Source organism: Pararhizobium sp. LjRoot238 (genome assembly GCF_964252955.1).
GTDB lineage: Bacteria > Pseudomonadota > Alphaproteobacteria > Rhizobiales > Rhizobiaceae > Pararhizobium.
Genome location: NZ_CAXUPP020000001.1, coordinates 665822 through 780903 on the forward strand (window position 1 = coordinate 665822; position 115082 = coordinate 780903).

At 61.7% G+C, this 115082-nt stretch carries 103 protein-coding genes, 3 tRNA genes, 1 pseudogene and 1 riboswitch (2 of these 108 running past the window's edge); of the genes and pseudogenes, 54 read left to right on the forward strand and 53 right to left on the reverse strand.

Going from position 1 to position 115082, the window contains the following annotated elements; translation table 11 throughout:
• Positions 1-401, forward strand: partial view of a VOC family protein gene (locus ACSQ3F_RS03415; protein ID WP_436098932.1) — the 3' portion only. It extends 1 nt beyond the left edge of the window; 401 of the gene's 402 nt are visible here — the last part of the coding sequence; its start codon straddles the left edge of the window (only 2 of its three bases are visible, at positions 1-2); the stop codon is at positions 399-401.
• Between the two features lie 63 nt (positions 402-464).
• Here ACSQ3F_RS03415 and ACSQ3F_RS03420 read toward each other — a convergent pair whose 3' ends face one another.
• Positions 465-659 (reverse strand): hypothetical protein, encoded by a 195-nt coding sequence (locus tag ACSQ3F_RS03420; protein ID WP_436098933.1) that lies wholly within the window; start codon positions 657-659, stop codon positions 465-467.
• Positions 660-837: 178 nt separating this feature from the next.
• Here ACSQ3F_RS03420 and ACSQ3F_RS03425 point away from each other — a divergent pair, with 178 nt between their 5' ends.
• The 4 genes from ACSQ3F_RS03425 (at position 838) to ACSQ3F_RS03440 (ending at position 4773) form a co-directional block, all read left to right on the forward strand.
• The gene (locus ACSQ3F_RS03425; protein WP_436098934.1) at positions 838-3366 is read left to right on the forward strand and encodes a ligase-associated DNA damage response DEXH box helicase; all 2529 of its coding nucleotides are present in this window, start codon (positions 838-840) and stop codon (positions 3364-3366) included.
• 23 nt (positions 3367-3389) lie between these two features.
• Positions 3390-4115, forward strand: coding sequence for a ligase-associated DNA damage response endonuclease PdeM (pdeM, locus tag ACSQ3F_RS03430; RefSeq protein WP_436098935.1), 726 nt, complete (start codon positions 3390-3392; stop codon positions 4113-4115).
• A gap of 76 nt (positions 4116-4191) precedes the next feature.
• On the forward strand, positions 4192-4458 hold the full coding sequence (locus tag ACSQ3F_RS03435) for a type II toxin-antitoxin system ParD family antitoxin (RefSeq protein ID WP_436098936.1): 267 nt from the start codon (positions 4192-4194) through the stop codon (positions 4456-4458).
• 3 nt (positions 4459-4461) lie between these two features.
• Entirely contained in the window at positions 4462-4773 is a 312-nt protein-coding gene (locus ACSQ3F_RS03440; protein ID WP_436098937.1) for a type II toxin-antitoxin system RelE/ParE family toxin, read from the forward strand.
• A 16-nt stretch (positions 4774-4789) separates the two neighbouring features.
• On the opposite strand, the gene ACSQ3F_RS03445 is transcribed toward ACSQ3F_RS03440, so the two are convergent.
• The 8 genes from ACSQ3F_RS03445 to ACSQ3F_RS03480 all read right to left on the reverse strand — a co-directional run bounded on the left by ACSQ3F_RS03445 (position 4790) and on the right by ACSQ3F_RS03480 (position 13014).
• The gene (locus ACSQ3F_RS03445; RefSeq protein ID WP_436098938.1) at positions 4790-5233 is read right to left on the reverse strand and encodes a type II toxin-antitoxin system VapC family toxin; all 444 of its coding nucleotides are present in this window, start codon (positions 5231-5233) and stop codon (positions 4790-4792) included.
• Positions 5230-5481 carry a type II toxin-antitoxin system Phd/YefM family antitoxin gene (locus ACSQ3F_RS03450; RefSeq protein WP_436098939.1) on the reverse strand — a complete coding sequence of 84 codons (252 nt, stop codon included), beginning with the start codon at positions 5479-5481 and terminating at the stop codon, positions 5230-5232. Before ACSQ3F_RS03450 ends, ACSQ3F_RS03445 begins: the two co-directional genes overlap by 4 nt.
• Positions 5482-5555: 74 nt before the next feature.
• Positions 5556-6119, reverse strand: a complete 564-nt coding sequence (locus ACSQ3F_RS03455; protein WP_436098940.1) for a dihydrofolate reductase family protein — start codon at positions 6117-6119, stop codon at positions 5556-5558.
• A gap of 268 nt (positions 6120-6387) precedes the next feature.
• Entirely contained in the window at positions 6388-6624 is a 237-nt protein-coding gene (locus ACSQ3F_RS03460) for an Lrp/AsnC ligand binding domain-containing protein (RefSeq protein ID WP_349437134.1), read from the reverse strand.
• 96 nt (positions 6625-6720) lie between these two features.
• Positions 6721-7509: a TIGR02186 family protein gene (locus ACSQ3F_RS03465; RefSeq protein ID WP_436098941.1), complete on the reverse strand. Its 789-nt coding sequence runs from the start codon at positions 7507-7509 to the stop codon at positions 6721-6723.
• Positions 7509-8435 (reverse strand): sulfite exporter TauE/SafE family protein, encoded by a 927-nt coding sequence (locus ACSQ3F_RS03470; RefSeq protein ID WP_436098942.1) that lies wholly within the window; start codon positions 8433-8435, stop codon positions 7509-7511. Before ACSQ3F_RS03470 ends, ACSQ3F_RS03465 begins: the two co-directional genes overlap by 1 nt.
• A gap of 301 nt (positions 8436-8736) precedes the next feature.
• Positions 8737-12714 carry a peptidoglycan-binding protein gene (locus ACSQ3F_RS03475; protein WP_436098943.1) on the reverse strand — a complete coding sequence of 1326 codons (3978 nt, stop codon included), beginning with the start codon at positions 12712-12714 and terminating at the stop codon, positions 8737-8739.
• A 42-nt stretch (positions 12715-12756) separates the two neighbouring features.
• Positions 12757-13014, reverse strand: coding sequence for a hypothetical protein (locus ACSQ3F_RS03480; protein WP_436098944.1), 258 nt, complete (start codon positions 13012-13014; stop codon positions 12757-12759).
• A gap of 111 nt (positions 13015-13125) precedes the next feature.
• Between ACSQ3F_RS03480 and ACSQ3F_RS03485 the strand changes: the two genes are divergently transcribed.
• Positions 13126-14922, forward strand: a complete 1797-nt coding sequence (locus tag ACSQ3F_RS03485; RefSeq protein WP_436098945.1) for an acyl-CoA dehydrogenase C-terminal domain-containing protein — start codon at positions 13126-13128, stop codon at positions 14920-14922.
• Positions 14923-14992: 70 nt separating this feature from the next.
• Here the strand turns inward: ACSQ3F_RS03485 and ACSQ3F_RS03490 are convergent, their stop codons facing one another.
• Positions 14993-15931: an IS110 family transposase gene (locus ACSQ3F_RS03490; protein ID WP_436098946.1), complete on the reverse strand. Its 939-nt coding sequence runs from the start codon at positions 15929-15931 to the stop codon at positions 14993-14995.
• Between the two features lie 337 nt (positions 15932-16268).
• On the opposite strand from ACSQ3F_RS03490, the gene ACSQ3F_RS03495 reads away from it, so the two are divergent.
• From ACSQ3F_RS03495 to ACSQ3F_RS03525, 7 genes are all read left to right on the forward strand, one after another.
• On the forward strand, positions 16269-17477 hold the full coding sequence (locus ACSQ3F_RS03495; protein WP_436098947.1) for an acetyl-CoA C-acetyltransferase: 1209 nt from the start codon (positions 16269-16271) through the stop codon (positions 17475-17477).
• A 4-nt stretch (positions 17478-17481) separates the two neighbouring features.
• Complete coding sequence (locus tag ACSQ3F_RS03500; protein WP_436098948.1) at positions 17482-17859, forward strand: cupin domain-containing protein; 378 nt, start codon at positions 17482-17484, stop codon at positions 17857-17859.
• 19 nt (positions 17860-17878) lie between these two features.
• Positions 17879-20092: an FAD-dependent oxidoreductase gene (locus tag ACSQ3F_RS03505; RefSeq protein WP_436098949.1), complete on the forward strand. Its 2214-nt coding sequence runs from the start codon at positions 17879-17881 to the stop codon at positions 20090-20092.
• Between the two features lie 545 nt (positions 20093-20637).
• Entirely contained in the window at positions 20638-22659 is a 2022-nt protein-coding gene (locus tag ACSQ3F_RS03510; RefSeq protein ID WP_436098950.1) for a calcium-binding protein, read from the forward strand.
• Between the two features lie 497 nt (positions 22660-23156).
• Entirely contained in the window at positions 23157-23447 is a 291-nt protein-coding gene (locus ACSQ3F_RS03515; RefSeq protein WP_113242878.1) for a GIY-YIG nuclease family protein, read from the forward strand.
• Between the two features lie 668 nt (positions 23448-24115).
• Positions 24116-24673: a YdeI/OmpD-associated family protein gene (locus ACSQ3F_RS03520; protein ID WP_436098951.1), complete on the forward strand. Its 558-nt coding sequence runs from the start codon at positions 24116-24118 to the stop codon at positions 24671-24673.
• Positions 24674-25190: 517 nt separating this feature from the next.
• On the forward strand, positions 25191-25547 hold the full coding sequence (locus ACSQ3F_RS03525) for a hypothetical protein (RefSeq protein ID WP_436098952.1): 357 nt from the start codon (positions 25191-25193) through the stop codon (positions 25545-25547).
• A gap of 63 nt (positions 25548-25610) precedes the next feature.
• On the opposite strand, the gene ACSQ3F_RS03530 is transcribed toward ACSQ3F_RS03525, so the two are convergent.
• The gene (locus ACSQ3F_RS03530; protein ID WP_436098953.1) at positions 25611-26612 is read right to left on the reverse strand and encodes a Tim44 domain-containing protein; all 1002 of its coding nucleotides are present in this window, start codon (positions 26610-26612) and stop codon (positions 25611-25613) included.
• A 390-nt stretch (positions 26613-27002) separates the two neighbouring features.
• On the opposite strand from ACSQ3F_RS03530, the gene ACSQ3F_RS03535 reads away from it, so the two are divergent.
• The 4 genes from ACSQ3F_RS03535 (at position 27003) to ACSQ3F_RS03550 (ending at position 29904) form a co-directional block, all read left to right on the forward strand.
• On the forward strand, positions 27003-27668 hold the full coding sequence (locus tag ACSQ3F_RS03535) for a S24 family peptidase (RefSeq protein ID WP_436098954.1): 666 nt from the start codon (positions 27003-27005) through the stop codon (positions 27666-27668).
• Between the two features lie 13 nt (positions 27669-27681).
• Positions 27682-28518 carry a thermonuclease family protein gene (locus tag ACSQ3F_RS03540; RefSeq protein ID WP_436098955.1) on the forward strand — a complete coding sequence of 279 codons (837 nt, stop codon included), beginning with the start codon at positions 27682-27684 and terminating at the stop codon, positions 28516-28518.
• 53 nt (positions 28519-28571) lie between these two features.
• Entirely contained in the window at positions 28572-28982 is a 411-nt protein-coding gene (locus tag ACSQ3F_RS03545) for a tellurite resistance TerB family protein (RefSeq protein WP_436098956.1), read from the forward strand.
• A gap of 103 nt (positions 28983-29085) precedes the next feature.
• Positions 29086-29904: a sterol desaturase family protein gene (locus tag ACSQ3F_RS03550; protein ID WP_436098957.1), complete on the forward strand. Its 819-nt coding sequence runs from the start codon at positions 29086-29088 to the stop codon at positions 29902-29904.
• 11 nt (positions 29905-29915) lie between these two features.
• On the opposite strand, the gene ACSQ3F_RS03555 is transcribed toward ACSQ3F_RS03550, so the two are convergent.
• Positions 29916-30785, reverse strand: coding sequence for a transporter substrate-binding domain-containing protein (locus ACSQ3F_RS03555; protein WP_436098958.1), 870 nt, complete (start codon positions 30783-30785; stop codon positions 29916-29918).
• 93 nt (positions 30786-30878) lie between these two features.
• Here ACSQ3F_RS03555 and ACSQ3F_RS03560 point away from each other — a divergent pair, with 93 nt between their 5' ends.
• Positions 30879-32771, forward strand: coding sequence for a glycosyltransferase family 2 protein (locus tag ACSQ3F_RS03560; protein ID WP_436098959.1), 1893 nt, complete (start codon positions 30879-30881; stop codon positions 32769-32771).
• 131 nt (positions 32772-32902) lie between these two features.
• On the opposite strand, the gene ACSQ3F_RS03565 is transcribed toward ACSQ3F_RS03560, so the two are convergent.
• From ACSQ3F_RS03565 to ACSQ3F_RS03575, 3 genes are all read right to left on the reverse strand, one after another.
• Entirely contained in the window at positions 32903-33868 is a 966-nt protein-coding gene (locus ACSQ3F_RS03565) for a hypothetical protein (RefSeq protein WP_436098960.1), read from the reverse strand.
• A 354-nt stretch (positions 33869-34222) separates the two neighbouring features.
• Positions 34223-34296 (reverse strand) — tRNA-Gly (locus ACSQ3F_RS03570).
• A gap of 67 nt (positions 34297-34363) precedes the next feature.
• Complete coding sequence (locus tag ACSQ3F_RS03575; protein ID WP_436098961.1) at positions 34364-35461, reverse strand: 2'-deoxycytidine 5'-triphosphate deaminase; 1098 nt, start codon at positions 35459-35461, stop codon at positions 34364-34366.
• Positions 35462-35569: 108 nt separating this feature from the next.
• Positions 35570-35648: riboswitch (SAM riboswitch) on the forward strand.
• A gap of 45 nt (positions 35649-35693) precedes the next feature.
• On the opposite strand from ACSQ3F_RS03575, the gene ACSQ3F_RS03580 reads away from it, so the two are divergent.
• Positions 35694-36878, forward strand: a complete 1185-nt coding sequence (locus ACSQ3F_RS03580; RefSeq protein WP_436098962.1) for an O-succinylhomoserine sulfhydrylase — start codon at positions 35694-35696, stop codon at positions 36876-36878.
• Between the two features lie 51 nt (positions 36879-36929).
• Here the strand turns inward: ACSQ3F_RS03580 and ACSQ3F_RS03585 are convergent, their stop codons facing one another.
• The gene (locus ACSQ3F_RS03585) at positions 36930-37550 is read right to left on the reverse strand and encodes a CDP-alcohol phosphatidyltransferase family protein (protein ID WP_436098963.1); all 621 of its coding nucleotides are present in this window, start codon (positions 37548-37550) and stop codon (positions 36930-36932) included.
• A 95-nt stretch (positions 37551-37645) separates the two neighbouring features.
• Between ACSQ3F_RS03585 and apaG the strand changes: the two genes are divergently transcribed.
• Positions 37646-38038, forward strand: a complete 393-nt coding sequence (gene apaG / locus ACSQ3F_RS03590; RefSeq protein WP_436098964.1) for a Co2+/Mg2+ efflux protein ApaG — start codon at positions 37646-37648, stop codon at positions 38036-38038.
• Between the two features lie 170 nt (positions 38039-38208).
• Here apaG and ACSQ3F_RS03595 read toward each other — a convergent pair whose 3' ends face one another.
• The 4 genes from ACSQ3F_RS03595 to ACSQ3F_RS03610 all read right to left on the reverse strand — a co-directional run bounded on the left by ACSQ3F_RS03595 (position 38209) and on the right by ACSQ3F_RS03610 (position 42207).
• On the reverse strand, positions 38209-38538 hold the full coding sequence (locus tag ACSQ3F_RS03595) for a GYD domain-containing protein (protein ID WP_436102023.1): 330 nt from the start codon (positions 38536-38538) through the stop codon (positions 38209-38211).
• 235 nt (positions 38539-38773) lie between these two features.
• Entirely contained in the window at positions 38774-39763 is a 990-nt protein-coding gene (locus ACSQ3F_RS03600) for an Hsp33 family molecular chaperone (protein WP_436098965.1), read from the reverse strand.
• A gap of 287 nt (positions 39764-40050) precedes the next feature.
• Positions 40051-40962 (reverse strand): ornithine carbamoyltransferase, encoded by a 912-nt coding sequence (argF, locus tag ACSQ3F_RS03605; RefSeq protein ID WP_436098966.1) that lies wholly within the window; start codon positions 40960-40962, stop codon positions 40051-40053.
• Between the two features lie 45 nt (positions 40963-41007).
• Positions 41008-42207 carry an aspartate aminotransferase family protein gene (locus ACSQ3F_RS03610; protein ID WP_436098967.1) on the reverse strand — a complete coding sequence of 400 codons (1200 nt, stop codon included), beginning with the start codon at positions 42205-42207 and terminating at the stop codon, positions 41008-41010.
• Positions 42208-42638: 431 nt separating this feature from the next.
• On the opposite strand from ACSQ3F_RS03610, the gene ACSQ3F_RS03615 reads away from it, so the two are divergent.
• Positions 42639-43163 (forward strand): GcrA family cell cycle regulator, encoded by a 525-nt coding sequence (locus tag ACSQ3F_RS03615; protein ID WP_436098968.1) that lies wholly within the window; start codon positions 42639-42641, stop codon positions 43161-43163.
• A gap of 75 nt (positions 43164-43238) precedes the next feature.
• On the opposite strand, the gene phoB is transcribed toward ACSQ3F_RS03615, so the two are convergent.
• The 7 genes from phoB to phoR form a co-directional block, all read right to left on the reverse strand.
• Entirely contained in the window at positions 43239-43922 is a 684-nt protein-coding gene (gene phoB, locus ACSQ3F_RS03620) for a phosphate regulon transcriptional regulator PhoB (RefSeq protein ID WP_436098969.1), read from the reverse strand.
• Positions 43923-44041: 119 nt separating this feature from the next.
• Complete coding sequence (phoU, locus tag ACSQ3F_RS03625) at positions 44042-44752, reverse strand: phosphate signaling complex protein PhoU (protein ID WP_436098970.1); 711 nt, start codon at positions 44750-44752, stop codon at positions 44042-44044.
• A gap of 76 nt (positions 44753-44828) precedes the next feature.
• Positions 44829-45644: a phosphate ABC transporter ATP-binding protein PstB gene (gene pstB / locus ACSQ3F_RS03630; protein ID WP_436098971.1), complete on the reverse strand. Its 816-nt coding sequence runs from the start codon at positions 45642-45644 to the stop codon at positions 44829-44831.
• A gap of 12 nt (positions 45645-45656) precedes the next feature.
• On the reverse strand, positions 45657-46979 hold the full coding sequence (gene pstA / locus ACSQ3F_RS03635; protein WP_436098972.1) for a phosphate ABC transporter permease PstA: 1323 nt from the start codon (positions 46977-46979) through the stop codon (positions 45657-45659).
• Positions 46976-48460: a phosphate ABC transporter permease subunit PstC gene (gene pstC / locus ACSQ3F_RS03640; RefSeq protein ID WP_436098973.1), complete on the reverse strand. Its 1485-nt coding sequence runs from the start codon at positions 48458-48460 to the stop codon at positions 46976-46978. The genes pstA and pstC overlap by 4 nt, the downstream gene beginning before the upstream one ends.
• A 99-nt stretch (positions 48461-48559) precedes the next feature.
• Positions 48560-49594, reverse strand: a complete 1035-nt coding sequence (locus ACSQ3F_RS03645) for a substrate-binding domain-containing protein (RefSeq protein ID WP_436098974.1) — start codon at positions 49592-49594, stop codon at positions 48560-48562.
• Between the two features lie 194 nt (positions 49595-49788).
• Positions 49789-51036 (reverse strand): phosphate regulon sensor histidine kinase PhoR, encoded by a 1248-nt coding sequence (gene phoR, locus ACSQ3F_RS03650; RefSeq protein WP_436102024.1) that lies wholly within the window; start codon positions 51034-51036, stop codon positions 49789-49791.
• Between the two features lie 145 nt (positions 51037-51181).
• Between phoR and ppk2 the strand changes: the two genes are divergently transcribed.
• Complete coding sequence (ppk2, locus tag ACSQ3F_RS03655; RefSeq protein ID WP_436098975.1) at positions 51182-52063, forward strand: polyphosphate kinase 2; 882 nt, start codon at positions 51182-51184, stop codon at positions 52061-52063.
• A 24-nt stretch (positions 52064-52087) separates the two neighbouring features.
• On the opposite strand, the gene ACSQ3F_RS03660 is transcribed toward ppk2, so the two are convergent.
• On the reverse strand, positions 52088-53215 hold the full coding sequence (locus ACSQ3F_RS03660) for a biotin transporter BioY (protein ID WP_436098976.1): 1128 nt from the start codon (positions 53213-53215) through the stop codon (positions 52088-52090).
• A gap of 394 nt (positions 53216-53609) precedes the next feature.
• On the opposite strand from ACSQ3F_RS03660, the gene ACSQ3F_RS03665 reads away from it, so the two are divergent.
• Both ACSQ3F_RS03665 and ACSQ3F_RS03670 read left to right on the forward strand, forming a co-directional pair.
• Positions 53610-54569: an NAD(P)H-dependent flavin oxidoreductase gene (locus ACSQ3F_RS03665; protein WP_436098977.1), complete on the forward strand. Its 960-nt coding sequence runs from the start codon at positions 53610-53612 to the stop codon at positions 54567-54569.
• A gap of 123 nt (positions 54570-54692) precedes the next feature.
• Positions 54693-54768 (forward strand) — tRNA-Thr (locus tag ACSQ3F_RS03670).
• Positions 54769-54866: 98 nt separating this feature from the next.
• Here ACSQ3F_RS03670 and ACSQ3F_RS03675 read toward each other — a convergent pair.
• On the reverse strand, positions 54867-55076 hold the full coding sequence (locus ACSQ3F_RS03675) for a helix-turn-helix domain-containing protein (RefSeq protein ID WP_436098978.1): 210 nt from the start codon (positions 55074-55076) through the stop codon (positions 54867-54869).
• A 98-nt stretch (positions 55077-55174) separates the two neighbouring features.
• On the opposite strand from ACSQ3F_RS03675, the gene ACSQ3F_RS03680 reads away from it, so the two are divergent.
• From ACSQ3F_RS03680 to ACSQ3F_RS03695, 4 genes are all read left to right on the forward strand, one after another.
• Positions 55175-55381, forward strand: coding sequence for a hypothetical protein (locus ACSQ3F_RS03680; protein ID WP_436098979.1), 207 nt, complete (start codon positions 55175-55177; stop codon positions 55379-55381).
• Positions 55382-55698: 317 nt separating this feature from the next.
• A complete protein-coding gene (locus tag ACSQ3F_RS03685) occupies positions 55699-57753 on the forward strand; it encodes an O-linked N-acetylglucosamine transferase family protein (protein WP_436098980.1) in 2055 nt (684 codons plus the stop codon).
• A 42-nt stretch (positions 57754-57795) separates the two neighbouring features.
• Complete coding sequence (locus ACSQ3F_RS03690; RefSeq protein WP_436098981.1) at positions 57796-58953, forward strand: UDP-galactopyranose/dTDP-fucopyranose mutase family protein; 1158 nt, start codon at positions 57796-57798, stop codon at positions 58951-58953.
• A gap of 379 nt (positions 58954-59332) precedes the next feature.
• The gene (locus ACSQ3F_RS03695; protein WP_436098982.1) at positions 59333-66169 is read left to right on the forward strand and encodes a beta strand repeat-containing protein; all 6837 of its coding nucleotides are present in this window, start codon (positions 59333-59335) and stop codon (positions 66167-66169) included.
• A 34-nt stretch (positions 66170-66203) separates the two neighbouring features.
• Here ACSQ3F_RS03695 and ACSQ3F_RS03700 read toward each other — a convergent pair.
• Positions 66204-66461 (reverse strand): annotated as a pseudogene (locus ACSQ3F_RS03700) (hypothetical protein); the annotation flags it as partial.
• A 154-nt stretch (positions 66462-66615) separates the two neighbouring features.
• Between ACSQ3F_RS03700 and ACSQ3F_RS03705 the strand changes: the two are divergent.
• Complete coding sequence (locus tag ACSQ3F_RS03705) at positions 66616-66843, forward strand: helix-turn-helix domain-containing protein (RefSeq protein WP_436098983.1); 228 nt, start codon at positions 66616-66618, stop codon at positions 66841-66843.
• 255 nt (positions 66844-67098) lie between these two features.
• On the opposite strand, the gene ACSQ3F_RS03710 is transcribed toward ACSQ3F_RS03705, so the two are convergent.
• Positions 67099-67422, reverse strand: a complete 324-nt coding sequence (locus ACSQ3F_RS03710; RefSeq protein ID WP_436102025.1) for a hypothetical protein — start codon at positions 67420-67422, stop codon at positions 67099-67101.
• A 96-nt stretch (positions 67423-67518) separates the two neighbouring features.
• Between ACSQ3F_RS03710 and ACSQ3F_RS03715 the strand changes: the two genes are divergently transcribed.
• From ACSQ3F_RS03715 to ACSQ3F_RS03725, 3 genes are all read left to right on the forward strand, one after another.
• Positions 67519-67845 (forward strand): helix-turn-helix domain-containing protein, encoded by a 327-nt coding sequence (locus ACSQ3F_RS03715; protein WP_436098984.1) that lies wholly within the window; start codon positions 67519-67521, stop codon positions 67843-67845.
• Positions 67846-68012: 167 nt separating this feature from the next.
• On the forward strand, positions 68013-68174 hold the full coding sequence (locus ACSQ3F_RS03720; protein WP_436098985.1) for a hypothetical protein: 162 nt from the start codon (positions 68013-68015) through the stop codon (positions 68172-68174).
• Positions 68175-68380: 206 nt separating this feature from the next.
• Positions 68381-68569, forward strand: a complete 189-nt coding sequence (locus tag ACSQ3F_RS03725) for a hypothetical protein (RefSeq protein WP_436098986.1) — start codon at positions 68381-68383, stop codon at positions 68567-68569.
• 38 nt (positions 68570-68607) lie between these two features.
• Here ACSQ3F_RS03725 and ACSQ3F_RS03730 read toward each other — a convergent pair whose 3' ends face one another.
• The 3 genes from ACSQ3F_RS03730 to ACSQ3F_RS03740 all read right to left on the reverse strand — a co-directional run bounded on the left by ACSQ3F_RS03730 (position 68608) and on the right by ACSQ3F_RS03740 (position 72163).
• The gene (locus ACSQ3F_RS03730) at positions 68608-69435 is read right to left on the reverse strand and encodes a bifunctional allantoicase/(S)-ureidoglycine aminohydrolase (protein ID WP_436098987.1); all 828 of its coding nucleotides are present in this window, start codon (positions 69433-69435) and stop codon (positions 68608-68610) included.
• Between the two features lie 175 nt (positions 69436-69610).
• Positions 69611-70762, reverse strand: coding sequence for an AI-2E family transporter (locus ACSQ3F_RS03735; RefSeq protein WP_436098988.1), 1152 nt, complete (start codon positions 70760-70762; stop codon positions 69611-69613).
• Positions 70763-70951: 189 nt separating this feature from the next.
• Positions 70952-72163: an MFS transporter gene (locus ACSQ3F_RS03740; RefSeq protein WP_436098989.1), complete on the reverse strand. Its 1212-nt coding sequence runs from the start codon at positions 72161-72163 to the stop codon at positions 70952-70954.
• A 404-nt stretch (positions 72164-72567) separates the two neighbouring features.
• On the opposite strand from ACSQ3F_RS03740, the gene ACSQ3F_RS03745 reads away from it, so the two are divergent.
• The 4 genes from ACSQ3F_RS03745 to ACSQ3F_RS03760 all read left to right on the forward strand — a co-directional run bounded on the left by ACSQ3F_RS03745 (position 72568) and on the right by ACSQ3F_RS03760 (position 78369).
• On the forward strand, positions 72568-74268 hold the full coding sequence (locus tag ACSQ3F_RS03745) for a long-chain fatty acid--CoA ligase (protein WP_436098990.1): 1701 nt from the start codon (positions 72568-72570) through the stop codon (positions 74266-74268).
• A 122-nt stretch (positions 74269-74390) separates the two neighbouring features.
• Positions 74391-76031, forward strand: coding sequence for a glucose-6-phosphate isomerase (gene pgi / locus ACSQ3F_RS03750; RefSeq protein WP_436098991.1), 1641 nt, complete (start codon positions 74391-74393; stop codon positions 76029-76031).
• A gap of 893 nt (positions 76032-76924) precedes the next feature.
• Complete coding sequence (locus tag ACSQ3F_RS03755) at positions 76925-77971, forward strand: glycosyltransferase family 4 protein (RefSeq protein WP_436098992.1); 1047 nt, start codon at positions 76925-76927, stop codon at positions 77969-77971.
• 155 nt (positions 77972-78126) lie between these two features.
• On the forward strand, positions 78127-78369 hold the full coding sequence (locus ACSQ3F_RS03760) for a DUF6894 family protein (RefSeq protein ID WP_436098993.1): 243 nt from the start codon (positions 78127-78129) through the stop codon (positions 78367-78369).
• Positions 78370-78580: 211 nt separating this feature from the next.
• Here the strand turns inward: ACSQ3F_RS03760 and ACSQ3F_RS03765 are convergent, their stop codons facing one another.
• The 8 genes from ACSQ3F_RS03765 to ACSQ3F_RS03800 form a co-directional block, all read right to left on the reverse strand.
• Complete coding sequence (locus tag ACSQ3F_RS03765; protein WP_436098994.1) at positions 78581-79507, reverse strand: carbohydrate kinase family protein; 927 nt, start codon at positions 79505-79507, stop codon at positions 78581-78583.
• 73 nt (positions 79508-79580) lie between these two features.
• Positions 79581-80279 (reverse strand): orotate phosphoribosyltransferase, encoded by a 699-nt coding sequence (locus tag ACSQ3F_RS03770; RefSeq protein ID WP_436098995.1) that lies wholly within the window; start codon positions 80277-80279, stop codon positions 79581-79583.
• A 142-nt stretch (positions 80280-80421) separates the two neighbouring features.
• Positions 80422-80772 carry a DUF805 domain-containing protein gene (locus ACSQ3F_RS03775; protein WP_436098996.1) on the reverse strand — a complete coding sequence of 117 codons (351 nt, stop codon included), beginning with the start codon at positions 80770-80772 and terminating at the stop codon, positions 80422-80424.
• A 131-nt stretch (positions 80773-80903) separates the two neighbouring features.
• Entirely contained in the window at positions 80904-81962 is a 1059-nt protein-coding gene (pyrC, locus tag ACSQ3F_RS03780; RefSeq protein ID WP_436098997.1) for a dihydroorotase, read from the reverse strand.
• A gap of 109 nt (positions 81963-82071) precedes the next feature.
• Positions 82072-82701, reverse strand: coding sequence for a nucleoside triphosphate hydrolase (locus ACSQ3F_RS03785; protein WP_436102026.1), 630 nt, complete (start codon positions 82699-82701; stop codon positions 82072-82074).
• A gap of 2 nt (positions 82702-82703) precedes the next feature.
• The gene (locus ACSQ3F_RS03790; RefSeq protein ID WP_436098998.1) at positions 82704-83486 is read right to left on the reverse strand and encodes an ATP-binding cassette domain-containing protein; all 783 of its coding nucleotides are present in this window, start codon (positions 83484-83486) and stop codon (positions 82704-82706) included.
• Complete coding sequence (locus ACSQ3F_RS03795) at positions 83486-84568, reverse strand: ABC transporter permease (protein ID WP_436098999.1); 1083 nt, start codon at positions 84566-84568, stop codon at positions 83486-83488. Before ACSQ3F_RS03795 ends, ACSQ3F_RS03790 begins: the two co-directional genes overlap by 1 nt.
• A gap of 199 nt (positions 84569-84767) precedes the next feature.
• The gene (locus ACSQ3F_RS03800; protein WP_436099000.1) at positions 84768-85793 is read right to left on the reverse strand and encodes a sugar ABC transporter substrate-binding protein; all 1026 of its coding nucleotides are present in this window, start codon (positions 85791-85793) and stop codon (positions 84768-84770) included.
• Positions 85794-86097: 304 nt separating this feature from the next.
• On the opposite strand from ACSQ3F_RS03800, the gene ACSQ3F_RS03805 reads away from it, so the two are divergent.
• On the forward strand, positions 86098-87330 hold the full coding sequence (locus ACSQ3F_RS03805; RefSeq protein ID WP_436099001.1) for an ROK family transcriptional regulator: 1233 nt from the start codon (positions 86098-86100) through the stop codon (positions 87328-87330).
• Positions 87330-87758: an RbsD/FucU family protein gene (locus tag ACSQ3F_RS03810; protein ID WP_436099002.1), complete on the forward strand. Its 429-nt coding sequence runs from the start codon at positions 87330-87332 to the stop codon at positions 87756-87758. Before ACSQ3F_RS03805 ends, ACSQ3F_RS03810 begins: the two co-directional genes overlap by 1 nt.
• 67 nt (positions 87759-87825) lie before the next feature.
• On the opposite strand, the gene ACSQ3F_RS03815 is transcribed toward ACSQ3F_RS03810, so the two are convergent.
• Positions 87826-88263, reverse strand: a complete 438-nt coding sequence (locus ACSQ3F_RS03815; protein WP_436099003.1) for a DoxX family protein — start codon at positions 88261-88263, stop codon at positions 87826-87828.
• Between the two features lie 290 nt (positions 88264-88553).
• Between ACSQ3F_RS03815 and ACSQ3F_RS03820 the strand changes: the two genes are divergently transcribed.
• Positions 88554-89258, forward strand: a complete 705-nt coding sequence (locus ACSQ3F_RS03820) for a Crp/Fnr family transcriptional regulator (RefSeq protein ID WP_436099004.1) — start codon at positions 88554-88556, stop codon at positions 89256-89258.
• A gap of 4 nt (positions 89259-89262) precedes the next feature.
• Positions 89263-91119, forward strand: coding sequence for a CHASE2 domain-containing protein (locus ACSQ3F_RS03825; RefSeq protein WP_436099005.1), 1857 nt, complete (start codon positions 89263-89265; stop codon positions 91117-91119).
• Between the two features lie 127 nt (positions 91120-91246).
• On the opposite strand, the gene ACSQ3F_RS03830 is transcribed toward ACSQ3F_RS03825, so the two are convergent.
• Positions 91247-91867: a FecR family protein gene (locus ACSQ3F_RS03830; RefSeq protein ID WP_436102027.1), complete on the reverse strand. Its 621-nt coding sequence runs from the start codon at positions 91865-91867 to the stop codon at positions 91247-91249.
• Positions 91868-92083: 216 nt separating this feature from the next.
• On the opposite strand from ACSQ3F_RS03830, the gene ACSQ3F_RS03835 reads away from it, so the two are divergent.
• Entirely contained in the window at positions 92084-92974 is an 891-nt protein-coding gene (locus ACSQ3F_RS03835; RefSeq protein ID WP_436099006.1) for a tetratricopeptide repeat protein, read from the forward strand.
• A gap of 130 nt (positions 92975-93104) precedes the next feature.
• Here the strand turns inward: ACSQ3F_RS03835 and ACSQ3F_RS03840 are convergent, their stop codons facing one another.
• The 3 genes from ACSQ3F_RS03840 to pxpB are packed head-to-tail and all read right to left on the reverse strand — an operon-like array spanning position 93105 to position 95803.
• Positions 93105-94139 carry a proline racemase family protein gene (locus tag ACSQ3F_RS03840; protein WP_436099007.1) on the reverse strand — a complete coding sequence of 345 codons (1035 nt, stop codon included), beginning with the start codon at positions 94137-94139 and terminating at the stop codon, positions 93105-93107.
• Between the two features lie 24 nt (positions 94140-94163).
• A complete protein-coding gene (locus tag ACSQ3F_RS03845) occupies positions 94164-95141 on the reverse strand; it encodes a biotin-dependent carboxyltransferase family protein (protein WP_436099008.1) in 978 nt (325 codons plus the stop codon).
• Positions 95138-95803 carry a 5-oxoprolinase subunit PxpB gene (gene pxpB, locus ACSQ3F_RS03850; protein WP_436099009.1) on the reverse strand — a complete coding sequence of 222 codons (666 nt, stop codon included), beginning with the start codon at positions 95801-95803 and terminating at the stop codon, positions 95138-95140. The genes ACSQ3F_RS03845 and pxpB overlap by 4 nt, the downstream gene beginning before the upstream one ends.
• Before the next feature lie 258 nt (positions 95804-96061).
• On the opposite strand from pxpB, the gene ACSQ3F_RS03855 reads away from it, so the two are divergent.
• From ACSQ3F_RS03855 to spdA, 4 genes are all read left to right on the forward strand, one after another.
• The gene (locus ACSQ3F_RS03855) at positions 96062-96835 is read left to right on the forward strand and encodes a LamB/YcsF family protein (protein WP_436099010.1); all 774 of its coding nucleotides are present in this window, start codon (positions 96062-96064) and stop codon (positions 96833-96835) included.
• Between the two features lie 22 nt (positions 96836-96857).
• Entirely contained in the window at positions 96858-97301 is a 444-nt protein-coding gene (gene accB / locus ACSQ3F_RS03860) for an acetyl-CoA carboxylase biotin carboxyl carrier protein (RefSeq protein WP_436099011.1), read from the forward strand.
• Positions 97302-97305: 4 nt separating this feature from the next.
• Positions 97306-97701 carry a hypothetical protein gene (locus ACSQ3F_RS03865; protein ID WP_436099012.1) on the forward strand — a complete coding sequence of 132 codons (396 nt, stop codon included), beginning with the start codon at positions 97306-97308 and terminating at the stop codon, positions 97699-97701.
• 87 nt (positions 97702-97788) lie between these two features.
• Positions 97789-98595 carry a 2', 3'cyclic nucleotide phosphodiesterase SpdA gene (gene spdA, locus ACSQ3F_RS03870; protein WP_436099013.1) on the forward strand — a complete coding sequence of 269 codons (807 nt, stop codon included), beginning with the start codon at positions 97789-97791 and terminating at the stop codon, positions 98593-98595.
• 67 nt (positions 98596-98662) lie between these two features.
• On the opposite strand, the gene ACSQ3F_RS03875 is transcribed toward spdA, so the two are convergent.
• Positions 98663-99298 (reverse strand): toxin-antitoxin system TumE family protein, encoded by a 636-nt coding sequence (locus ACSQ3F_RS03875; protein ID WP_436099014.1) that lies wholly within the window; start codon positions 99296-99298, stop codon positions 98663-98665.
• Between the two features lie 176 nt (positions 99299-99474).
• Between ACSQ3F_RS03875 and ACSQ3F_RS03880 the strand changes: the two genes are divergently transcribed.
• From ACSQ3F_RS03880 to ACSQ3F_RS03905, 6 genes are all read left to right on the forward strand, one after another.
• Positions 99475-99789: a YkgJ family cysteine cluster protein gene (locus ACSQ3F_RS03880; protein ID WP_436102028.1), complete on the forward strand. Its 315-nt coding sequence runs from the start codon at positions 99475-99477 to the stop codon at positions 99787-99789.
• 178 nt (positions 99790-99967) lie between these two features.
• The gene (gene putA, locus ACSQ3F_RS03885) at positions 99968-103657 is read left to right on the forward strand and encodes a trifunctional transcriptional regulator/proline dehydrogenase/L-glutamate gamma-semialdehyde dehydrogenase (RefSeq protein ID WP_436099015.1); all 3690 of its coding nucleotides are present in this window, start codon (positions 99968-99970) and stop codon (positions 103655-103657) included.
• A gap of 267 nt (positions 103658-103924) precedes the next feature.
• Positions 103925-104509, forward strand: a complete 585-nt coding sequence (locus tag ACSQ3F_RS03890; protein WP_436099016.1) for an IMPACT family protein — start codon at positions 103925-103927, stop codon at positions 104507-104509.
• Positions 104510-104701: 192 nt separating this feature from the next.
• Positions 104702-105688, forward strand: coding sequence for an aldo/keto reductase (locus ACSQ3F_RS03895; protein ID WP_436099017.1), 987 nt, complete (start codon positions 104702-104704; stop codon positions 105686-105688).
• A gap of 60 nt (positions 105689-105748) precedes the next feature.
• Complete coding sequence (locus ACSQ3F_RS03900; RefSeq protein ID WP_436099018.1) at positions 105749-106177, forward strand: DUF1810 domain-containing protein; 429 nt, start codon at positions 105749-105751, stop codon at positions 106175-106177.
• 34 nt (positions 106178-106211) lie between these two features.
• Complete coding sequence (locus tag ACSQ3F_RS03905) at positions 106212-107120, forward strand: SDR family oxidoreductase (protein WP_436099019.1); 909 nt, start codon at positions 106212-106214, stop codon at positions 107118-107120.
• A 140-nt stretch (positions 107121-107260) separates the two neighbouring features.
• Here ACSQ3F_RS03905 and ACSQ3F_RS03910 read toward each other — a convergent pair.
• From ACSQ3F_RS03910 to ACSQ3F_RS03930, 5 genes are all read right to left on the reverse strand, one after another.
• Positions 107261-107337 (reverse strand) — tRNA-Arg (locus ACSQ3F_RS03910).
• A 197-nt stretch (positions 107338-107534) separates the two neighbouring features.
• On the reverse strand, positions 107535-109016 hold the full coding sequence (locus ACSQ3F_RS03915; RefSeq protein WP_436099020.1) for a sensor histidine kinase: 1482 nt from the start codon (positions 109014-109016) through the stop codon (positions 107535-107537).
• Positions 109017-109038: 22 nt separating this feature from the next.
• Positions 109039-110463, reverse strand: a complete 1425-nt coding sequence (locus ACSQ3F_RS03920; RefSeq protein ID WP_436102029.1) for a dihydrolipoyl dehydrogenase family protein — start codon at positions 110461-110463, stop codon at positions 109039-109041.
• Positions 110464-110467: 4 nt separating this feature from the next.
• On the reverse strand, positions 110468-111193 hold the full coding sequence (locus ACSQ3F_RS03925) for a TVP38/TMEM64 family protein (protein ID WP_436102030.1): 726 nt from the start codon (positions 111191-111193) through the stop codon (positions 110468-110470).
• A 256-nt stretch (positions 111194-111449) separates the two neighbouring features.
• Complete coding sequence (locus tag ACSQ3F_RS03930) at positions 111450-113456, reverse strand: methyl-accepting chemotaxis protein (RefSeq protein WP_436099021.1); 2007 nt, start codon at positions 113454-113456, stop codon at positions 111450-111452.
• Positions 113457-113871: 415 nt separating this feature from the next.
• On the opposite strand from ACSQ3F_RS03930, the gene rpmH reads away from it, so the two are divergent.
• The 3 genes in view from rpmH to yidC are tightly spaced (at most 32 nt apart) and all read left to right on the forward strand, a layout consistent with a single transcriptional unit that may run on beyond the window.
• Complete coding sequence (gene rpmH / locus ACSQ3F_RS03935; RefSeq protein ID WP_037104763.1) at positions 113872-114009, forward strand: 50S ribosomal protein L34; 138 nt, start codon at positions 113872-113874, stop codon at positions 114007-114009.
• 32 nt (positions 114010-114041) lie between these two features.
• Complete coding sequence (gene rnpA / locus ACSQ3F_RS03940; protein WP_436099022.1) at positions 114042-114440, forward strand: ribonuclease P protein component; 399 nt, start codon at positions 114042-114044, stop codon at positions 114438-114440.
• On the forward strand, positions 114430-115082 hold the beginning of the coding sequence (yidC, locus tag ACSQ3F_RS03945) for a membrane protein insertase YidC (RefSeq protein WP_436099023.1). It continues 1189 nt past the right edge of the window; the window shows 653 of its 1842 coding nt (coding positions 1-653); its start codon is at positions 114430-114432; the stop codon falls past the right edge of the window. Before rnpA ends, yidC begins: the two co-directional genes overlap by 11 nt.

The window sequence follows — 115082 nt, forward strand, 5'->3', positions numbered from 1 at the left end:
TGCAGCAAAGTATCGCCCTTATCGCCATCGTCGTTCGCGACTACGACGAAGCAATCGACTTTTACGTCAACAAATTGGGGTTTTCACTGGTTGAGGACACCTATCAACCAGAGCAGGATAAGCGCTGGGTTGTCGTCCGGCCACCGGGAAGTGGCAGCACCTCGTTGCTTTTGGCACGCGCTTCCTCGGATCATCAAGAGACATCCATCGGCAACCAGGCCGGCGGCCGGGTCTTCCTCTTCCTGCAGACTGACGATTTCTGGCGAGATCACGCCGCCATGGTGAATGCGGGAATCCGATTTACGCGCGAACCGAAGCAAGCCCCATACGGCATCGTCGCGGTGTTCGAGGATTTATACGGAAACCTATGGGATCTCGTGCAGTTCACGGATGGCCGGTGAACCATCGCAAGGACCGGTGTGAGCGCGTCCCGCCCGACCTTCAGACGTTGGCGTCGCCGCAAACTATCCTGCCTTTTTCAGCTGGTCGATGGCATTCAACGCATCATAAGGAGACCACCCCGCATCGACGGCAGCTTCCACCAGCTTGGTTTCCACTTCCTGCTCGAGCTTCTGATAGAGCGGCTCGAGTGCCTCCTGCACGGTCAGGATATGCTCGTCGGGTGGAATGACGGTTTCACGAGGTGCTGACAACGGCATACCCCTCTCCTTCCTGATTTTTTGCAAGAATAGTACCAATGCGAAGAGAGAGGAAGTGTTCCCTTACGGGTCGGCGATTCCTCAATTGCGGCACGATCATTCTCCGGCTCGCGCGGCAATGCGCGGCCGCGCAAACCGCGCTCTTCAAATCCCCGCCGTTTGATCTACATTTGTTCGCGTGAACCAGATCGATTCCGCCGCGCGCGCAGAAACCTCGCTATCCCTTCCCCCGCCCTTTCTGCACTGGTTCGCGGACAAGGGCTGGCAGCCGCGCGCGCATCAGCTGGAGCTTCTCTCCCGCGTTGAGGGCGGCGAAAGCATGCTTCTGATCGCGCCGACCGGGGCGGGCAAGACGCTCGCCGGGTTTCTCCCTTCGCTGGTCTCGCTCACAGGGCGCGGGAAAATCCCGCCGGACTCGGCCTTCACCGGCATCCACACGCTCTATATCTCGCCCTTGAAGGCGCTCGCCGTCGATATCGAACGCAACCTGATGAAACCGGTCGGCGAGATGGGGCTGCCGGTGCGCATCGAAAACCGCACCGGCGACACGCCAGCCGGCAAGCGCCAGCGCCAGAAGCTCAACCCGCCGGATATTCTCCTGACGACGCCGGAGCAGGTGGCGCTGCTGCTTGCCAATGGCGAGGCCGAGCGCTTCTTCAAGGACCTGAAATATGTGGTGCTCGACGAGTTGCACTCGCTCGTCACCTCCAAGCGCGGCCATCTCCTGTCGCTCGGCCTTGCGCGTCTCAGAAAACTGGCGCCCGGCCTGCAGGCGATCGGCCTTTCTGCCACCGTCGCCGAACCGATGGACCTGCAGCGGTGGCTTAGCCCCCAGAAAGCGGGCGAAAACAATCATGCCGGGCTGATCACCGTGACCGGCGGCGCGCGGCCGGACATCTCGATTCTGCGCACCGAGGAGCATGTCCCCTGGGCCGGCCATTCCGCAGCCTATGCCATCGGCGACATCTACCGGGCGATCGGCGGACAGAAGACCACTTTGCTCTTCGTCAACACCCGCAGCCAGGCGGAGCGGGTGTTCCAGGAACTCTGGACGATCAACGACGATAATCTGCCGATCGCCCTTCATCACGGTTCGCTCGACGTCGCCCAGCGGCGCAGGGTCGAGGCGGCGATGTCGGAAAACCGGCTGCGCGCCGTCGTCGCCACCTCGACGCTCGATCTCGGCATCGACTGGGGCGATGTCGACATGGTCATCCATGTCGGCGCGCCGAAGGGCGCCTCGCGTCTTGCCCAGCGCATCGGCCGCGCCAACCACCGCATGGACGAGCCGAGCCGCGCCATCCTGGTGCCGGCCAACCGCTTCGAGGTGATGGAGTGCCAGGCAGCGCTTGACGCCAATTATATCGGCGCGCAGGACACCCCGCCGGTCGGCCGCGGCGCGCTCGACGTGCTCGCCCAGCATGTGCTCGGCATGGCCTGCGCCGCCCCGTTCGATCCCTTGGCGCTCTACGCGGAAATCACCAGCGCCTCGCCCTATGCCGATCTCACCTGGGAGACCTTCGAGCGCATCGTCGATTTCGTCGCGACCGGCGGCTATGCGCTGCGCTCCTACGAGCGCTACGCCAAGATCCGCAAGACGCCCGAAGGCCTCTGGCGTGTCTCCAACCCGCTGATCGCCCAGCAATATCGTCTCAACGTCGGTACGATCATCGAATCGCCGATGCTGAATGTCCGCATGGTCAAGCGCAACGCCCGCGGCGCGCTCGGACGCGGTGGCATGCCGCTCGGCAAGGTCGAGGAATATTTCCTCGAAATGCTCTCGCCGGGCGATACCTTCCTGTTTTCCGGCAAGGTGCTGCGCTTCGAAGGTATCCGCGAAAACGAATGCCTCGTCAGCCAGGGCTATACGCTCGATCCCAAGGTTCCCTCCTATGCCGGCGGCAAGTTTCCGCTGTCCACCTACCTCGCCCAGCAGGTCCGCAAGATGCTGGCCGATCCCGCCCGCCATGCGACCCTGCCGGACCAGGTGCGCGACTGGCTGTCCCTGCAGAAGGATTTTTCGATGCTGCCGAAGGAGGACGAGCTGCTGATCGAGACCTTTCCGCGCGGCAGCCGGCATTACATGGTGATCTACGCCTTCGAGGGGCGGCTTGCCCATCAGACGCTCGGCATGCTCTTGACGCGGCGGCTCGACCGCGCCGGGCTGAAGCCGCTCGGCTTCGTCGCCACCGACTATTCGCTGGCCGTCTGGGGCCTGGAGGACCTGGGCGTTGCGTTCAAGACCGACCGCCCGAGGCTTGCGGACCTGTTCGACGAGGACATGCTCGGCGACGACCTGGAGGCCTGGCTCAATGAGAGCTTCCTCTTGAAACGCACCTTCCGCAATTGCGCGGTCATCGCCGGACTGATCGACCAGCGCCATCCGGGCAAGGAAAAGAGCGGGCGGCAGGTGACGGTGTCGGCCGACCTCATTTATGACGTCTTGCGCAGCCATGAGCCCGACCACATCCTGCTCGAGGCCACCCGCAACGACGCATCGACCGGGCTTTTGGAGATCGAGCGGCTTGGCGATATGCTGTCACGAATCAAGGGCCACATCACCCATCGCCCGCTGACGCAGATTTCGCCGCTGGCCGTTCCGGTCATGCTCGAAATCGGCAAGGAGGCGGTCGGCGGCGAAGCGCAGGATTTCCTGCTTGCCGAAGCTGCCGACGAATTGTTTGGCGAGGTAGTGGTAGGGCATTGAAATCAACTCTAAGCCGGAACCAAATGCACCGCATAGCCCACGCCATCGCCGCCCTGCCGGACAATCCGGCGCTGTCTGCCCGCACCGTGATCAACGGCGTGGCGGCCGTCTGCGATCCGCTCGGCGGCCTCTATCTGCCCGATCTCGACATTCTCGTGGTCTCCGACCTGCATCTGGAAAAAGGCTCGGCCTTTGCCCGCCGCGGCATGCTGCTGCCACCCTATGATACGCTGGCGACGCTGCGCATTCTCGATGCCATCATCTGCCGCCACAATCCGAAGATGGTGATCAGTCTCGGCGACAATTTCCACGATCGCGTCGGCTCGGCCCTGATGCCGGAGCTTTTCCGCCAGATGATCGAGACCATGGCACGCGGCCGCGAATGGATCTGGATCAACGGCAACCATGACCCGGACGGAACCACCAGCCTGCCCGGCTCATCCGCCGACGAACTCCACTACGCCGGCCTTGTCTTCCGCCACGAACCGGCTAAGGACGCCGCGGCCGGCGAGATATCCGGCCATCTCCATCCGGCGGCAACCGTCACCCGGCGCGAAAAAAGGGTCCGCCGCGCCTGCTTCGCCACCGACGGCAAGCGCCTGATCATGCCCGCCTTCGGCGTCACCACCGGCGGCCTCGACCTGCGCCACCAGGCTATGCGCGGCCTGTTCGACCACCAGAGCCTCGTCGCCCACATGCTGGGGCGGGACAGGATTTACTCGGTCAAGTTCGCGAATTTGCTGGGGTAGAAATGCAAGCTCTTCTGCGGTCGCGCCTGATGTGCTAACTGTTGTTAACAGTTGTTACCTTTCTGCGAGACCGGCGATGGCGAGCTTTGCGCTGAACGAACACTACGAGCGCTTCATTCAAAAGCAGCTCGAATCTGGCCGCTACAACAACGCCAGCGAAGTTGTGCGGGCCGGCTTGCGGATGCTGGAAGATTTTGAAGCTGCACGCGAGCGTTGGCTGCGAGAGGAAATCCCCTCACGGCTGGAGGATATCCACCAGAATCCCGAAAATGCTGTCTCTCTTGAGGACGCGTTTTCCCGGCTGGAGGCGCGGCATCAAGCACGGGTCGCGAAGACAAAGTAGGCTATGCGCTACCGCGTTCTCCTCCATCCAAAGGCCGAAGAAGAACTCAACGGACTCTACGACACATTGGCCGAAAGAGCTGGTCCCGCAACCGCATGGACCTTCGTCGCCGGCATTCGCGCATTCTGTTCCGAGTTATCTGACTTCCCGGAACGCGGCACCGAGCGCGTCGAGTTCATGCCGGGGCTGCGTATCATCGGCTACCGGCGAAGCGTGAGCATCGCCTTCACCGTGCAGGCCGACGCTGTCGTCATCCTCGGCATATTCTATGGCGGCAGGAATTTTACCGCCGAGACGTTTGAAGATCGGTTTTAGCCGAAGGCAGGCGACTTCACCGGGGGCCTGCCGGAAGCTCCACCTCTACCCCAAGCGGCTCGAAATGTCGCATGTTTTCAGTAACCACGGTCAGATCAAAGGATTTGGCGGTCGCGGCGATAATGACGTCGCCAAGCCCCGGATGCCGGCCTTGTCCGATCGCCTCGTCCTCGATTTCTCCAGCAGCCAGCGCGACCGCGATATCCATCGGTAGAATACGGTCGTCAAAGGATGAAATAATCCCGTCGAGCCATTGCCGAAGCAGATGCGATTTGTCGGTGGCGCCGCGACGTTGAAGGCTCCTGATCCCCTTCTCGATTTCGGCAATTGTCATTGCAGAAAGAAACAGCGCATCTGCCGCGCCCTGCACACGCATCCATTCCTTCAGGTCTTCCGACAGGGCCGGTTTGCCCGGGGCAAATTTGGAAACGACGTTGGTATCCAGAAGATAGCCGCTCACAGATCGGCATCTCTCATTTTCGACGGATTGCGCTCCAGCTCAACACCGCCCGGAAAGGCCATGAGATACTCGCCGAAATTCGGCCGGGTCTTTTTCATGATCTTTTTAGCGGCTTCGGCGGCCTCGATGCTGACGAGCGCGGCAACCGGTTTTCCGTGCCGGGTGATCGTCACGAACTCCCCCTTGATCGCCTCATCCACCAGGTTCGAAAATCCGGCTTTTGCATCTCGCAGACTGACTGTCGACACCTACGCCTCCTTGTAGTCATTAATGACCACATTATATCAGCACATTGGGACGATCAATAGAGCGTCTTCCCCTTTCACCCCGCAGAGTTCTCTATCTCATACCGCAGAATAACGCCACCGGACTGTAGCGGCCGGGATTCAAGCAGCTTGAGTGGCTTCTGCCGGTCGGCGGGCTTGAAGAGCGGCGTTCCCTGCCCGAGCAGAACCGGCACGACGCAGACCATGATCTCGTCGATCACGTCATCCGGCAAAAGCGAGGCGACCAGTTCGGCACTGCCGAAGATGTAGATGTTCTTGTCCGAAGCCTGTTTCAGCCGCTTGAGTTCGGCGGCAACGTCGCTGACGACACGGCTGTTGTTCCAGTCCGCCGTTTCCATGGTGCGCGAGCCGACGATCTTCGGCAGCGCGTTCATAAAGGTCTTGATCTCGATCTCGTCCTCCGTCGTCGTCCAGTGGGCCTTCATGCCCTCATAGGTCACACGGCCGAAAACCAGCGCCTCGGCCTTGCCGCCGAGTTCCTTGCTCAGCGCTTCCAGCTCCGGCCCCCAAACAAGCATGTGGAAATCCAGGTCCCACTTCTTTGCGCCTTCGAAATAGCCGTCGAGCGACATCAGATTCCAGACGACAACCTTGCCCATCTCGCTTCCTCCTCCGATAACAGATTTCGTTTTGCAACTGGTTTTACCGTAAGAAATCCGATTGTAAGATGCAAGCGGTTTTTCTGCTGGCAGACCACGCGGACGCACACCCGTTTTGAGCGTTTCAAAGCGGGTGTGCGGTAACGCAGATGTCTAAAATTATGTGTGGCCTCGCGCTATCGGCGGGTCTCGCAAAGCCACATCGCATGGCTGAGTTCCGGATCTCTCCGGAAAGGACGCGCCAGGCGCGGCCGGATCGTGCGGCCTGCTAGAACGCGTTGAACGTCAGCGTCGTCAGCGACCGGTTGATGCCGGGGACGGTGGCGATATTGTCGTTGATGAACTTGCCGATGTCCTCGCCTTCCTCGATGTAGATCTTGATCAGCAGGTCGTAGTCGCCGCTGGTCGAATACATCTCCGAGACGATTTCCTTCTTGTAGATCACGTCTGCAACCTCGTAGGTCTTGCCAGGCGCGCATTGCAGCTGGACGAAAATCGGCTTCATCGGACAATCCTTTCATCGGCCTTTCATCGGCCTGCTTGTGGCCTTTCGATGGCTCGCGATGGAAATAGCCTGTTTTTCCGCTGCGGCAAACCCGTGTCAATCGCGGCGGAAGACGATGCTTGCCAGCCAGCCGGTGACGACGGCGAGAAGCACGGCGGTAATGCCGTAGAAAAGCGGCGATTCGTGCGCTGCGCGTGTGATCGCCTGTTCGAGGCCCGTCTTGACGACGCGCAGCGGCAGCGCCTTGGCAGCAACGAAAACACCATCGCGGAAGAGATAGGCACGCACGATGTGAACACCGTTCGGCACGTCGGCTGGCAGGCGCACCGAGGCCTTGAACAGGCTCGAGCTGATGAACTGAACGCCGCCTGGATCGCGCTGGTAGACGCCCGTCGTTTCCTTGAGGCGCCGGAAGGCGTCGCGGAATTCGGTGAGATTGCTGCCGTCGCCGATATAACCGACCGGCGTCAGCGGCATGTGCGCGACACCAATGCCCATATTGTTCATGTCGCCGGGCGGTGCGATCGTCTCGATGTCGCGTGTGCTCGACAGCGAATAGGATTCCGGCACCAGCTCGAAGGTCATCGAATTGGTGTTGATCCAGATGCCGAAGACGCGCTGCTTCTTGCGCACCGTGGTGTTTTCCTTCGGTCCTTCGAGGGCCACGACGATGTTGTACCTGGCCTGTGCCAGGAGGTTGGTATCGAAGCCATCGATGGCGCCGAAAATCGTCAGGTCCGCGCCGCGGAAATCCGAGGTGATCGAGATCTCGTCGGTCGAGATGCCGATGTCGAGCTTCTCGGTAAAGTCCATCGGCTCGGCGCGCGCCACGACCGGCGCAGCGAAAATGAGACCCAGCAACAGAATTCGCGAGAGGATCCGCATCAGAAGCCGAGCCCCGCTGAAACAACCGAATAGATTTCCTTCGGCGGGATGATGAGTTCAATGGCAAGGCGGATGCCGACGGCCAGAACCAGGAGCGCCAATAGCGCCCGGAGCTGCTCGCCGCGCAGCCTTTGGCCGACGCGAACGCCATATTGCGCGCCGATCACGCCGGCGATCATCAGCACGAAGGCGAGCACGATATCGACCGTATAGTTGGCGGTCGCCTGGACGATCACCGTATAGGCGGAAACGAAGACAATCTGGAACAGCGAGGTACCGACGACGACACTGGTCGGGATGCGCAAAAGATAGATCATCGCCGGCACCATGATGAACCCGCCGCCGACACCCATGACCGAGGTCAGGATGCCGATGCAGAAGCCGAGCGTGGCGACCGGGATGACGCTGAGATAAATCTTCGATTTCTTGAACCGCATCTTCAGCGGCAGTCCGTGGATCCAGTTGTGTTGCCCCGGCTTACGCAGCGTCACCGTCTCGTTTCTCGACGCACGGCGCAAGGCGATGATGCTTTCCCACAACATCAGTGCGCCGACCGTGCCGAGCAGAATCACGTAGGCGAGCGAAATGACAAGGTCGAGCTGGCCTATGCGTCTCAGAAGCGCGAAAAGCCAGATGCCGAGGGTGGCGCCGGCCAGACCACCGCAGAGCAGCACCGTCCCGAGCTTGATGTCGATGGTGCCGCGCCGGAAATGGGTGATGGCGCCGGAAATCGAGGAGGCGACGACCTGGTTTGCGCCGGTGGCGACCGCGACGACGGGCGGGATATTGTAGAAGATCAAGAGCGGCGTGATCAGGAAGCCGCCGCCGACGCCGAACATGCCGGACAGAAAGCCGACGGCAGCCCCCATGCCGAGAATGATCAGAATGTTCACCGACAACTCTGCAATGGGCAGATACACCGTCACGGCCAGGACCTCTAAATATGCCAATAGCCCGCAGGGCGGGCGAAAACGTCAGAGTGGCAAGTGATTCACCACGGGAAATTTGGAATGGAACAGGTCTGAAAACCAATTCGAAATTGCGAATTCAACGTCGTTCCGTCATGCGCCCCGGGGTTACGCCTGTCAACCTTTTGCAAGGTTGAGCCTAACTCGTGGCATCCGTCCTTGTCCGGCTGGTCTGCGGCATTATTGCGGCCGCAGACGCCGTTCTGAAACTTAGCCGGTCAAAGCGATGCCTCTGTGTCCGAATGGACACGGAGGCGCCTTAGCCATTTCGCTTCAGGAGTTCCTTGACCAGCGCATCGGTGATCTCACCGGTCGGTTCCTGGCCGAGCGATTTCTGGAAGGCCTTGATGGCAGCGATGGTCTTCTTGCCCATCTCGCCGTCCGGCTTGCCGGCATCGAAGCCGTTGTTGTTGAGGATGGCCTGGATGTTGCGCAGCGCCTTCTTCATGTCGATCGAAGCGGTCTTCACACCCTTGCCGACCCAGGTGTCGGGCACATCGACCGAATTGGCCTCGGCGTCGAGCGGCGTCAGCTTCCAGGTCTCGAATTTCGCCTTGGCACTCGTCAGCTGTTCCGCACTCAGGGCCTTGGCCACCTCGTCACGTTTCTGGCCGGCATCGGCGTCTCCGTCGCGGGCGGCAACGGCGAACCACTTGTAGGACTGTTCCAGGTCCTGTTTCACGCCGTTGCCGCGCGCGTAGAGGATGGCGAGGTTGAACTGGCTGTCACGGATGCCACGATCGGCCGCCATGGCGAACCATTTTCCCGCGCCGGCAAAATCCGGAGCCGAATCTCCGCCGCTTGCCAGCATGACCGCGAGATTGTGCATGGCGCTGGCATTGCCCTTTTCGGCAGCCTGCTGGTAGAGCGTGCGCGCCTTGTTCAGGTCGCGGGCAACGCCGGTGCCCTTTTCATAGAGGCTCGCCAGCCGGTATTCGGCCGGAACGACGCCTGCGTCGGCAGCGCGCTGATACCACTTCGCAGCCTCGGCAAGATCGGTCTTGACGCCGCGCCCCTCGGTGTAGACAGCGCCGACCTCGAACAGCGCCAGCGGATCGCCCTTCCTGGCGGCTTCGACCAGAGCTTCCGGCTTGATCTCGGCGGGAACGACGATCGCCGTGCCGGTGCCGGCGGGGGGCGTCAGCGTTTCAGTCTGGGCCACCTCGACCATTGCACCGCCCAACCCGGTGGCCGTGTCGGTGGGCGTCACCGTGGCCACGGGTGAAAGCTTCTGCGCCGCGCCAGTCACCGTTTCCGGTTTTGCCTCCATCGCCTCGGGCAGCTTCGCCTCCGTCACAGCGGTTTCCGGCTGCACCGTCCGCGGCTCGGCGGCTATAGGTTGGTCGACCTTTGCTTCTTCCGGGCTTTCTTCCAGCTGCGGCTGCAGCGTGCTCAGCGGCTCGATGTCGTTGTCGCCGGCCTCCGTCGCCGCGGCAATATCGGCAGTTTCCGGCGTTTCGCTGGTCAGCGGCTGCTCGATGGCAGCAACGGGCGCTTCGACGGCCGCCCGGTCGCCGCGGATCAGCGTGCTGACCAGCGGATAGGACATGATCGCCAGAAGCACGGCACCGACCGCCATCAGGATGGGGCGGCGATGGCGGGCAAAGGCACCGCCAATAGGAGATGCGGCCGCACCGCTCTTGCCGCGGCTCAGCGTATCGGCTTCTTCGGCGGCGAGCTGGGCGGCGCGTCTCGCGGCGGCGATGAAATCCGCCTTGTCCGCTTCGCTCGGCGGCGCATTGCGGTCGGTCTGCGCGGCCCGCACGCGCTCCAGGATCTTCTTGACGTCCGGCACGCCGGAGCCGGGCTCCAGCAATTGGTTGGCCACTTCTGGTTCGATGGCCTCCGATGCGTCGATCGACGGCGCCGGATCGACCACCTGACGATCCACGGCGCGCGCTGGTTCACTGCGCTTGCCGGAGAACCGCTTGGTCAGACCGGCGAGAAGGCCGGTCTTGACGGCCGGCGCTGCCGCCGTCTTCACATCGTCCTGATACACGCTGGCCGGTTCGGAAACGAACTGAACCGCTTCCGCAATCTCATCACGCGATGCCAACGCCGGATCGGCCTCAGCTGCGAGCCCATACATGTCGCGCTTCAGTTCCTCGTAGCGGCGTCCGAAATCAGCCTCGGCGAAGGGCTCGTCCTCCATCTCGAAAGCCGGTTGCGCCGCCTTCGGCATGTGCGGCTGGCTGTCCTGCCCGCGCGTGCCAAAGGTGCGCGGGGCTTCCTCGCGCTCGAAGCCGAGTTCTTCCAACCGCTCGAGCTTCTCGGCGATATGAACCAGCGTCTCATGCAGGGCGTCGAAGGTGCGCGCGGTGCGCTCCTCGCTCGAGCGGCTCAGCTCTTCGAGAACCTTGAGATCGTCAGCAAGCGCCGAGATCGCCGCCATGTCCGCTCCGCCGGAGGCCGTGTGTGCAGCACCGTTCCTGGCGTAGGCCTCCATCACCGCCTCGGCGGCCTGGCGGGCCGCCTCGATGATATATTCGTCACTGGTCGCCAGATAGTCCTCGAGCGCGCTCATCCGGCCTTCGAATTCGGCCGGAACGGCGCCTGAGCTCGCCTCGCGCGGCTGGCTGACGAGGCTCGACAGGTTGGCGATCTGATCCTGCAGGCTGCGCAGGATCTCGCTGTCGTCGTAAGGAGCCGCATGGGTTTCTTCGAGACGGATGGCGATATCCGACAGCTGGCCTTCGAGCCGGGCGAAACGGTCGTCGCCGGCATAGGCGGCCGATGGCATATCCAGCTGGTCGATCCGGCGGGCGAGATCGTCGAGACGCTCGGCGAGCGCGTCATTGACGGAACCCTGGTCGAGCGCATCGATCTTGCGGGAGATATCGGAGAGATAGCCTGTCAGATCCGGCTGGGCAGCAACCTTCTGCGAGCGCTCCAGCATCAGCGATAGCTGATCCAACCGCTCTTCAAGGCGCACGGCGGCTTCCTCGTTCGCCAGTTCCTCGACGCGGGCGGCGAGCGCCTCGATGCGGGCACCGAGACCATTGTCGGACGGGCGCTGCAGACTGTCGATCTGCCGCGAAAGGTCAGCGAGGCGGCCCTCGACGCGGTTCACGCCGGCGCTGTCGGGAGTGGCGGTGCGGCCGCTCGCAGCGATGGCACGGCTGATTTCATCGAGACGCGCATCGAGATCGACGAATTGCGCGGTCAAGCGGCGGTCGTCCGGCTGCATATGGCGGCCGATCATCTCGATTGCCTGGGCAACCGAAACCAGCTTGTCTTCCAGCGCATGCAAAGCCGGGCCGCTGTTCATCGAGCCGATTTGCGATTTGATTTCGTCGAGCCGGTAGGCCAGCGCCACCAGTTCGTCATCGCGGTTCGAATCGAAGGCATTCATCCGGTCTTCGACGCCGGTCCAGCGGTTTTCCATGCGGCGCACGCTGTCTTCGCGGGCAAGGCCGTCGATCATGGCGCGCAGTTCGTCAAACTCGACCTTGAGCGCGTCGGCCTGCGACGGCGACGCCTGCCGCCCGAGCTGGTTGATGCTGTCGGAAAGCTTCTGCAGGTCGCCGCGAATGTCCCCGGCCATCGACTGGTCCTGCGCCGCGTCGACCGTGATGCCACGGATTTCGCTGCGTAGCGCACTCATTTCGCGGGAAAGTCCGTCGGCGATGTCCTTCTTCAATTCCTGGCGCAGGCCGACCAGCGCCTGGGCAATCTCGGCCATCGCCGGATCCGGACGCTGCGGCTCGCTGCGGAATTGCTCCGAGCGCAGGGGGTCGTTGCGAACGGGCTCCCGGCGCAGGACTTCCTGACGCTGGGGTTCCAGGCGCTGAGATTCTTGACGGACCGGCTCGTGGCGCAGCGGCTCCCGGCGGACCTGTTCGTTGCGATAGGGTTCGCTGCGCAGCCCTTCGCTGAATTGCGGCGAAACCGGCACACCGCGTCCCGGCGGGACCTGTAACTGGGCAGGTGCTTCACGGCGTTCGTTATAGCCGCGTGGCTCCGCCCGATGCTGCGCACGTTCGCCGACACTATCGCGCTCGCGGGTTGCCGTCAGCGTGCGCTGGCGCTGCATGATTTCCGCGATCGGGTCGGGACGGGTTGCGGGAATATCGCGTTCGACCGCGCCGCGGCTGTGTGGATCACGTGCCGCGGTGCCCATCAATCCTTCGATGCGCGCTTCCAGTCCTTCGATCGTGCGGTTCAGCGCGTCAAGGGACGACCTGTCGCCATACGACTGGGCGTCAGGGCGTGGGGAATTTGATCGCGATCCGTTCATCGTTCGTCGCCTCTTTCATCGGCCTTGATCGGAATCCCGGCTTCAGAAAGGCATTTCCCCGCCTTCAGACATTCCGGCACCGACCCGGACAAAGCTGCAACGACGCGAAGACAGAACTGTTGCAGCTTTGACCATCTCAGCACGCACTTTCGGCAAACGTGGTAAATAAGCCGTTAACCAGACTGAAAATTTTTTAACGATTTCGGCGCATGCTGATCGCGGGAGGCTTTCAAACGGCGATTTCGGCACATCCATATTCCGGCCATCGATAGGATCGACCGGCAAAGTTATCGCTTCCATCAATTTTGACGTTTACGCAAACGTCAAAGTTTTGTAGCATGCTGAAAATGACATGGTGCGCGCCCAGGAGAGGCTTGCCCCGTGACATGGTTAAGGTGAGGAACACGAGACATGCCCAGCTATAAGGCCCCGGTAGAAGACACGCTTTTCATTCTGAACGACGTTCTCGGCATCGAGCGCTACAACAACCTGCCCGGCTTTGCCGATGCGACGCCCGACATGATCGAGGCGATCGTCGGCGAGGCGGCGAAACTGGCCGAGGAGGTGCTGTTCCCCGTCAATCTCTCCGGCGATCAGGAAGGCTGCAAGCGCAACGACGACGCGACGGTGACGACCCCGAAGGGCTTCAAGCAGGCGTTCGATCTTTATCGTGAAGGCGGCTGGCTCGGGCTTGCCGTACCGGAAGAATTCGGCGGCCAGGGCCTGCCCTACACGCTGCACACCGCCGTCGGCGAATATATGTCCTCGGCCAATATGGCGCTGACCATGTATCCGGGCCTCACCCAGGGCGCGATCGCCGCGATCCTTGTGCACGGCACCGATGCCCAGAAACAGACCTACCTGCCGAAGATGGTTGCAGGCGACTGGACCGGCACCATGAACCTCACCGAACCCCATTGCGGCACCGATCTCGGCTTGCTTCGCACCAAGGCAGTGCCTCAAGGCGACGGTTCCTACAGGATTTCCGGCCAGAAAATCTTCATCTCCGCCGGCGAACACGACATGTCGGACAATATCATCCACCTCGTTCTCGCCCGCATCGAAGGCGCGCCGGAAGGGGTGAAGGGCATCTCGCTGTTCATCGTGCCGAAGTTCCATGTCGAGGCCGACGGCTCGGTCGGTGGCCGCAACACGGTCTCCTGCGGTGCGATCGAGCACAAGATGGGCATCCACGGCAATTCGACCTGCGTCATGAACTATGACGAGGCGACGGGCTATCTCATCGGCGCGGAGAACAAGGGCCTGAACGCCATGTTCGTGATGATGAACGAGGCCCGCCTCGGGGTCGGCCTGCAGGGCCTGTCGGTCGCCGAAGTCGCCTACCAGAACGCCGCCAACTATGCCCGCGACCGCATCCAGGGCCGCTCGCTCTCCGGTGCCAAGGCACCGGACAAGAAGGCGGACCCGATCATCGTCCATCCCGACGTGCGCCGCGTTTTGATGACCATCAAGGCCTTCAACGAGGCTGGCCGCGCCTTCACGCTCTGGACAGCTCTGAAGTCCGACATCGCCCACCGCGGCGACAACGACGCTGACCGCCAGACCGCCGACGACATCCTCGGCCTGATGACGCCGATCCTCAAGGGCGTCTTGACCGACAAGGGCTTCGACCACGCCGTCATGGCGCAGCAGCTCTTCGGTGGCCATGGCTATATCGAAGAGCACGGCATGAGCCAGTATGTCCGCGACGCCCGCATCGCCATGATCTACGAAGGCGCCAACGGCATCCAGGCACTCGATCTCGTCGGCCGCAAGCTGGCGCTGAACGGCGGCCGAGCGATCACTGCTTTGTTCAAGGAAATCGGCGATTTCTGCGAGGAGAACCGTTCCGACGAGAAGCTGGTCACCTACACCAAGGGCCTGAAGAAGGGCTTGAACGACCTGCAGGCTGCGACCATGTGGTTCATGGGCAACGCCATGGCCAAGCCCGACAATGCCGGTGCCGGCTCGACCGACTACATGCACCTCTTCGGCCTCGTCGTTCTCGGCTACATGTGGGCAAAGATGGCAAAGACCGCGGAAGAAAAGCTGGCGGCGGGTGCGGGTGACCGCGAAGCCTACCTGAAGAACAAACTCGTTACCGCGAAATTCTTCATGGAACGCATCATGCCGGAAACCGCCCTGCGCCGCGCCCGCATCGAGGCAGGCGCCGACACCATGATGGCGCTGGATGCGGCAGCGTTCTGATTGCGCTTGCCTCTTCTCCCCAGCGGGGAGAAGGTGGCCCGAAGGGCCGGATGAGCGACTATCTGGATTGTCAAGTTGCACTTGCGAATTCCTTTCGCGCGTCTCGTGCTTTTGCATTGAGAATGACGAGCAGTTTTCGGGCCAGCGCGATGCGGATGACCATTTTCGGTTTGCCGGCGCTTTGCAACCTTTGCTGGAAAGAGGACAAATGCGGGTCGTAGCGGGCGGCGATTTGTGCGACGAGAAAGAGGATGCCGCGCGGGCCGCTGCGTCCGCCGCGCACGGGGCGGTGCCCCGTGCGCTTGCCACTGTCATTGGCGATCGGCGCCAGCCCCGCAAGCTTGGCGATCGCCTTGTTGGAGACCAGGCCGATCTCGGGCAGTTGCGCCATCAGCCGGGCGACGGTGCGCGCAGCGACGCCCTTGATCGAGCGGAAAGCGGCGTCGAGGCGGGCCCAGAGCGGGTCGTCGTCGATCAGCGAGGCGATCTCGCCTTCGAGCGTGCGGCTCTGGCGCAGGAGAAGGGCGATGACCTCGTCGAGGCTTGCACGGCTTTCCTCATCGCGCGCCGCATGCCGGCGCTGCTTCTGGACAACGAGATCGCCCGTCACCTGGGAAAGGCGCGCCACCAGCGCCGACAGCCGCACCTGGGCGGCCTGGGGCGGTGGCGTCGGAGTGATCGACTTGACCGCCGCGTAATGGGCGATGACGCCGGCATCGATCCTGTCGGTCTTTTCCATCCGTCCCATTGCCTCGGCGAAGTGGCGGACACTGCGTGCATTGGCCAACGCGCAGGCGATCCCCAGTTCCCACAACAGCAGGAAGGCGGTGCGCTCGTAACCGCCGGACGCCTCCATGACGACAAGCACCACGCCATGCGCCCGACACAGCTCAGCAAGGGCTCCAATGCCGGCCGCATCGTTGCCGAAGCGCTGGAAAACCCCGGCCGGCCGGATGTGTGCATCCAGCCAGTCCTTCGAAACGTCCACTCCACAAATGATCCTGTTCACGGTAACCTGCCTTGTGCGTGCGGTTGGAACCTAGCGACTGTTCGGTCGTACGTGACGATGCCGAAGATCCCTGGCTCATCCACGGTTGTAACCGGAGGGGCAACGGGCGACTTCGGCACGCCTCGGGTCGGGTGGCCACCCGGCCCGAGGCTCAGTCGCTTCCATCCCACAAAATCCTTTCGGGGAAGATACAAGGGGGCACCGAAGGCGCGGCTTTTTCTGGCTCCGGCCTTGCCGGAGACCCCCTCATCGCCTCGCGTTGCTCGGCACTTCTCCCCGCTGGGGAGAAGAGGAAAACATGACATTCACGGCCAATAGCCGCTAGGGAGAAGAAACTATGACCGAAGTCTTCGTTTACGACCACGTGCGCACGCCGCGCGGCCGGGGCAAGAAGGATGGGGCGCTGCACGAGGTGCCGACGCCGCGGCTGGCCGCCAAGGTGCTGCAGGCGATCCGCGACCGCAACGGGCTGGATACGTCCACCGTCGACGACATCATCATGGGCTGCGTCGATCCGGTGTTCGAAGCGGGCGCCGTGATCCCGAAGGCAGCCGCCTTCGAGGCCGGCTATTCCAACAAGGCACCCGGCGTGCAGATCTCCCGCTTCTGCGCCTCGGGCCTCGACGCCATCAACTTCGCGGCCGGCAAGATCGCCTATGGCGCCGACGACATCGTGATTGCCGGTGGCGTCGAGTCGATGTCGCGCGTCGGCATGGGCATGTCCGGCGGTGCCTGGTACATGGATCCGTCGGTCAACTTCCCCGGCTATTTCATGCCGCAGGGTGTCTCCGCCGACCTGATCGCCACCAAATACGGCTTCTCCCGCGATGACGTCGATGCCTATGCCGTCGAGAGCCAGAGGCGCGCCGGCCATTCCTGGGACAACGGCTATTTCGACAAGTCGGTCATCCCGGTGAAGGACCAGAACGGCATCACCATCCTTGCCAAGGACGAGCACATGCGTCCGACGACGACGATGCAGAACCTCGCCCAGCTTAACCCCTCCTTCCAGATGCCCGGCGAGATGGGCGGCTTCGAGGCCGTCGCCATACAGGCACATCCGGAAATCGAGAAGATCACTTACGTCCACCACGCCGGCAATTCGTCCGGCATCGTCGACGGTTCGGCCGCCGTCCTGCTCGGCTCGAAAGCCGGCGGTGAATCCATGGGTCTCAAACCTCGTGCCCGTATAAAAGCGTTTGCCAATATCGGCTCCGATCCGGCCCTGATGCTGACCGGCCCGGTCGACGTCACCGAAAAGCTCCTGAAGCGCGCCGGCATGTCGATCGCCGATATCGATCTGTTCGAACTCAACGAAGCCTTTGCCGCCGTCGTCCTGCGCTACATGCAGGCTTTCGATATCCCGCACGACAGGATCAACGTCAATGGCGGCGCCATCGCCATGGGCCATCCGCTCGGCGCCACCGGCGCGATGATCCTCGGCACCGTGCTCGACGAGCTGGAACGCCGCGGCCTTGAGACTGCGCTCGTCACGCTCTGCATCGGCGCGGGCATGGGCACCGCGACGATCATCGAACGGGTGTGACCCAATGAACACCGGAACAATCGAAACCGAATTTGCGGAGATCCGCGACCACTGGTCGCCGCGCGTCATCGCCGATCTCAACGGCCAGAGCGTCAAGCTCGCCAAGGTGCAGGATCACCTGACCTGGCATTCGCACCGCGACGAGGACGAATTGTTCCTCATCTGGAAGGGCGAGCTGACGATCGAGTATCGCGACCGGCCGAACGTCCACCTCAAGGCAGGCGATTTCCATGTCGTGCCGAAGGGAGTCGAGCATAATCCGGTCGCCGCAGAGGAATGCTGGATCGTCCTGTTCGAGCCATCGGAAACCAAACACACAGGCGACGTCGTTACGGACAAGACCAAGACCGTCGAAGCGCAACGCAGCCACCTGTCGGCCTGACATCTCCGGGAGAGAGACCATGAGCTACACCAATTTCACCATCGAAACCGACGCAGACGGCATAGCGCTCGTCACCTGGAACATGCCGGACAAGTCGATGAACGTCTTCACGGCCGATGTCATGAAGGAACTCGACGCCATCGTCGACCAGACCGTCGCCGATGAAGCCGTCAAGGGCGTCGTCTTCACCTCCGGCAAGTCCACCTTCTCCGGCGGCGCCGACCTGTCGATGATCAAGGGCATGTTCACCTTCCAGCAGGAGCAGAAAAAGCTCGATCCCGACAATGCCGCGCAAAAGCTGTTCGACCTGACCGGGCAGATGACCGGCCTGTTCCGCAAGCTGGAGACCTCAGGCAAACCCTGGGTCTCGGCCATCAACGGCACCTGCATGGGCGGCGCCTTCGAGCTGTCTCTCGCATGCCACGGCCGCGTCGCCGCCAATTCGAAATCCGTCAAGATCGCCCTGCCCGAAGTCAAGGTCGGCATCTTCCCCGGTGCCGGCGGCACGCAGCGTGTGCCGCGGCTGACCAATGCGCAGGATGCCCTGCAGATGATGACGACGGGCTCCTCGCTCACCCCCCAGCGCGCCAAGGCCATGGGCCTCATCCACGAGGTGGTCGAGCCCGCCGAGCTGATCAATGCCGCGAAGGCGATGATCAAGAACGGCCTGAAGCCCGTCCAGCCCTGGGACGAAAAGGGCTACAAGGTGCCCGGCGGCGGCATCTGGACGCCGGCGGCAGCCCAGCTCTGGCCGGCCGCCTCTGCAATTCTCCGCCGCGAAACCGCCGGCAACTATCCGGGCGGTCTTGCCATCCTGAAATGCGTCTATGAAGGCCTGCAGGTTCCCTTCGATACGGGCCTGAAGATCGAGCAGCGCTATTTCACCGAGATCCTGCAGACCACCGAGGCCTTCTCGATGATCCGCTCGCTGTTCATCTCGATGCAGGAACTCGGCAAGGGCGCCCGCCGCCCGGCCGGCATTCCCAAATCCGAGCTCAAGCAGATCGGCGTCGTCGGCGCCGGCTTCATGGGCGCCTCGATCGCCTATGTCGCCGCCGCCGCCGGCATCGAGGTGACCCTGATCGACCGCGACATGGAAACCGCCGAGAAGGGCAAGGCGCATTCCGAAGGTCTGGTCAAGGATTCGATCGGTAAGGGACGACTGACGCAGGACGAGGCAACCGCCCTTCTTGCCCGCATCACCCCGTCCGCCGATTACAACGACCTCAGGCAAGTCAAGCTCGTCGTCGAGGCGGTGTTCGAGGACCGCCAGGTGAAGAAAGACGTGATCGAGAAGGTCGAGGCGGTGCTGGCGCAGGACGCCATCTTCGCCTCCAACACCTCGACCCTGCCGATCACCGGTCTTGCCAAAAACTCGAAGCGCCCGGCCCAGTTCATCGGCATCCACTTCTTCTCGCCGGTCGAGAAGATGATGCTGACGGAGGTCATCCTCGGCAAGGAAACCGGCGACAAGGCGCTGGCCACAGCGCTCGATTTCGTCGCCGCGATCAAGAAGACGCCGATCGTCGTCAACGACACGCGCGGTTTCTACGTCAACCGCTGCGTCTTCCGCTATATCCACGAAGCCTATGACATGCTGATCGAGGGCGTGCCGGCAGCGATGATCGAGAACGTCGCCAAGATGGCCGGCATGCCGGTCGGCCCGCTGTCACTCAACGACGAAGTGGCGATCGACCTCAGCCAGAAAATCCTGAAAGCCTCGATCGCTGATCTTGGGCCGAGCTCGGTCGATCCCCGCCACATGGCGCTGATCAACAAGCTGGTCGACGATCTCGACCGGCGCGGCCGCAAGAACGGCAAGGGTTTTTACGACTATCCGGCCAAACCGGCCAAGAAGTCGCTCTGGCCGGGCCTCAAGGACCTCTACGAGCAGAAGCCGGCGGAAGACTTCGACGTCGAAACGATCAAGCAGCGCTTCCTCGTCACCATCGCGCTCGAAGCCGCCCGCGCACTAGAAGAAGGCATCGTCACCGACCCCCGCGAAGCCGACGTCGGCTCCATCCTCGGCTTCGGCTTCGCCCCCTATACCGGCGGCACGCTCTCCTATATCGACGGCATGGGCGTGAAGGCGTTCGTGGCGCTCTGCGAAAAGCTGGCAGCCAGCTACGGCGAACACTTCCAGCCGACGCCGCTGCTCAAGGACATGGCGGGCAAGGGCGAGACGTTTTACGGGCGGTTTGATCCGTATGGGGGGGCGGCGAAGGCTGCGTGAGGATTATCGATAGTATGAATGACGATACAGGCCCTTCGGGGCCTGTTTTAACATCGGGACGTCTGTTTTCGCACCCAACGCCATGGGTTTGCCGAACTTCTAGCGGTGTTTCCCCTCCTCCGTCATTCCTGTGCTTGTCACAGGAATCCAGCAGCGCCGCGTCTGCGGCGCGAAAGACTCTCTTCGTCTGACGTGGAACAGTTCCCTCACCGCGCGGACGCGCGGTGGCTGGATCCCTGTGACAAGCACAGGGATGACGGAGCGTGAAAGACGCCGCGCCCCGGCCCCACCCACACGTGAAGGGCCCACAAACGCCTGAATCGAAGCTTATCGTCGCTCGGATCGACGAGGCGAACATCGATCCGACTATCGTAGGCCAACTCTTACCGAACTCCATGCTGGTGTCCCATCGTCCGCAAAGGACCGTGGGAACGGTATCGGCGAAGGTGGCGCGCGTCGCAGCGGGCGTTGGCTCGGCTGCAAAGGCTATCGGCTAGACGCCCAGGTCCCTGAAATCAAGGTTCCTGAACCGATAGAGGTGTGTCATGACGCTCCTGCCCGACTTCTCCGCCGCCACGTTCGGCGATCCCACCGACATCACCAACATGTTCTTCCCGCTCCCCGGCGGGACCATCAACAGCTACGGCGCCACGCTCGTCGATCCCGAGACCGGCGAGGAGGAGACGGAGCGCAACGATCACTTCGCCACCTTCGACACGAAGGTGATCGAGGGCGTGGAGACCGTCGTCGTCAGGGATACGGCCTATGCCGACGGCGTCCTCGTCGAGGATACGCTCGACTGGTACGCGCAGGATGACGAGGGCAATGTCTGGTATCTCGGCGAGATCGCCACGAACTACAATTATGACGACGAGGGCAACTTCATCGGCACCGACTTCGACGGATCGTGGCAGGCAGGGGTCGATGGCGCAGCCCCCGGCTGGATCATGCGCGCGGCCCCGACGGCCGGCGACGACTATTTCCAGGAATTCTACGCCGGCGTGGCCGAGGACGAGGGCGAGGTGATCGCGACCGGCCTCCATGTCGATACGGATTTCGGCGCCTTTGACGATGTCGTCAAGATCCTCGACACCTCGGCGCTCGACCCCGGCGTCGGCGCCTTCAAATACTACGCGCCCGGCATCGGCCTGGTACTGGAAGAGGAGGTTGTGTTCTCCGAGGATGAGCCCGAGCTCGTCAGCGAGATCACCAACCGGCGCGAAGTCGAAGTCTCCGCCGCCGTCGATCCGACGGATCTCGCCTTCGCCGGAGAGGGCACGGAAAAGACCATCACCTTCGTCAGCGAGGACGCGAGCAGCAACGGCGCGATCGGCGCCTATACGTTCGACGCGGCGACGGGCGTGATCGGCGAGGCGCGCATCCTCTTTGCCGACACCGAGGATGCAAAGGCGGGTGCGAAGGCGCAGATGACGGTCGCGAGCGGCCAGTCGCTCGGCCTGTTCCTGATCCCGGATGTCGAGACGCTCGGCCTCGAGCTTGAGGACTACGCGGACGGCGGGCTTTTCTTCCGCAACTTCACGTCGGGCAATGTCGCTGATCTCTATGACGGCGACGACGCAACCACCTATACCCCGGGCGTGGCCACCATCTACGACCGCATCGCGCCGGTCGTCACCGACGACGAGGGCAACCTCCTGCCGATCCGGGCGTTCCATTCCGCCGGCAACCGCGACGGCTTCAATTTCCTCAATCCGGTGGCGGGTGAAAACGCCCTTGCGGCCGACCTCGGCACGGACGATGACGAGGTCGCCGTCGTCAGCTTCGAGGATGGCCTTGCCAGCACCGAAGACTTCGACGGCGATTTCGACGACGCCTTCGTCGCCGTCAGCGACGCGCCGCTCAGCCGGCAGGCGCTGAAGGAGCTGGTCGAGGAAACCGATATCAGCCGCCTCGTCGGCACGGACGGCAAGGATTGGCTCTTCGGAACCAGGGACGACGACCAGCTGATCGGGCTCGACGGCAACGACGTGATCAAGGGCCGCCACGGCGATGACCAGATCGAGGCCGGCGACGGCAACGACCGCGCCTATGGCGGCAAGGGTGACGACGAGATATTCGGCGAGGAGGGAAACGACCGGCTCTTCGGCGGCAAGGGCGACGACACGATCGACGGCGGCGAGGGTCATGACAGGATCTTTGGCGGCAGGGGCTTCGACGAGATCGACGGCGGCGATGGCCGCGACCGGCTGTATGGCGGCAAGGGCTTCGACGAGATCAAGGGCGGGGAAGGCAATGACTGGCTCTGGGCTGGCGCCAGCGGCGCGCGGATGTCCGGCGGCGCCGACGACGATACGCTCATCGGCCAGGCCTGCGCCAAAGACACCTTCGTCTTCGACCTGATCCCCTTCGGCGACGACCTGATCCGCCGCTTCGAAAACGGCAGAGACCACATCGAGATCGCAACCTATACCGGCGTCGAGAGCTTCGATGACATCGACGTCACACAGGAGGGCTCATCAACCGTGCTGACCTTCGCCGAGGGCACCGTCGAGCTCACCAAATTCAACGCCACCCGCATCGACGCTTCCGATTTCTTTTTTGTCTGAGGCTTGGGAGGGAGCGCGGCAGGCGGGGCGGCGTTTCTGTCGTCCCCGGTGCACGGTTTCGATCGTCACCGGGTGCGCTGGCGGCGGGCTCGTGCTATCGACACGTGGCACGACTCCTCGCTCGCGCCGCCATTCCTGTCTCCGGGCTTGACCCGGGGATCAGTCACAGGAATCCAGCCGCCCCGCGTCCGCGACGCGAAAGACTCTCCCCTGCCTCCATGAAGCCGCATACTCATAGCTCCCGATCAGAGCACACTCTCTCTTCCGTCATTCCTGTGCCTGTCACAGGAATCCAGCCACGCGACGTCCGTCGCGTGGAAGACTCTTTCGCTTGAAATAGAGAGGTCCCCTCACCGCGCAGACGCGCGGTGGCTGGATCCCTGTGACGAGCACAGGGATGACGGAGGCTGGGGCCAACGCCGCGTCAAACAACGAACTCGCGAAAACGCCAAAACGCCCCTCTTGTCAGCCCGCTTCCCATACCGCACCCTCCCCCCATGAAAGGCTACGTCTACATCCTCGCCTCGAAGCGCAACGGCACGCTCTATACCGGCGTAACGAGCGATCTGCCGGGCCGGTTGTTCGAGCATCAGAACGAACTCACCAAGGGCTTTACCAGCCGCTACGGCGTCAAGACGCTGGTGTGGTTCGAAGAACATGATCTGGTGACCACAGCGATCACGCGGGAAAAGACCATCAAGAAATGGCCGCGCCAGTGGAAGCTCAATCTGATCGAGGCGATGAACCCGGACTGGGAGGACATCGCGCATTATCTGCATGGGCTGTGAGGGGAGCGGCAGCATCCTGCCGCCAACTGAACACCCCTTCTCATGGGCGCTGCATGCTCGCAACTTTCGGCACGCAGCCCCCTCTCCCCCCGTCATTCCTGTGCTTGTCACAGGAATCCAGCAGCGCCGCGTCTGCGGCGCGAAAGACTCCTCTCGTTACTGCGGACATGAAAGTCTCTCACCGCGCGGACGCGCGGTGGCTGGATCCCTGTGACAAGCACAGGGATGACGGAGGCTGGGGCCAACGGCGCGTCAAACAACGAACTCGCGAAAACGCCGAACACCCTTGTCAGCCCGCCTCCCCTGCCGCCAACTGAGCACCGCTTCTCGTGGGTGCCGCATACTCGAAATTATCGGAACGCGGCACCTCCTCTCCTCCGTCATTCCTGTGCCCGTCACAGGAATCCAGCGCGCCGCGTCTGCGGCGCGAAAGACTCTCCTTTTCTCCGTCAACATAGAGGTCCCCTCACCGCGCAGACGCGCGGCGGCTGGATCCCTGTGACGAGCACAGGGATGACGGAGTTTGGGGGAAGGCCCGCGCCAACCAACTGCCCCCTAGGGAATACTCCCGTTCTGTACCGTCGCGGGAGCGGTTGCTGCCCCCCCCTTAGCCAGACGCATGGCAAGAGATACACTCGCCTCAACCGCCACGCCCAGCCGGACCACCCATGCAAGCACTCGACACCCTCACCTGCACCAACCCCGCCGAATGGGAATCCTGGCTGGCAGACAACCATGCGCAATCCCCCGGCATCTGGCTGCTGATCGCCAAGAAGGGCTCCACCAAGCCCTTGATCACCATCGGCGAGGCGCTCGATGTCGCCCTCTGCTACGGCTGGATCGACAGCCAGCGAAAGGGCTACGACGCACACACCTACCTGCAGCGCTATTCGCCCCGGGGGCGCAAGAGCCCGTGGTCGCGGCTCAATGTCGAGCGGGTCGAAGCGCTCACCGAGGCCGGGCGGATGCGGCCGGCCGGCCTGGCGCAAGTCGCAGCGGCACAGGCCGACGGGCGCTGGGCGGTCGCCTATGAGCCGCAGCGCAAGGCCGGCCTGCCGGACGATGTCGCCTCCGCCCTTGGCGAAAACGCGCGGGCGAAAACGGCCTTCGAACGGCTCGACAAGAGCGGCCAATACGCCCTGATCCTGCCTCTCCTGAAAGCCACCACGCCGGAGATCCGCGCCGCCCGCCTCAAGAAGGCGATCGCCAAGCTCGCGGACCAATAGTCGCCGCCGTCGCCGGACCGTGTCAATCATTCCAGTGGCTTGCCCGGCAGGCCCGGGAAAATTCATCCCCGCTCATCCCCGGCCTGAAAACCTGCCCCATACTCTCCCTTGCCTCCGTCGCCGGAGTGTTTCGCGAGACGGTCGCGGGCAGGCGGGGCCGGCGCCCTGGTTTGACCCGTAACGTGCGGGAACGGCCAGGGAGGTGAAAGCCATGGCGGTCCTGTCCTTGGGGCAGCCGCCTATCAAGCCTCCCCCGGATCGCCAGGTCCGGTTCGGTTGAGCCGTGCAAGTGGCCGGGCGTCCCGAAAGGATGTCGTGAAGAAAGCCATGCAGCGAGGCGAGGCAAACACCTGTAGAGGCCGGAAGCCTCGAAAGAACGCCGAAGGCCACGCGAGTGCGGAGCCACAGACTAAAAACTCAAATGAGGTTCCGCACTCGTGTGGGCTCTCTACGGATCTCAACACGGGCAGACCTGCCGCGTGACCGCAAAAGCGTGCGCAAAGGAAAGGTGGAAACAATGGTCAGAAGCAAGGAAGAATGGCAGCGCATCCAGGAAGAAGAAGACGCCGAACCCTATCTGCCCGGTTTCACCCGGGGCGAATTCGACCGGCTGCCCGAGAGCCAGCAGCAGCGCGAGAGCCAGAAATTCTTCCAGATCTCCGCCAGTTCGCTTGGCTACTGGAAGACCTGCAGCCTCTCCCCTTGCCGCCGGGCAAAGGCCTGCAAGGGCTTCCTTTCAGAGGCACAGGCAAAGTCCGGTAATTACCAACCGTATTTTCCACCCTGCATCCGCGAAGGTGCGTATCGCCAGGGCCATACTCTGACCGAAGCCGAAAGACTTTTCGCGGGAGAGGATGCGGAAGAGAACGGATAGGACCGCCGGCAGTGCCGGCGGCCGAGAGGTCGCGATATGGGGGCGGCGGTCTGGGGGCGGCCCTTAGGCCGCCATGCCCTGGATGGCCGAGACCTGCCAGTCGCCACCGCGCTTGCGCAGGAAGGTCCAGAGTTCGACGGCTTCGGTCGGATGGTCCGGATCGCCCTCGACGACGCGGCCGGTGGCGCGCTCGCGCGTCACGTCGATGCTCTCGTAGCGCATGGCGACCGTCGCATAGTCGGCGCCGTCCTCGCGCCAGGCTTCCGCCACGTCGCCCTGCACCAGATGCACGTCGCTGACCTCGTTCTTCAGGCCCTTGGTGGCATTCTCGCTCAGTTCTTCCGCCAGCCAGGACATCGCCTCGGGCGTCGTCAGCTTGCGCAGCGCTGCATAATCCTCGGCCGCGTAGGCCGCCTGCACCTGCTTCAGCATCGTCTCGAACTGATCGAGATCCGCTTGCCCGACGCCGATCTCGTCCGTCGACTGGGACGCGGTCCGCGCCGACTCCGGCCGGGTCCCGCCGCCGATCTGCGGAATCTTGAAGGAGCCGGCGCCAAAACCATTGCCCGACTGGCCGGAATAACCCGTCGCCGCACCGCGCTGCGAATAGCCGGCGGCGGCCGGTTCGTTGCGGCGGCCGAAGAAGCGCATGGCCAGCATGACGGCACCGAAGATCAAGCCGACCTGCAGCAACAGGCCCAGGAAACCGGCAGCGCCGCCCAGCCCGTTGCCCATCAGCATGCCGATCAGGCCGCCAAGCGCCAGGCCGCCGAGCAGCGAGCGGCCGAAACCGCCAAAAAGACCGGGGCGCTGGGCGCCCGGCCGCGTCTGGCCGATGGTCTGCTGGCCGGCTGTCTGGCCCGGAGTCTGCTGCGGCGTCATTGTCCGGTTGATCGGCGCGGCGTCGCCGGGTGCCGTGCGGGTGATCGGCGGCGTCGAAAACGTCCTTGTGCCGCGGCTGCCGAAGCCGCTGCCGGCGCGCCGCGCCTCGGCCAGATCGACCGCCGTCAACATCACCATCGAAGCGACCGCAATCGTCGCCAGAACCCGTCCAACCTTAAACATAACCCAATCCTGTCGTTCTCTCCCGGCGCGCTGAAGCACGCCTTGTGCCGGAGATATGGGGGGCTTTGCACCGGAATTGAAGGGGTTTGCGGCCGAGTTCACCGTAAAGCGGGGTCGGAGCAGCTCGTTTCGGAGAAATTTCAAAGGTTGCGCCATCGGGCTCCGGACTTCCGGATGGAAGCGCCTCGCGACCGGCAGGTGGGTTTCCACGGAGGATGGGCGGCGCCCCCTGCATTTCAATCAGATGATTGTGTTGAAACGGCGCAGTTGCAGGATTATTTTCCTCATGCGCTTTACTAAAGCTCGCGTTTTCGCTAATGTTCCGCCAAACGGCAAGAAGCCGACAGCAGAAGAAAGCGTCACGCTTCACCGCCCGCAGGATGCGCAACGATGTTTTCACATGACCGGATCTGGGGCGCGATCGATGCGCTCGCCGAGCGTCATCAGCTATCCCCTTCGGGTCTCGCCCGGCGGGCCGGGCTCGATCCGACGTCGTTCAACAAATCCAAGCGGCACTCCGCCGACGGGCGCGAGCGCTGGCCTTCGACGGAATCGATCGCCAAGGTTCTCGACGCCACCGGCTCGACGATCACCCAGTTCATGGAATTCCTGCGCCCGGGACCGGTGTCCGGCGCCCTGCCCGAAGGTGCGTTTCCACCACAAACCGGCTCTATCCCCCTGCTCGGCTTCGCCCAGGCGGGTGCCGGCGGCTTTTTCGACGATGGCGGCTTTCCGGCCGGCCAGGGCTGGGACGTGGTCGAGTTTCCGGCAGCTCCCGGCGCCAAGGCCGGCGTCTATGCGCTGGAAATCCAGGGGGACAGCATGCTGCCGCTCTACCGTGACGGCGACGTCTTGATCGTCGAACCCGGCGCGCAGATCCGCCGCGGCGACCGCGTCGTGGTGAAGACGGCCGAGGGCGAGGTCATGGCCAAGGTGCTGGTGCGCCAGACCGCGCGCAGCATCGAGCTGCTTTCGCTCAACCCGGAGCATCCGAACCGCACATTCGAGCTCAGCGAGGTCGAGTGGATAGCCCGTATCATCTGGGCCAGCCAATAGGACAGTTTTCCTCATGAAGCGGCACCTCACCACCACCGGCGGCGGATTGCTTGGCATTTTTCTGACGGTCGTGCTTCTGGAAAGCGGTGCATCGGTCATCCAGGGACGGCAGAGCGCTGCGACCCCCGAATTCACGCTTGAAACCCCGGATCTGAGCGATGTGCCGGATCTGGGCGGCAGCGAAACCGGTGAAGCGGCAACGGACGGTGGCGCGCAAGTGCCGATCGATGCCGCCGAAAACAGCGCGGCCGATCCCGAGGGCAAATCCGCGCGTGACATCGCGCCGGAACAATTCGGCTTGCCTGAGGAGGTAACGGCAAAGCCGCTCGCGCGGGTCGAGGCCCGCCAGCCGCTCTCCGATCCCGTGGCAAAGCCGGAGCCGGTTCCATCCGTCCTTCGCCATCCGGTGGCTCTTTCGGCGGGCCTTATCCAGTTCGACGGCGACCGCCTGCTGCAGCTTGACGGGCTCGTCTCGCAGACAGCCGAGCGGACATGCGGCGCCAACGGCAAGAGCTGGCCCTGCGGTATCGTTGCACGCACCGCATTCCGCAATTTCCTCAGAGCGCGCGCTCTCCTGTGCGACATCCCGAAAAACGGCTGGGAGGGGACGCTGACCACCACCTGCACCGTCAACAACACCGATCCCGCCGTCTGGCTCGCGGAAAACGGCTGGGCGGAAGCTGAGGCTGGATCGCCGCTCGAGGACAAGGTGGAAGCGGCGAGAAAATCCCGTCTCGGCTTTTTCGGAGGCGATCCCCGCGATTTCAGCGCAACGCCTGTACCGCTTGATGAAACGGCAGTGCCCGAGGAACCACAAACCGACGCAGATGCGCGCGAGCCGGGCTTGTAAGCAGAAGCGCCGGTCCATACCTCTTTGCCAGTCCCCAGCAGCACGGATAGATCATGCCCGAGAACCTCAGCCATCACGAAGCCCTTATCTATGTCATGGTGATGATGTCGGCGGTCGACAAGGCCATGACCGATCACGAACTGGAAGGCATCGGCCGGCTTGCCCGCTTCCTGCCGGTCTTCGACGGCTTCGACGATGACCGGCTGGTGCATGTGGCACGGGAATGCGGGGCTCTCCTCGACGGGCCGGAAGGATTGGATATCGCGCTTGAGGTGGTGCGGGAGGCGCTCCCTCCCCGCCTCTACGATACCGCTTACGCCGTCGCTGTGGAGCTTGCCGCCGCCGACCATTCCATCCAGAACGAGGAAATCCGGCTGCTGCAGCTTCTTCGTGATCGGTTGGGCCTCGACAAGCTCACCTGTGCCGCCATTGAGCGCAGCGCCATTGCCCGCTTCCGCAAATAAGGGTCGGAAATTGCCGCCTCACGTCAAGGTGCGTTTCCCGTGAAGACGATCCCGATAAGATAGGCATTGCGGAGAAACCGGCACGGAAACCATAGTGGCGCATATGACGGTACAGATATTCGGAATCGGCGAAGCGGTCTGGCGGGTCGCGTTTTTTACTGCGATCTTTCTGTCGCTCGCTCTCTTGGAACTGCTGCATCCGCGCCTGGAGCGGCCGGAACTGATGCGCGCACTGAAGGCGCAGCGCTGGTTCACCAACCTCTCCATCCTCGTCCTCTCGTCGCTGTTGCTGCGGATCATCTTTCCAGCCGCAGCAACGGGTGTCGCGCTCTGGGCCGAAGCGAAGGGTTACGGTCTTTTGCCGATGACCGGCCTGCCTCCGCTTGTCGGCGGCGTGCTGGCCTTCGTCATCCTCGATTTCGCCATCTGGCTGGAGCATGTCATCTTTCACAAGGTGCCGCTGCTCTGGCGCATCCATCGCGTCCATCATGCCGATACGGGGTTGGATCTCACCACGGGTCTGCGTTTTCACCCGCTGGAGATCCTGATATCGATGCTCTGGAAATCGGCAGCCATCCTGCTCCTCGGTGCGCCGGCCGTCAGTGTGCTGATCTTCGAGATCGTGCTCAATGGCACGGCGATGTTCAACCACGCCAATCTGAGGCTTCCGCAGCGAACAGACCAGATCCTGCGCCGCTTCATCGTTACGCCGGACATGCACAGCGTCCACCATTCCGCCGAGCCGCAAGATACCGACTCGAATTACGGGTTCAATCTCTCCCTGTGGGACCGGATGTTTTCAACCTACCTTACCCGCTCGAAACATGAGCCGAAGGATGTCAGGATCGGTCTTGCGCAATACGGTAATCCCCTGCCGGCGCGGCTTCTCTGGTCGCTGCTCCTGCCGTTTCGAAAGGCATAGAGAGGTGGCGATCAATAAATGCCGGCGGGGAAATACCGCAGATAGATTTCGTTGAGACGGCCCTTGCGGGAGAGTTCGAGCAAAGCGTGATCGATCGCCTGCGTGAGCGCCGGATCACCCTTGCGGTTCATGATCGCGAGGCCCTCCCCCAGAAAACGCTGCGAGAAATAGGCGCCATCCAGCAGCGTACAGCAATTGCCAGCGTCGCTGCCCGCTGTCCAGAAGGACAGTTGCATGCCATCGGAGAAGACCGCAGCAACGGTCCCCTCCTTCAGCGCCGCAAGCATGGTGTCGCGGGTGGGAAACGATCTCGTTTCGAGCTTCGGAAAAAACGCCTTCAGCATCGCTTCGTGCGTGGTTCCGGACACCGCACCGACCGGCTTGCTGCCAAGCGCGCCTGCCGAAAGATCGCCGCCCGCGGCTTGCCGATTGGCCGCGAACCGGGCTGGCAGCTTCATGAAGGCACGGGAAAAGGCGAAGCGCTGGCGAAGCTCGGGACTGACGCCGATCCCCGCGACGATTGCCTCTCCCTGCCCGTCTTCGAGCGCCGGCTGCAGTTCCGCGAACGTCACGGCCTGGATCTGGCATTTGGCCTCGATCTCCAGCTCCCCGCAGATTTCCCGCACCAGATCGACATGGAAGCCTGAAAGCTTGCCCGACTGATCGATAAAATTGAACGGCGGAAAATCCACTGCGGTCAAAAAGCGCAGTCGCGCCAGACCGCTCAAGTCCGGTTTCGCAATCCGCTCGCGCGCGTCAAACAACAAAGGCAGGTCGTGGACGCCGGCGGCCCGCGAAAAAGCTGAAAAATGTGCAACCAGCAGCACGAAAAGCGTGAAAATCCCACAGAATTTTAGGAATGCACGGAACGCGCGCGTCATTATGATCATTCCCAGGGTCGATAAAGGGGATATTGCCACGCGTGCGGCAACGGGGTTTTGATGCGTCTCGGAGAATATCCGGACAATTCCGGAATGGCTACTGCAAATGAAGCGCCGGCCAGGCGAACACCGTCTGCCGCAACGGCGCAGCTGTTCTCGCCGGCTTTGAAGCGGGAAGGCCGCCTGCTGCTGCAGATGGGCATCGGCAAACCCTTGATTGCGCAAGCGATGCTGCTCGCCAAAGAGCACGGCACCACCGTCGAGGAAGAACTTCTCGCCTTCGCCGAGATCAATGAGGCCATCTATTTCGAGGCGCTTGCCGAAAGGCTCGGACTTGAATTCATGCCGGATATTGACCCGAGCCGGGTGCAGGATATTGCGGGGCTGGATACGCAGATCATACGGCCGGAAATGCTGCGTGTTCATCATGCAAGCCGCCCGCCGATCACCGTGATCGTTCCCTCGCTCTCCCGGCTGGACGAGGTCGCGGCGCTTCTTGAACGCACACCGCTGCTGCGCCAGTCGCTCGCCGTCTCGACCCCTTCCGTGGTGCGCAATGCCGCCTGGCAGGCCGGGCGCCTGCGCCGGGTGACTGCAACAACGCGGGCGCTTTTCGAAACGACCCCGCTTCACAGCGCCCGCATCACCTTCTGGGGAAAACAGGGATTTTATGCCGGCGTCTTTCTCTGCGCCCTGATCGCGGCCGTCATCACGCTGCCGATTATCAGCCTGCTGATGCTGCATATCGTGCTGACATTGTTCTATCTGGCCAATTTTTCCGTGCGGCTCTACGCGCTGGGCTGTGCCTTTCGGCAGGAGCGCTCCGCACGAAAGCCGCGCGCGACGGTGCCGGCCGGGCCCTTGCCCGTCTATTCAGTCCTGGTCGCGCTCTACAAGGAAGAAAACGTTGCCGCCCAGTTGATCGAGGCGTTGGACCGGCTCGACTGGCCACGCTCGCGCCTCGATATCAAGCTGATCTGCGAGGAGGATGACCAGGAGACGATCGCAGCGTTGCGGACGCTGCCGCTAGCGCCCGAGTATGAGATCGTGCTTGTTCCCGTGCATCTGCCGCGCACCAAGCCGAAGGCTTTGAGCTATGCTCTGCCGGGCGTTCGCGGCACCTTCGTCACCGTCTATGACGCGGAAGACCGGCCGCATCCGGGCCAATTGCGCGAGGCCCATGCCGCGTTCATGGCAGCACCCGAGCGCGTGATCTGCCTGCAGGCGCCGTTGATCGTCACCAATGCACGGCAATCGTGGCTGAGCGCGCTGTTTGCGGTGGAATATGCCGGGCTGTTTCGCGGGTTGTTGCCGATGCTGTCGCTGACCGGGTTGCCGCTGCCGCTCGGCGGCACATCCAACCATTTTCGGACTGCGGAACTGCGGCACATCGGCGGCTGGGACCCGTACAATATGACCGAGGATGCGGACCTCGGCATGCGCCTGCATCGCTTGGGCTATCGCTCGCGTGTCATCTTCAGACCCACCTTCGAGGAGGCGCCGGTGACGCTGCCGGTCTGGCTCGGCCAGCGGACGCGCTGGTTCAAGGGCTGGCTGCAGACCTGGCTGGTGCTGATGCGCAAACCTGCGCAACTTGGCAGGGAAACGGGCTGGCCATCCTTTGCCGTCTTTCAGGTCCTGATCGCAGGCATGCTTGTGTCCTCGCTCAGTCACCCCATCGTCATCGGATTTCTCGTCTATCTGACATGGCTGATGGTTCAGCAGAGCACGCATGTGGACAGTTGGCTCGCCTTCTGGCTGTTTGCCTGCGATATCGTCAACCTGTTCGGCAGCTATGCCGTCTTCATTGCGCTCGGGCGTAACCGAATGGGAGCGAGGGAAAGACGTGCCGTTGGAATGCGCTGGGCCTTCGTGCCGTTCTACTGGCTGATCATGTCGCTCGCCGCCTGGAGGGCGGTGCTGGAACTCCAGACCAATCCGTTCTCCTGGAACAAGACGCCACATGAACCAGTGAGCGAAAAATAAGAGAACGGTTGCAGCGGGTAGCGAACCCGCGCGATCAGCATGCCGTCAGTTCTAACTTTATGGATTGATGCTCCGCGGTATGTGCCGCCGAGAGGAGAAGCCTGCAAGATGGCCGCCGCGGAGCGGAACGATCACCGGACAATCGGTTCGCCATGATAGCGGCGCTTTGACGCCTTCGACACGCCAAACCCGACTTCCATCATCAGGCGCGGGGACTGTTTTGCCAATGTTCCCATATGAAAGCCAAACGGATCTTCGACAAAACCCGAACCCGCCTTTCCGGTCAGGGTGATGGCGCTGTCCTCACCATAGAAGCCCAAGACCTCATCCGCCGGATGCCCCACGAGTAGCGTCAGTTGATGCTTCATGCGCCGGCGATTGTGGCTGCCCCGCACATAGACATGCGGGCCGGCATCGGCATCGACGTCGGAGAGGTAGAAAAAGAATTTCAACATCCGCCAATCATCGAGATCGAAATGGAACTTGAACGAGGCGCGGCTGAGATCAGCCTCGGAGGCAGACTTCGTCGGGAAGCTCCACCATGTCCGCGTCGTGATCAATTTGGCTTCGCCGCCGAGATAATGCCGTGCCACGTCGAGAAGCAATGGGTCGCGCTGCACCGCCAAAGCGGCGTCACATTGCAGGACCCGCTCGAAATGATGGCCGCTCAGTATCGTGCGGCCAAAACGCCGCTCGGCGTCTGCGTGCTCACCAGCGAGAAACTCCACCTTGCGATCGAAGTTGCCAAAACACGGTGTTTCGTGGCCGAAACGGGCGATTTCCGCCTGGATCGGCGCAGGCAGTGTGAGACCGGTAGCGATACCGGTTCGTCTGAGTTCCGCCGCGATCACTTCCGCCTGAAGGTCGCCGAACATCGAAGGCGCAGCACTTGCGCTCGATCGCACGGGTTTGGCGGTCAGCCAATGCGCCTTGCGGAACGGCATTGTCCGCGCCAGCAGAAACATTGGCAGCCAGGCGGGGTTCTCCCGCACATCCGTGAGATAGGTTGGTACACGTGCTGCCATGCGGCGGAAAACTCCGCCGCTGCGGGCAATGGTTTCCAGGTCCTGCGGTTTGGGTTTGCGTGCATCAAGCATCTGATATCCTTACATATAACAAGGTTTTTTGTGACCAATCCCTGTCCCTGATCCACCGGCCCGGCCCCAACGATAACGTCTAATTGCCTTTGCTGCAATGCAGCAAAACTAGCTTCTCCAACCGAAAACAGCATTTTGACGACCTGCGCGGCACGGCGGCACGCGCCTATATCGCGAGGCCCCGGAGCGTATCATCGCAAAAATCATCCGCCGCCCGGTAAGCCAAGCGGCCGCCACCGAAGCGATCATTCGCCGGCTCGATGAGTCAGAAAAAGAAAAGGAAGTACAAAACCGGCCGTAAAACCGGCCAAATCCAAAGGATCAAAATCGTTCTCAAAGCCCTGAAAAACAGAGTGGAGCGGGTAGCGGGAATCGAACCCGCACGATCAGCTTGGGAAGCTGACAAGCTACCACTACATCATACCCGCAACGGCTGCTAGGTTTTCACCAAGCGCTGCCGGCTGTCAAGGTGGCATCCGATTTTACGGACGCCTTTTATTCCGATCGGAAATGCTTGGAGAGCTTCAGGCCCTGCGCCTGGTAGTTGGAGCCGAGATCAAGCCCATAAAGGCCTTCCGGCTGCTCCAGCATGTACTCATAGACCAGACGGCCGACGATCTGGCCGTGCTCGAGAATGAACGGGACCTCGTGGCTGCGGACTTCGAGCACGGCGCGACTTCCCGTTCCGCCGGCAAAGGCATGGCCGAAGCCGGGATCGAAGAAGCCGGCGTAGTGGACGCGGAATTCGCCGACCAGCGGATCGAACGGCGTCATTTCGGCGGCATAGAGCGGCGGCACGTGCACCGCTTCGCGCGAGACGAGGATGTAGAACTCATCGGGATCGAGGATCAGCTCGTCGCGGCCGCGGCTATAGAGCGGCTCCCAGAAATCGAAGATGCCATGCTCGGCCTTCTTGTCGACATCGACAACGGCGGTGTGGTGCTTGCCGCGATAGCCGATCAGGCCGTCGGCGCCGGTCCCCTTGAGGTCGATCGAAAGGGCGATGCCGCCGCCGGAGACGTTCGGCTTTTCGCTTGCGACCAGCACATCGCTTTCATGCAGCGCGAGGACCTCGGCTTCACTGAGAAGCGCGTGGCCGATGCGAAAGCGGATCTGCGACAGGCGCGAGCCGCGGCGCACGATGATCGGGAAGGTGCGCGGGCTGATTTCGAGATAGAGCGGGCCGGAATATCCGGCCGGGATCTTGTCGAATTCCTGCGCCCGGTCGGTAATGACACGGGTGAAGATGTCGAGGCGGCCGGTCGAGCTCTTCGGATTGGCAGACGCCGACATGCCGGGTGGCAGGTCGAGGCTTTCCATCAGCGGCACGATATAGACGCAGCCGGTTTCGAGCACGGCCCCTTCGGAGAGATCGATGACGTGCAGTTTCAGCCGGTCAAGCTTGTCGGCCACAAGGTGGCTGGGTCCGGGCATGAAGCTGGCGCGCACGCGGAAGGCTTTCGACCCCAGACGCAGATCGAGGCTGGCCGGCTGGATCTGATCGATATCCAGCTTGCTTTCGCTCTTCAAACGCCCTTCATCAAACAACGCTGCAATCGCGCGATCGGCTAGAATGCCTGTGGCCCTCGTCATTGCTATCTTCCTTGTTGCCGAAAACGGCACGTCATAAACCAAATTGTCCCCGTGACATATCTTCTTGTTCCCGGGAATTGACGCAAGCGCGGCTAATCAGTAAATACTGACTTATCCCGTGGTGATTTGGCCGGTCGGCTTGCAGCCACGTTAAACAAGTAGCTAAAAAGGCCGGGTTCGAAACCGGCTTGCTTTTGCGGCCGGTTTTTTTGTTTGTGAAAGCGACGATCCGATGAGCAAAAACTGGCGCCCGGCAACACAGCTCGTTCATGGCGGCACGACCCGTTCGAACCACGGCGAAACCTCCGAAGCCATCTTCCTAACGCAGGGCTTCGTCTATGACAGCTCTGAAGCTGCCGAGGCGCGCTTCAAGGGCGAGACCGACGGCTTCATCTATGCCCGCTACGGCAGCCCGACCAACGACATGTTCGAACAGCGCATGTGTATGCTGGAAGGCGCCGAGGATGCGCGCGCCACGGCATCCGGCATGGCGGCGGTTTCGGCCGCCATTCTCTGCCAGCTCAAGGCCGGCGACCATATCGTCGCGGCCCGTGCCCTGTTCGGTTCCTGCCGCTGGGTGGTGGAGACACTGGCGCCCAAATACGGCATCGAATGCACGCTGATCGACGGGCGCTTCCTTGAAAACTGGGAAAAGGCGGTCAAGCCGAACACCAAGGTGTTCTTCCTCGAAAGCCCGACCAATCCGACGCTGGAAGTCGTCGATATCGCCGGCGTTGCCAAGATCGCCAATGCGATCGGCGCCAAGGTCGTTGTCGACAACGTCTTTGCGACGCCGCTCCTGCAGAAGCCGCTGGAACTCGGCGCCCACATCGTCGTCTATTCCGCCACCAAGCATATCGACGGCCAGGGCCGTTGCCTCGGCGGCGTGATCCTCTCCGACAAGGAATGGATCAACGAGCACCTGCACGACTATTTCCGCCATACCGGCCCGGCGCTGTCGCCGTTCAACGCCTGGACGCTGCTGAAGGGCATCGAGACCCTGCCGCTGCGCGTGCGCCAGCAGAGCGAGAATGCCGCGCGCGTCGCCGACTTCCTCGCCGAGCAGCCGGAGGTCGCCCGCGTGATCTATCCGGGCCGCAAGGATCATCCGCAGGCCGATATCATCTCCCGGCAGATGAAGGGCGGTTCGACACTGGTCTGCTTCGAACTGAAGGGTGGCAAGGACGCGGCCTTCGCGCTGCAGAATGCGCTGGATATCGTGCTGATCTCCAACAATCTCGGCGACAGTAAGAGCCTGATCACCCATCCGGCGACGACGACGCACAAGAACCTGTCGGACGAAGCCCGCACTGAGCTCGGCATTTCGCCCGGCACCGTGCGCTTCTCGGCCGGCATCGAAGACAGCGAGGACCTGATCGAGGATTTCGCCCGCGCGCTGAAATCCGTAAAGGCCTGATTTTCAGCTTTTGTTTCGAACGCCCGTGTCCAGCCGGATGCGGGCGTTTTTCTATGCCTGTGTTTCAGCCTTGAAGCTCGCCCGCGCCAGCATGATGCGCGACAGCGCCGTGTAGAAGCAGATAAGCGCAAAAACGACGGCGATCTCCGAAAACCAATGCGGGAACAGGCAGAAGGCCAGGAAGACGGCGATCGTTTCCGTTGCCTCGGCGAGGCCGGTGGTGAAATAGAGCGACTTCATGCCCCGCGCATCCGTCGCGAGGCCGCGCTTCTCGGCTATGACGGCGAAAGCGAGAAAGCTCGCACCATTGATATAGAAAGAGAGAAGAAGCAGCCCGCCTGCAGCGCCGTTTTCATAGGGATCGGCCAGGATAAAGGCGAAGGGGATGAGGCCGTAAAAGGCGAAATCGAGCACGATATCGAGGAAGCCGCCGAAATCCGTGTTCCTAGTCGCGCGCGCGACGGCGCCGTCCAATCCATCACAGAGCCGGCTTGCGCCGATCAGAATAAAAGCCCAGGCGAAAGCGTCGAGAACGATGGCAATGGCGGCGGCCAATCCGAGCAGAAAGCCCGTGATCGTGATCGTGTTCGCGCTGATGCCGCGGCGAACCAAAGCCCGGCCGGCGCGATCGAGCCAGGGATCAAGCCGTTTCCTGAAGTGACCGTCGAGCATGCTGTGCCCTATCCTAACAGTTTACGCTGTCCATTATTCTTGACGAAACCATCTTGCTGTAGAATATCGCCCATAGACTTGAAAAGGGTTTGCATATGTACCGCGCGCTAACTCGCGATATCGAGGTGACCGTTGAGCCTTATTATCTGGAGGAGCAGTCCGATCCGGAGGACAGCCGTTATGTCTGGGGCTACCGCATCCTGATCTCCAACCTTTCGGGCAAGACCGTGCGGCTGATGACGCGCTACTGGCATATCACCGACGAAAACGGCCAGGTGGATGAAGTCAATGGGCCGGGCGTCATCGGCGAGCAGCCGGTTCTCAATCCCGGCGATACCTATGAATATTCGTCAGGCTGCCCGCTCGATACACCTTCAGGCGTGATGTTCGGCCATTATTCGATGGAAACACCGGAGGGCGATACCTTCACAGTCGATATTCCCGCCTTCTCGCTGGATTCACCGGGCCAGCCTCGGACGTTGAATTAGAGCCCATCGCGTCAAAACCGATTCACGCGATGCGCTTATCTTATGACTTTTCCCTGTTTTGAGGCCACAGTGGTTTGCCGCCTGCCGGTGTTCGCCCCCCCCCCGCAGGCGGGAGGGGATGAATCGAGGATGCGCCGCAAGGGTTACGACAGCGATGCCATCGAGTGTCCCTATTTTTCTCCCGGTGGCCGATACGTGATCGACGATGCCTTTTGCATGGCTGCGAGCGTCTCCTCAACGGTCAGCAAGACAGTCGTCTGGAAGGAACTCAGCGCTCCGCCAGCGCTGATCGCGATCGCCGTGGCTGCCATCGAGACGTTATCTGGAGCCTCCCACAAGTTATATGCATCGTGATCGCCGAAGGCATACCAGAAACCGTGCATCTTTCCGCCGACCGCCTCGATGTACTGCTTGGCTGCCACTCGGCGGTCCTCGGGGTTCTTGATGAGCTTGGCCCATGTCGCTGGCGTATAACTGAACCTGGTCAGGTATAAAGGCATCGGATCTTCCTCCTGCGCATTCATCCCGCCGGCGGTCAAAGTGTGCCGGATCAGATGTCCCGAGTATGTCCCTCGCGTGTCTGCGCGGCAAGACCCGTCCGAGACTAGAGCATCCGTCTTGGTCAAGGGCTGGTTGGGTGGTTTGACCGGTACGCTCCAGCGGCGCCGGACCGACCAGCGTCGCGCCATCGACCCGTCAGGGTCAATTTGTCCACACGGCCTCGCTGCAGCTTTTTTACTGCGGCCGCACTTCCGTTGCCTCGAAACGATAGGTCGTCGAGCAGAACTCGCAGGTGACCGAAACCATTCCGTCCTCCACCGCGTGATCAAGATCCTCCTCGCTGAGACTTGCAAGCACGTCGCGGAGCTTCTCGCGTGAACAGCTGCACTTGTCGTAAACCGCCTGGGGCGGATAGACCTTGACGCCGCGCTCATGGAACAGCCGGTAGAGCAGACGTTCGGTGCCGACCGTCGGATCCGTCAGTTCGTCGGCGTCGATGGTCTGGACCATGACGCTCGCTTCATTCCAGAGATGATCGACCTCGAAGGCATTCTCGCCGTCATCACCGTCACCACCGTGCAGATCCGCCTGGCGCATGCGCTCCGGTGCTTCCGGCAGGAACTGCGCAACCATGCCGCCTGCCCGCCAGCGATGCCGCGGCTTGCCGTTCTCGTCGCGGTCGAGCAATTCGGCGACGCCGAGGCGCACCTTGGTCGGGATTTGCTCCGACTGGCGGAAATAGACGCCGGCGATCTCCTCCAGCGAGGCGCCATCGAGCGGCACGATGCCCTGATAACGCTGGGTATGCGCACCCTGGTCGATGGTGAAGGCGAGAATGCCTTCACCCAGCAGATGCTCCGGCTTGGTGAGGCCATTCTCTTCGGCGAGCGAAAGGGCTTCCTCGTTGTAGCGGGCATAGGCGCGCACCCGGTCCGGCGTCGAGAAATCGGCGACGACCAGATCGACAGGACCGTTGCTTTTCGTCTGGACGATCAGCTTGCCCTCGAATTTCAGCGAGGTCCCGAGGAGGACCGTCAGCACCACCGTTTCGGCAACGAGACGGGCAACCGGCAGCGGATAATTGTGGCGTTCGAGAATGGCGTCGAGCATCGGGCCGAGCTGGACGGCACGGCCGCGCACGTCGAGGTCTTCCACCTGAAATGGCACGACATGATCGTCGCCGGCGAAATCGATCTGGCCGAGGCCAGGTATGGTTTCCGTCATCACTCTGCTCCTTAGCCCTCAGTCATCGACAAGCCGCAAAGGCCGGAACCTTTGGCGACGCGGTGCCCGGTGCTCTTATTGATCCTGCGCAGGTCCGTTTTGTCCAGATCGTCACTGAAAAAACGGCTGCTTGCCCTTCTCGCCCCCGCTGCGGACAGCGGAACGGATGGTTGGATGTTCTGAACGCGAATGACCGGCACAGGAGGCTGAGCTACCCGCCGGTCATCCAATTGCAGCATAGATCGTGTGCCGCGGTCCGGTTTTCAATATGCGCGGTGAAGCGCTCGTTAAAGCGCGCCGAGGCACCAGGCGAGAACCGATTTCTGCGCATGCAGGCGGTTTTCCGCCTCGTCGAACACGACCGACTGCTTGCCGTCGATCACTTCGTCCGTCACCTCCTCGCCGCGATGGGCGGGCAGGCAATGCATGAACAGCGCGTCCTTGTCGGCCTTCGCCATCAGTTCCGCGTTGACCTGGAACGGCTGGAAGACATTGTGGCCGCGCGCGCGGTGCTCCTGGTTCATCGACACCCAGGTATCGGTCACCACGCAATGGGCGCCTACAACCGCCTGATCGGCGTCGTGATAGAGCTTGATGTCGCCGCCATTGTCGCGGGCCCAGTTGAGGATCTTGTCGTCCGGCTCGGAGCCAAGCGGAACGGCCATGTTCATTCGATAGCCAAAACGGGCCGAACCCTCGACGAAGGAATGCAACACGTTATTGCCGTCACCGGTCCAGGCAATGGTCTTGCCCTTCACCGGGCCTGCATGTTCCTCGAAGGTCATGATGTCGGCCATGATCTGGCAGGGATGCGTCGTGTCCGTGAGGCCGTTGATGACCGGCACGGTCGCATGCTCGGCAAGCTCCAGCAGGCGCGTGTGATCGGTCGTGCGGATCATGATGGCATCGACATAGCGCGACAGCACCTTGGCCGTATCGCCGATGGTTTCGGCGCGGCCGAGCTGCATCTCGGTGCCGGAGAGAAACAGCGTCTCGCCGCCGAGTTGGCGCATGCCGACATCGAAGGACACGCGCGTGCGGGTCGATGGTTTCTCGAAGATCATTGCCAGCATCTTGCCGTCGAGCGGCTTTTCCGCCGTGCCGGCCTTGGTGGCTGCCTTGCGGACGCGGGCGTCGTCGATGATCGTCCGGAGGTCGCCTGCCGTCATGGCAGAAAGATCGAGAAAGTGTCTGGCCATTCTATTCAAAGTCCTGTGTTTTCAGCATGGGAAGGGAAACGTCGTTCAGGCCGAGGCCTTTCGTCGTTCCACTGTCAGCTGTTCGGCCGCGCGCTCAAACCGCGCCAGGCCTTCGCGGGCCTCCTCGGCCGTCGTCACCAGCGGCGGCAGCAGGCGGATGACATTTTCACCCGCAGGCACGGCCAGAAGCCGCTCGGCGCGGATCGCCTTGAGCAGGTCTGCGGACGGCACCTTGGCCTTGATGCCGAGCATCAGGCCTTCGCCCCGGATTTCCTCGATAATATCGGGGAAACGATCGGCAAGCGAGGCGAGGCCCTGGCGGAAAACCAGCGCCACATCGCGGACATGCTGCAGGAAACCATCGGCCAGAACGATATCGAGAACGGCATTGCCGACGGCCATCGCCAGCGGATTGCCGCCATAGGTCGATCCATGCGTTCCGGCGACCATGCCGGAAGCCGCATCCGCTGTCGCAAGGCAGGCGCCGAGCGGGAAGCCGCCGCCGATGCCCTTGGCGACGGCCATGATGTCGGGCGTGAGGCCTGCCCATTCATAGGCAAACAGCTTACCGGTCCGGCCGATGCCGCATTGAACCTCGTCGAGGATCAGAAGCAGGCCGTATTCGTCGCAGAGGGAGCGCAACTCCTGCAGGAATTCCTTGGAAACCGTGCGGATACCGCCTTCGCCCTGGATCGGCTCGATCAGGATCGCGGCGGTTTCCTCCGTGATGGCAGCCTTGAGCGCCGCCATGTCGTTGAAAGGAACCTGGTAGAAGCCCGGAGCCTTCGGGCCGAAGCCTTCGAGATACTTTGCCTGGCCGCCGGCGGCGATGGTCGCGAGCGTCCGGCCATGGAAAGCGCCTTCGAAGGTGATGATGTGGAACTTTTCCGGGTGTCCTTTGGAAAAGTGATAGCGCCGCGCCGTCTTGATGGCGCATTCGAGCGCTTCCGCACCGGAATTGGTGAAGAACACCTTGTCGGCGAAGGTCGCCTCCGTCAGGCGGCGGCTGAGGCTCTCCTGGCCGGGAACTTCATACAGATTGGAGAGATGCCAGACCTTGTCGGCCTGCTCCTTCAGCGCTGAAACGAGGTGCGGATGGGCATGGCCGAGCGAATTGACCGCCACGCCGGCGGCGAAATCGAGATAGCGCGTACCGTCCTCCGCAACCAGCCAGACGCCTTCGCCGCGCTCGAACCGCAAGGGGGCGCGGGCATATGTGTCATAAAGCGGCGTGGCATCGGCCATGGCGCATGTCTCCTCAATCATCGCGGTGATTGTTTCGGTCAGCTTCTACGCTGGACTGTGGCCAGCCCTTAAAAAATCAAAATGCCGCCTCGCGGCGGCGAAATCACTATCTTCATTTCGCACCGCAATGTCAACAAAAGCCCGTGATTTGCGGCAAATCGCGCCAGTGTCGCGACATCGATTTTTTCGAACGGCACTCTTGCAAAAATGCCACGCATGCCAAGCAAGTTGGGGAAAACTCGAAAATCGATTCGCTCGGATTCCGGGGACTCTTGTCAGCGAGTCCCCCTACCTCTACCTTAACAAACAATTACTAGAACGCATGCGGCGGACCTAGTCACCAAAAGAGTTATCGCGTTTCAGCCTCGGAGTCTGTCCGGGGTACGGTGGAGGATTCGACCATCACCAACGCTGTGAATGGAGAGAAGACCATGAACTGGACTGACGAGCGGGTCGAGAAACTCAAGAAGTTGTGGTCAGAAGGATTGAGCGCGAGCCAGATCGCCGCGCAGCTCGGCGGCGTCAGCCGAAACGCGGTTATCGGCAAGGTCCACCGGCTTTGCCTGCCTGGCCGTGCCAAGGCCGGCGGCAGCACGGCGACCACCGCCCGCGCCAAGCGTCCGGCAACATCTGCGCCGCGCGCGCCGAATTACGCCGCGCGCATCACCACCCGCACCGTGACACGCACCACCGGTGCCACTGTCATGAAGGAAGAGGTGGAAATCGACGCCATCGAGGATCAGGACGTCGCACCGGCCGGCAACGTGGTCGTGCCGATGTCACGCCGTCTGGCGCTGACGCAGCTCACCGACCGCACCTGCAAATGGCCGATCGGCGATCCGATGAAGGAAGAATTCCATTTCTGCGGCAACGACTCGCCCGACACCTCGCCCTACTGCACCTTCCACGCAAAGCTGGCCTACCAGCCTTCCGCAGAACGCCGCCGGGCTCGCTGAAGGTCGCGGACTACCGAACATGAAAAAGGGGCCGGCCGGCCCCTTTTTCATGTTCGTGTGTCACTCACTATGCAATCAGCTCTCCAGGGAATAGCCCGCGCCGCGCACGGTGCGGATCACATCCTGCATGTTGGAGAAGTTCAACGCCTTGCGCAGGCGACCGACGTGAACGTCGACAGTGCGCTCGTCGACATAGATGTCGTGGCCCCAGACGCCGTCCAGCAGTTGCGAGCGCGAAAAGACCCGACCGGGCGAGGCCATGAAGAATTCCAACAGCCGAAACTCGGTTGGGCCCAGACGAACCTCGCGGGTCTTGCGGTGGACGCGGTGGGTTTCGCGGTCGAGTTCGATATCGCCGCATTTCAGCAGCGTCGACAGCACCTCCGGCTTGGCGCGCCGCAGCATCGCCTTCACCCGCGCCATCAGCTCCGGCGTCGAGAACGGCTTCACCACATAGTCGTCGGCGCCGGTGGAAAGGCCGCGTACCCGCTCGCTCTCTTCACCGCGCGCCGTCAGCATGATGATCGGCAGGCGCTCGGTTTCGGAACGCTGGCGAAGCCTGCGGCACAGTTCGATGCCAGAAACGCCCGGCAGCATCCAATCGAGGATCAAGAGGTCCGGCAGGCGCTCCTGGAGGCGAATTTCCGCTTCGTCGCCGCGGTTGATCGTATCGACTTCAAACCCTTCGGCCTCAAGATTGTAACGCAGGAGAACGCTCAGCGCCTCCTCGTCTTCGACAACGGCAATTCTTGGTAGCATGCGGTCTCAACTCCTTGACGCCTTGCCCTCAATGCAAGGGGCTCGCCCGGCGGCCCGAAGGCCGTTCGAGCAGTCAAATGTTAGATTTCACTTACTTACGTTTGATCCGGCGTGGCAGATCAATTGCCGATCGCGCCGACGGTGTTGGCAGTATCGTCCTTCGGGCGTTCCCCTGCCGGCTGGGAGCCGGTCGCCATGTAATAGATCGTCTCGGCGATGTTTGTCGCGTGGTCGCCGATGCGCTCGATATTCTTGGCGCAGAACAGAAGATGCGTGCACGGCGTGATGTTGCGCGGATCTTCCATCATGTAGGTCAGGAGCTCGCGAAACAGCGATGTGTAGATCGCATCGATTTCGTTGTCCCTCTCGCGAATGCTGTTGGCCTTTTCCGGCGAACGCGACGCATAGACGTCGAGCACTTCCTTGAGTTGCATCAGCGCGAGTTCCGCCAAGTGCTCGAGCCCGCGAGCCAGCTGACGCGGCAGGCTGGCGCTCGAAACGGCGATCACCCGCTTAGCCGTGTTCTTCCCGAGATCGCCGACGCGCTCGAGATCGGCAGCAATACGGATGGAGCCCATGATTTCGCGCAGGTCAGCTGCCATCGGCTGGCGCTTGGCGATGGTGACGATCGCCTTCTCGCCGATCTGGCGTTCGGCCTCATCCATGATGGCGTCGTCGGAGATGACCTTCTGAGCAAGCGCGAGGTCGGCATTGACCAGTGCCCGCACGGATTCGGCGACCATCTGCTCGGCAAGGCCGCCCATCTCGGAGATGCGCCGGTTCAGGTATTTGAGATCTTCGTCGTAGACGGAAGCAATGTGCGTGGACATGATCGTTTTTCCTTGCGTCACAATCCGGTTTCAAGGGCGCCGCCGTCCCCCTAATTGGGAACGGCAAGACATATCGTCAGCCGAAGCGGCCCATGATGTAGTCCTGGGTGCGCTGGTCATCCGGATTGGTGAACATCTTGTCGGTGTCGTTTTCCTCGACGAGATTGCCGAGATGGAACATGGCAGTGCGTTGCGAAACGCGCGCTGCCTGCTGCATCGAGTGGGTTACGATGACGATGGTGAAGTTGGTGCGCAGTTCGTGGATCAGTTCCTCGACCTTGGCGGTCGCGATCGGGTCCAGAGCCGAGCAGGGCTCGTCCATCAGGATGACTTCCGGGCTGACGGCAACGGCGCGCGCAATGCACAAGCGCTGCTGCTGACCACCGGAGAGACCGGTGCCCGGCTCATGCAGACGATCCTTCACCTCGTTCCAGAGACCTGCCTTGTGCAGGCTGGTTTCGACGATCTGGTCGAATTCAGCCTTGGAGCGTGCCAGGCCATGGATTTTCGGGCCGTAGGAGACATTCTCGTAGATCGACTTCGGGAAGGGGTTCGGCTTCTGGAACACCATGCCGACACGCGCCCGCAGTTCAACCACGTCGATGTCCGGATCGTAGATATCCTCCTCGTCGAGCGTGATCTTGCCGGTGACCCGGCAGTTGTCGATCGTATCGTTCATGCGGTTCAAGGTGCGCAGGAAGGTCGACTTGCCGCAGCCGGACGGGCCGATCAGAGCCGTGACCGTATTTTCACGAACGTTGAGGTTCACGTCGAAAAGGGCGCGCTTCTCGCCGTAATAGACCGAAACGTCCTTGCCGATCATCTTGAAGGGAACAGTGTTCATTTTCTGATCCAGCGCCTTTTCAACTGCTGCTTCTGACATCATGTTCATGTTCTTACCTCACTACCAGCGACGCTCAAAGCGACGCCGCAACAGGATTGCGCCAAGGTTCATGACCACGAGGAAAATCAACAGAATGATGATCGCGCCCGAGGTCCGTTCGACAAATGCACGTTCGGCTTCGTTGGCCCACATGTAGATCTGCACAGGCAACGCGGTAGACGGTTCCATCGGCGAACCGGGAAAATCGACAACGAAGGCCACCATGCCGATCAGCAGCAGCGGCGCGGTTTCGCCAAGCGCGTGCGCAAGACCGATGATCGTGCCGGTCAGAACGCCTGGCATGGCGAGCGGCAACACGTGGTGGAAGATGGTCTGCATCTTCGACGCGCCAAGGCCGAGGGCCGCCGCGCGGATCGATGGCGGGACGGCCTTCAGCGCCGCACGGGTGGCGATGATGATCGTCGGCAGGGTCATCAGCGTCAGCACCAGGCCGCCCACCACCGCTGCCGAGCGCGGCATTCCGGCGAAGTTGATGAAAATCGACAGGCCAAGCAGACCGTAGACAATCGACGGGACGGCGGCGAGATTGTTGATGTTGACCTCGATGAGGTCCGTCAGCCGGTTCTTCGGCGCGAACTCTTCGAGGTAGATGGACGCGGCGACGCCGATCGGCAGCGCCAAGGCAAGCACGATCAGCATCATGTAGAGCGAGCCGAGGGCTGCCACACCGATGCCTGCCGCTTCCGGGCGGCTGGAGGCGCCGAAGGTGAAGATGCCGGTGTTGAAGTCCTTCGTCAGGGCACCGCTATCGGCGAGCGTCTTCATCCAGGCGATCTGCTGGTCCTTTACCTTGCGCTTGGCCTCCTCGACAGTCAGGTCGATCTGGCCCTTGTTGGCCGAGTCGATATTGCCTTCCGCTAAAAGCGACACGTTGATGGTCGTGCCGATCACCGAAGGATTGGCGACCACAATGTCACGGAGTTGAGTACGGGCGCTCGCCGAAACCATGTCCGTCGCCTGCTTGACGAGCGGACGGCTCTTCGGGTCGATGCCGAGCGCCTTGACGAGAGCGTCTCGCACCAGCAGCGGATAGTTGGCCGTCATCAGCTTGGCCGGATTTGTCGCACGCTCGTTCTTCGGATCGATGACCTTTTCAGCAAACTCGATCGGCAGCGTGATCGTCGTCTGCTGGAAGGCCGTGTAGCCGTTCGAAATGACTGTCCAGAGAAGGACGAACAGGAAGAACAGGCCGGTGAGGATCGCCGCCATGCCATAGGCACGGAAACGGCGTTCGGCGGCATAGCGGCGCTTGATGCCGATATCGCGTCTGGCTACAGCGGGGCGCACGAAGGCGGGGGACGAAGAGGAAACGATCTCGGTCATTCGTACTGTTCCCGATATTTGCGCACGATGTAGAGTGCATAGATGTTGAGGCAGAGCGTGATGCAGAACAGCGTGATCCCAAGCGCGAAAGCCACCAGTGTCTGCGGCGAGTTGAACTCAAGGTCGCCGGTCAGCTGATTGACGATCTTGACGGTCACCGTCGTCATCGCCTCGAAGGGATTGAGCTGCATGCGCGCGGCAACACCGGCCGCAAGCACCACGATCATGGTTTCACCGACGGCGCGCGATGCGGTGAGGAGCAGCGCGCCGACGATGCCCGGGAGCGCTGCCGGCAGAACGACCTTCTTGATCGTCTCCGACCGGGTCGCGCCCAGCCCGAGCGAGCCGTCGCGCAGGGCACGCGGCACCTGGGTGATGATGTCGTCGGACAGCGAGGACACGAACGGAATCAGCATGATGCCCATGACGATACCCGCCGTCAGAACGCTCTGCGCCTGAATGAAGGAGACGTAGTTGCCGGTGACGAGACCGTTCAGCTGGGCGGAAATATCGCGCAGGAACGGGCCGACCGTGACGAGGGCGAAGAAGCCGTAGACGATGGTCGGGATGCCGGCAAGGATTTCGAGCAGAGGCTTCGCCGTCGAGCGGATCGCCGGCCGTGCATATTCGGACATATAGATCGCCGCGAAGAGGCCGATCGGCACGGCAAAGAGCATGGCGACGAAAGCGATATAGAGCGTGCCTGCGAGGAGCGGCAAGAGGCCGAACTGGCCCTGCGTCGCCTCGCTGCCGGCGGCGGCGAAACGCGGATCCCAGACGGTGCCGAAGAAGAAGCTGACCGCTGAAACCGAATTGAAGAAGCGGATCGCTTCCGACAGCATCGAGCCGACGATACCGATCGTCGTCAGGATCGCGATGGATGAGGCAAGCATCAGGGTGCCGAGCATGACGCGCTCGACCTGGTTGCGAGCGCGGAAGGGGGCAGAGATGCCGCGCAGCGCGAAGATGGCGCCGGCAACCGAGATCAGGAGAACCACGACTGCCATGACGATGCGGCTTGTCGAGGTCATTGCATTGAACTGGGCGGCGGATTTGATCATGTAGGATTCGCCGTTGCCAGCAAGTGGAACACCGTTTGCGGCCAGCACGTCGCGCAGATCGGCGGAGCCGTTGTTAAGCGCGGCCAGTTCCGCGTCATCCAGCAGCTTCAAACCGTTGGCGACGGACTTCACCTGGCCAAGCGCGAGTTCGGTGGTCGCCGCGCCCTGGCTGAGCACCGCTTCCGGAAGGGCGCCGCGCACGCTGCCGTCGATATAGGCGGGTGCCGAAATTGCCCAGACGCCAAGAACGAACGCCGCCGGGATGATCGCACAGATGGCCGCGTAGGTACCGTGATATCCGGGGAGGGAATGGAGGACCGAAAGCTTGCCGTTCGAGGTGGCAATTGCCCGGGAGCGTCCGGCGAAATAGGCCGCAAAGCCGACAATCAAAACAAGCAAAAATATAAGTGATGTGTTCATCGACATGTCCCCCCCGGCCTTAAATCATTGAAAGCCGGTAAATCCGAACTCGGGAGGTCCGGCACGGCAAGATTGCCGTGCCGGATATCGCTCAATGAATTAGAGCATGTTGCCCGCTTCGAAAGCCTTGCGGCCTTCTTCGCGCTCTGCATCCGGGGCCGAAACCAGGCCGTAGGCTGCGAGCGGGCTGTCCGGGCCGATCATCTGGTCGTCAAGGAAGAACTCGACATATTCCTTGAGGCCCGGGATCACGCCGAGATGCGCCTTCTTGACGTAGAAGAACAGCGGGCGGGAAACCGGATATTCGCCGGAAGCGATGGTTTCAACCGACGGAACGACGCCGTTGACGGTTGCGACCTCCAGCTTGTCAGCGTTGTTTTCAAAGAAGGCGAGACCGAAGACGCCGATGCCGTTCTTGTTGGAAGCGATGCGGGCAAGCGTTTCGGTGTAGTCGCCGTCGATGTCGACAGCCAGGCCGTCCTTGCGGACTGCGACGCATGCCTTAGCGGCGGCTTTTTCATCGGCGATGAGGCCCTTGATGACGTCCTTGGCACCGGCATCCTTGCAGCCAGCAGCCAGGATCTTTTCTTCGAAGACTTCGCGCGTGCCGTGCTTTTCGCCCGGGATGTAAGCAGCGATTTCAACGTCCGGAAGGTCCTTGTTGACTTCCGACCACTTCTTGTAGGGGTTGGCAACGAGCTTGCCGTCAACGACGATTTCAGCGGCCAGGGCGAGGTAGAGGTCCTGCGGAACCAGCTTCAGGTCGGCATTGCCCGAGTCGGTTGCGAAGACGATGCCGTCATAACCGATCTTGACTTCCTGGATCTCGGTGACGCCGGCTGCCTTGCAGGTCTCGAGTTCGCTGTCCTTGATCTTGCGCGAAGCGTTGGCGATGTCGATCGTTTCCGGGCCAACGCCCTTGCAGAATTCCTTCAGGCCGCCGCCGGTGCCGCCCGATTCAACGATCGGGGTCTTGAAGTCAGGGAAGGTTTCGCCGAAGGTTTCAGCGACGATCTTTGCATAAGGCAGCACGGTCGAGGAACCGGCAACCTGGATCTGGTCGCGGGCAATAGCAACGCCAGCAAAAGCGGCGGATGCAACCAGAGCTGCAACAGTGAGTTTCAAGGCTTTCATCAGAATTCTCCCAGAATGGGCTTGTGTGGGTGCGCTTTTCACCAGCGCTCGCTTTCGCCGTATCGATCGGCCGCCCTAGTTAGCGCCCGATAACCTCACCTTTTATGTCAAATTCACGAAACATTTGTGACAGCTTAAGCCACTGAATTTTCTTCATTAAACTGAGTTATGAATTTTTCGGCGATGGGTTTGTGTCAAAACCTCACGGTAAACACCGTGCCCTTGCCGATTTCCGATTGGACCAGCAATCTGGCGCGGTGCCGGGTGAGGATATGCTTGACGATGGCAAGTCCGAGACCCGTGCCCTTTTTTGACCGGCTGGCCTCTACGTTAACCCGATAGAATCGTTCGGTAATACGCGGAACATGCTCGGCTGGTATACCGGGGCCATAGTCGCGGACGGAAACTTCGGCCGGCGCGTCACCGCCACCGGAGAGGGTCACTTCCACCTTTTTCCCCTCCTGGCCATATTTGCAGGCGTTTTCGATCAAATTCTCGAAAACTTCGGTCAGTTCATCGCGATCGCCCTGAACGACGACCGGATCATCCGGCACGACCAGCGAAATCTCCACACCGACATCCTCTGCCAGCGGCGACAGCGCATCCCGCACATGACCGAGCAGCGGCGCGAGATCGACCGCCTCGTCCGGCGCGATGTGGGATTTGAGTTCCAGCCGCGACAGCGAAAGCAGATCATCGACGAGACGGCTCATCCGCGTCGCCTGTTCGTGCATGATGCCGAGGAATTTCTCGTGCGCCTTGGGATCGTTGCGCGCGGGGCCCTGCAGCGTCTCGATGAAGCCCCGCAGCGAGGCGAGCGGCGTCCTCAGTTCATGGCTCGCATTGGCAACGAAATCGGAGCGCATCCGGTCGATGCGGCGCGCCTGCGATATGTCGCGATAGGAAAGAACATAGAGCCGCTCATTCGCGAGCGTCCCGATTTCCGCCGGAGCGACCCGCACGATATAGACCGATTCCGACGGAAACCGTTCGGAGTGTTCGATCTGGTTCGCCTTGCCGGTGACGATCGTCTCCCGGACCATGTCGAGAATGCCGGGTGAGCGAACCCGCGCCGACAGATCGGTTTTCGGCGGGATGGTACCGAAGGCCTTTTCGGCCGCATGATTCTGCAGAACCACGGTCTCATCGGGCGCAACGACCAGGATTGGCGTGTCGAGCGCGTCGAAGGCGGCGGCAAGCATGCCGAGATCGGTCTCCTCGACCACAGGCTGGACCACGGGCATGGCAGGCGGCGTGGGGTCGGCCGAACGGTTGAAAAGCGCCGTCATCCACACAAGCCAGAACAGCAGCGCGGCGATCGTGTGAATGCCGGATAGAATAAGGGCAGCCGTGACGACGGTCGACAGGCCGATGATCCACTTTTCTGCGCTGGCCCTGTCCTTGAGGCGCTCCCAGACTGTTCTTGTCTCTTCCAAAATGATCTCTCTTACCGGCCTGCAATCAACCGGTGATATCGGAGGTTCATGACAATGATTTTCACGCCATGCTTGAATTCGCAATTCAATTGTGGCCTCCTCCCATGAAATCGGCGACCGGCCGCACGTTGAAGCAGGGGGCGGACTCATCATGGCGGGAATTGAGAAAAGTCAGCCGGTCGGACTCGTCGTCAGTGGCAAACAGCGCGTTTTCGGTATCGACAATCCTGAATTACCGGATTGGATCGACAAGGAGGCGCTGGCCTCGGGCGGCTTCCCGTATGACAAAAAGCTCGATGCCGAGACGTTCGATATAACGCTGGAGAAGCTGCAGATCGAACTCGTCAAGGTGCAATTCTGGCTGCAGGCGACCGGCCGGCGTGTCGTGGCGATCTTCGAAGGGCGCGATGCGGCGGGAAAGGGCGGCGCAATCCATGCCACGCACGCCTACATGAACCCGCGCTCCGCCCGCGTCGTCGCCCTGACCAAGCCGACAGAAACGGAAAGGGGCCAATGGTACTATCAGCGCTATGTCACGCATCTCCCGACGGCTGGCGAATTCGTGATGTTCGACCGCTCCTGGTACAACCGCGGCGGCGTCGAGCCGGTCATGGGCTTCTGCACGCCGGAGCAGCATACGCATTTTCTCAGACAGACGCCGCCGTTCGAGAAGCTGATCACTGGCGACGGCATTCATTTCTTCAAATTCTGGCTGGATATCGGCCGCGAGATGCAGTTGAAGCGGTTCCACGACCGCCGCCACGATCCGCTGAAGGTCTGGAAGCTCTCGCCGATGGATATCGCCGCGCTGACGAAATGGGATCTCTACTCCGAGGCGCGCGACACGATGCTCAAGGAAACCCATACAGAGCATGCGCCCTGGACGGTCGTGCGTGCCAACGACAAGCGCCGCGCCCGCCTCAACGTTATCCGCCATATGCTCAAAACACTCGACTATGACGGCAAGGACAAAAGCGCGATCGGCGAGATCGACAACAAAATCCTCGGCTTCGGGCCGGGCTTCGTGAAGTAGCCGCTTCGTTCGCAGGTACTCTGGTCACTGCCCGGGAAGGATACGGACGGCGAACAGGCTGAGGCTGTTGCCGGCGCCGGTCACGTCGCTGTTGATCAGGATATGGCCGGGCGCGCTTGGTGCCAGGCTGCGATCGAACGTCACATTGAACAACATATCGCTTTTTTCCTCGTTCACCGTGAACCGATGGCGGCCACAATCGCCGAGCGACGAGAAATCGCATTCGACGGAGAACTGGGTCTGCTTGCCCGCATCCGACTGAACGCTGAGCGCGACCGTCGACGTCTTGCCGGAAATCTGCCCAAGCACCGAAGCTGGAATCTCGATGAGGACATTGCCGTCCGCTTCCGCCGTCGCCGACGTGATGCGCAGGCGCTGCCCATTCTCGTCGCTGACCGGATCGGCCGAGGCGCGGCTGCCAGCCGTGACGTTGGCTGCGTCGGCGGGCTTGAAAACCTCAACCCAGTCGCCGGAGAAGCCCTGCTCGCTTCCAAGCGTCTTCAGGCCTTCTGCGCCGTCGAAATCCTCGGACTGCACCGTCGAGGGCGGATTGGCGACGCTGGTATCGCGCTCGGCGGCCGATTTCAAAAGACCACTGGTTTGCACCCACCAGGCCGCCGTGCCGAACGCGGCGACGAGGGTCGTCACGACCATGACGAAGGACAGCAAACTGCCACGCTTGCGCCGGCGAGGCTTTGGCGGGACAACCTTGGCGCGTTTGCCGGAGACCGGTTCGACGGCGGCGGCCTCTGGTGCGCGGCTTGCCTCACGGCGGTCGGGACGCAGACCGGCAAGGCCACCGTCAGCGACCGGGCTGTCGGCCACGCCAGCGCTGCGTTCGGGCGGAAGATGAAGTCCATCGTCGAGTTCCGCCGACGGGGCACGGTCATCACGACGACCGGCATCCATACGGACCGCTGGCGCCACGGACGCAGCCTTCAGCGCTGCGCGTTCCTCCACTTCGATGGCATGGATGATGGCTTCAAGGCGGTGGCGCTGCTTGGCAATCACATCCGGATCGTGCACATCCTGCTTGCGCAGGCCGGCCTCCAGCGCGTTTCGCGCCGACTGGTAGATGCGCGCGCGTGTTTCGGAATTCGCCCGGTCGGGGCGCTCCAGCGCATGTCTGATGGCAGTTTCCAGTCCGCTCACTGTCCGTCCTTACTTGATGCAGACGACCGGCATCGGTCGGTCCGCAAGGGCATGTCGCGCTGGGGCCGAAGCCCCGGAGCCGGGCAGACATGCAACCAACATTGCCCCGAAAACGCTGCTGCACGGCAGCGTTCCGGTTCCACAAGCATCCGTCGTCGCGGCCATCGTTCCCGTGAAACCGGCGCGCTTTAGGGTGTGTTAACAATTGGGTAACGGTTGACGCCGCGATCTGCAAGCCTCGCATGTCAAACTGACGGCCGGCGCCGGGGAAAACACGGACGATTTTGCTCGCTTGCCGAGCCAACGCGGCTCAAGCACCCTTTGCAAAATCCACCGGCGCTGATAAAGTTCTTACGTTTACGGAAACGTCAAAAATTGAAACGGGAGCGAATTCTTGTCATTGCCAGCCATTCTCAACGGCACCACGCGGCTGCCCGTCGTCGCAGCCCCCCTGTTCATCATCTCGCATCCGGCGCTGACGATCGCCCAGTGCAAGGCGGGCGTCGTTGGCTCGTTTCCGGCGCTCAATGCCCGGCCGGAAGCGCAGCTGGATGAGTGGCTGGCCGAGATCACCGAGGAACTCGCTGCCCACAACGCCCGTAATCCCGGCAAGCCGGCCGCGCCCTTCGCCGTCAATCAGATCGTCCACAAGTCCAACAAGCGGCTCGAGCATGACCTGATGCTCTGCGTCAAATACAAGGTCCCGATCGTCATTTCTTCGCTCGGCGCCGTGCCTGAGGTCAATGCGGCGATCCATTCCTATGGCGGCATCGTGCTGCACGACGTCATCAACAATCGGCACGCCAATTCCGCAATCCGCAAGGGCGCCGACGGATTGATCGCGGTTGCTGCCGGTGCCGGCGGCCATGCCGGAACGCTCTCTCCCTTCGCCCTCGTCCAGGAAATCCGCACATGGTTCGACGGGCCGCTTCTGCTCTCGGGCGCCATTTCCACTGGCGGTGCTGTGCTTGCCGCACAGGCGATGGGCGCCGACATGGCCTATATCGGCTCGTCCTTCATCGCCACCACCGAGGCGCGCGCCAGCGACGCCTACAAGCAGATGATCGTCGACAGCAGCGCTGGCGATATCGTCTATTCCAACTATTTCACCGGCATCCATGGCAATTATCTAAAACCCTCGATCGTCGCCGCCGGCATGGATCCGGAGCAACTGCCGGAGGCCGATCCTTCGAAGATGGACTTCGAGACCGCAACGACGGGCACCAAGGCCTGGAAGGATATCTGGGGCTGTGGCCAGGGCATCGGCGCCGTAACCGAGATCGTGCCCGTCTCTTCTTTGGTCGATCGGCTTGCGCGCGAATATGACGAAGCGCGCCAGAGACTGTCGCTCTAAAACAGCGCCTTTCCGTCGTCCCGAGGTTTTTTCCGGTTCTGCAAACTGATGGCTTGAAATCCCATCGGTTTGCAGGTATCAGCCCCTCACACATCGCTCCGCTGCATCGCGGAACGTTTGCGGGCCGCTTTAGCTCAGGTGGTAGAGCACATCATTCGTAATGATGGGGTCGCAGGTTCGAGTCCTGCAAGCGGCACCATAGAGCTCTAAATTTATTCTTCGCTCTACAAAAAGTTACCCTGAAACCAGACAGCGCAATATGTCGGCATAGCCCGACCGCGTCTTTTATTGCAGGTTCTATTGAGCAATAAACAGGTCTCCGACGTCGACCTGCAATACATTCGCAATTTGCTCAGCCGTCTCGATAGTCACGTTCATCTGACCGGCTTCTATTCGGCTTATATAAGCTTGGTCCGCACCTATGCGCATGGCCAATTCCTCTTGCGAAATGCCGATTGCATTCCGCTTTTCTTTTACGGCCTTTCCGAAGCGTTTCTTGACTTCCATGAACGGCACATGGGCGCTTCACAGAAATTTTCTCCATGTATTTTAATACATATTTGTTTGAGTTATAAATCGCTCGATAGGTCATGGGGCTAAGGCAAATGGGCGATTACAATTTCTGGGCGGACTTGCTCGACACGTTCCAATCCTCGCCGGGCTGGATCAAGGCGCTCTGGCTGCTCATCCCGCGCGGCTTCCTTCTCGCCCTGATCGCCATGCTGATGCGCTTCCGGGTCGCGAGCAAACGGGCCGCAGCCGCGCTCGACGGCGAATTGATCTACTCGGTCCGTCGCGGGGTTGACGACTAACTCCATATCGTCAGCCATGCCCCGCAACTGGACGAAAAACCGGCCCTCATGCTCCTCGACCCGCCAAACCGCGAGCCTCACACGCCGCAAAACCAAAGCCGCCGCATATAACCCCGCTCAAGCATGTCTTCGCCAAAGGCGCCTATGCCAACGACACGCTGAAGGGCCGATTGAGGAAAATCGGCAGGTGGCGCTGGAAATCACCAAAAATCGGACAGGTGACACGCCTAAAGCAAGCTAGGACAGTTAACTACAGGCAACCTTTTCGCAAATGGCTGCAACGCCGGCCGTCGCGCCGCCAACCTCGTGGGATGTCCATGGTTTCCAATGATGCATCAGCCTCAAGTCCTGTTCCGCCTCTCGCCGGCATGTTGGAGCTTGCGCGCACTCAGCGCCTGTCCTTCACGGAGTTGTTTCAGTGTGCCGAAAGCCGGAACGCTGCCGGAGAAAGAACTGAGGCGGCAGAGATTTACAAGGTTTGGATCGCATTCAACGAGGCCCATCCCTTCTTGCATCTCGTGCATTTCAATTATGCCGTCACCCTGCGGCAGTTGGGTGATGTTGCGGGATCGATCCACGCGCTGCGTGCCTGCCTGAAACTTGATCCGCGGTTCGGGCCGGCACATATCAATCTTGGCCGGGCGTTCGAAGACAGCGGCCTTGCCACGCAAGCCATTCAGCACTGGCAGAGTTTCGTGGAGATGACCGCGGAGAGCACGGCTGACCGGGTTGTGCATCGCCTGATGGCGCTTCAGCACATCGGCCGCGTCATGGAAAACGCAGGCCTGTTGGAAGAGGCGGAAACCGCTTTGTGGCAAGCAATCGAATTGCGGCCCGACAAGACGGAGGCCGGTCAACATTGGAGCGCTCTGCGGCAGCGCCAATGCAAGTGGCCGATGTTGGTTTCGTCGGACCATGTCTCCATGCGGCAATTGCTTGATGCCACATCGCCCCTGGCGCTCGCCTGTTATTCCGACGATCCGTTGTTCCAGCTCGCCAAAGCCTATCGCTATAATAAATCCTTCGTCGGACGTCCCGACACCAGCGGCTTCCCCCGCAAAGCGCCGAAGCAGAAGTCAGGAACCGGCCAGCGCCTCCGCGTCGGCTATGTTTCCTCGGATTTGCGTGACCACGCGGTTGGTTTCGCGCTCAGAGAAGTGCTGGAACTGCACGATAAGGCGAGCGTTGAAATCTACGCTTATTATTGCGGCGAGCCGGTTGCGAACGACGCAACGCAGACGCGGATGAAGAATGCCGTCGATTCCTGGTGCGATATAGCCGCACTCAGCGACGCGGAGGCGGCAAGGCAAATCGCCGGCGACGACATCGATATTCTGGTCGATGTCAACGGTTACACCAAACATGCGAGAACCAAGATCTTCGCCTACCGTCCGGCGCCGGTCATCGTCAATTTTTGCGGCTATCCGGGTTCCATGGGCAGCCCGTTCCATCAATATATGATCGCGGACGAGCGCATCGTCCCGCCCGAAAACGAAAACTATTACTCAGAAAAAGTGCTGAGGATTCCGTGCAGCCAGCCCGTCGACCGCAAGAGGGTGATTGCCGAAAAGCCGTCGCGAACGGAGGCGGGGCTGCCTGAGGACGCTTTCGTCTTTGCCTGCTTCAACGGCATGCAGAAGATCACCGGAGGTACCTTTGCTCAGTGGATGAAAATTCTTATCGCGGCGCCCGGCAGCGTGCTCTGGCTGCTCACCGGAAACGACAGTGTGGATCAACGCCTGCGCCAGGCGGCCGAGAAGGCCGGTGTCGCGCCCGAGCGCCTCATTTTTGCGCCCAAGGCACCGAATGCAAAGCATCTCGCTCGAATCGCTCTCGCCGATCTCTTCCTCGACACGTTCCCCTATGGAGCGCACTCAACCGCCGCTGATGCTTTGACCATGGGATTGCCGGTCCTTACATTCCCCGGCAAGAGCTTCGCGGCACGTTTCTGCCACAGCATTGTTGCAGCCGCCGGCGTTCCGGAGCTGATTTGCATTGGGCCCGAGCACTATATCGAAAAGGCCATCGGATTTGCGAAGGACCCCAAGAGCCTCAAGAAAATTAGGGAGTCCTTGCAGGCTGAACGGGAAACCAGCTCATTGCGCGACATTCCGGCTCTTGCCCGCCGCCTCGAAGAGCTGTTCTGGCAAATGCAGGCAGAATGCGAGCGCGGTGAAACACCGGTGCCAGACCTGCGCAATCTCGATCTGTATTACGAAATCGGGGCCGAACTCGTTCAAGACAATATCGAGTTTTCGGACGATCACACTTACAGGCAACGTTACCTCGAGCAGCTGGCTGAGTGGCACAATTATGCGCCCATTCCGTTCGACTGCCGCCTCTGGACGGGGACAACGGTTTCAAGGACATGAGTGATATTAAGCGCACGCGCACCCAGAAAGAGCTGGTTCGGAATGCCTCGGATTGAAAAAATTGCTGCTGTTGGCGCCGGCCTTTCAGGTGCGGTCATCGGGCGAGAACTCGCCGAGGCGGGCCATGAGGTCGAAGTCTTCGACACCCGCAGCCATATCGCCGGGAATTGCCACACAGAGCGCGACAAGGACACCGGGGTTATGGTCCATATATATGGGCCGCACATTTTTCACACGGATGACTGCGAAGTCTGGGACTATGTGAACCGCTTCCAGACGTTTATGCCCTATAAGAATCGCGTCAAAACGACAAGCAATGCGCAAGTATATTCCCTGCCCATCAACCTGCATACGATCAACCAGTTTTTCGGCAAGGCTTTCAGACCTGACGAGGCGCGCGCTTTCATTGAGGAACTGGCCGACAAAGCCATGGAAGCCCCAAGGACCTTCGAAGAACAGGCTCTGCGATTCGTCGGCAAGGACCTGTATGATGCTTTCTTTAAGGGGTATACGCAGAAACAATGGGGCTGTTCGCCAACCGAACTGCCGGCTTCCATCCTGAAACGGCTTCCGGTGCGTTTCAACTATGACGACAACTACTTCTTCCATGAATACCAGGGCATGCCCGAAAATGGCTATACCGACATGGTCGGGCGAATTCTCGATCACACAAACATCACGGTCCATCTCGAAACACAGTTTCACCGCAGCCGGGACAAAGACTTCGATCACATATTCTATTCCGGTCCGCTCGACGGCTATTTCGACTACGAATATGGTCGTTTGGGATATCGCACGCTGGATTTCGAACGCTTCACCTATGAGGGCGATTACCAGGGTTGCGCGGTCATGAACTACGGGGATGTTTCCATACCCTATACGCGCGTGACCGAGCACAAGCATTTCTCACCATGGGAAGAACATGCCGGCTCGGTCTGCTATCGCGAGTTTTCCCGTGCCTGCGGCCCTGAGGACATCCCCTACTATCCGATCCGCCTGATCCAGGAGAAGGAGCAGCTTGCGCAATATGTCGCGCGAGCCGGGCAGGAGACCTCCGTCACCTTTGTCGGTCGGCTTGGAACATACCGCTATCTCGACATGGATGTGACGATCCGCGAGGCGCTGGACACCGCACGACTCTATCTGTCCAGAAACGCCGGGAACGCGCCAATGCCTGCATTCCTGCATCCGCCGGCCTGAAAGTTGGACCTGCTTCGGGAAAGTGGAGAGGTTTCCATTCATCTGAAGAAGACTTCTCCGCTTTCCCGAAGCAAGTTCATCGCGGATGCTTTGGCAGCAGCGCGTGTTTTGCCAAGGCAAGTCAACCGCATGGGCCGTCGCAAAAACCGGATCAAGCGTACAACTTCAGGTTCGGGCAAGCCAATTCGCCTATAATCCTTTTGCCAGACGGTGGCTTCAATGACCGGTAGCAATCTCGGCTCCCGGCCAGACAGGCAACGCCGGCTGCCGGCCGTGGATACGCTGGAGGTTCTTTTGTTGAGGACTGCCTCTTTTCCAGGGCGTCTGTTGGTAAATTAAATTGATTTGGACAATCGGCTAGCATCAAGGGACTTCACTCATGACTTCTACCATTTCTTCCCTGAGCACCAGTCAGATCAGATCGCTTTCAACGGCGACCGTTGCTGCCTGGTCCACGGAAGACGTGGCGTCACTTTCAACAAAGCAGATCAATTCGCTTTCCTCAGCTCAAATCGCCGCTTTGGACACGGAGGATGTCGACGTCCTCAGTAGCCAGCAGTTAAGTGCTATTTCACAACGCGCCATCGTTGGTTTGACTCTGGATCAATTGGCTGTTCTGGATAAATATGACGTCGAACGTCTGGGCTCTAGTCAGGTTGCAGCACTCACCACCACACAGATTCGTGGTTTAACGACAGATCAGGCGGAAGCCTTGACCTCGTCTCAAGTCACCGCCCTTAGCGGGTCGCAGCTCGCGGCCTTAGGTACGGATGACCTGGCAACCTTCTCAACCGCTGATATTGCAGCGATCAGCAATAAAGCCGTAGCGGGCCTGACCACGGCTGTTATCGCGTCCCTTTCCTCCGACCAGATCGCCGCCTTGAGCACGAGTGCGATCGCGAGCCTTGCGACCGCACAGATCGGGGCCTTGTCGACCGACCAGGTTGCCGTCTTGAGGACGGCCCAGATCAGTGCTCTCAAAGCGTCGCAAATCAAGGCCATGAGCACGGACGACATTGCCGCGCTTTCCACCGACCAGATTGCCGCATTGAGCGTGAGCGCGGTCCCGAGCCTGACGACCGTACAGATCGCCACCTTGTCCACCAGCCAGGTCGAGGCACTATCCGTCGCACAGGTGAAGTCGCTGAGCGCGGGACAGCTGGCGGCCCTGGGGACGGACGACATTGCGACATTCTCGACCGCCGATATTGCAGCGATCAGCAACAAGGCCGTATCGGGCCTGACCACGGCTGTTATCGCGTCCCTTTCCACCGACCAGATTGCCGCCTTGAGCACGAGTGCGGTCGCGAGCCTTGCGACCACACAGATCGCCGCCTTGTCCGCCAGCCAGGCCGAGGCACTATCCTCCTTACAGGTGAAGTCGCTGAGCGCAAGACAGCTTGCGGCCCTGGGGACGGACGACATTGCGACATTCTCGACCGCCGATATTGCAGCGATCAGCAACAAGGCCGTATCGGGCCTGACCACGGATGTTGTCGCGTCCCTTTCCACCGACCAGATTGCCGCATTGAGCGCGAGTGCGGTCGCAAGCCTGACGACGGCACAGATCGCCAGCTTGTCCACCAGCCAGACTGCGGCACTATCCGTCACACAGGTCAGGACGTTGAGTTCAACGCAAGTCGCTACCTTGAGCACGGACAAGGTCGCTGTATTGTCCACCGATCAGGTTGCCGCCCTGAGCACGAAGGGCGTCGCCGGCCTGACTTCCAGCCAGATCGCCGCCTTGTCCACCGGCCAGGCCGAGGCACTATCCTCCCTACAGGTGAAGTCGCTGACTTCGACGCAGCTTGCGGCCCTGGGGACGGACGACATCGCGACATTCTCGACCGCCGATATTGCAGCGATCAGCAAGGCCGTATCGGGCCTGACCACGGATGTTGTCGCGTCCCTTTCCACCGACCAGATTGCCGCGTTGAGCACGAGTGCGGTCGCGAGCCTGACGACCGCGCAGATCGCTACCTTGTCCACCGGCCAGGCTGCGGCACTATCCGTCACACAGGTCAAGACGTTGAGTTCGACGCAAGTCGCTGCCTTGAGCACGGACAATGTCGAGATATTGTCCACCGGCCAGATTGCCGCCTTGAGCGCGGCTGGCATCATTGGCCTGAGCACCGATCAGATTGACGTCTTGTCTACCGGCCAGGTTGAAGCCTTTTCCTCTGCACAGATCGGTGTTCTCAGTTCTACGCAGCTTGCAGCCCTGGATACGGACGATCTCGCAACTTTCTCGACAAATGATATCGCGGCGATCAGCTCGAGTGCCATATCGGGACTGTCGACAGACCTCATCGCGGCCCTTTCCACTGCCCAGGTTGCAGCCCTGAGCACGAAGGGTATCGCGGGCCTGCGCAGCGATCAGATTGAAGCCTTGTCCACCGGCCAGGTTGAAGCCTTTTCCTCTGCACAGATCGGTATTCTCAGTTCTACGCAGCTTGCAGCCCTGGATACGGACGATCTCGCAACTTTCACGACAAATGATATCGCGGCGATCAGTTCGCGTGCCATATCGGGATTGTCGACAGACGTCATCGCGGCCCTTTCCATTGCCCAGCTTGCCGCCCTGAGCACGAAGGGTATGGCAGGCCTGAGCGCGAACCAGATCGACGCCCTGAGCACCGGCCAGATCGCCGTTTTGAGCACCAATCAGATTGAAGTGCTGAGTTCGGCGCAAGTCGCTGCCTTGAGCACAGACAATGTCGCTGTATTGTCCACCGACCAGATTGCCGCCTTGAGCACGGCGGGCATTACGGGCCTTTCCACCGACCAGGTCGACATCTTGACCACCGGCCAGATCGCTGTTTTGAGCACCAAGCAGGTTGCAGCGCTGCGCTCGGCGCAAGTCGCTGCCTTGAGCACGGACAATGTCGCTGTATTGTCCACCGGCCAGATTGCCGCCCTGAGCACGGCTGGCATTGCAGGCCTGAGCACCAATCAGATCGTTACCTTGAGCTCCGGCCAGGTTGAGGCCTTGACCACCGCCCAGGTCGGCACACTCAACTCTACCCAGGTCGCTGTCCTGGGAACGGACGACATAGCAGCTTTCTCGACCAAGGACATCGCGGCGATCAGTTCGGGTGCCATATCGGGATTGTCAGCAGGCCTGATGGCGGCCCTTTCCGCTGACCAGATTGCCGCCTTGAGCACGGCGGGCATTACGGGCCTTTCCACCGACCAGATCGACACCCTGACCACCGGCCAGATCGCTGTTTTGACCACCAAGCAGGTTGCAGCGCTGAGTTCGGTGCAAGTCGCTGCCTTGAGCACGGATAATATCGCCGTATTGTCCACCGGCCAGATTGCCGCGCTGAGCACGGCTGGCATTGCAGGCCTGAACACCAAACAGATCGTTGCCTTGAGCTCTGGCCAGGTTGAGGCCTTGACCACCGCCCAGGCCGGCGCTCTCAGCTCTACACAGGTCGCTGTCCTGGGAACGGACGACATAGCAGCTTTCTCGACCAAGGACATCGCGGCGATCGGTGCGGGTGCCATATCGGGATTGTCGACAGCTGTCATAGCAGCCCTCTCGACCGACCAGATTGCCGCCTTGAGCACGGCGGGCATTGCGGGCCTTTCCACCGACCAGATCGACGCCCTGAGCTCCGACCAGGTCGCTGTTTTGACCACCAAGCAGGTTGCAGCGCTGAGTTCGGCGCAAGTCGCTGCCTTGAGCACGGACGATATAGCAGCCCTCTCGACCGGCCAGATTGCCGCCCTGAGCACGGCGGGCATTGCGGGCCTGAACACCAAACAGATCGTTGCCTTGAGCTCTGGCCAGGCTGAGGCCTTGACCACCGCCCAGGTCGGCACACTCAACTCTGCACAGGTCGCGGTCCTGGGAACGGACGACATAGCAGCTTTTTCGACCACGGACATCGCGGCGATCGGTGCGGATGTCATGTCGGAATTGTCGACAGCTGTCATAGCAGCCCTCTCGACCGACCAGATTGCCGCCTTGAGCACGGCGGGCATTGCGGGCCTTTCCACCGACCAGATCGACGCCCTGAGCTCCGACCAGATCGCGGCCTTGTCTACCACGCAGATCAGCGTTCTCAGCTCCCAACAAATCACAGTGCTTGATACGGGCGACATGGAGGCCTTCTCGACCACGGACATCGCAGCGATCAGTGCGGATGCCATATCGGGATTGTCCACAGCTGTCATAGCAGCCCTCTCGACCGACCAAATTACCGCCCTGAGCACGGGCGGCATGGCGGGACTGACCACCAGACAGGTCTATGCCTTGAGCAGCGACCAGATTGAGGCCTTGTCCACTGCCCAGGTCGGCGTTCTCAGCTCCAAACAGGTCGCTACCTTGAGCACGGACGATATAGCGGCTTTTTCGACCGACCAGATTGCCGCCCTGAGCACGGCGGGCATGGCAGGCCTGAGCCCCAACCTGATCATTGCTTTGAGCACCGATCAGGTTGGGGCCTTGACCACTGCTCAGTTGGGCGCTCTTGGCTCCAAGCAAGTCGCTGCCTTGAGTACGGACGATCTGGCAACTTTCTCGACCAGGGACATCGCGGCGATCAGTTCGAGTGCCGTATCGGGGTTGTCAACAGACACGATAGCCGCGTTTTCGACGGACCAGATTGAAGCCTTGAGCACGGCGGGCATAGCGGGCCTTACCACCGGCCAGATCAATGCGTTGAGCACCGACCAGATCGAGGCCCTGACAACCGCCCAGGTCAGCGCTCTCAGTTCCAAGCAAGTTGCAGCCCTCGGCACCGACGACATGGCGGCCCTCTCGACCGACCAGATTGCGGCCTTGAGCACGGCTGGCATTGTGGGACTGAGCACCGATCATATCGGGATTTTGACCAACGATCAGGTTGAGGCCTTGACCACTGCCCAGGTCGGCGCTCTCAGCTCTACGCAGGTCGCTGTCCTGGGAACGGACGACATAGCAACTTTCTCGACCAAGGACATCGCGGCGATCAGTTCGAGTGCCATATCGGGATTGTCAACAGGCCTCATGGCGGCCCTTGACGCTGACCAGATTGCAGCCGTGAGCACGGCCGGCATTGCGGGCCTTTCCACCGACCAGATCAACGCGTTGAGCACTGACCAGATCGAGGCCTTGACCACTGCCCAGGTCAGCGCTCTCAGTTCCAAGCAAGTTGCAGCCCTCGGTACCGACGACATGGCGGCCCTCTCGACCGACCAGGTTGCCGCCTTGAGCACGGCTGGCATCAAGGGCCTGAGCACTACAGTTATCGTTAGTTTGAGTTCTGACCAGGTTGAGGCCTTGACCGCTACCCAGGTTGCCGTGCTGAGCTCGACGCAGATTGCGGCGCTGGGCACGGACGATCTGGAGACTTTCTCAACCGCCGATATCGCGGCGATCAGTTCGAGTGCCGTATCGGGATTGTCCACTGACACGATAGCCGCCTTTTCGACGGGCCAGATTGCCGCCTTGAGCACGGCTGGAATTGCGGGCCTTTCCACCGACCAGATCAATGCCTTCAGCACCGACCAGATTGAGGCCTTGACCACTGCCCAGGTCAGCGCTCTCGGTTCCAAGCAAGTTGCAGCTTTGGGTACCGACGACCTGGCGGCCCTCTCGACCGACCAGATTGCCGCCTTGGACACGGCCGGCATAGCGGGCCTTTCCACCGGCCAGATCAATGCGTTCAGTGCCGACCAGATTGAGGCCTTGACCGCTGACCAGGTTGCAGTGCTGAGTTCGACGCAGATTGCCGCCCTGGGCACGGACGATCTGGAGACTTTCTCAACCGCCGATATCGCGGCGATCAGCTCGAGTGCCGTATCAGGATTGTCCACAGACACGATAGCCGCGTTTTCGACGGACCAGATTGCCGCCTTGAGCACGGCTGGAATTGCGGGCCTTTCCACCGCCCAGATCAATGCCTTGAGCACCGACCAGATTGAGGCCTTGTCTGCCAAGCAGGTTGCTGCGCTGAGTTCGAAGCAGATTGCTGTGCTCGGCACGGACGATCTGGAAACTTTCTCAACCGCCGATATCGCGGCGATCAGCTCGAGTGCCGTATTGGGGTTGTCCACAGACAAGATAGCCGCCTTTTCGACGGATCAGATCGCTGCCTTGGGCACGGCTGGCATTGCGGGCCTTTCCACCGCCCAGATCAATGCCTTGAGCACCGACCAGATCGACGCCTTGTCGACCCAGCAGGTCAGCGCGCTCGGCTCCAATCAGGTCGCGGTCCTGGATACCGGCGACCTGGCGGCCCTCTCGACCGATCAGGTTGCCGCCTTGAGCACGAAGGCTATCGCGGGTCTGAGCAGCGACCAGGTCGGCGCCTTGAGCGCCGAGCAGATCGAAGCGTTTTCCACCGGCCAGATTGCCGCGTTGAGCTCGGATGCACTCGCGGGCCTGACCACGGACGACCTGGAAACGTTCTCAACCGAGGAACTCGCGGCGATCAGCTCGGATGCCATAAAGGGATTGCCCACGGATTTTATCGCGGCGCTCTCCACCGCTGAGATTGCTGCCTGGGGCACCGTCAGCGTTTCAGGTCTGAGCAGCGACCAGGTCGGCGCCTTGAGTGCCGAGCAGATCGAGGCGCTTTCCACCGACCAGATTGCCGCTTTGAGTTCGGCTGGGCTCGCGGGCCTGACCACGGAGGATCTGGAAACATTCTCAACCGACGAGCTTGCGTTGATCGGCTCGGCCGCCATAAAGGGACTATCCACAGCTGTTATCGCGGCCCTTTCCACTGACGAAATTGCCGCTTTGACGGCAAGCCAGATTGCTTCGCTGGGTTACAATCAGGTGGCGGCCTTGAGCACTGCCCAGACCGCGGCATTGTCCACGTCGCAGGTCAGCGCCCTGAACGCAATACAGGCCGCCGCGCTGGGCACAGACGACATCGCCCAGTTCTCCACCGATGATATCATCGCCTTGAGCTCGGGTGCGGTCTCGGGATTGAGCACCAGGGTCATCGCCGCCTTGACCACAGAGCAGGCTGAGGCTTTGACATCCGCCCAGGTCAGCGCCCTGACTTCAGAGCAAATCGCGGCATTGACCACCGACGATCTGGCAACCTTCTCGACGGAAGATATCGCGTCGTTCAGCTCAACCGGTGTAGCGGGGTTGTCCACGGAAGACATTGAGAGCCTGTCGAGCGAACAACTGGACGCCTTGATGGACTCGCAGATGGGGGCTCTGGATTCGGATCAGATAGCGGCAGTCATTTCGGCTTATCTGACAATCTGATTTTAGTTTGCAAGCACTGTTCGGCTGACACGCCTCGGCCCTGCTCCAGCCGCCGCCTGACCGCCCTCCGCACGCGATACCAGTAGGTCTGCTCCGCAACGTCGCTGCGATACCACGCGCGCTCGTGCCGTGCGAAAGCCTCCTCCTCCGGGTCGGGATAGCCGGCGATAATCTCGTCGGCCGCATGGTCGATTTCGGCTGGGGGAATCAATCTCGGCTTGATGGCGTCGGTCCAGACCGTCCACAAGACCAAGCCAATGAATATGAGCGCCTGACCGCCGAAGAAGATCAGTGCCAGCCCCAAAACTCCTTGAAAAGCTACATCCAACATCGCACCAACCCGACAAAGTGAGATGTAGCCTATAATCTACAATGTATCGAAGAAAGCAAAAAATGAGACTCATTGTCCGTGGTATTATCGTCATCATTTCTGGCCTATCGTGCTCATGGAAGACGTGTGCGCGATACTCGCTCGAAACATAAAGGCTGCCCGGAAACGGCTGAACCTGTCTCAGGAAGAGCTGGCCGATCGCGCCAAGATAGATCGGACCTACGTATCCGGCATCGAGCGGCAGGTGAGGAATCCGACGATCACCGTTGTTGCAAAGTTCGCTGAAGCCCTCGAAACGACAACTGCGGACCTTCTGGCCGACCGGCTGAATAGCCTGCCCTGAGGGGAATATAGCAAGTCGCGACCCTCACGCGCCGCAAAACCACAGTCATCTCAAGCCTCACCGCCCAGATCAATCGTAATGGTTTGTAGCAGTTCAGACGGTGCGGCGCATCGCACAGGCATCAGCACGCCGGTCGGTGGCGTCGAATGGCCCGCCGCGGCCGGCTGACGCCGAGATAATTGGGCGGTTGCTGATCTTCTTTGAAACCTGCGCGCGCTTCAACGCGCCCCTTTCTGAAACGGACAGTTAGGACGATCACCCCAGCCGTCGCCTGACCGCCCTCCGCACTCTATACCAATAGGCTTGCTCGGCCCCATCGCTTTTATACCACGCACGCTCATGCCGGGCGGAGACCTCGTCCTCCGGGTCGGAAAATTTGGCGATAATCTCGTCGGCCGCATGGTCGATTTCGGCTGGGGGAATCAATCTCGGCTTGATGGTGTCGGTCCAGACCGTCCACAAGACCAAGCCAATGAAGACAAGCACCTGACCGCCGAAGAAGGCGACCAGGAGCCAACGCAATGCTTCAAGGATCAAGTCCATTATCATAACAATAAGAACCACAGCATCTGACATGATTAAATGAGATATCATAGTTCTCAATTTTTAGAATACAAAGTTCTCATTTCTCGATTTGAGCATCCCCGTGCCGCCTCTGTCAGGAAAGAGGTGCGCATGGAGCTTCAACGTCTTTTCGGCGCAAATGTGCGTCACCATCGAAAAGCCAAAGGGTGGACGCTGGAGAAACTTTCCGAGCAGGTCGGAGTCTCGCGTGAGACCATCGGCAAGATCGAGCGGGGTAAGGCTGCACCGCTTTTCGAGACAGCGGAGAAGATAGCGGCGGCGCTGGAGGTTCCGACTATCGTGTTGTTCGGTGCCAACAGCGCGCCCGGCAACGGTGACCGAGCGCGGTCGTTGACCGACATCAACGGAACCCTTTCTAGGATGAATGATGAACAACTTGCCCGCGCCGCCAAAATGCTGAAGGCATTCTTAGGATAAGCACCCAAGCAGCGAGCATCGCGCGCCGAAAAGCCACAGCCGCCGCGGCCGGCATGAGCACCACTGTTTGCGACATCCGATGCAGCCGGTCATTCAAGCCCGGCGCAAGCAACGCGCCATACCTTGTCCCACCGCCGGCATGATGCCGGATAGCGAAGGACAATGACATGTCGAACACAATCGAACACTCGACCCTCCCGCAAGACGCAGCAATCGCGCTGTTTCTCCAGGAAGACAACGCCGACAAGCTGACCGACGCCCTCGTCGATGCGCTCGACGAAGCATTCCGCATCCTGAACGAGGAACTGATCTGCGGGCCGCTGAACTGATCGTCCGGCGAATCAAAAAGATGCTTGACGGCGGCAGCTGACGTATTGGTGTCTTACATCTGAGTGTAAGATCGCGCCTTGCATGCATGGCGTTCCCGACGGCGGCGTTCCCTCCCAAACATGGTTAATTTTTTAACTATTTCTGGATTAGGAGAGGAACGGTTTCGGCCGGCAGGCCGTTGATGCGAAAACCGGGAGGACCTCAGATGATCTTCAATCTGCTCAAGCGCAAGTGCGACGATACGGCGGACACCGGCACCTATGCCGACGGCGCTTTCGAGCCGCCGGTCATCGAGATCAAATCCACACCGCGCCGCCTTCGCGGCCATGTCGCGCATCAGCGCGACTATGGCAGCGACCGCGCCATCTCGCCGATCCCCGCCGGTCTTGCATGAAACATTCCGGCAGGTAAACGCTGCGCGAGGCGGAGCGCTCAGACGCGCGGTTTCAGCTTCATGTGACGATTGACATCCTTGTAGAGCAGGTAGCGGAACTTGCCGGGGCCGCCGGCATAGCAGGCCTGCGGACAGAAGGCGCGCAGCCACATATAGTCGCCGGCCTCGACCTCGACCCAATCCTGATTGAGCCGGTAGACGGCCTTGCCTTCCAGCACATAGAGGCCATGCTCCATGACATGGGTTTCGGCAAAGGGGATCACCGCGCCCGGTTCGAAGGTGACGATCGTCACATGCATGTCGTGGCGCAGGTCGGCGGTATCGACGAAGCGCGTCGTCGCCCATTTTCCCTCGGTGCCCGGCATCGGGGCCGGGGTAATGTCCGCTTCGTTGAGGAACAATGCGGGCGGCACATCGAGACCATCGACGGCCTCATAGATCTTGCGTATCCAGTGGAACCGCACCGGCTTGTCGCTGGTGTTGCGCACCGACCAGTTGCTTGCCGGCGGAATGAAAGCGTAACCGCCGGGTGACATCTGATGGACCTTGCCGTCCAGCGTCACGGTCAGTTCACCCTCGACGACGAACAGAACGCCCTCGGCATCCGTATCCGGTTCCGGCCGGTCGCTGCCGCCTCCCGGCCCCACTTCCATGATGTATTGCGAGAAGGTCTCGGTAAAACCGGAGAGCGGCCGCGACAGGACCCACGCCCGAGTGCTGTCCCAATGCGGCAGGTAACTGGCCACGATATCCATCATCACGCCCTTGGGGATGATGGCATAGGCCTCGGTAAAGACGGCGCGGTCGGTAAGCAACTGCGTCTGCGGCGGAGCGCCGCCCGTGGGGGCGTAATAAGTGCGGTTCATCGGATTTCCTGGACTCTCAAAATGGATCAGCCCTGACGGCCGCAAGCGGCCGCAAGGCGCACGCAATCATTAGCGCAACGGAGCGCTGAGATCACGCGGCAATTCCCCCTTATGTTCGGATAGAGTTTCGTCAAGAACGGAGGAAATCGCCGTCAACCTGGCGATGCGATCGTCCTTATTTGATGATCGGGCTTGGCGGCGGCTGGTCCGTCACCTCGCGCAGCCATTCCCGCCAGATCGCCACCAGAAGCGCCATCAGCACCGGCCCGACGAACAGACCGAGGAAGCCCATGGTCTTGACGCCGCCGACGAGGCCGAAGAAGGTCGGCAGGAAGGGAAGCTTGATCGGGCCGCCGACAAGCCTCGGGCGCAGGGTCTTGTCAACAATGAACAGTTCGATCGTTCCCCAGGCAAACAGGGCGGCGGCGGCAAATGGCGAGCCACTGGCGAAAAGATAAACCGACACCAGGGTGAAGCAGAGCGGCGCGCCACCCGGCACAAGCGCCATGATGCCGGTGATGATGCCGAGCGTGACCGGCGACGGAACGCCCGCCATCCAATAGGCGACGCCGAGCACGATGCCTTCGCCGATGGCAATGACACCCATGCCGGTGACGGTCGAACTGATGGTCAGCGGCACGATGCGCGAGACGCGCTCCCAGCGCATCGGCAGGATGCGTTCGCCGAGACGGTCTAGTTGGGCAACGAGTTTCTCACCGTCGCGATAGACGAAAAACAACGTGATGAGCATGAAAAGCAGCGTCAGGAACGACTGGAAGGCGGAAGCGCCGACGACGAGCACGCCGCGATAGATATTGCCGATATTCGAGCCGCTGACGAGCTGCACCAGCTCGCCGATCGCACCGGGATGGCCGACATATTTCGCCCATTGCGTCCCAAGCCAGACACCGAGCCCGGGGACCTGCGTCAGCCAGACAGGGACAGGCGCGCCGAATTTGTTGGTCGCGATGGTCCAGGCCACCCAGTCGCGAACTTCATCGACGGCGTAGACCGCAGCCAGCGAAATCGGTGCGACGATAAAGGAAATCACCGCGATGATCGCAATGGTCGCCCCGAGCGTGCGATTGCCGCCGATCGCTGCCAGGAGCCTGCGGTATATCGGCCAGCTGGCAAAGCCGATAACCAGCGCAGCCAGAACCGGCACGAGGAAGCCATGGAAGAAATAGACGCCGGCGAGCAGCACGAAGACCAGCAGCCAGCGCGCAGCCGCAATCGGACCGACAAGCGCCAAACGCTCATAAGCCGGGCGGCCGAAAAGACGCGGTTCCAGAGGCGCCTCGTCACGCTCGCGATTGCTCAACTGCAAAAGACATTCCTCCACACGCCATCAAGATGACAGCAAAACTTGTCGCTTACCACATGTTTCCACTTGTTTCCGGCAAGCCCGGAAACAAGCCCCATAAGTAAGTATGAGCGCATGGTCAACACACGTGGATGACAATCGAATTTCAGCCGAGGAAACGCGCGCGGAAACGCTCGAAATTGGAGCGTTTCGTCATCGAAGGGCGACCTTTGCCGCTTTCGACCGATCGAGGCAGACTGCCCACACGAATATGCCGATGCCGGCGACCGACATCATGGCGCCGACCAGGCCGGTCGAGGTCCATCCATAACCAGCCGCGATCGACAGGCCGCCGAGCCAGGCGCCGAGCGCATTGGCGAGGTTGAAAGCGGAATGGCTGAGGGCCGCGGCCAGCGTCTGGGCCTCGCCCGCCACATCCATCAGCCGCGTCTGGATGCCCGGAACGACGGCAAAACCACCGCCGATCAACAGCACGTCGATGACGGCCATCCACGGCGTCGTCATCGTGAAGTAGAACAGCACGTAGGCGACGAAGTTGAAGACGAGCGCGATGCCGATGGCGGGCAGCAGCGACCAATCGGCAAGGCGCGAGCCGACGATGTTGCCGAGGATCATGCCGGCGCCGAACACTGAGAGCATGATCGGCACACTGCCGAGCGAAACGCCTGCCACTTCCGTCAGCGCCGGCGTGATATAGCTGAAAACCGCGAACATGCCGCCACAACCGATGGCGCAGATGCCGAGCGTCAGCCAGACCTGGGTTTTGCGAAGGGCACCAAGCTCCTTCAGCGGCGTCGCCGCCGGATTGGCGCGGTCCTTCGGCACGGAAAACCATATGAGGACAACGGTGAGCACGCTGATCGCGCCGACGATGGCAAAGGCAGCGCGCCAGCCGAGCGCCTGGCCGAACCAGGCAGCCAGCGGCGTTCCGACAAGGGTGGCGACGGTCAGCCCCATCATGACGCGGCCGATGGCGCGGGCCCGCTGATGCGGCGCCAACATGCCGGCAGCAACAAGAGCGGCAACGCCGAAATAAGCGCCATGCGGCAGGCCGGCGAGGAAGCGGGCGGCCACGAGCAGGCCAAAACTGCCGGCGACGGCACTGGCAAGGTTGCCGAGCGCAAACAGGCTCATCAAGGCGAGCAGGACGTTGTGCCTGGAAAACCGGGCAGCCAGAACGGCGATCAGGGGCGCGCCGACCACGACGCCGATCGCATAGGCGCTGATCACGTGCCCCGCATGGGGGACTGAAACGGAAAGATCGTCGGCGACCTGCGGCAAAAGGCCCATGATGGCAAATTCGCCTGTGCCAATGCCGAAACCGCCGACCGCCAGCGCAAGTTCGGCATTGGAAACGCCGCCCCAACGAGCAACCGGAATGGAAGAGAGAGCGTCATCTGACATGGATGGGCCTGTCCGGAGCCATGCGGCCCCAAGGGATTTGGTTCTTGAAAGGGAAAGCCGAGGCGTGAGATTGGGAGGGAAGGCCTCGACTTATTGCAACGCAATATACCTTTTTTGCACCCGCTCGCAAAACATAGCTGCAAGGCACATGCCGCGAAATCTGGCCATGCGTCGCCAAACACCCGGCAAGATATTGACGTTTACGTTAAGGTAATATAATCCGGAAAGCGCTTGATGAGGTGAGATAAAAGCTTCATCCTGATCAGGTGGACGATCTGGAGGGATTGTTCGCTCATGCGCAACGGATTCCGGAGACATTTTCGGACAGGGTTGTGCATGGAAAAGGGAGGGACGGGCCGCAGCTGTCTTGCGGCGCGGCGGCAGTTGCATCAGGGAGAGAGACCATGCCGGACACATTGATTCAGACGCCCGGACCCCAGGCCGCCAGGCCCTGGCTGCAGTCCTATCCGCCGGGCATGCCCGCGGAAATTTCTCCTTCTGCCTATAATTCCATCGGCGAACTCTTCGCACAATCCTGCGTGAAATTCGCAACGCGCCCGGCCTTCACCTGCATGGGCAAGACGCTCACCTTCGCCGAGCTCGACGCCGAGAGCAGGAAAATCGGTGCCTGGCTGCAATCCACCGGCCTTGCCAAGGGCGACCGCGTCGCGGTGATGATGCCGAACATCCTGCAGAACCCGGTGATCGTCTACGGTATCCTGCGGGCCGGCTTCGCCGTCGTGAACGTCAATCCGCTCTATACGCCGCGCGAGCTCGAACACCAGCTGAAGGATTCCGGCGCCAAGGCGATCTTCGTGCTGGAAAACTTTGCCCATACCGTTGAGCAGGTGGCCGTGCGCACCGACCTCAAGCACATCGTCGTCGCCACCATGGGCGATCTTCTGGGCTTCAAGGGCCTGATCGTCAACATCGTCGTGCGCAAGGTCAAGAAGCTGGTGCCCGCCTGGTCGCTGCCGGGGCATCTGTCGTTCAAGGCGGTTTTGGCAAAGGGAAACAGCGCGCCCCTGAACAAGGTGGACGTGAAGCCGGGCGATGTCGCCTTCCTGCAATATACCGGCGGCACCACGGGCGTCTCCAAGGGGGCGACGCTCACCCATTCAAATCTTCTTGCGAACATGGACCAGATGGGCCTGTGGCTGGAAACGGCCTTCCTGAACAAGAAGCGGCCGGATCATCTGGTGTTCCTCTGCGCGCTACCGCTTTATCATATCTTCGCGCTGACCGTGAATTCGCTGATGGGCCTCAGCACCGGCGGGCAGAATATCCTGATCCCCAATCCACGCGACATCCCGGCCTTCGTCAAGGAACTGGCGAAGTACAAGGTCAACATCTTCCCGGGCCTGAATACGCTGTTCAACGCGCTGATGAACAATGCCGAGTTCCAGAAGCTGGACTTTTCCGATCTGGCGCTGACCTTTGGCGGAGGCATGGCCGTGCAGCGGCCTGTTGCCGAGCGCTGGGAGACAATGACCGGCTGCCCGATCAAGGAAGGCTACGGCCTCTCGGAGACATCGCCCGTCGCCACGGCCAATCGGCTGGACCAAGCCGAATTCACCGGCACGATCGGCCTGCCCCTGCCCTCGACCGAGGTGGAAATCCGCGACGAGGCCGGCAACACGCTGCCGCTCGGCGATATCGGTGAAATCTGCATTCGCGGGCCGCAGGTCATGGCCGGCTACTGGGAGCGGCCGGACGAAACCGCCAAGGCCATCTCGGCAGACGGGTTCTTCCGTTCCGGCGATATCGGCTTCATGAATGCGCAAGGCCTGGTCAAGATCGTTGACCGCAAGAAGGACATGATCCTCGTCTCCGGCTTCAATGTCTTCCCCAACGAGATCGAGGAAGTGGCAATGACCCTGGCCGGCATTCTCGAATGCGCCGCCATCGGTGTCTCCGATCAACATTCCGGCGAAGCGGTGAAGCTTTTCGTCGTCAAGAAGGATCCGGATCTCACCGAAGCAGCCGTCAAGGCGCATTGCGCGGCCAACCTCACCAACTACAAGCGGCCGAAATTCGTGGAGTTCCGCACCGAACTGCCGAAGTCGAATGTCGGCAAGATCCTCCGCAAGGATTTGCGCGGCTGAGGGCATTTAAATCCATTTAAAAAGCGCGGGCTTTTTTACCGTTTGCGACAGGACAGGCTTGATTTGCGAGGGCCAAAGCGACTAGCTATCGCGACCCATCCGCGACGCAAGGAGCCCTCGCCATGAACGCGCCCGCCACCACCGCGCTTGTCACCCAGCTGAAATCCACCGTCACCGACACCAAGGCGACCGATATCCGGGCCGCTTTCGCCAGCGATCCCAAGCGCTTCTCGAAATACAGCGTGACGCTCGACGACATGCTGTTCGACTATTCGAAATGCGCCGTCAACGACAAGGTGCTGGAGGGGCTCGAAGCGCTCGCCAAGGCAGCAGGGGTCGCGGAAAAACGCGACGCGATGTTTGCCGGCGATATCATCAACATCACCGAAGGCCGCGCCGTTCTGCACACGGCGCTGCGCAACCGCTCCAACACGCCGGTCATGGTCGACGGCCGCGACGTGATGCCGGATGTCAACGCGGTGCTCGACGCCATGGGTGTCTTTTCGGACGGCATCCGCTCGGGCGCGCTGAAGGGCGCGACGGATAAGAAGATCACCGACGTCGTCAATATCGGCATCGGCGGCTCCGACCTCGGCCCGGTCATGGCGACACTGGCGCTGGCGCCCGATCATGACGGTCCGCGCCTGCATTTCGTCTCCAACATCGACGGCGCCCATATCGCCGATACGCTGAAGCTGCTCGACGCCGAAACCTCGCTGTTCATCGTCGCCTCCAAGACTTTCACCACCATCGAGACGATGACAAATGCGGCGACAGCCCGCGCCTTCATTGCCGAGAAGCTCGGAGAAAAGGCGGTCGGCAGCCATTTCTGCGCCGTCTCTACCGCCCTCGACAAGGTCGCCGCCTTCGGCATCGAAAGCGACCGGATCTTCGGTTTCTGGGACTGGGTCGGCGGACGCTATTCGATCTGGTCGGCGATCGGCCTGCCGCTGATGATCGCCGTCGGCAAGCAGAAGTTCGGCGAGTTTCTGGCCGGGGCGCATGCGATCGACAATCATTTCCGCACGGCACCCTTGCGCGAAAACATCCCGATGCTGCTCGGCCTTCTCGGCTTCTATCACCGCAACGTGCTCGATTACGCGACCCGTGCCATCCTGCCCTACGACCAGCGCCTGTCGCGCTTCCCGGCCTATCTGCAGCAGCTCGACATGGAATCGAACGGCAAGGGCGTGACGCTCGACGGTACGCCGGTCGAGGGCAATTCCGGCCCGGTCGTATGGGGTGAACCCGGCACCAACGGCCAGCACGCCTTCTACCAGCTGATCCACCAGGGCACGAGCATCATCCCCGCCGAATTCATGATCGCCGCCAACGGCCATGAACCGAAACTCCGCCACCAGCACCAGCTTTTGATGGCCAATTGCCTGGCCCAGTCGGAAGCGCTGATGAAGGGCCGCACGCTGAAGGAAGCCAAGGCCCAGATGGCGGCCAAGGGCCAGGACGCCGCCTTCATCGACCGCATCGCGCCGCACCGTGTCTTCACCGGCAACCGCCCCTCGCTGACCTTCGTCTACGACAAGATGACCCCCTTCACCTTCGGCCGCCTGATCGCGATCTACGAACATCGCGTCTTCGTCGAAGGTGCGCTGTTCAACATCAACTCCTTCGATCAGTGGGGCGTGGAATTGGGCAAGGAACTGGCGACGGGGCTGCTGCCCGTGGTGGAAGGCAAGGAAAGCGCAGAGGGGCATGACAGCTCGACGGCCGGGCTCATCGCGGCGTTGCTCAAGGCTGCGAAGTAAGGTTTCACCCTCCCCTTGAGGGGGAGGGTCGGAGCGAAGCTCCGGGGTGGGGTGACTTTCGTGACACCCAATGGTCACCCCCACCCGCCGCTATGCGGCGACCTCCCCCCTCAAGGGGGAGGTGGAGGCGCCGCAAACGCCTTCATCCACGCCCGGAAAAATCCGCCGTGGTTCTGCTTGTCCTTTACCTGGCCGGGGCGCTGGAAAGTGCCGCTGACTAAGGTAATTTATATGACGCCTTCCAGCGCCCCGTTCGGATGTGCGTCGACTGGCAACTCCGGTTTCTCTGCGGGGATGGCGGCACCTTTTTCTGGTACAGGGTGGCGCTCACGGTTTTCGCCGCAGCGCCACGAAAGGCATTGCTCACACAACGCCAGTCGCCGCTCCTCATGTGTGCCTCACAGGCACGCCCCGTCCTGTTTCAGACGAGAGGGAAACCATTTTCTGACAGTCCACCGGATGAAGGCTTACGTCTTTCCCCCACCCGGCACCGGTCCCGCCTCGCCGCGACGCCTCGCGGGGTAGCCGATGACGGGACGAGATGATCATCGCACAGGTTTTGAGGGCGGGGATGAGCGGGGATGGAGGGTTTTCGCTGAAAAATTTAATCCCTGGATGCCGTGTCGAAAAGCGCGGTTCATGTCTGCCAGGTCGGGGACCTCGTGCTTCCTGCCCTGAGCGCGGGGTTGGTCCGCGCTGGCCCGGGCGTGGCTGGCCGCACCCGGATGACACGCGGTAGATCATCGCAGGTCTGCGCAGACGCATCCATGCGGCACAGGCAATCATCTGCGTGTCATCAGATTATGCTCAAAGACACCCATGGCAGCCGCCAGTCGATTCGACCGTCAGCCGGTGCTCCGCCAGACATGGCGGAGCCGCGTCCAGGGGCCACTATGAAAAAGACCGTCCTTGTTGTCACCGATGCCTGGCATCCGCAGGTCAACGGTGTTGTCCGCACCCTCGATGAACTTGCGCGATCGGTGAAGGAACAGGGGATCGCCATTGATTTCCTGACACCGGAGCGGTTCACGACCTTTCCGCTGCCTTTCTATTCCGATATCCGGCTGGCACTTCCGACCCGGCGGCAGGTGGCACAGGAAATCGATGCACTGGCGCCCGACTATATTCATATCGCCACGGAAGGGCCGCTCGGCCTCGTGGCGCGCGGCATCTGCCTGCGCAGGGGGCTGCCGTTCACGACGAGCTACCACACGCGCTTTCCGGAGTTCGTCAGCGCCCGATTACCCATTCCGGAAGACTGGAGCTACTGGTGGCTGCGCCAGTTCCACAATTCCGGCAACGGCATGATGGTCGCAACCGCGTCGCTCGGCACGGAAATGGCTGCGCGCGGCTTTCACAACATCAAGCGGTGGACGCGCGGCGTCGACACCGTGCTCTTCGATCCGGCCCGTCGCCAGAACCTGCCGTTCCCCCGCCCGATATTCCTCAACGTCGGACGGGTGGCGGTGGAAAAGAATCTTCCGGCCTTCCTCGATCTCGACCTGCCCGGCAGCAAGGTGGTCGTCGGCGACGGGCCCGATCTCGCCATGCTACGGCAGCGATATCCGGACGTGCATTTTCTCGGACGGCGTCTGGGGGCGGAACTCGCAACGATCTATGCCTCGGCAGATGTCTTCGTCTTCCCAAGCCGGGTCGACACCTTCGGCAACGTCCTTCTGGAGGCGCTTGCGAGCGGCTGTCCCGTTGCCGCCTTTCCGGTCACCGCGCCGAACGACATCCTGGGAGAGGGAGGTGGCGTCCTGTCCGGCGATCTCAGGCAGGCAGCGCTTGATGCGCTCGCATTGTCCCGGGAAGACGCGCGGCAAAAGGCGCTGACGTTCAGCTGGAGTGAATGCGCCCGGCAGTTTCTCTCGAATCTGGCCGGGGTTCCCCGGAGTGCTTTTGCCGGGCGCGGCCGCCGGTTGCCGTCAGCCTCGTAACGCTGCTGGGCAGCCCCCTTCGCATCGACCGGACGCCTCAGCTGAATGCATGGTGAACGCCCAATTCAGCCTGTATTCCAACACAATACCCTATCTTCCCGGCAGTAGAACGAACCGGAGAAATCTCTGGCGGCGCAGGGGCTTGGGGCAGCGGCATGCAGCACTATTTCTTCGATTTGCACTGGGACGGCGAGCAGGTCGTCGATGAGGACGGAGTCGATCATTTCGATGACGGGTCGGCCGTCTATTACGGACAGAGGATCGCCGACAAGATCGGCCGCGACGCCGATTACAGGTCGCTGAAAGTGCATGTGCGCGCTCCCGACGGCTGCGTGCTGGCGATCATTGCCGCCTCAGCTGGCCGCGGTTGCGAGCAGGAGGCACTGATCGGCCGGTGAGAATGGCAGGTCAAATCCTCGAGCTGATTATCTACTTATACGTGAAAATTTATGCAATAAAACCATGGACGTGGCGATCGGTCTCGTAAAACGGCCGGACGATCGTCTCGCTCTTGCTTTGCAGTCTTCCGGACCAGGCTGATTTTGGTGACACCCTGTGGATCACCCCACCCGCCGCTTCGCGGCGACCTCCCCCTCAAGGGGAGGTGGGTTAAAGGCCGATCTCGTAGCTCCACGGCGGATTTGCCCCTGCGCGCGACACGGTGACGGCCGCGGCCTTGGCACCCAGGGCCAGCGCATCGCGCACGGCGCTTTCGCTTAAGGTCGCGACCTGTTCCTTGGTCAGCAGATTGTTCATCTTCAGCGAAGCGAGAATGCCCGCATCGAACGTGTCGCCGGCGCCGACCGTATCGACGACGGTCACTTTTTCACCGGGCACCGAGACCTTGCCCCGCGCCGTGTAGCCATCCGCGCCCTCGGCGCCCTTGGTGATGACGATGAGCTTCGGGCCACGCTGCAGCCACTTAGCCACAAGTTCCTCATGGGTACCTTCCTCGCCGAACCAATCCAGGTCCTCGTCGGAAAATTTGACGATATCCGACATCGCCGCCATGCGGAACATGCGGGCCTTGTGGGCTTCGGCGTCCTTGATGAAGCCGGGGCGGATGTTGGGATCAAAGGAGATCACCCGCTTTTCGTGCTCGCGGGTCATCAGCGCTTCATAAGTCGAGCCGCACGGTTCGGGAATGAGGCTGATGGCGCCAAAATGCAGCGCTTCGCAGAAATCGCCGAGTGCCGGCAGGTCGTCCTTGGTGATCATGCGTCCTGCGCTGTTCTCATCGAAGAAGGCGTAGGTCGCTGAGCCGTTGACCAACTTGACGAAGGCGACCGTCGTGTGGAGCGAGAGGGTCGCGCAGGGGGCGAAATCGACATTGCTGGATTTCAGCGTTTCGCGCAGCATATCGCCGAACATGTCGTCCGAGAGGCCGGTGAAGAAGCCGGTCGGGATTCCGAGGCGCCCGAGCGCAATCGCCGTGTTGAAGATCGCGCCGCCCGAATAGGGCGCGAAGGCCACCTCGCCGGCCGTCGTCTGGCGCGGCAGCATGTCGATCAGGGCTTCTCCACAGCAGATGATCAAGACGGCATCCTCCCTTTCAGTGATTCATTTCAATCGATTTAAAGCAATATGAGCGGAAATTCCAGCGCCGTTTTCAGGCTGTCGCCAACGCGCTGACGCCGCCATTGCGGCCGGACCATTCGAGTGGTGCATTGAGGAAGGATTCGACCTCCGACAGGGTCTTTTCATCGAACAGCTTCTGCGCCTTGGCGACCGCCAGAACATCACGCCAGGTGGCGATGTTGTGCAGCGTCACGCCCTTTTCCTGCATCTCGGCGCGGGCCTTCGGGAAGATATCATAGTAGAACAGGGCGATACCATGATCGACCACGCCGCCGGCCGCGCGGATGGCGTCGATGAACGTGAACATCGAGCCGCCGGCCGTCGTCAAATCCTCGATGACGAGGACACGCGCGCCGTCGGGCATATGGCCTTCGATCTGGGCATTGCGGCCGTGACCTTTTGGCGCCTTGCGCACGTAGATCATCGGCAGCGCCAGCCGTTCGGCAAGCATCGCTGCAAAGGGAATGCCCGCCGTCTCGCCGCCGGCGATAACGTCGAACTGCTCGAAACCGGCCTCGCGCAGGACGGTCGCGGCGGCGAAATCCATTACCGTCGAGCGGATGCGCGGATAGGAGATCAGCTTGCGGCAATCGATATAGACCGGGCTCGCCATGCCCGAGGCAAGCTTGTAGGGCTCGTCGGCGCGGAAATGCACCGCCTTGATTTCCCAGAGCATCTTGGCAACGAGTTCGGCCATGACGGCCTTGTCGGGAAAGGATGTCTGGATCATCGGCGGTCTCCTTCAGGCTTGGATTTTTGTCTCCCGCGCATAGCAGTTCAGGTCTTCGAAAGCCAGAGGCGGAACGCCTGGAACCGCTGGCCGCAGTGTTCGCCATGTTTTTGCGCCAATCAAGCCGGTTCGCCGGTTTCGATCAGGCGGCCGGCGCTGGACCAAACTCGTTGTCGCCAGGTGTGCCGGGCGTCGCATAGAAAATGACCAGCACGACAAGGCCGATGATCGGGATGAGACCGATCAGCACCCACCAGCCGGTCCTGTCGGTATCATGCAGGCGGCGGATGGCGACGCCGAGGCCCGGCAGCAGCAGTGCCAGCCCCGCCGCAATGCTGAAAAGCTCAATTCCGATGGTCGCATCGACAATCGTCGCAGCGATCGCAACCATGACATTGAACAGGGCGAACCACCAGAATTCCGGGCGGCTCGCCCGGCCCGTGAAGACGGTGTATTTGGAAAGTGCGGTTGTAACAGCCTGGTTGAAATTCATGAATTCCCCCTCTGACAATCACCCGGAAATCCACGTCCTCACGTGTCGGAATCGCCTTCACAGGTCCCGGATGCAGCAAAAAGAGTATTCACAAATGCCGATTGAAAAAAGTGTTTTTTCCCGCGCAGGGTTCAGCGCCCGATGACCGTCCAATGCAGCGGGAACATCGGGTCGAAAACAGTGACCGTGCCGGCTTCCGTCTCGATCTTTTCGGGAAAATTGACCGGATCCGCCTGCTTGCGCAGCGTAATTGTTTCCTCGTTGGCCGGCAGGCGGTACCAGGCCGGGCCGTTCAGCGACGCGAAGGCCTCCAACTTATCCAGAGCATTTTCCTGCTCGAACACATGCGCAAGGCAACTCATCGTGTTGATCGAGGTATAGATGCCGGCGCAGCCGCAGGCGCACTCCTTCAAGGGGTCGACATGCGGGGCGGAATCGGTGCCGAGGAAGAAGCGGGCATCACCGGACGTTGCGGCGGCGCGCAGGGCAAGACGATGCACTTCGCGCTTGGCAACCGGCAGGCAATAATAATGCGGACGGATGCCGCCGACGAGAATGGCGTTGCGGTTGATGATCAGGTGATGGGTGGTGATCGAGCCTGCGAGATTGGCTTTCGACGACTTGATATAGTCGATGCCGTCCTTGGTGGTGACGTGTTCCATCGTCACCTTCAGTTCCGGAAGGCGGGCGCGCAGCGGATCGAGCACGGTTTCGATGAAGACCGCTTCGCGGTCGAAGATATCGACCTCGGGCGCCGTAACCTCGCCATGGACGCAGAGCGGCAGGCCGATCCTGGCCATGCGTTCCAGCACCGGCATGGCATTTTCGAAATTGCGCACCCCGCTTTGGGAATTCGTCGTTGCGCCGGCCGGATAGAGCTTGACGGCCGTGATCAGGCCGCTTTCGTGCCCAGCTTCGACATCATCCGGGTTCGTGCCTTCGGTGAGATAAAGCGTCATCAGCGGCTCGAAGCGATCGCCCTTGGGAAGGGCTGCCATGATGCGCTCGCGGTAGGCCGTTGCATCCGCGGTGGTGACGACGGGCGGCACCAGATTGGGCATGATGATGGCGCGGGCGAAGTGGCGGCTGGTGTCGCCGATCACGCCCTTCAGCATGCCGCCGTCGCGCAGATGCAGATGCCAGTCGTCGGGACGGCGGATCGTAAGTTCGGTGACGGCGTGCGTGCTCATGACGGGGTTCTCCAGGCGCAATCTACTGGCGCATGGTTCCAGGGCATGCGCTGACCGAAGGTTCGGATAGCATCATTATACGCGGGAAAACAATGATCGACTGCCGGCGTCAGGCGGTTTCGAAAATCTCGATGGCGATATCGGCCGGCCGGGAATTGTCGATGATCCGCTTTCCATTCGGCAGATCGTTGCCGTGGAGCTTCCATTCGATGCCGGCAGCATCGAGGCCGTAGTGGATCCAGCGCTGCCGCAGGCGTTCCTCCAGAACCTCGTAGGACGGACCGACGAAGATCGACAGGTCGAACATGCCGTCGAGCCTCGACCAGGGCGCCTCATCAAGCAGCAGATAGTTGCCTTCCGCGAGAATGATGCGCGTCTCCGGCGCGATCACCCGGGCCGAGGCGATGGCGATCTCGCGGGAGCGGTCGAAGACCGGCACGAGAACCTCCTCGTCCGCCTTTCGCACCGCGGCGACAATATCGATGAAAGCGCGGACGTCGAAGGTTTCCGGCGCGCCCTTGCGTTTCAACAGGCCGCGCGCTTCGAGGATGCCGTTATCCATGTGAAAGCCGTCCATCGGCAGGACGGCGGATTTTTCGCCGCGCAGCGTCAGTTCTTCCTGGAGGGCATCGGCGAGCGTGGACTTGCCGGCCCCGGGGGGGCCGGCAATGGCGACGATGAAGCGTGGCAACTTCCCGGCCTTCTCGACGACGGCGTCGGCGATGGCCGCAAGCGTCATGGTCATGCGGCGAGTGCCTCGCGTGGCGGCTCCTTCGCGCCGGTCATGAAGGCAACGGCATCCGACATGGTGTATTCCTTCGGATTGATGACGCAGAGGCGTTTGCCAAGCCGGTGGATGTGGATGCGGTCGGCCACCTCGAACACATGCGGCATGTTGTGCGAGATGAGCACGATCGGAAGGCCGCGCGCGCGCACGTCGAGGATCAGTTCCAGAACGCGGCGGCTTTCCTTCACCCCGAGCGCTGCCGTCGGCTCGTCAAGAATGATGAGCTTGGAGCCGAAGGCGGCGGCGCGGGCCACGGCCACGCCCTGGCGCTGGCCGCCGGAGAGCGTTTCCACCGCCTGGTTGATGTTCTGGATCGTCATCAGACCGAGTTCCGACAGTTTGTCACGGGCGATCTTTTCCATCGCCGCATGATCGAGCATGCGCAAGACCTTGCCGAGAGGGCCGGACTTGCGGATTTCCCGGCCGAGAAACATGTTGTCGGCGATCGAAAGCGCCGGCGACAAAGCAAGGTTCTGGTAAACCGTCTCGATGCCCGCCTTGCGCGCCTCGATCGGCGACCGGAAGTGCACAACCTCGCCATCCAGGCGAATTTCACCTTCGTCCGGATGGATCGCGCCGGAAATCGCCTTGATCATCGAGGACTTTCCGGCGCCGTTGTCGCCGATCACGGCAAGGATTTCGCCCTTGTAGAGATCGAAATCGGCTTGGTCGAGTGCGGTGACGCGGCCGTAGCGCTTGACGAGGCCACGCGCGGTGAGAATGGGTTCCTGAGCCATCAGCCTGCCACCTTTCTGATCCACTGGTCGATTGCAACGGCGGCGATGATAAGCACACCGATCAAGAGATAGGTCCATTGCGGGTCCGTGCCGATCAGGCGCAGGCCGAGCTGGAAGACGCCGACGATCAGCGCCCCGAACAGCATGCCCATGATCGAGCCGCGGCCGCCGAAGAGCGAGATGCCGCCGATCACCACCGCGGTGATCGATTCGATGTTGGCGAACTGACCCGCCGTCGGCGAAACCGAGCCGATGCGGCCGATCATTGCCCAGCCGGCGAGCGCGCAGATCAGGCCCGACAGGATATAGACCGACATTAGCATCTTCTTGACGTTGACGCCTGAAAGTTCTGCGGCTTCCGGATCGTCGCCGACCGCGTAGACATGTCTGCCCCAGGCGGTTTTGTTGAGCACAAACCAAAGGATGCCGACGAGCAGCACCATGGTGATCACGCCGTAGGTAAAGACAGCATTGCCGATCCGGATATTGCTGCCGAAGAACTGGAGGAGCGGCGCGCTGGTGCTGATGTCCTGCGAGCGGATCGTCTCGTTGGCGGAATAAAGGAAGTTCGACGCCAGCACGATCTGCCACATGCCGAGCGTGACGATGAAGGGCGGCAGCTTGACGCGCGACACCAGCCAGCCGTTGACGGCACCACAGAGCCCACCGACGACAATGCCGCAGATCACCGCGATCTCCGGCGGAAAGCCGTAGCGGAAGGTAAATTGCCCCATCACCACGGACGAAAGCACCATGATCGCGCCGACCGACAGGTCGATGCCGGCCGTCAGGATGACCAGGGTTTGCGCGGCGCCGACGATGCCGGTGATTGCCACCTGCTGCAGGATCAGCGTCAGGGAAAAGGCCGAGAAGAACTTCGAGCCGAGAACCGTCCCGAAGACGACCAGCGAAAGGACCAGCACGATCAGCGGCACCGCCGCCGGTCTCTTATGCAGAAAGTGCTGGGCCTTCTGCAAGGGTGTCTTGTCATGCGTATCAAAGGAAGCAACCTGTTTCGAACTGCCACTCAGGACCTTTTCGAATTCCTGTGATGGCTGTGAGGCTACTGTCGGTTCGCTCATGAAAAATTCCTCCCGCCTCTTAAAACCGTTCCCGTCGGTATGGGCTCCTCACCCCATCCCGCCTGCGCGGCGCACCGGACAGGTGGGCAGGGCAAGAGTGGAAGTGTGCCCACGGTTATGGCGTTTTGTCAAAATGACAGGTCATAGCTCAAACGAAGGGCGGCCGAAGCCGCCCTTCGTCCCGTTCAGCGGCGGGGTATCAGCCCCAGCACTTGTCCGTGCCGGCCTTGGTGTCGATCGATTCAACGCCAGCGGCGGGCTTGTCGGTCACGAGCGACACACCCGTATCGAAAAAGTCCTTGCCTTCGGTCGGCTTCGGCTTTTCACCGGTGTCGGCGAATTTCTTGATCGCTTCGATGCCGAGCGAGGCCATCAGCAGCGGATACTGCTGCGACGTCGCGCCGATGACGCCATCGATGACGTTCTTGACGCCCGGGCAACCGCCGTCGACCGACACGATCAGAACGTCCTTTTCCTTGCCGACCGCCTTCAATGCTTCATAGGCGCCGGCAGCGGCTGGCTCGTTGATCGTGTGAACGACATTGATGGACGGATCCTTCTGCAGAAGGTTTTCCATGGCGGTGCGGCCGCCTTCCTCATTGCCGTTGGTGACGTCGTGACCGACAATGCGCGCATCGTCTTCGTCGCCGATCTTGCTGGCATCCTTCGGGTCGATGCCGAAGCCGATCATGAAGCCCTGGTCACGCAGGACGTCGACGGTCGGCTGGGACGGCGTCAGATCGAGAAAAGCCACCTTGGCGTCCTTGGCCTTGTCGCCGAGCGTTGCCGCGGCCCACTGGCCGATCAGCTTGCCGGCAAGAAGGTTGTCGGTTGCGAACGTGGCATCAGCGGAATCGGCCGGTTCAAGCGGCGTATCCAGCGCGATCACGAGAATACCGGCGTCGCGCGCCTTCTGCACGGCCGGCACGATGCCCTTGGTGTCGGAAGCCGTCAACAGAATGCCCTTGGCACCATCGGCAATGCAGGTTTCGATCGCCGCGACCTGGCTTTCGCTGTCGCCATCGACCTTGCCGGCATAGGACTTCAGCTCGACGCCGAGTTCCGCCGCCTTAGCTGCGGCGCCTTCCTTCATCTTGACGAAGAAGGGGTTGGTATCGGTCTTGGTGATCAGGCAGGCCGAAACGCCGGCGGCCTGAGCGGGTGCAGCAAAAACAACGCCGAGCGCAAGCGCGCCGAGAGCGGCTGAAACAATAGTCGTCTTCATGAAATCCTCCCAAGGATTGAAAATTGGAACCGGTCTACCGGCTCGTCAGGCCTCGCCCACCACAACATCTCCACTGCCGAAGTTGGCGCTTCCGGACACAAAACAAACACCAAAACCAAACCCTGTCAATAAATAAATCAAATTGAATTATTAAAAATCTGTGGCATTCTCTGCGCAGAAAATGTGCATGCGCTTTTCACTGGTGCAGCGCGCACGCAAAAATGGAATGAAGGCGCAATCAGGAGGCCGGTCCGAAAAACACCCAGTTCGGACAGGAGATGGCGCTCGCGGGAGGAACAGGGGCATGACACCACAAGCCGATTCCGGCACTGCCCCGCCGATGCCGGACGTTCTGGATCCAGGCGGCGGCGCCAACCTCACTCGTGTCCGCGCCTATAACGAGCGGCTGGTCATGTCGCTGGTGCGCCGTCACGGCAGCCTCTCGAAAGCCGATATCGCCCGGCGCTCCGGCCTCTCCGCGCAGACGGTCTCCGTCATCATGCGGGCGCTCGAAAAAGACGATCTGCTGATGCGCGGCGATCCGGTGCGCGGCCGCGTCGGCCAGCCCTCCATTCCCATGCGGCTCAATCCGGATGCAGTCTACTCCTATGGCGTCAAGATCGGCCGGCGCAGCTGCGACCTCGTGCTGATGGATTTCGTCGGCAATATCCGCCTGCAACTGCACCAGATCCACGCCTATCCGATGCCGGACGAGATCCTGTCCTTCATCGTCGAGGGAATACCGAAGCTCGAAAAGACGCTGACGGACGAGCAGCAGGGGCGTATTGCCGGTGTCGGCATCGCAACCCCCTTCCAGCTGTGGAGCTGGGCCGAAGAGACCGGTGCGCCAAAGGAAGCGATGGACAGCTGGCGCGGCTTCGATCTGCGCAGCGAAGTGGCTGCGCGCACGCGTCATCCCGTGCTGATGCAGAACGATGCCACGAGCGCCTGCGGTGCAGAGCTCATATTCGGCGTCGGCGCATCCTACCCGGACTTCATCTACTTTTACATTGGCTCCTTCATCGGCGGCGGCATCGTCTTGAATTCCTCGCTATTTTCCGGCCGCACGGGAACCGCTGGCGCAGTCGGCCCGCTGCAGGTTTCCGACAACAACGGCAAGCCGCAGCAGCTTCTGAAAATCGCTTCGATCTTCGTGCTTGAAAATCTGCTGCGCGAGAGGGGCATCGATCCGAAACCGCTCTGGTACTCCGCCGATGAATGGATCGACTTCGGCGAGCCGCTCGAGACCTGGATACAGCTCACGGCAGCAGCCCTCGCCCAGGCGATCGTCTCGGCCGCCTCGATCATCGATTTCGGTGCAGCCGTGATCGACGGCGGCTTTCCCGGTTGGGTGCGCGGGCGCATCGTCGCCGCCATCCGCAAAGCTGCAGGCGAGCTTGATCTCGAAGGCGTCATCATGCCAGAAATCATCGAGGGCGCCGTCGGCGCCCAGGCCCGCGCCATCGGCGGCGCAAGCCTGCCGCTTTTCTCCCGCTATCTCATCGATACGAACGTTCTTTTCAAGGAAACAGCCTGATGCTGAAAGGTCTAAACCCGATCCTGAGCCCCGAGCTTCTGGCGACGCTCCGGGCAATGGGCCATGGTGACGAAATCGCGCTGGTCGACGGCAACTATCCGGGCCTCGAACATGGCCGCCGGTTGATCCGGCTCGACGGTCATCATCTGATCCCGGTTCTCGACGCGATCCTGAGCGTCATGCCGATCGACGACTTCGTGCCGGAGGCGATTTTTCGCGCCACGGTCAAGCAGGACCGCGATGCGCTCGACCCCGTGCACCGCGACATCATCGCCTGCTGTGCCAAGCATGAGCCCGATCGAGTGGTTACTCCGCTGCTCGGGCCGGATTTCTATCCAAGGGTCAGGGCCGCACATACGGTCGTCCAGACCAGCGAGCCGCGGCTCTATGGCAATGTCATCCTGCGCAAGGGCGTGATCTACCCCTGACGCTTGCTCTAAAACAAATAAGGCCCGCCGGGTGGTCCGGCGGGCCTTATTTGCAATCTGTCCGTACTCAGGCGTTAGCCGGGACACCTCGGCGGGCATCGACCGAGATCGAGCCCGGGCCGAAAGCGGCAAGAACCAGGAAGCCGCCAGCGATCGTGATGTTTTTCATCATCATGATCTGGTTGAACATGCTCAGCATGCCGTTTGCCTCAGGCGAGAAGGTCGGCACGTTGATCGGCCCGCCATGAAAGACGAAACCGGTAAAGAGGCAGAAGGCGGCAAGCAGATATGCTGCGATGCGCGTCTGGAAACCGACCAGAACGGCAAGTCCGCCGATCAGTTCGAACAGGCCGGCGAGGTAGGTCAGCGCCGTTGCTGCCGGAAGGCCGGCATTGGCGATCATGCCGGCGGTCGAGCCAGCGTCGGTCAGCTTCGAAAAGCCGGACATGATGAAGATGACGGAAAGCAGAATACGTCCGACGAGGACAACGGCGTTTTGCGGCATGGAAAAGACTCCAGTTTGGGTTCGTTATGGCGCTAGATTTATCAGCGATTCCAAATTCATCCAGCCCATCAGGACGAAACAGATCGTTCACAATAACAAAACAGCGAACCCAGGCCGTCAACATCGCGTGATGAGGTACGCGCTCCGGAGGCCCGACTGTCGCAATTCCGTTGGAACCGCTTAGAGATATGGTGCGCAGTCGATTTTCATGGTCTTTTTTGTTGCAACACCTTGAAGACTGCGAAAGAATTTCGCTGCGGCAGAAATGAGCTTGGGGACGGGGAAGCAGTATGAGTGAAATCAACAAAAGTCCCGCCTTCTGGCGTTCCTTTCCGATCTTCGAAGAATTCGACAAGGAAACAGTCGCGGCTGTTGCAGCCCTTGCGACCTATCGCAAATGGACTGCAGGGACGGTGATCTTCCAGCGCGGCGACGAAGGCAACTACATGATTGCCGTCCTGTCCGGCCGTATCAAGCTGTCGCTCATCACGCCACAGGGGCGAGAACTGCTCTTGCGGCACATCGAGGCCGGAGCGCTCTTCGGCGAGATGGCCATTCTCGACGACCAGCCGCGCTCGGCCGATGCCACGGCGATTACCGTCACGGAAGGATATGTCATCGGCAAGAGGGCCTTTCTCGACTTCATCACCCATACGCCAAACGCCGCCGAATCGATCATCCGCTATCTCTGCTCACAACTGCGCGACACCACCGACCGGCTGGAAACGATCGCGCTCTACGACCTGCATTCGCGTGTTGCCCGCTTCTTCCTGGCGACGCTCAAGCAGATCCATGGCAACGAACTGCCGGAAAGCGCCAACCTGCGTTTGACACTCAGCCAATCCGACATCGCCGGCATTCTCGGCGCCAGCCGCCCGAAGGTGAACCGCGCCATCCTGGCGCTCGAGGAATGTTCGGCCATCAAACGCGCCGACGGCGTCATCACCTGCCATATCGGCCGTCTGCAGAAGATCGCGGAACCCGAAGAGGATTAACGCTTTGAAAAGCTTCCGCCTGCCCCGGGTCAGGCCGCTCTTTGCCGGAGCGGCCGCGAGCGTTTTGAGCGCGCTGTTCTTGTTTTTCTACGCCGGACCGGTGCTTGAAACGCAGCGGGAGCTTTTCTTCGATTCGCTGACGCAATGGGTACCTGCGCCGCAATCCGATCAGATCGCCGTCATCGACGTGGACCGGAAATCGGTGCAGCAGACCACGCAGAAGAGTTGGGGCCGGGCCGAAACGGCCGATCTTCTCTCCCGGTTATCAGAGGCCGGTGCCAAGGCTGTCGCCGTCGATTTCATCTTCAGCACGGCCTGCGATCCCGCTGAGAAATCCAATGCCGCGCTGACGCAGGCGATTTCGCGCGTGCCCGTCATCCTCGGCTTTCTGATCGCAGATGGCGGTCCAGAGCATCCTGCGCCCGTTCCGCCCGTTGCGGTCCGGCGGCCGGTGGCGATCCCCGACCTGTGGTTCATCGACGGCGCGGAAGCCTCCTGCACGTTTCTGCAAAAGGCGTCGCGTTCTGCGGCAGCCGCCTTTCTCGTCGGCGACGAAGATGCCCGCATCCGCCGTGTCCAGGCCTTTTCGATCCTTGGTAACGATGCCTATCCGGCGCTCGGGATCGAGGCGGCACGCCTGGCTGAAGGAGGCCGTACGCCGATCCTGGGCGGGCAACCGGCCTGGCTGAAGCTCGAAACCCAGCTGATCGAACTGGACGAGGATGGCAGTCTGCGGTTTGCCGCGAGCCCCGCCACCGCAATCGACGCGCGGACGGTATCGGCGGGGGATGTGCTGAGCGGCGGCGTTGCGGATGAGCGATTCAAGGGCAAGACGGTCTTCATCGGCAGCAGCCTTCCCAATCTCGGCGGCTTGCGCTCCACGGCCTCGATGCCGCTCGAACCCTCCGTGCAAATCCATGCCGACATTGCGAACGCCGTACTGACCGGCTTCATCCCCAATCGCGACGCACGACTGCCGCTCTATGAAGCGGCGCTGGCTTTGATCGGCGGGCTGCTGGTCGCCTTCATTGCCACCCGTCTGCGGCCGGTGACGTCGGCGCTGCTGGGGCTTCTGGCGATTTCCGCGACGATCGCGGCTACCGCCGCGATCTATGCCTCATCCGCCCTGCTGGTCGATGCCGTCGGCATCAGCCTCGCCCTCGTCTTTGTGCTTGTCGTCACCAGCGTGCTGCAGTTTGCCCGCGTGCGCCGGGCGGAATCGGCGGCGCGCAGCAAGTTTTCACAATACCTGCCGCAGTCCGTGGTGGCCCGCTACATCGACAATCCGGACGACGACCGCGTCGCGGGCGAGGAACGTCCGGTGACGGCACTCTTCACCGACATCGAGGGCTTTTCCACCCTGTCGCAGAAGCTTGCACCGCGCGACCTCGTCACCCTGCTCGACATCTACTATGCCGAGGTCAACGGTCTGGTCGCCCGCTATGGCGGCATGGTCGACAAGGTGGTGGGGGACGCCGTGCACGCGTTTTTCAACGCGCCGGAGGATCTGGTGGATCACGTCAACAAGGCGCTCGATTGCGCCGAGGCGATCCGGGCCTTGACCGAGGAAATGCGGCGGCGACCCGGCTTCATCGACCATCAATTCGGCCGCACGCGCATCGGTATCGAAACGGGGATCGCCGTGCTCGGCGAAGTCGGGGCCGGCAGCAAGCTGGACTATACCGCCCATGGCGACGCCATCAACCTTGCTGCCCGGCTTCAGGAAGCCAACAAGTTCCTCGGGACCGCCATCTGTGTCGGCCCGGAGGCTGCGGTCCAGAGCGGCCGCAGGTTGCGCTCGCTCGGCATGCACGAAATCCGCGGCTTCGGCGACATGGAACTGTTCACCACCGAAGCCTGAGACGGCCTTTACAGCGCCGCGCGTCAAACATGACGCGCAAAGGACGCTGTAACACTTTGATCTGCTGCATAATTTTATCCTCAAATCGATTCCGATTTAAGGAATTATGCAGTAGCGCCTCGGGCCGTCAGCGCGTCAGGCCGACGCTCGCATAGGCCTCGACGATTCTCGCTTCCTTCCAGACGACCGTTTCCGTCGGTGCGTCGCCGGGTCGTGCGATCTCGATGCCCTCGCCGGCGCCAACCAGGCGCTCAACGCCGCCGCCCTCGACCGACACCTGGCCGTGTTCGACGAAGACTGCGAAAACACCACGGTTCGGGCCGGCGAAGAATTTCGTTCCGCGCACGCCAATCATGCCGAAAGTGGTGCGCAGGGCGAGATCGATCTTCGGCAAGCCTTCCGGCCGATCGAAGACCATCTGCCCCATGCCGAGCTCCATCGTGCCGCCCTGGCCGGCGATGAAGCTGTCGAGAAGCAACTCCGTCTCGCTGCCGAGCAGGATACGGGTATCGTCGAGCTGCAGGTCGGCGAAGCTTTCCGCGGCAGTCCGGACAAAGTCGTTGTCCATGATCTGCGCGCCGGTCGCCAATCCCTCTTCCTTCTCCGCCCGCTTGAGGCTGACCTTGCCGCGCACGTCGGCCGCCTTGCCGATCACGGTGCTTGCCTGCGTTGGAATGGGGGGAAATCCGCCCACGACCAAAGCGCAGCCGGCGACGAATGTCCGCCGTCCGATCAGGACGTGCCGCATCGGGGTACTCTCTCGCGTCATGCCCTTGCTCCTTGTTCAAACAATCCGGTTCCGAAGCAGCATCCGCGCGACAGGCTGGGAAAGCCTGCCTGCCGGACACGCCTTTGGCCGGGTCGTTGTCATTCTTCCTCCCCGGCGGCGCGAAACGCTGTTTCCCAAGGAACAGCAGCAGGCCGGCGCGCCCCATAGGGTGACACAAACACGAAGGAGAACGCCATGAAAAACGAAACCGACACGCGCATTTCAGTGATCAATGCGATCCTGCTCGCCGCCGTGAGCCTGCTTTCGATCGCGGCGATCGCCGTCCCCTCCGCCCGCGCCGCCTCACCGATGCTTCCGGCAGACCAGTGCGACGCCGAAGCCGGCAGCGAACACGACCTGCAGCGCAACCTGTCCTTTCGTCCCGTCGCGACCGAAGACATCCGCATCGGCATTGCCCTTTCGGCTTGCCGCGAGGCCTTCAACCAGGGCAGCGACCCGCGCCAGACCTTTCAGCTCGCCCGCGTGCTCCATGCCGCAGGCCAGCAGGCGCAAGCCTTCCGGATGCTCGAAAAAGCGTCGGAAGGCGGGCATGCGGTCGCGATGGTGAACTACGCCGTCATGCTCGGCGAGAGGGGCGATCCGGCGACCGCCTTTGCGCTCTACCAGAACGCCGCGGCGACGGGAAACATCCTCGCCGCCTATAATCTCGGCGTCGCCTATCGCGACGGCGTCGGCACTTCCGCCGATGGCGTACTCGCCGCGCAGTGGTTCGAACGGGCATCGGTGGCCAAGGACAATCTCGGCGCCTTCAACCTCGCCGTCATGCTGGACGAAGGCACGCAGGTTCCGGAGGACGACCGCAAGGCCGCGCAGTTCTACAAGCTCGCCGCCGATCGCGGCAATGTCGACGCGATGGTCAATCTCGGTCTGATGCTGGAAAATGGCGAAGGCATGAAGGCCGACCCGGTTGCCGCCACGGCGATGTTCACGAAGGCTGCGGAAAAGGGCGACGAATTCGCCATGGCAAAGATCGCGAAGCCTGAGATCGATACGGCAATGACGGCCAGCATCGAGCCGAGCGAACAGGCAAACCTCGTTCTGGCAAAATCGGGCCGTGCGAAATGAGGCAGCCACATCCGAGAAATGGCCTGCTGCCGTCTCATTCGCAAGAGCCGCGCGCGGTGCGCTGGGCGGGCGAGGACCGGTCGCCGCAGCGCCCATTCCCGATAATCAAACCGTAAGCTGACGTTATCCGTCAGCGAATTTCGCCCGCTTGCGGGCCCCAGGTATCGGTCAGGGCGAAACCATCGGCCAGCGGATCGAACGGATCGAGCGCGACCTGATGCAGGCCGAAGGTCCAGCCGCGGCCTGAAATCGTCGGGATGATCGCGGGGCGGCCCGCGACCTCGGTCACGCTTTCCAGCCCCACTTCGAATTCCGAACCGATGATGGAACGCGACTTGAAGACATCGCCGACCTTCGCCAGCCCCCGCGCGTGAAGCGTCGCGAGATTGGCGGAGCTGCCGGTGCCGCAGGGTGAACGGTCGACCCGGCCCGGCCACATCGTCGTGCAGGTACGCACCGTGCCGTCCGCTTCGGTATCGCGGAACATCACATAGGCGACGCCCTTGATCTCCGGAATTTCCGGATGGACGACGGGGATCGTGCGGTTGACAAGGTCCTTCAACATCATGCCGGCCTCGACGATCCGGCGGGCATTGGCCTTTTCGATCGTCGTGCCGATCTGTGCGACATCGACGAGCGCATAGAAGACTCCGCCGAAGCAGAGGTCCATCTTGATCCGACCCCAGTCGGGCGTATCGACCTCGACATCCAGCTCATGCACGAAGGACGGCACCATGGTGAGCTTGACGCGCTCACAACGGCCGTCGCGGCAGGTGGCCGTCGCCTTGACAAGGCCCGCGGCGGTGTCGAGCATCACCACCGTTTCCGGTTCCTTCATTTCGACAATGCCGGATTCGAGCAGAGCCGTCGTCACGCAGATCGAGTTTGAGCCGGACATCGCATGCGCCTGGTCGGCCTGCAGAATGATGAAGCCCGCATCCGCCTCCGGCCGCTTCGGCGGCACCAGAAGATTGACCGAGCCGATCGAGCCCGAGCGCGGCTCGAGGCAGAGAAAGCGCCGGAGGCTATCGTCCACCGTATTGATGTGGTTCATCTGTTCGGCGATCGAATTGCCCGGAATTTTCGGCACCCCGCCGATCGCCACCTTGCCGATTTCGCCTTCGCAATGAACATCCAGCAACTGGATAGTGCGTTTCCATCTCATCACTTTAACTCCGGATTCGAAAAATCAGTTCCAGCCGCGCATCAGCGCCGCGTCGGCAGCGAGTTCGGCCATGAAGGTGCGTTGGTGCCTGAGGGCTGCCACGGCCGTGTCGCGATCGGCGATCTCGAAGCGCAGCCGCGTTCCCACCGGCGCCTGCGCCAGCTTCCACAGATCCGCCTCGATGACATTGGCGATCTTCGGATAGCCACCGCAGGTATTGGCTTCGGCAAGCTGGATGATCGGCTGGCCGTTCGGCGGCACCTGCACCGTGCCCGGCATGATACCATGCGAGAAAAGCTCCAGCTTGCGCGTGAGCGAAAGTTCCGGCCCGCTCAGGCGGTAGCCCATGCGGTTGGCGTCATTGGTGATCAGCCAGCCGGTTTGATGAAATTTCGAGATCGCCTTGCCCGTGAAGGCGGCATATTCGGCGCTCGGCAAGACACGCAGGATGATTGCCTCGTCGTTTTCCACTGGGCGCCCGCGCAACGCCGATACATCCGCGCCGTAGCCGCCTTCCATCCTCAACACTCTGCGAGACGTTTCGGCAAGCGCCAGCCTGTCGCCGCGGTTCAATCCGCGCCCCTCGAACCCGCCAAAAACGCTCTTGAGATCGGTGGAACGCGAACCGAGCACGAGCGGCACGTCGATACCGCCCTGGAAGGCGATGACGGTGCGGGCACCCGAGCGCGGCGGGCCGAGCGTCAGGACCTCTCCCGCCTTGGCATTCATGGCCCACCAACCGGGAACCTGCCGATCATCTAGCTTTGCCGGGCAATCGGCACCAGCCACGGCGAAAACCGTGTTGGCCTCGAACCGCAACCGGAAGGGAAACAGCGCCACCTCGATGCCGGCCGCATGCGCCTCGTTCCCAACCAGCAGGTTGGCGATTTCGAGCGCGGGAGGATCCATCATGCCGGAGCGGCCGACACCGGCATTGAGATAGCCGGTGCGCCCGAGGTCCTGCACGGAATTGACCGCGCCCGTCGACAGGATTTCGATCATGCCTTGACCTCGATCACACGGAAGCGGATGCGATCGCCCGGTTTGCAGGCGGATGGCGGATCGCGCAGCGGGTCGAAGAGAGGGACCTCGGTTCTGCCGATGATGTGCCAGCCGGAGGGCGCCGTGCAGGGCATGATGCCGGCTTGCGCGCCGCCGATGATCACCGAGCCGATCTCGACCTTCATCCGCGGCACCGCACGGCGCGGCATGGCAAGGGCAGGATCAAGCCCGGAAAGATAGACGAAACCCGGCATCGCCCCGACAGCCGCAACCGAGTAGACCGCTTCCGAATGCCTGCGCACCACCTCATCGACAGTCAGCCCGGCATGCTCCGCGAGCGACGCCAGATCCTCGCCATCCGGCCCGCCATAAATCACCGGGATGTCAACATCCCGGCCAACAACCGCATCCGGCACCACCGTTCGCCAGGCATCGAGAAGTTGATGCTCGATGGTGGCTGGCGGGATCAGGAGCGGATCGAACACGATCATCAGGTTGTTCATTCCCGGCACGGTCTCGGCCACGCCTTTGATGGCCAGCATCTCCGCCGCAACTGCCCAGATTCGCGATTGAACATCGTCCGAAAAAACGGCATCGGCGGTGTCGAGCAGGATCGCCCCCGCGCCTTCCGTGCTCAATCTGGGAGAAACAACTTCGGTCACCTGAGAATATCCACCGAACGAACTCGACGCCTATCTGATATATCAGCTTTATGGTCTTGCCTAGCTACTATCGGGTTCACACGGACGATTCTGCGCCATCTGCCATGCCTCCCATGTAAATCGAGGTAATTTGACCGGAGGCTGCATAGCCCGTCAACCGTCCTTCGCGACCACCGAGAGGCGCATCCTGTCATTTCCCTCATCCTCGACATAGGCTAGGATCGACCTAACCCGACCATCGAACAGCTGGAAAATGCATTGAGCACCAAACCCTTGAGCGTCGACCTCAATTCCGACATGGCCGAAGGATTCGGCGCCTACCGGATGGGCGACGATGATTCGATCCTGAAGGTCGTCACCTCGGCCAATATCGCCTGCGGTTTTCACGGCGGCGATCCGGAGATCATGGCGACGACCTTTGCGCTGGCGAAGGAGCGAGGCGTGGCCGTCGGCGCCCATCCCGGCTTTCCCGATCTCTGGGGCTTCGGCCGCCGCAACATCCCCTTCTCCGCCGGCGAGATCGAGCGGCTGGTCGCCTACCAGATCGGTGCGGCACAGGCGATGTCGGCCTATGCCGGCCACCCGATCACCCATGTGAAGACGCATGGTGCGCTCGGCAACCTGACCCAGCAGAACGCCGAGGTGGCGATGGCCGTCAACCGCGCCATCAAGGCGGTCGATCCGTCCCTCGTCTGCCTCGTCATCGCGCTCGGCCACCAGCAACGGCAGGCGAACGAGATGGGGCTGAAGACCGCGTCCGAAATCTTCGCCGACAGGGCCTATACGGAAGAAGGTTATCTCGTCGACCGCAAGATTCCCGGCTCCGTCATCCACGATCCGGCCGAGGCCGCCGCCCGCGTCATCCGCATGGTCCGCACTGGTGCCATCGAGACCATCACCGGCAAGAGCATCAGAACCCCGATTGATTCGATCTGCGTCCACAGCGACACGCCGGCTGCCGTCATGATTGCTGCGACTGTCCGCCTCGGCCTCGAGGCCGACGGCATTGCGGTTAAAAACTTCCTTTCCTGATTTTGGCGAAAACGAGACATTCATGGACCTCGACCTGATCGAACGGCTGATGCGCCTTCTGGAAAATTCCAGCGTCAACGAACTGGAACTGACGGAAAACGGCACGCGCATCCGTCTGTCGAAGACGGTTGCGGTGCCTCGGCCGAGCGCAGCCAGCGCTGCATCTTCATCGACCGGAGTTCGTGCGAACGCAACTGCGTCCGCCTCTGCGGCTGGGCCAAAAGAACATGTCATCGTTGCCGGATTGCCCGGCACCTTCTACCGCTCGCCGCTGCCGGGCGAAGCGCCCTTCGTCGAGATCGGCGCCGTTGTCGAGGACGGCCGCAAGCTCGCCATCATCGAGGCCATGAAGATGATGAACCCGGTGGAGGCCGACTGCGCCGGCCGGGTCACCGCAATCCACGTCGAAGACGGTGCGCCGGTCACCGCGGGCATGCCGCTGATGACGATCGAAAAGGCCGTGTGAGCCGATGCAAAGCGAAGACATCCAAAGCGTGCTCGCGTTGATGAAACGGCATGGAATTGCCGCGTTCGACTATGAGCATGGATCGGTCCAGCTTCATTTGACGCTTGGTGCCGATGCGGAAGCCGCCGCGACAGCATCGCCATATCCGGCCGGCGCGTCAGACCCGGAGACGATCCGCTCCCCCGGCGTCGGCATTCTTCTCTACGCTCATCCTGCAAATGCGAGTTCGGCACCGGCGCTGCCGCGGAAGGCCGCGAAAGGCGAGGTCGTTGCCTACATCAAGACGGGCCTGACACTGCGCTCCGTTCTTGCCACGAGGGATTGCCACCTTCATCGCGCCGTGGCCGCTGAAGGGACCGGCGTCGGCTATGGCGACGCGCTGCTTGACGTCGCGCCGTGATGGAATAGTCCCAATTATGTTGCTTGACGCCCAGGCCTCCCGCAGCCAGCCTGATGGTGATTATTAGTAACAATGGACTTACCAAAGATGACGAAGCTGATCGTCTTCACCGACCTGCATATGGTGCCCGAGGGCACGTCGATCATCGGGCTTGATCCGTTCCAACGGCTGTCCGCCGGCATCGCGCACGTCAACCGCTATCACCCCGATGCGGACCGGGTGATCGTCATGGGCGACCTGGCGCACCAGGCCGACCGGCCGTCCTATGAACGGCTGAAGGGTCTGCTGGACCAGTTGGTCGCTCCGCTCGCCATCACCATCGGCAATCATGACCGGCGCGACATCGTTCTCGACGTTTTTCCGGATGTCGCGCAGGACGAGGATGGTTTCGTGCAGCAGGCCATCGATTTTCCCGACTGCCGCGTCGTCATCCTCGATACGCTGTTTGCCCCGCCTTACGACTATCCGCGCAGCCATGCCGGCTTCCTCTGTACCAGGCGCCTCGCTTGGCTCGACCGGCAGCTGGAAACGGCTGGCGACTTGCCGGTGCTGCTCTTCATGCACCACCCGCCGCACGCGACCGGCTTTACCGGCATGGACATGATGCGCCTGATCAACGAGGTGGACTTCTACGACGTGGTCAAGCGCCACGGCAATGTCCTGCATATCTTTGCCGGCCATGTGCACCGGACAATTTCCGGCTCCAGCCGCGGCATTCCCTTCTCCGTTTTCAAGAGCCCGGTGCATCAGCAGCCCATGCCCTTCGACGCGCCGGACGCCTCCCTCTCCGTCGACGAACCCGCCGCCTACGGCATCGCGGTCATGACCGATACGGGCATTCTGGTGCATACTGAGGATTACGAGATCGCGGTCAGGGAAGCAGCGGTGGCTTAGCGCCGCGCGTCAAATGCCCCCTCGGCAGTCGATCCGAGACCGATCGCGGCGTTGGAAATCCGTCGGATCAGGCTGCTGCTCTGAGATCAAAGTTCGCGTGGATCACGTCGTAAGGAACGCACACTTTGCCGTCCTCGGTATGTTCGACGATGCCCCAATCTGCAAGCGCTGTAATGTCGTCGTGAACGCGCTTGACGTCCCGCTCGATGGATCTCGCCAGTCCACGTATGCTGGACGGCCCGATTTTCTGAAGGTGCTCGATGAGCTCCCATCTTTTCGGAGTGATGATCGTGAATAATTGGGCGGGCGAGGAAAAGGTAAAAACCGCAACCGGCTCGGACGGCTGCCCCGTCCGCATTGCGGTAGATGCTCGCTCGAACGCCTCATCGAATGCCGCCTCTGTATCCGAACGGATCTGGATTAACGCCTCTCTCATTGCTGCTGCCTCCTTTTTGACAATTTCCTTCCGAAAATCGGAAAGAAGTGCGTCAGTGCTGGTAAACGTGTAAGGGTATTCCATGCCGTCGAGATGGCAATGATCTCCCTTGCCACGTTCATTGTCGAAGCCGACAATTCGATTTCCGTTCCGGCCATAAAAGAGCCTGCACTTGAACAGGCGCGCTGCCGGGAACCGGCTCCGGGACCTTCCAGATGACGATTTCCATGATCGAACCATCGGGGAAAACAAGCTTCGAGCGTTCAATTAGCGCTGCCGAAATCATGTTGTCATTTATGACATCAGACACCCGGCGTTGTCAATCATGCCAACGCTTCAGACAACAAAACCCTGGCGGATCGAACAAGCCGCGACTGGTTCGGCAGCCGGCTATGTCTCCCTATCCTATTCCGCTCGCACGGAATTTCAGCTACCTTACGCACATGACCCTCACCGTTCCCACTGAAGATTTTGACTGCCAGAGTTGCGGCGCCTGCTGCAGCTATTCCGAGGATTGGCCACGGTTTTCGCTGGAGACGGACGAGGAACTGGAGCGTATTCCGGCCGAATATGTCGCTGCCGATCTCGGCGGCATGCGCTGCGAGGACAATCGCTGTTCGGCGCTGGACGGCAAGCTCGGCGTTCATGTCGGCTGCAGGATTTATGCCGTGCGGCCGATCGTCTGCCGCACCTGCATGCCGGGGGACGATGAGTGCCTGATGGCACGCCACAAGCTGTCGCAGAAAGTCCTGCTCTGACTTCGGATCGTCCGGCAGGTTTTTAGTTCTGCCGTATAGTACACGGTTTCAGTGACCATATTATGTGAAACATTCGCCGAAGCCGACATTTTACCGGATGGATATCCGGGAACCTCTGCCCTATTTTTGCGCGCAGGATTTGACGGCGCTCCGCGCCAGTTTCAGAGAGACGAGATCGATGAGCCAGCCGCAGAAGACCCCGCAGACCGCCCCCCTGCCCTTCGAAAATTTTGCGCCGCCGATCGGCGCGCAGACCGCGCTGCGGCGAGCGATCACCGCCGCCTATCGCCGGCCGGAAACCGAGTGCCTGCCGCCGCTGGTCGAGGCCGCCACCCTGCCGGACGATATCCGTGCTCAGGCCCGGGCGACCGCCCGCAAGCTGATCACGGCGCTGCGTGCCAAGCACAAGGGCTCCGGCGTCGAGGGGCTGGTGCATGAATACTCGCTGTCGAGCCAGGAAGGCGTGGCGCTGATGTGCCTGGCCGAAGCGCTCTTGCGCATTCCCGATACCGCGACCCGCGACGCGCTGATCCGCGACAAGATCGCCGACGGCGACTGGCGCTCGCATATCGGCGGCGGCCGCTCCCTGTTCGTCAATGCCGCCACCTGGGGCCTCGTCGTCACCGGCAAGCTGACCGCCACCGTCAACGACCGCAGCCTGTCCGCCGCACTCACCCGTCTGATCGCACGGGCCGGCGAGCCGGTGATCCGCCGTGGTGTCGATATGGCGATGCGGATGATGGGCGAGCAGTTCGTCACCGGCGAGACCATCGACGAGGCGCTGAAGCGCTCGCGGCCGCTGGAAGTGCGCGGTTTCCGCTATTCCTACGACATGCTCGGCGAGGCCGCGACGACGGCTGCCGACGCCACGCGCTATTATGCCGACTACGAAAACGCCATCCATGCGATCGGCAAGGCCTCGAACGGGCGCGGCATCTATGAAGGCCCCGGTATATCGATCAAACTTTCGGCGCTGCATCCGCGCTATGTCCGCGCCCAGAGCGCCCGCGTCATGGGCGAGCTGCTGCCGAAGGTGAAGGCGCTGGCGCTGATCGCCAAGAGCTACGATATCGGCCTCAATATCGACGCCGAGGAAGCCGACAGGCTGGAACTGTCGCTCGACCTGCTCGAAGCGCTGCGGCTCGATCCGGATCTTTCCGGCTGGAACGGCGTCGGCTTCGTCGTCCAGGCCTATGGCAAGCGCTGCCCCTTCGTGCTCGATTTCATCATCGATCTCGCCCGCCGCTCCGGACACCGCGTGATGGTGCGCCTCGTCAAGGGCGCCTATTGGGATGCCGAGATCAAACGTGCGCAGATCGACGGTCTCGACGGTTTTCCGGTCTATACCCGCAAGATCTATACCGACGTTTCCTATATCGCCTGCGCGAAGAAGCTGCTGGCTGCGACCGACGTCATCTTCCCGCAATTCGCCACCCACAATGCGCAATCACTGGCGACGATTTATGAAATGGCCGGTCCTGACTTCAAGGTCGGCGATTACGAGTTCCAGTGCCTGCATGGCATGGGCGAACCGCTTTATGACGAGGTGGTTGGCAAGGCCAATCTCGACCGTCCGGCCCGCATCTATGCGCCGGTCGGCACGCATGAGACGCTGCTTGCCTATCTCGTGCGACGCCTGCTCGAAAACGGCGCCAATTCCTCCTTCGTCAATCGCATCGCCGATCCGGCCGTCTCGATCGACGAGCTGATCGCCGATCCGGTCGATGCCGTCCGCGCCATGCCGGTGATGGGCGCGCAGCACGACCAGATCAAGCTGCCGGCCGATCTCTATGGCGGGCGCCAAAACTCCGCCGGCCTCGACCTTTCCAACGAAGCCGAGCTGTCGATTCTGTCGGATGCCCTGAAGGCAAGCGCCGCGATCGGCTGGACGGCCGCGCCGCAGCTTGGATCGCAGACCCTGCGCGGCGAAAGCCGGACCGTGCTCAATCCCGGCGACCATCGTGACGCCGTCGGCGCGGTCATGGAGACGTCAGAGGATGATGCCTGCCGTGCCGTCAAGATCGCCCTTGCCGAAGGCGCGACGTGGAGCAGCGTGCCGCCGGCCGAGCGCGCGCAGTGCCTGGTGCGCGCCGCCGATCTGATGCAGGCGCGCATGCCGACGCTGCTCGGCCTGATCGTCCGCGAGGCCGGAAAATCGCTGCCGAACGCGATCGCCGAAGTGCGTGAAGCGATCGATTTCCTGCGCTATTACGCCGAACAGGCGACCCGCACGCTCGGCCCGGCGCATCAGGCGCTTGGGCCCATCGTCTGCATCAGCCCTTGGAACTTCCCGCTGGCGATTTTCACCGGCCAGATCGCCGCAGCACTCGTTGCTGGCAATCCGGTGCTGGCCAAGCCAGCGGAAGAAACGCCGCTGATCGCAGCCGAAGGCGTGCGTCTCCTGCATGAGGCCGGCATTCCGCCGGAAGCCCTGCAACTGCTTCCCGGCGACGGCCGCGTGGGTGCTGCCCTCGTTGGTGCAGAGAATATCGCGGGGGTCATGTTCACCGGCTCGACGGAAGTTGCGCGGCTTATTCAGGCCCAGCTTGCCGATCGTCTGTCGCCGTCCGGCCGGCCGATCCCGCTGATTGCCGAAACCGGCGGCCAGAACGCGATGATCGTTGACTCGTCGGCGCTTGCCGAACAGGTCGTCGGCGACGTCATCGCGTCGGCATTCGACAGCGCCGGCCAGCGCTGCTCGGCGCTCAGGGTTCTCTGCCTGCAGGACGATGTCGCCGACCGCGTTCTCACCATGCTGAAGGGCGCGCTGCACCAACTCGATATCGGCCGCACCGACCGGCTTGCCGTCGATGTCGGCCCGGTGATCACCGCCGAGGCCAAGGGCATCATCGACAGGCACGTTGAGGCCATGTCCAGCCTCGGCGCCAAGGTCGAGCAGATCGCGCTTTCGCCTGCCACTGCAGAAGGCACCTTCGTGCCGCCGACGATCATCGAGCTGGAGAAGCTCTCGGACCTGAAGCGCGAGGTCTTCGGCCCGGTGCTGCACGTGCTGCGCTACGAGCGTGACGATCTCGACCGGCTGATCGACGATATCAACGCCACCGGCTATGGCCTCACCTTCGGCCTGCACACGCGCCTCGACGAAACCATCGCCCATGTCACCTCGCGCGTGAAAGCCGGCAATCTCTACGTCAACCGCAACATCATCGGCGCCGTCGTCGGCGTGCAACCCTTCGGCGGCCGCGGACTGTCAGGCACAGGTCCGAAAGCCGGCGGCCCGCTCTATCTCGGCCGCCTGGTCACTGTGCCGCCGGTTCCGCCGCAGCACAGTTCGGTGCACACAGATCCGGTGCTGCTCGATTTCGCCAAGTGGCTGGATGGCAAGGGCCTCAAGACCCAGGCGCAGGACGCCCGCGAAACCGGCAGCCAGTCGGCGCTGGGGCTGACGACCGAGCTTGCCGGTCCGGTGGGCGAGCGCAACCTCTATGCGTTGCATCCGCGCGGGCGCATTCTGCTCGTGCCGGAAACCGCGGATGGCCTCTACCGCCAGTTGGCCGCCGTGCTTGCCACCGGCAACAATGCGGTCATTGACACGGCATCCGGCCTCAAGGATGCGTTGACCGCCTTGCCCGCCACGGTCGCGGCCCGGATTTCCTTTACCTCGGACTGGAAGGCGGACGCTCCTTTTGCCGGCGCGCTGATCGAAGGCGATGCCGAGCGTATCCGGACCGTCAACAAGCAGATCGCCGCCCTGCCCGGTCCGCTGGTCCTCGTCCAGGCCGCGTCAACGGAAGAGCTTGCCCGCAATCCCGATGCCTATTGCCTGAACTGGCTCCTGGAAGAGGTCTCCACCAGCGTCAATACGGCGGCCGCCGGCGGCAATGCGAGTTTGATGTCGATCGGGTAAAACGAAACGGAGTGTTTGAGAGCACCCGCTGCTTACGGAGAGCTACCCCCCTCTGTCACTTCGTGACATCTCCCCCTCAAGGGGGGAGATCAACTGCGGCGAAAGCTCCGCCAAACCAGTAACGATGAAGATTGCAGAAACCTCGGTGGTTTTTAAAAGAACGGGAATAGGTCCGCGCTCTCCAATCTCCCCCCTTGAGGGGGAGATGTCGGCATAGCCGACAGAGGGGGGTTCCCTTGCTCTGTGCTTCCCTGCCATAACGCAACAATGTTCACGCTTCAGCGCATCGAAACCCACACGCAGGAAATCAAGAAAAGCCGTTTCCTGGCCATCTGCGGCCCCGTCGCGAACGAGGACGAGGCCAGGGATTTCATCACGCGGCATTCCGACCCCACAGCAACCCACAATTGCTGGGCCTTCCGCATCGGCCAGACCTATCGCTTCAACGATGCCGGCGAGCCGAGCGGTACGGCCGGAAAGCCGATCCTGCAGGCGATCGACGGCCAGTCGCTCGATCACGTCGCAGCCCTCGTTGTCCGCTGGTTCGGCGGCACCCTGCTCGGCAGCGGCGGTCTGATCCGCGCCTATGGCGGCACAGCGGCCATGTGCCTGCGCGCTGCGGAAAAAACCGAGGTGATCGCGACCACCGGCGGCACCGTCGCTTGCGAGTTTTCCGATCTGGCTCTTATCAAGGCCAGGCTTATCGGTTTGGGCGTGGCAATCACTTCGGAGACTTTTACCGGCACGGGCGCAGAGCTTGCGTTGCAGATCCCCAAAAACAGCTGCCGGGCCGCTTCGGCCATTATCCTCGACCTCAGCCGCGGCAGGACAGCTCTCAAATTGGAAGACTGACTTATAGTTTCGCGGGAAAGTCTTATAACGCGTTGAAAACAAGTACGATTTTTCGCCAAATCGCGCCCTTCCCGAAAGATTGTGTGCTGGTCACCCTGTCATATTCGGAATAGAAACGGCAGGTAAACAAGGTTTCCCGACCGGATTTGGCCGGGATTGGAGGGCGCGCTGCCGCCCGGCGAGGAACCACACATGAAAAACAGAATCCTGGGGCGCACCGGCGCCACTATTTCCGAAATCGGCTTCGGCGCGTGGCAGATCGGCGGCGCCTGGGGGGATGTTTCCGAGGAAGACGGCAAGCGGGCGCTGAATGCCGCGCTCGACGCCGGCGTCACCTTCATCGACACGGCGGACGTCTATGGTGACGGCCGCTCGGAAAAGATCATTGCCTCGGTTCTCAAGGAACGCGGCGGGAACAGGCCCTTTGTCGCGACCAAAGCCGGCCGCCGGCTGAACCCACATGTCGCCGATGGTTATACCGGCGCCAATATCGAGGCCTTCATCGACCGGAGCCTCACCAATCTCGGCGTCGAGACGCTTGATCTCGTCCAGCTCCATTGCCCGCCGACGGAAGTTTTCTACCGGCCGGAGATGTTCGGGGCGCTGGACCAGCTCGTCGTCAAGGGCAAGATCCGCAACTACGGCGTCTCGGTCTCCACCGTCGAGGAAGCGCTGAAGGCGATCGAATATCCGGGTGTTGCGACGATCCAGATCATCTACAACATCTTCCGCCAGCGCCCGCATGACCTGTTCTTCGAACAGGCGCAGAAGAGGAACGTCGGCATCATCGTCCGCGTACCGCTGGCCTCCGGCCTCCTGTCCGGCAAGATCACCGCCGATACCACGTTCGCCGATGACGACCATCGCAAGTTCAACCGCCACGGCGAGTTCTTCGATGTCGGCGAGACCTTCGCCGGCGTGCCGCTCGAGGTGGCGCTGGAGGCTGTCGAGCAGGTGCGGCCGCTGGTGCCGCGGGGTGTTTCCATGGCGCAGTTCGCGCTGGCCTGGATCCTCCAGAGCCCCGCCGTCTCCGTCGTCATCCCCGGCGCGCGCAACGAAGTGCAGGCGCAGGCCAATGCGGCCGCCAGCGACGTTCCGACGATCCCCGAGGAAACGCTGGCGGAACTCGCCGATATCTATGAGCGTTTGATCAAGGTTCACGTTCACCAGAAATGGTGACGAACAGGGCCGCGCCGGACTTTCGGCGCGGCCTTGCCAGGATGTTCGGAGGTGCCGCGTATGAACGATCCGTATCATCTCTCCCGCTTCGTCGAGGCGCAGGAGCCGGTCTATGAGACGGCCCTTCGCGAGTTGGAACATGGCCGCAAGGAGAGCCACTGGATGTGGTTCATCTTCCCGCAGATCGCCGGCCTCGGCCATTCGCCGACGGCGCTGCGGTTTGCCATTTCCTCGCTGGACGAAGCCCGCGCCTATCTGGCGCATCCGCTGCTCGGCAGCCGTCTCATTCAATGCACGCGCACGATCAACGCCGTGCGCAATCGCACGGCGCATCAGATCTTCGGCTCGCCCGACGACATGAAGCTGCACTCGTCGATGACGCTGTTTCGGGAAGCGGCAAACGATCCCTCGCCCTTCAAGGCCGCGATCGACCGCTACTTCGACGGTAAAGCCGACCAGCGGACGCTCGACATTCTCGCAAGCCCCTGAGCCGCGGAAGACACAAGGTAGAGGAGGAGAAGCGATGCCACTCAAGGGAAAGGTAGCGCTGGTCGCCGGCGCGACACGCGGCGGCGGACGCGGCATTGCGGTGGAACTCGGGGCGGCGGGCGCAACCGTCTACGTTACGGGGCGCACGACACGGACACAGCAATCGGAGTATTGCCGACCCGAGACGATCGAGGAAACCGCCGAACTGGTGACTGCGGCAGGCGGCGAGGGCATAGCGGTCCAGGTGGATCACCTCGACGCCGGCGCGGTCAAACGGCTCGTCGAGCGCATCAGAAGCGAACAGGCGCGCCTGGACATTCTCGTCAACGACATCTGGGGCGGCGAAAATCTGTTCGAATGGAACAAGCCTGTCTGGGACCACAATCTCGAAAACGGCCTCAAGATGCTGCGCCTCGGCATCGACACCCATTTAATCACCGCCCATCACGCGCTGCCGCTGATGATCGAGCGCCCGGGCGGGCTGCTGGTCGAGGTGACGGACGGCACCGCCGAATACAATGCCAGCCACTACAGGCTTTCGCCCTTCTACGATCTCGCCAAGGTGGCGGCCAATCGCATGGCCTTCGCCCATGCCAGGGACCTTGAACCGCACGGCGCCACCGCCGTCTCCATCACGCCCGGCTGGATGCGCTCGGAGATGATGCTGGGACACTACAAGGTTAGCGAAGACAACTGGCGCGACGCAACGCAAATGCAGCCGCATTTCGTCATTTCCGAAACGCCCCGGTTCCTCGGCCGCGCCGTCGCCGCACTCGCCGCCGACCCTGACAAGCAGCGCTGGAACGGCCAGTCAGTCTCAAGCGGCGGGCTCGCTCAGATCTATGGCTTCACCGATCTCGACGGCTCACGCCCGGACTGCTGGCGCTATATGAATGAGGTGATGGACCCGGGCAAGCCGGCGGATGCCACGGGGTATCGGTGAGGCGGGGCCGCGACCGGCAGATGCGCGGCTCGGCGGGTCAAGTGGCATAGCGAAAGACAAGATCAAACGGACGCGAGATTGAGGCTGGTTTTGCGTCGTATTGAAGATGCTGTACCAAACGTCCGATGGTGAAAAAGAAATGGCGCACCCGAAGAGATTCGAACTCCTGACCCCCAGATTCGTAGTCTGGTGCTCTATCCAGCTGAGCTACGGGTGCGTGTCGCTGCGGTGATCACCGCTTGCGTGGCGATCCTCTAAAACGTCCAACCGGGGAATGCAAGCGAATTTCCGCAAAAAGATTTTTTTTTGCGCCGCAATATGACTATCGCCTTGAAAAGGCGGACAAATTCTCTTTGATGGCTGTCATCGCCTTGTCATTTTCGGCCGATCAGCGCGGGACGGCGCTCTTTCCGGTCAGGGCCGGGCCTTGGAGCGGAAGGCGTCGAGCGGCACTGGACGGTCGGGCAGTTCGATGCGGAAGAGCGTTCCCGGCGTCGGCTTTTCGACGAGCGCGATGGTCCCGCCATGGGCGAGCACGAGTTCGCGGGCGATCGCCAATCCGAGCCCCGTGCCGCCCGAGCGGGCCGAACCGCGGAAGGCCGCGAACAGGTTTTCGCGTGCCTTGGGCGGCATGCCAGGGCCGGTATCATCAACGGAAATACTGACGACGCTGCCGGTGCGCATCGCCGAGACGGTGATGGTGCGGGGGGAGCCGGCCTCGCCCGGATCGTTGATCAGCGCCTGCACGGCGTTGCGGCAGATATTGTGGACGACACGAAACAACTGCTCGCTGTCGGCATCGACCTGCAGGTCGTCCGGTACCTGGATGCGGAAATCGATACCGGCATTCGGGTCGATCGCCAGCATTTCGGCGACATCGCTGACCAGTGGCCTGAGCTTGACGAAACGCCGATGCGGCGCAGGCTCGGTCGTGCGGCCATACGAGAGTACCTCGGTCGTATAGCCGACGGCGCGGTCGATGGTGCGCAACAGCGTCGGGGCGAAGCGCTTGACGATCGGATCGTCGACATCGGCCAGCCGGTCCGAGATCAATTGCGCCGAGGAGAGGATGTTGCGCATGTCGTGGTTGATCTTCGACACGGCGAGGCCGAGATCGGCGAGGTTCTTCTGCTGCTTCAGGGTCTTCTGCAACTGCTGCTGCATCGCCGCCAGATGCTGGCCGGCGACCGAAAGCTCGTCTTCTCCCGGCGCCGGCTGCAGCACGCGGGCGGGATCGGCGGGGTCAGCGGAGAAATCCTGCATGTTGGCCGACATCCGGCGGATCGGCGCGATCATCAGACGGCGGATCGCCAGGAAAATCAGCATGGCGGTAAACAGCGAAATCGCAAGCGACAGGAAAAACACGTTGCGCGAATAGATCAGCATCGCCTTGCGCAGGCTCTGATCCTCCATCACCACCTCGATGATCGCGTCGCTGTCGCCGACCGGCCCGTAGATCCGCACCACCTTGTCACCGCCGAACAGCAGTGTGTCGAAGGCATCGCGGATAGCGGCGAGCGGCGTCATCGCCGCGACATCGTACTGAGCATCGACTTCCGGCGGCATGTCTTCGGCCGCGATCAGCCGCGATTCGTCCTTGCGCCTGAGCACGATCGCCTTGGTGCCGGTCGCCATCAGCGTTTCTTCCTGCAGCGGACGGGAGAGCTGCACATCCTGAAGGCCATCAACCACCACACCGGCCGCAGCCGCCGTATTGAGCCTGTCTTCCAGCCAGCGAATGCGCATATTGGCGACGGACGGCACGAAGATCAGCACTTCGGCGAGCATGACGAAAGACACCGTGAGGACCAGCAGCTTGCCGGAAAGCCCGTGAAAGAAGCCGGCCCGCCGCGGTGGCTTCTGCAAGGCTGTTGCCCCTGTCTTTTCTGCCGTCATGTTCTCACGCGATCCCGCCGCCTCAGCCAAGACGCCGCAGCAGCCGGATGACGGCCCGGACGAACGGCTTTCGTGTCAGGGGTGTATAATAGGCGATGACAGCGCGTTTTCCAATCTCCGTCATGGTCGGATAGGGTGCGATGGCACGCCCCAGATGCCGCAGCGACTGGCCGTTGGCGATGATCAGCGACCACATGTTGATCATCTCGGCAGCACCTGAGCCGACGATGCCGACGCCGAGGATTCTGCCGCGCCTTCCCACGATGACTTTGATCAGACCCGTCGTGGCGCGCTCCGCCTGGGCACGATCGTTCTCGGCAAACGGCCAGCGCAGGATTTCGACATGTCCATACCGCTTGCGCGCTTCTTCTTCACTCAAGCCAACGGCGGCGATTTCTGGATCGGTGAAGGTTACGCGGGGAATGATGTCGCGGTTTTCCCGCGCCGGCAGCCGGAACAGGATTTCCCGAAGCACCAGCGAGGCATGATAATTGGCGGCATGGGTGAATTGCAGCCCACCCGACGCGTCGCCGATCGCGTAGACGCGGCGATTGCCGGTGCGCAGGCTGGCATCCACCGCGATGCCCGTTGTCGTCTCGGCGATGCCGGCCGCATCGAGGCCAAGGCCTGCCGTGTCGGCCTTGCGTCCGGCGGCGAGAAGCAGGGCGCTGCCGTCGATGGTTCGGGCTCCCTCCTGCGTCTCGCACTGCAGCCGCACCCCCTGCCCGGCTTTTTCAACGGAGAGGACACGGCTGTTCTCAAGGATCGTAATTCCCTCGCCGCGCAGCCGGTCGAGTGCGACGCGCGTCAATTCCGCGTCTTCCTTTGCGAGCGCCCTTGCCGCTTCGATGACGGTAACCTTGGCACCCAGCCGGGAATGCGCCTGCGCCATCTCCAGCCCCACCGGCCCGGCCCCGATGATCAGGAGGTGATCCGGCAGGCGGGTAAGGTCGAACAGGGTTTCATTGGTCAGATAATCGATGGAGACGAGCCCCGGAATGGACGGAACCATGGCCGATGACCCGGTGGCGATGACGAAGCGGCGAGCCCGGATGGTAAAGCCGCCGGCCTCGATGGTGTCGCGATCGACGAACCGCGCCTCGGCCTCGATCACCTTGACCCCGAGGGCGGTGAACCGCTCGACCGAATCGTTCGGAGCGATCGCGTCGATCACAGAGCGCACATGGGCGTGCACCCTCTCAAAATCGATGGCTGGCTCACCGGCGAAAACCCCGAATTCAGCCGCCTTGCGCACGGCATGGGCATGTCGGCCCGCGGCAATCAGCGCCTTGGAGGGAACGCAGCCATAGTTCAGACAGTCGCCGCCCATGCGGCCGCGCTCGATCAGCACCACCGGCACGCCGAAGGCGGCGGCGCCGGCAGCAACCGACAGGCCCGCTGAGCCGCCGCCGATCACGCAGATGTCCGGTTGCAGAAGCTGTGTCACGCCGTCAGTCTTTCCCGCCACTTGCGGCCTCTTGCCGTTTCTCGCGGACAAACTGCACGACAAGCGGCAGCGCGGCAATGACGGCAAGCGCTGCAAAAGCAAATGTCAGTTGCGGCGTGAGAAAATCGGACAACGCCAATGCACGGCCCTCTTCGGCGGCCTCGCCTATGACCTGCTCGAAGCTCCGGCCAAGCCAGGCATAGGCGAACGTCGCGGGGATGATACCGACGAAGGTCGCAGCAGCGAACGTCCGCAAGCTGACGGGAAAAAAGGCCGGAGCGATATTGACCACGAAAAACGGAAAGACAGGCGCGAGACGTAGGATGAGCAGATAGCTGAAGGCGTTCCTGGTGAACCCTTGCGAAAAGCGAGCAAGAAACGGCCCGGCCCGACGCCGCAGGACATCGCCGAACACCGTGCGCGCGCCCGCAAAGAGCAGGCAGGAACCGATCGTCGCAGCCACCACGACGAGGGCGCCGCCAGCCAGCCAGCCGAAAAGGAAACCGGCAAAGATCGTCAACACCGACGCCGCCGGTATGGAAAGCGCGACGACGGTAACGTAGACCGCGAAAAACAGCGCTGCCGCCCTGATGGGGTGAAGTGCAACGAAACCCAGAAGCACCTGGCGCTGGTCGGCCAGCCAATCGAGCGAAACATAGCGGTGCCACCCCAATCCGTAAGCCGCGCCCAACCCGACAGCAAGCAGGACGAGCGGCAGGATGCGCGGCAAAACCGGCTGCGTATCGTCCGGTACCGCATTGTCCGCCGGCGGCGATGTCTCATGTTTCTCCACGTTCAAATGCTGTCTTCCCGCTGGCCGAAACTCATTCAATGAACAGCAGCTTTAGAAGGAAAGAGCGGCCGTAACCAATAACGAATGATCGCGGCAAAAAACGTCGCCGTGATCGAAACGTGGAAATGCAAAAATCCCGCGGCGATATCGGATCGCCGCGGGATTGCCGTTCAAGTTCTTTCCTGAAACCGGATCAGAATTCTTCCCAATTGTCCTTCGACGCCGCTGCACTCGCAGACGCACCGCCGAAGGCGCGGGCGACGGTGCCGAGCATCTTGCGAGCCGGCGAGGCAACCGGACGGGCAGTTTCCCGAACCGGTGCGACGACCCTGAGCGGCGGCGCATCGCTGAGTTTGAAGTGCGAGATCAGCCGGGCGAGGCTGTCGGTTTCGGCCGAGAGCTTGTGGGTCGCGGCATTGGCTTCCTCGACCATGGCGGCGTTCTGCTGCGTCACCTGGTCCATCTGGTTGACGGCGATGCTGACTTCGCTGAGCCCCGTCGACTGTTCGCGGGCGGCCGTGGCGATCGAGTGGATATGGTCGTTGATCTTCAAGACCCGCGTTTCGATCTGGCCGAGAACCTGGCCGGTCTCCTGCACAAGCTTGACGCCGGTTGCGACTTCCGAGCCGGATTTGGCAATCAGCCCCTTGATGTCCTTGGCGGCGCTGGCGGCGCGTTGGGCGAGTTCGCGAACCTCCTGTGCGACGACGGCAAAGCCCTTGCCCGCATCGCCGGCGCGCGCCGCCTCGACACCGGCATTGAGCGCGAGCAGGTTGGTTTGGAAGGCGATCTCGTCGATGACATTGGTGATCTGGCCGATTTCGCTGGAGGCCTGCTCGATGCGCCCCATGGCTTCGACCGCATTGCGCACGACTTCGCCGGATTGGGCAGCGCTCTGCTTGGCCTCGGTGACCATGACGGTCGCTTCCTGGGCGCGGTCCGTCGAGTTGCGAACAGCGACGGTGATCTCGTCGAGCGCCGCCGAGGTTTCTTCGAGCGAAGCAGCCTGCTGTTCGGTGCGCTTTGCCAGGTCGTCGGCGGCGGAACGCAGTTCGGTCGAGTTGCCGTTGATCGAGTCGGTGGTGGTGCGGATCTCGCGCAGCGTATTTTGCAGGGTGGACAGCGTATCGTTGACGTTCTGCTGCAGTTCAGCGAAGGCCCCGTGGAACGTGCCGTCCATGTGCTGCGTCAGGTCTCCGGCGGCGAGGCTGGCGATCACGCGGCGGGTCTCGTTGATGCCGCTATCGACACTGCCGACCAGTTCGTTGACGCTGGAGGCGAAACGATTGAGGTCGGTATTGCCATAGTCCTTGTTGATACGCTGGGTGAAATCACCGGCCGCGGCGGCGGCAACGACCACGGCGATGCTCGACTGCAGATCGGCGCTCTTTTCACGCAGCGCGGTTTCCTGGGCGTTGAGTTCGCGCACGGCAAGACCGTTGCGCTTGAAAACCTCGACGGCGCTCGCCATCTCGCCGATTTCGTCCTTGCGGCCGGCAAAAGGCACGTCCGTATCGAGATCGCCCTCGGCAAGCCGCTTCATCGTATCCGTCAGCTTGACGATCGGCTGGCTCAGTTCCTTGGTGCCGATATGGAAAGCAGTACCGAGACCGGCGACAAGACCGATGCCGGCCGTCAAAAGAACGATCAGGATCATCTGTTTTTCGATGGCGCTCAAGTCCGCCTGGATTTCCTCGAGCGCGGCGCGGTCTGTTTCCACGACGGCGTCGATCTCGGCCTGGAACGCCTTGCGGTTGGCGCGGTTGAGCTCGTTGTTGCCCTGCTCGTTGGCAGCCTGCGGCGACACTTCCTGGCTAAGCCGTGCCGTCTCCGTCCGGAAAGTGCGGAATTCGGCAGCACGCTTGACCACGGCCTCAAACGCTGGAAGCTGCTCCTGCGGCACCAGAGGCCGCCAATCGGTGAGAAGTGCATCGATCTTGCCGAGGTTCTTCATCAGGCCTTCGGCGAAGGACTTGGATTTTTCGACCGTCGGAGCCGCGTAGATGCCGCGCGATTCCATGACGACCGCAGTTACGAGGCGGTTCAGGCGTTCGCCGTTGAAGGCGCGATCCGAGGCGTTGTCGAACTGGACGAGCCTGGTGTTATATTGGGTGACCACAGTCAGCGCCATGCCCGTCACGGCCAGCGTGATCAGGCTCATCACGCCGACAATGAGATAGATCTTGCCTCGAATTTTCATGCGACGTGTCTCCTTGGAACCGGTACCAGCCCTAAAACAACAACGTAAGGGTTCATTTACATGCAGGGACACTAAGACAGGGGTGATTAATAAAACGCTTCCCGAACCAGTAGAATTCTAGGGGTTTCGTTTTAGTATTTTTTTTATGTTCTTACATTACGCTATTCCAATTTTCAATCCTTGGTTGAAACTTGCCGTGCGCCACGCACCACATTCCATGCGATCCGCAACGCCCTGAAACGCGCAAATCCCAGGCTTTTCCACGCCGGCAATTGACTTTCGCGCGTCTTTGCTCTTATAAGCCGCCCACGTCCGGACAGGTCCCCTTGCCCTGCGCAACGCCATGCCCGGAACGTAACGCTCCCTTGCTAAGAAGCAAACCCAAGAAGGGCCGCACACCGCGGTATTAAAATAAATGACGAAGCGTACCTATCAACCGTCCAAGCTTGTTCGCAAGCGCCGTCACGGCTTCCGTGCACGTATCGCCACCAAGGGTGGCCGCAAGGTTATCGTTGCCCGCCGGGCACGTGGCCGCAAGCGTCTGTCGGCTTAAGCCGATCGGGCCCGAAGAAAGAATGCGGGCACATGGCGTCAAATAATCAAAAATCGACTGTCGGGCGGCTGAAAAGCCGGCCGCAGTTTCTTGCTGTGCGCGAAGGAGAAAAACGGAAAGGCCCGTTGTTCCTTCTCGAGGTTCTTGATCGTGGCGAGCCGGAGAGCCCGCCGCGTTGCGGCTTCACCGTCACCAAGAAGCACGGCAATGCCGTGGAGCGCAACCGGATGCGCCGGCGCCTGAAAGAGGCGGTGCGGCTGTCTGTCGGGTTTGCAATGAAGCCCGGACACGACTATGTGATTGTCGCCAGGCGCGACCTCCTCAACGCTCCCTTCGAGCGGCTGGTGGGAGGGCTCCGCGAGCGGATCGAAAGCAAGCAAAAAATTCACGGCCGCGACCGGCCGGCTTCAGGAAAGAATGATGGAAAATAACCGCAATTACTTCGTGGCGATTGCCCTGTCGGTGCTCATCCTGATCGCCTGGCAGTTTCTCTACGTCAATCCCAAGATAGAGAAAGAGCGTGTTGCGGCGGAGCAGAGCCAGACGCAGGCCAGCCCGGCCACAACAGACCAGGCGGCAACAAGCCAGGCCCAGCCGACGGGCGGCGCCGTCCCCGGCGCTGTCGAAACCCGCGACCAGGCGATCGCCAAATCGGCCCGCGTGACCATCGACACGCCGGCGCTGAGCGGCTCGATCAACCTGACCGGCGCACGGTTCGACGACCTGAAGCTCAAGGAATATCACGAGACCGTCGACGACAAGAGCCCGTTGATCACACTCTTCAGCCCCGCCGATACGCCGGAAGGCTATTTCACAGAACTCGGCTACATCGGCAGCGAGGCGACCGGCACGGTTCCGGGCCCGACGACGGTCTGGAGGGTCAAAAGCGGCGACAAGCTGACGACCGCGACGCCGGTGGTGCTCACCTTCACCAACGACAAGGGTGTCGTCTTCGACCGCACCATCTCGATCGACGAACATTTCATGTTCCAGGTCACCGACGCCATCAACAATGGCAGCGGCGCTCCGGTCTCGCTTTCCTCCTATGGCCGCGTCACGCGGTTCAACAAGCC

Excerpts from the sequence above, each read along its gene's own strand:
- ACSQ3F_RS03420 (WP_436098933.1), bottom strand. The coding sequence starts at position 659 with ATGCCGTTGTCAGCACCTCGTGAAACCGTCATTCCACCCGACGAGCAT.
- pdeM (WP_436098935.1), top strand. The coding sequence starts at position 3,390 with ATGCACCGCATAGCCCACGCCATCGCCGCCCTGCCGGACAATCCGGCG.
- ACSQ3F_RS03435 (WP_436098936.1), top strand. The coding sequence starts at position 4,192 with ATGGCGAGCTTTGCGCTGAACGAACACTACGAGCGCTTCATTCAAAAG.
- ACSQ3F_RS03440 (WP_436098937.1), top strand. The coding sequence starts at position 4,462 with ATGCGCTACCGCGTTCTCCTCCATCCAAAGGCCGAAGAAGAACTCAAC.
- ACSQ3F_RS03455 (WP_436098940.1), bottom strand. The coding sequence starts at position 6,119 with ATGGGCAAGGTTGTCGTCTGGAATCTGATGTCGCTCGACGGCTATTTC.
- ACSQ3F_RS03460 (WP_349437134.1), bottom strand. The coding sequence starts at position 6,624 with ATGAAGCCGATTTTCGTCCAGCTGCAATGCGCGCCTGGCAAGACCTAC.
- ACSQ3F_RS03465 (WP_436098941.1), bottom strand. The coding sequence starts at position 7,509 with ATGCGGATCCTCTCGCGAATTCTGTTGCTGGGTCTCATTTTCGCTGCG.
- ACSQ3F_RS03475 (WP_436098943.1), bottom strand. The coding sequence starts at position 12,714 with ATGAACGGATCGCGATCAAATTCCCCACGCCCTGACGCCCAGTCGTAT.
- ACSQ3F_RS03480 (WP_436098944.1), bottom strand. The coding sequence starts at position 13,014 with ATGGAAGCGATAACTTTGCCGGTCGATCCTATCGATGGCCGGAATATG.
- ACSQ3F_RS03485 (WP_436098945.1), top strand. The coding sequence starts at position 13,126 with ATGCCCAGCTATAAGGCCCCGGTAGAAGACACGCTTTTCATTCTGAAC.
- ACSQ3F_RS03495 (WP_436098947.1), top strand. The coding sequence starts at position 16,269 with ATGACCGAAGTCTTCGTTTACGACCACGTGCGCACGCCGCGCGGCCGG.
- ACSQ3F_RS03500 (WP_436098948.1), top strand. The coding sequence starts at position 17,482 with ATGAACACCGGAACAATCGAAACCGAATTTGCGGAGATCCGCGACCAC.
- ACSQ3F_RS03505 (WP_436098949.1), top strand. The coding sequence starts at position 17,879 with ATGAGCTACACCAATTTCACCATCGAAACCGACGCAGACGGCATAGCG.
- ACSQ3F_RS03510 (WP_436098950.1), top strand. The coding sequence starts at position 20,638 with ATGACGCTCCTGCCCGACTTCTCCGCCGCCACGTTCGGCGATCCCACC.
- ACSQ3F_RS03515 (WP_113242878.1), top strand. The coding sequence starts at position 23,157 with ATGAAAGGCTACGTCTACATCCTCGCCTCGAAGCGCAACGGCACGCTC.
- ACSQ3F_RS03520 (WP_436098951.1), top strand. The coding sequence starts at position 24,116 with ATGCAAGCACTCGACACCCTCACCTGCACCAACCCCGCCGAATGGGAA.
- ACSQ3F_RS03525 (WP_436098952.1), top strand. The coding sequence starts at position 25,191 with ATGGTCAGAAGCAAGGAAGAATGGCAGCGCATCCAGGAAGAAGAAGAC.
- ACSQ3F_RS03530 (WP_436098953.1), bottom strand. The coding sequence starts at position 26,612 with ATGTTTAAGGTTGGACGGGTTCTGGCGACGATTGCGGTCGCTTCGATG.
- ACSQ3F_RS03535 (WP_436098954.1), top strand. The coding sequence starts at position 27,003 with ATGTTTTCACATGACCGGATCTGGGGCGCGATCGATGCGCTCGCCGAG.
- ACSQ3F_RS03540 (WP_436098955.1), top strand. The coding sequence starts at position 27,682 with ATGAAGCGGCACCTCACCACCACCGGCGGCGGATTGCTTGGCATTTTT.
- ACSQ3F_RS03545 (WP_436098956.1), top strand. The coding sequence starts at position 28,572 with ATGCCCGAGAACCTCAGCCATCACGAAGCCCTTATCTATGTCATGGTG.
- ACSQ3F_RS03550 (WP_436098957.1), top strand. The coding sequence starts at position 29,086 with ATGACGGTACAGATATTCGGAATCGGCGAAGCGGTCTGGCGGGTCGCG.
- ACSQ3F_RS03555 (WP_436098958.1), bottom strand. The coding sequence starts at position 30,785 with ATGACGCGCGCGTTCCGTGCATTCCTAAAATTCTGTGGGATTTTCACG.
- ACSQ3F_RS03560 (WP_436098959.1), top strand. The coding sequence starts at position 30,879 with ATGGCTACTGCAAATGAAGCGCCGGCCAGGCGAACACCGTCTGCCGCA.
- ACSQ3F_RS03565 (WP_436098960.1), bottom strand. The coding sequence starts at position 33,868 with ATGCTTGATGCACGCAAACCCAAACCGCAGGACCTGGAAACCATTGCC.
- ACSQ3F_RS03575 (WP_436098961.1), bottom strand. The coding sequence starts at position 35,461 with ATGACGAGGGCCACAGGCATTCTAGCCGATCGCGCGATTGCAGCGTTG.
- ACSQ3F_RS03580 (WP_436098962.1), top strand. The coding sequence starts at position 35,694 with ATGAGCAAAAACTGGCGCCCGGCAACACAGCTCGTTCATGGCGGCACG.
- ACSQ3F_RS03585 (WP_436098963.1), bottom strand. The coding sequence starts at position 37,550 with ATGCTCGACGGTCACTTCAGGAAACGGCTTGATCCCTGGCTCGATCGC.
- apaG (WP_436098964.1), top strand. The coding sequence starts at position 37,646 with ATGTACCGCGCGCTAACTCGCGATATCGAGGTGACCGTTGAGCCTTAT.
- ACSQ3F_RS03595 (WP_436102023.1), bottom strand. The coding sequence starts at position 38,538 with ATGCCTTTATACCTGACCAGGTTCAGTTATACGCCAGCGACATGGGCC.
- ACSQ3F_RS03600 (WP_436098965.1), bottom strand. The coding sequence starts at position 39,763 with ATGACGGAAACCATACCTGGCCTCGGCCAGATCGATTTCGCCGGCGAC.
- argF (WP_436098966.1), bottom strand. The coding sequence starts at position 40,962 with ATGGCCAGACACTTTCTCGATCTTTCTGCCATGACGGCAGGCGACCTC.
- ACSQ3F_RS03610 (WP_436098967.1), bottom strand. The coding sequence starts at position 42,207 with ATGGCCGATGCCACGCCGCTTTATGACACATATGCCCGCGCCCCCTTG.
- ACSQ3F_RS03615 (WP_436098968.1), top strand. The coding sequence starts at position 42,639 with ATGAACTGGACTGACGAGCGGGTCGAGAAACTCAAGAAGTTGTGGTCA.
- phoB (WP_436098969.1), bottom strand. The coding sequence starts at position 43,922 with ATGCTACCAAGAATTGCCGTTGTCGAAGACGAGGAGGCGCTGAGCGTT.
- phoU (WP_436098970.1), bottom strand. The coding sequence starts at position 44,752 with ATGTCCACGCACATTGCTTCCGTCTACGACGAAGATCTCAAATACCTG.
- pstB (WP_436098971.1), bottom strand. The coding sequence starts at position 45,644 with ATGAACATGATGTCAGAAGCAGCAGTTGAAAAGGCGCTGGATCAGAAA.
- pstA (WP_436098972.1), bottom strand. The coding sequence starts at position 46,979 with ATGACCGAGATCGTTTCCTCTTCGTCCCCCGCCTTCGTGCGCCCCGCT.
- pstC (WP_436098973.1), bottom strand. The coding sequence starts at position 48,460 with ATGAACACATCACTTATATTTTTGCTTGTTTTGATTGTCGGCTTTGCG.
- ACSQ3F_RS03645 (WP_436098974.1), bottom strand. The coding sequence starts at position 49,594 with ATGAAAGCCTTGAAACTCACTGTTGCAGCTCTGGTTGCATCCGCCGCT.
- ppk2 (WP_436098975.1), top strand. The coding sequence starts at position 51,182 with ATGGCGGGAATTGAGAAAAGTCAGCCGGTCGGACTCGTCGTCAGTGGC.
- ACSQ3F_RS03675 (WP_436098978.1), bottom strand. The coding sequence starts at position 55,076 with ATGGAAGTCAAGAAACGCTTCGGAAAGGCCGTAAAAGAAAAGCGGAAT.
- ACSQ3F_RS03680 (WP_436098979.1), top strand. The coding sequence starts at position 55,175 with ATGGGCGATTACAATTTCTGGGCGGACTTGCTCGACACGTTCCAATCC.
- ACSQ3F_RS03685 (WP_436098980.1), top strand. The coding sequence starts at position 55,699 with ATGGTTTCCAATGATGCATCAGCCTCAAGTCCTGTTCCGCCTCTCGCC.
- ACSQ3F_RS03690 (WP_436098981.1), top strand. The coding sequence starts at position 57,796 with ATGCCTCGGATTGAAAAAATTGCTGCTGTTGGCGCCGGCCTTTCAGGT.
- ACSQ3F_RS03695 (WP_436098982.1), top strand. The coding sequence starts at position 59,333 with ATGACTTCTACCATTTCTTCCCTGAGCACCAGTCAGATCAGATCGCTT.
- ACSQ3F_RS03705 (WP_436098983.1), top strand. The coding sequence starts at position 66,616 with ATGGAAGACGTGTGCGCGATACTCGCTCGAAACATAAAGGCTGCCCGG.
- ACSQ3F_RS03715 (WP_436098984.1), top strand. The coding sequence starts at position 67,519 with ATGGAGCTTCAACGTCTTTTCGGCGCAAATGTGCGTCACCATCGAAAA.
- ACSQ3F_RS03720 (WP_436098985.1), top strand. The coding sequence starts at position 68,013 with ATGTCGAACACAATCGAACACTCGACCCTCCCGCAAGACGCAGCAATC.
- ACSQ3F_RS03725 (WP_436098986.1), top strand. The coding sequence starts at position 68,381 with ATGATCTTCAATCTGCTCAAGCGCAAGTGCGACGATACGGCGGACACC.
- ACSQ3F_RS03730 (WP_436098987.1), bottom strand. The coding sequence starts at position 69,435 with ATGAACCGCACTTATTACGCCCCCACGGGCGGCGCTCCGCCGCAGACG.
- ACSQ3F_RS03740 (WP_436098989.1), bottom strand. The coding sequence starts at position 72,163 with ATGTCAGATGACGCTCTCTCTTCCATTCCGGTTGCTCGTTGGGGCGGC.
- ACSQ3F_RS03745 (WP_436098990.1), top strand. The coding sequence starts at position 72,568 with ATGCCGGACACATTGATTCAGACGCCCGGACCCCAGGCCGCCAGGCCC.
- pgi (WP_436098991.1), top strand. The coding sequence starts at position 74,391 with ATGAACGCGCCCGCCACCACCGCGCTTGTCACCCAGCTGAAATCCACC.
- ACSQ3F_RS03755 (WP_436098992.1), top strand. The coding sequence starts at position 76,925 with ATGAAAAAGACCGTCCTTGTTGTCACCGATGCCTGGCATCCGCAGGTC.
- ACSQ3F_RS03760 (WP_436098993.1), top strand. The coding sequence starts at position 78,127 with ATGCAGCACTATTTCTTCGATTTGCACTGGGACGGCGAGCAGGTCGTC.
- ACSQ3F_RS03770 (WP_436098995.1), bottom strand. The coding sequence starts at position 80,279 with ATGATCCAGACATCCTTTCCCGACAAGGCCGTCATGGCCGAACTCGTT.
- ACSQ3F_RS03775 (WP_436098996.1), bottom strand. The coding sequence starts at position 80,772 with ATGAATTTCAACCAGGCTGTTACAACCGCACTTTCCAAATACACCGTC.
- pyrC (WP_436098997.1), bottom strand. The coding sequence starts at position 81,962 with ATGAGCACGCACGCCGTCACCGAACTTACGATCCGCCGTCCCGACGAC.
- ACSQ3F_RS03785 (WP_436102026.1), bottom strand. The coding sequence starts at position 82,701 with ATGACGCTTGCGGCCATCGCCGACGCCGTCGTCGAGAAGGCCGGGAAG.
- ACSQ3F_RS03790 (WP_436098998.1), bottom strand. The coding sequence starts at position 83,486 with ATGGCTCAGGAACCCATTCTCACCGCGCGTGGCCTCGTCAAGCGCTAC.
- ACSQ3F_RS03795 (WP_436098999.1), bottom strand. The coding sequence starts at position 84,568 with ATGAGCGAACCGACAGTAGCCTCACAGCCATCACAGGAATTCGAAAAG.
- ACSQ3F_RS03800 (WP_436099000.1), bottom strand. The coding sequence starts at position 85,793 with ATGAAGACGACTATTGTTTCAGCCGCTCTCGGCGCGCTTGCGCTCGGC.
- ACSQ3F_RS03805 (WP_436099001.1), top strand. The coding sequence starts at position 86,098 with ATGACACCACAAGCCGATTCCGGCACTGCCCCGCCGATGCCGGACGTT.
- ACSQ3F_RS03810 (WP_436099002.1), top strand. The coding sequence starts at position 87,330 with ATGCTGAAAGGTCTAAACCCGATCCTGAGCCCCGAGCTTCTGGCGACG.
- ACSQ3F_RS03815 (WP_436099003.1), bottom strand. The coding sequence starts at position 88,263 with ATGCCGCAAAACGCCGTTGTCCTCGTCGGACGTATTCTGCTTTCCGTC.
- ACSQ3F_RS03820 (WP_436099004.1), top strand. The coding sequence starts at position 88,554 with ATGAGTGAAATCAACAAAAGTCCCGCCTTCTGGCGTTCCTTTCCGATC.
- ACSQ3F_RS03830 (WP_436102027.1), bottom strand. The coding sequence starts at position 91,867 with ATGCGGCACGTCCTGATCGGACGGCGGACATTCGTCGCCGGCTGCGCT.
- ACSQ3F_RS03835 (WP_436099006.1), top strand. The coding sequence starts at position 92,084 with ATGAAAAACGAAACCGACACGCGCATTTCAGTGATCAATGCGATCCTG.
- ACSQ3F_RS03840 (WP_436099007.1), bottom strand. The coding sequence starts at position 94,139 with ATGAGATGGAAACGCACTATCCAGTTGCTGGATGTTCATTGCGAAGGC.
- ACSQ3F_RS03845 (WP_436099008.1), bottom strand. The coding sequence starts at position 95,141 with ATGATCGAAATCCTGTCGACGGGCGCGGTCAATTCCGTGCAGGACCTC.
- accB (WP_436099011.1), top strand. The coding sequence starts at position 96,858 with ATGGACCTCGACCTGATCGAACGGCTGATGCGCCTTCTGGAAAATTCC.
- ACSQ3F_RS03865 (WP_436099012.1), top strand. The coding sequence starts at position 97,306 with ATGCAAAGCGAAGACATCCAAAGCGTGCTCGCGTTGATGAAACGGCAT.
- spdA (WP_436099013.1), top strand. The coding sequence starts at position 97,789 with ATGACGAAGCTGATCGTCTTCACCGACCTGCATATGGTGCCCGAGGGC.
- ACSQ3F_RS03880 (WP_436102028.1), top strand. The coding sequence starts at position 99,475 with ATGACCCTCACCGTTCCCACTGAAGATTTTGACTGCCAGAGTTGCGGC.
- putA (WP_436099015.1), top strand. The coding sequence starts at position 99,968 with ATGAGCCAGCCGCAGAAGACCCCGCAGACCGCCCCCCTGCCCTTCGAA.
- ACSQ3F_RS03890 (WP_436099016.1), top strand. The coding sequence starts at position 103,925 with ATGTTCACGCTTCAGCGCATCGAAACCCACACGCAGGAAATCAAGAAA.
- ACSQ3F_RS03895 (WP_436099017.1), top strand. The coding sequence starts at position 104,702 with ATGAAAAACAGAATCCTGGGGCGCACCGGCGCCACTATTTCCGAAATC.
- ACSQ3F_RS03900 (WP_436099018.1), top strand. The coding sequence starts at position 105,749 with ATGAACGATCCGTATCATCTCTCCCGCTTCGTCGAGGCGCAGGAGCCG.
- ACSQ3F_RS03905 (WP_436099019.1), top strand. The coding sequence starts at position 106,212 with ATGCCACTCAAGGGAAAGGTAGCGCTGGTCGCCGGCGCGACACGCGGC.
- ACSQ3F_RS03915 (WP_436099020.1), bottom strand. The coding sequence starts at position 109,016 with ATGACGGCAGAAAAGACAGGGGCAACAGCCTTGCAGAAGCCACCGCGG.
- ACSQ3F_RS03930 (WP_436099021.1), bottom strand. The coding sequence starts at position 113,456 with ATGAAAATTCGAGGCAAGATCTATCTCATTGTCGGCGTGATGAGCCTG.
- rpmH (WP_037104763.1), top strand. The coding sequence starts at position 113,872 with ATGACGAAGCGTACCTATCAACCGTCCAAGCTTGTTCGCAAGCGCCGT.
- rnpA (WP_436099022.1), top strand. The coding sequence starts at position 114,042 with ATGGCGTCAAATAATCAAAAATCGACTGTCGGGCGGCTGAAAAGCCGG.